This window comes from Streptomyces sp. NPDC015345 (assembly GCF_043078805.1).
Classification (GTDB): domain Bacteria; phylum Actinomycetota; class Actinomycetes; order Streptomycetales; family Streptomycetaceae; genus Streptomyces.
In genome coordinates, this window is the sequence record NZ_JBIBTX010000013.1 from 1 (window position 1) to 115,343 (window position 115,343).

71 protein-coding genes (1 of these 71 running past the window's edge) are annotated in these 115,343 nt (G+C 72.6%); 25 read left to right on the forward strand and 46 right to left on the reverse strand.

The window, feature by feature from the left end; genetic code table 11:
• The 4 genes from ACF062_RS36360 to ACF062_RS36375 all read right to left on the reverse strand — a co-directional run.
• Positions 1–776: CE1758 family FMN-dependent luciferase-like monooxygenase (locus ACF062_RS36360; RefSeq protein ID WP_392144087.1), on the reverse strand; the 776-nt coding region annotated here is incomplete at its 3' end.
• 211 nt (positions 777–987) lie between these two features.
• A complete protein-coding gene (locus ACF062_RS36365) occupies positions 988–1,710 on the reverse strand; it encodes an alpha/beta fold hydrolase (RefSeq protein ID WP_392144089.1) in 723 nt (240 codons plus the stop codon).
• 191 nt (positions 1,711–1,901) lie between these two features.
• Positions 1,902–2,801 (reverse strand): helix-turn-helix domain-containing protein, encoded by a 900-nt coding sequence (locus ACF062_RS36370; protein WP_392144091.1) that lies wholly within the window; start codon positions 2,799–2,801, stop codon positions 1,902–1,904.
• A gap of 188 nt (positions 2,802–2,989) precedes the next feature.
• Positions 2,990–4,234: a PucR family transcriptional regulator gene (locus tag ACF062_RS36375; protein ID WP_392144093.1), complete on the reverse strand. Its 1,245-nt coding sequence runs from the start codon at positions 4,232–4,234 to the stop codon at positions 2,990–2,992.
• 306 nt (positions 4,235–4,540) lie between these two features.
• On the opposite strand from ACF062_RS36375, the gene ACF062_RS36380 reads away from it, so the two are divergent.
• Complete coding sequence (locus ACF062_RS36380) at positions 4,541–4,963, forward strand: SsgA family sporulation/cell division regulator (protein ID WP_392144095.1); 423 nt, start codon at positions 4,541–4,543, stop codon at positions 4,961–4,963.
• A gap of 180 nt (positions 4,964–5,143) precedes the next feature.
• On the forward strand, positions 5,144–5,983 hold the full coding sequence (locus tag ACF062_RS36385; protein WP_392144097.1) for an alpha/beta fold hydrolase: 840 nt from the start codon (positions 5,144–5,146) through the stop codon (positions 5,981–5,983).
• Here the strand turns inward: ACF062_RS36385 and ACF062_RS36390 are convergent.
• On the reverse strand, positions 5,943–7,610 hold the full coding sequence (locus ACF062_RS36390; RefSeq protein ID WP_392144099.1) for an MFS transporter: 1,668 nt from the start codon (positions 7,608–7,610) through the stop codon (positions 5,943–5,945). The genes ACF062_RS36385 and ACF062_RS36390 overlap by 41 nt on opposite strands.
• A gap of 144 nt (positions 7,611–7,754) precedes the next feature.
• The gene (locus ACF062_RS36395) at positions 7,755–9,188 is read right to left on the reverse strand and encodes a dihydrolipoyl dehydrogenase family protein (protein ID WP_392144101.1); all 1,434 of its coding nucleotides are present in this window, start codon (positions 9,186–9,188) and stop codon (positions 7,755–7,757) included.
• Positions 9,189–9,352: 164 nt separating this feature from the next.
• Between ACF062_RS36395 and trxA the strand changes: the two genes are divergently transcribed.
• The gene (trxA, locus tag ACF062_RS36400) at positions 9,353–9,760 is read left to right on the forward strand and encodes a thioredoxin (RefSeq protein WP_392144103.1); all 408 of its coding nucleotides are present in this window, start codon (positions 9,353–9,355) and stop codon (positions 9,758–9,760) included.
• Between the two features lie 42 nt (positions 9,761–9,802).
• Here trxA and ACF062_RS36405 read toward each other — a convergent pair whose 3' ends face one another.
• Positions 9,803–10,837, reverse strand: coding sequence for a LacI family DNA-binding transcriptional regulator (locus ACF062_RS36405; RefSeq protein WP_392144105.1), 1,035 nt, complete (start codon positions 10,835–10,837; stop codon positions 9,803–9,805).
• A gap of 158 nt (positions 10,838–10,995) precedes the next feature.
• Here ACF062_RS36405 and ACF062_RS36410 point away from each other — a divergent pair, with 158 nt between their 5' ends.
• Together ACF062_RS36410 and ACF062_RS36415 are read left to right on the forward strand one after the other, a co-directional pair.
• Positions 10,996–12,432, forward strand: a complete 1,437-nt coding sequence (locus ACF062_RS36410; protein ID WP_392144106.1) for an amidase — start codon at positions 10,996–10,998, stop codon at positions 12,430–12,432.
• 452 nt (positions 12,433–12,884) lie between these two features.
• Entirely contained in the window at positions 12,885–13,739 is an 855-nt protein-coding gene (locus ACF062_RS36415) for a calcium-binding protein (protein ID WP_392144108.1), read from the forward strand.
• A gap of 121 nt (positions 13,740–13,860) precedes the next feature.
• Here the strand turns inward: ACF062_RS36415 and ACF062_RS36420 are convergent, their stop codons facing one another.
• Positions 13,861–14,943 carry a glycosyl hydrolase family 18 protein gene (locus ACF062_RS36420; protein WP_392144109.1) on the reverse strand — a complete coding sequence of 361 codons (1,083 nt, stop codon included), beginning with the start codon at positions 14,941–14,943 and terminating at the stop codon, positions 13,861–13,863.
• Positions 14,944–15,043: 100 nt separating this feature from the next.
• The gene (locus tag ACF062_RS36425; RefSeq protein WP_392144111.1) at positions 15,044–15,892 is read right to left on the reverse strand and encodes a TIGR02452 family protein; all 849 of its coding nucleotides are present in this window, start codon (positions 15,890–15,892) and stop codon (positions 15,044–15,046) included.
• Between the two features lie 159 nt (positions 15,893–16,051).
• On the opposite strand from ACF062_RS36425, the gene egtA reads away from it, so the two are divergent.
• Genes egtA through egtD form a run of 4 tightly spaced genes read left to right on the forward strand, consistent with a single transcriptional unit; the run spans position 16,052 to position 20,446 of the window.
• Entirely contained in the window at positions 16,052–17,392 is a 1,341-nt protein-coding gene (egtA, locus tag ACF062_RS36430) for an ergothioneine biosynthesis glutamate--cysteine ligase EgtA (protein ID WP_392144113.1), read from the forward strand.
• Complete coding sequence (gene egtB, locus ACF062_RS36435; RefSeq protein WP_392144115.1) at positions 17,389–18,732, forward strand: ergothioneine biosynthesis protein EgtB; 1,344 nt, start codon at positions 17,389–17,391, stop codon at positions 18,730–18,732. Before egtA ends, egtB begins: the two co-directional genes overlap by 4 nt.
• Positions 18,732–19,487, forward strand: a complete 756-nt coding sequence (egtC, locus tag ACF062_RS36440) for an ergothioneine biosynthesis protein EgtC (RefSeq protein ID WP_392144117.1) — start codon at positions 18,732–18,734, stop codon at positions 19,485–19,487. Before egtB ends, egtC begins: the two co-directional genes overlap by 1 nt.
• Entirely contained in the window at positions 19,484–20,446 is a 963-nt protein-coding gene (egtD, locus tag ACF062_RS36445) for an L-histidine N(alpha)-methyltransferase (RefSeq protein ID WP_359648878.1), read from the forward strand. The genes egtC and egtD overlap by 4 nt, the downstream gene beginning before the upstream one ends.
• Positions 20,447–20,506: 60 nt before the next feature.
• Here the strand turns inward: egtD and ACF062_RS36450 are convergent, their stop codons facing one another.
• On the reverse strand, positions 20,507–21,763 hold the full coding sequence (locus ACF062_RS36450; protein WP_392144310.1) for an extracellular solute-binding protein: 1,257 nt from the start codon (positions 21,761–21,763) through the stop codon (positions 20,507–20,509).
• Positions 21,764–22,002: 239 nt separating this feature from the next.
• Between ACF062_RS36450 and ACF062_RS36455 the strand changes: the two genes are divergently transcribed.
• Positions 22,003–22,227 carry a dodecin gene (locus ACF062_RS36455; RefSeq protein ID WP_392144119.1) on the forward strand — a complete coding sequence of 75 codons (225 nt, stop codon included), beginning with the start codon at positions 22,003–22,005 and terminating at the stop codon, positions 22,225–22,227.
• A gap of 89 nt (positions 22,228–22,316) precedes the next feature.
• On the opposite strand, the gene ACF062_RS36460 is transcribed toward ACF062_RS36455, so the two are convergent.
• Complete coding sequence (locus ACF062_RS36460; RefSeq protein ID WP_392144121.1) at positions 22,317–22,805, reverse strand: HAD family acid phosphatase; 489 nt, start codon at positions 22,803–22,805, stop codon at positions 22,317–22,319.
• Between the two features lie 78 nt (positions 22,806–22,883).
• On the opposite strand from ACF062_RS36460, the gene ACF062_RS36465 reads away from it, so the two are divergent.
• Positions 22,884–23,891: an LLM class flavin-dependent oxidoreductase gene (locus ACF062_RS36465; RefSeq protein WP_392144123.1), complete on the forward strand. Its 1,008-nt coding sequence runs from the start codon at positions 22,884–22,886 to the stop codon at positions 23,889–23,891.
• Positions 23,892–23,992: 101 nt separating this feature from the next.
• Here the strand turns inward: ACF062_RS36465 and ACF062_RS36470 are convergent, their stop codons facing one another.
• The 21 genes from ACF062_RS36470 to ACF062_RS36570 all read right to left on the reverse strand — a co-directional run bounded on the left by ACF062_RS36470 (position 23,993) and on the right by ACF062_RS36570 (position 85,634).
• Positions 23,993–25,243, reverse strand: coding sequence for an ABC transporter permease (locus ACF062_RS36470; protein ID WP_392144125.1), 1,251 nt, complete (start codon positions 25,241–25,243; stop codon positions 23,993–23,995).
• Positions 25,240–25,974 (reverse strand): ABC transporter ATP-binding protein, encoded by a 735-nt coding sequence (locus ACF062_RS36475; RefSeq protein ID WP_392144312.1) that lies wholly within the window; start codon positions 25,972–25,974, stop codon positions 25,240–25,242. Before ACF062_RS36475 ends, ACF062_RS36470 begins: the two co-directional genes overlap by 4 nt.
• 23 nt (positions 25,975–25,997) lie before the next feature.
• Complete coding sequence (locus tag ACF062_RS36480) at positions 25,998–27,392, reverse strand: peptidoglycan-binding protein (protein WP_392144127.1); 1,395 nt, start codon at positions 27,390–27,392, stop codon at positions 25,998–26,000.
• Complete coding sequence (locus ACF062_RS36485; RefSeq protein ID WP_392144129.1) at positions 27,389–28,012, reverse strand: hypothetical protein; 624 nt, start codon at positions 28,010–28,012, stop codon at positions 27,389–27,391. Before ACF062_RS36485 ends, ACF062_RS36480 begins: the two co-directional genes overlap by 4 nt.
• 148 nt (positions 28,013–28,160) lie before the next feature.
• Positions 28,161–28,373: a ferredoxin gene (locus ACF062_RS36490; RefSeq protein ID WP_392144131.1), complete on the reverse strand. Its 213-nt coding sequence runs from the start codon at positions 28,371–28,373 to the stop codon at positions 28,161–28,163.
• Positions 28,374–28,441: 68 nt separating this feature from the next.
• Complete coding sequence (locus ACF062_RS36495; protein WP_392144133.1) at positions 28,442–29,647, reverse strand: cytochrome P450; 1,206 nt, start codon at positions 29,645–29,647, stop codon at positions 28,442–28,444.
• 12 nt (positions 29,648–29,659) lie between these two features.
• Positions 29,660–30,772: a cytochrome P450 gene (locus ACF062_RS36500; protein ID WP_392144135.1), complete on the reverse strand. Its 1,113-nt coding sequence runs from the start codon at positions 30,770–30,772 to the stop codon at positions 29,660–29,662.
• Positions 30,773–30,815: 43 nt separating this feature from the next.
• Positions 30,816–32,021 (reverse strand): cytochrome P450, encoded by a 1,206-nt coding sequence (locus ACF062_RS36505; protein ID WP_392144137.1) that lies wholly within the window; start codon positions 32,019–32,021, stop codon positions 30,816–30,818.
• A 47-nt stretch (positions 32,022–32,068) separates the two neighbouring features.
• Complete coding sequence (locus ACF062_RS36510; RefSeq protein WP_392144139.1) at positions 32,069–43,294, reverse strand: amino acid adenylation domain-containing protein; 11,226 nt, start codon at positions 43,292–43,294, stop codon at positions 32,069–32,071.
• 52 nt (positions 43,295–43,346) lie between these two features.
• Positions 43,347–57,242 carry an amino acid adenylation domain-containing protein gene (locus ACF062_RS36515; protein WP_392144141.1) on the reverse strand — a complete coding sequence of 4,632 codons (13,896 nt, stop codon included), beginning with the start codon at positions 57,240–57,242 and terminating at the stop codon, positions 43,347–43,349.
• Positions 57,243–57,385: 143 nt separating this feature from the next.
• The gene (locus ACF062_RS36520; protein ID WP_392144143.1) at positions 57,386–62,125 is read right to left on the reverse strand and encodes an amino acid adenylation domain-containing protein; all 4,740 of its coding nucleotides are present in this window, start codon (positions 62,123–62,125) and stop codon (positions 57,386–57,388) included.
• Positions 62,122–73,371 (reverse strand): amino acid adenylation domain-containing protein, encoded by an 11,250-nt coding sequence (locus ACF062_RS36525; RefSeq protein ID WP_392144145.1) that lies wholly within the window; start codon positions 73,369–73,371, stop codon positions 62,122–62,124. Before ACF062_RS36525 ends, ACF062_RS36520 begins: the two co-directional genes overlap by 4 nt.
• A gap of 112 nt (positions 73,372–73,483) precedes the next feature.
• Positions 73,484–74,746, reverse strand: a complete 1,263-nt coding sequence (locus ACF062_RS36530) for an ATP-binding protein (protein ID WP_392144146.1) — start codon at positions 74,744–74,746, stop codon at positions 73,484–73,486.
• A gap of 198 nt (positions 74,747–74,944) precedes the next feature.
• Complete coding sequence (locus ACF062_RS36535; RefSeq protein ID WP_392144314.1) at positions 74,945–77,095, reverse strand: ABC transporter ATP-binding protein; 2,151 nt, start codon at positions 77,093–77,095, stop codon at positions 74,945–74,947.
• A gap of 47 nt (positions 77,096–77,142) precedes the next feature.
• Entirely contained in the window at positions 77,143–77,367 is a 225-nt protein-coding gene (locus tag ACF062_RS36540; protein ID WP_223778400.1) for an MbtH family protein, read from the reverse strand.
• Between the two features lie 97 nt (positions 77,368–77,464).
• Positions 77,465–78,265 carry an alpha/beta fold hydrolase gene (locus ACF062_RS36545; RefSeq protein ID WP_392144148.1) on the reverse strand — a complete coding sequence of 267 codons (801 nt, stop codon included), beginning with the start codon at positions 78,263–78,265 and terminating at the stop codon, positions 77,465–77,467.
• A gap of 12 nt (positions 78,266–78,277) precedes the next feature.
• The gene (dpgC, locus tag ACF062_RS36550) at positions 78,278–79,582 is read right to left on the reverse strand and encodes a (3,5-dihydroxyphenyl)acetyl-CoA 1,2-dioxygenase DpgC (RefSeq protein WP_392144150.1); all 1,305 of its coding nucleotides are present in this window, start codon (positions 79,580–79,582) and stop codon (positions 78,278–78,280) included.
• A 425-nt stretch (positions 79,583–80,007) separates the two neighbouring features.
• Positions 80,008–80,682 (reverse strand): enoyl-CoA-hydratase DpgB, encoded by a 675-nt coding sequence (gene dpgB / locus ACF062_RS36555; RefSeq protein ID WP_392144152.1) that lies wholly within the window; start codon positions 80,680–80,682, stop codon positions 80,008–80,010.
• A gap of 14 nt (positions 80,683–80,696) precedes the next feature.
• Positions 80,697–81,836, reverse strand: coding sequence for a 3,5-dihydroxyphenylacetyl-CoA synthase DpgA (gene dpgA / locus ACF062_RS36560; protein ID WP_392144154.1), 1,140 nt, complete (start codon positions 81,834–81,836; stop codon positions 80,697–80,699).
• A gap of 64 nt (positions 81,837–81,900) precedes the next feature.
• On the reverse strand, positions 81,901–84,330 hold the full coding sequence (locus ACF062_RS36565) for an aminotransferase class I/II-fold pyridoxal phosphate-dependent enzyme (protein ID WP_392144156.1): 2,430 nt from the start codon (positions 84,328–84,330) through the stop codon (positions 81,901–81,903).
• Between the two features lie 155 nt (positions 84,331–84,485).
• A complete protein-coding gene (locus ACF062_RS36570) occupies positions 84,486–85,634 on the reverse strand; it encodes a prephenate dehydrogenase (protein WP_392144158.1) in 1,149 nt (382 codons plus the stop codon).
• Positions 85,635–85,803: 169 nt separating this feature from the next.
• Between ACF062_RS36570 and hppD the strand changes: the two genes are divergently transcribed.
• Together hppD and ACF062_RS36580 are read left to right on the forward strand one after the other, a co-directional pair.
• Positions 85,804–86,907: a 4-hydroxyphenylpyruvate dioxygenase gene (gene hppD / locus ACF062_RS36575; RefSeq protein WP_392144159.1), complete on the forward strand. Its 1,104-nt coding sequence runs from the start codon at positions 85,804–85,806 to the stop codon at positions 86,905–86,907.
• A complete protein-coding gene (locus ACF062_RS36580) occupies positions 86,888–88,024 on the forward strand; it encodes an alpha-hydroxy acid oxidase (RefSeq protein ID WP_392144161.1) in 1,137 nt (378 codons plus the stop codon). Before hppD ends, ACF062_RS36580 begins: the two co-directional genes overlap by 20 nt.
• A gap of 27 nt (positions 88,025–88,051) precedes the next feature.
• On the opposite strand, the gene ACF062_RS36585 is transcribed toward ACF062_RS36580, so the two are convergent.
• Positions 88,052–88,501, reverse strand: a complete 450-nt coding sequence (locus tag ACF062_RS36585) for a cold-shock protein (RefSeq protein ID WP_392144163.1) — start codon at positions 88,499–88,501, stop codon at positions 88,052–88,054.
• Positions 88,502–88,657: 156 nt separating this feature from the next.
• On the opposite strand from ACF062_RS36585, the gene ACF062_RS36590 reads away from it, so the two are divergent.
• Positions 88,658–90,997: an ATP-binding cassette domain-containing protein gene (locus ACF062_RS36590; RefSeq protein WP_392144164.1), complete on the forward strand. Its 2,340-nt coding sequence runs from the start codon at positions 88,658–88,660 to the stop codon at positions 90,995–90,997.
• 77 nt (positions 90,998–91,074) lie between these two features.
• Here ACF062_RS36590 and ACF062_RS36595 read toward each other — a convergent pair whose 3' ends face one another.
• Genes ACF062_RS36595 through ACF062_RS36605 form a run of 3 tightly spaced genes read right to left on the reverse strand, consistent with a single transcriptional unit; the run spans position 91,075 to position 94,487 of the window.
• A complete protein-coding gene (locus ACF062_RS36595; protein WP_392144165.1) occupies positions 91,075–91,821 on the reverse strand; it encodes a succinate dehydrogenase/fumarate reductase iron-sulfur subunit in 747 nt (248 codons plus the stop codon).
• Positions 91,818–93,776 carry a fumarate reductase/succinate dehydrogenase flavoprotein subunit gene (locus ACF062_RS36600; protein WP_392144166.1) on the reverse strand — a complete coding sequence of 653 codons (1,959 nt, stop codon included), beginning with the start codon at positions 93,774–93,776 and terminating at the stop codon, positions 91,818–91,820. The genes ACF062_RS36595 and ACF062_RS36600 overlap by 4 nt, the downstream gene beginning before the upstream one ends.
• A gap of 3 nt (positions 93,777–93,779) precedes the next feature.
• Positions 93,780–94,487 (reverse strand): succinate dehydrogenase, encoded by a 708-nt coding sequence (locus ACF062_RS36605; protein ID WP_392144167.1) that lies wholly within the window; start codon positions 94,485–94,487, stop codon positions 93,780–93,782.
• A 95-nt stretch (positions 94,488–94,582) separates the two neighbouring features.
• On the opposite strand from ACF062_RS36605, the gene ACF062_RS36610 reads away from it, so the two are divergent.
• On the forward strand, positions 94,583–95,467 hold the full coding sequence (locus ACF062_RS36610) for a LysR family transcriptional regulator (protein WP_392144168.1): 885 nt from the start codon (positions 94,583–94,585) through the stop codon (positions 95,465–95,467).
• Positions 95,468–95,660: 193 nt separating this feature from the next.
• Here the strand turns inward: ACF062_RS36610 and ACF062_RS36615 are convergent, their stop codons facing one another.
• The 3 genes from ACF062_RS36615 to ACF062_RS36625 form a co-directional block, all read right to left on the reverse strand.
• The gene (locus tag ACF062_RS36615; protein ID WP_223778385.1) at positions 95,661–97,805 is read right to left on the reverse strand and encodes a bifunctional diguanylate cyclase/phosphodiesterase; all 2,145 of its coding nucleotides are present in this window, start codon (positions 97,803–97,805) and stop codon (positions 95,661–95,663) included.
• A complete protein-coding gene (locus ACF062_RS36620; RefSeq protein ID WP_392144169.1) occupies positions 97,802–98,614 on the reverse strand; it encodes an SAM-dependent methyltransferase in 813 nt (270 codons plus the stop codon). The genes ACF062_RS36615 and ACF062_RS36620 overlap by 4 nt, the downstream gene beginning before the upstream one ends.
• Positions 98,615–98,842: 228 nt before the next feature.
• Positions 98,843–99,853, reverse strand: coding sequence for an SCO0930 family lipoprotein (locus ACF062_RS36625; protein ID WP_392144170.1), 1,011 nt, complete (start codon positions 99,851–99,853; stop codon positions 98,843–98,845).
• A gap of 232 nt (positions 99,854–100,085) precedes the next feature.
• Here ACF062_RS36625 and ACF062_RS36630 point away from each other — a divergent pair, with 232 nt between their 5' ends.
• A complete protein-coding gene (locus ACF062_RS36630) occupies positions 100,086–100,697 on the forward strand; it encodes a hypothetical protein (RefSeq protein ID WP_392144171.1) in 612 nt (203 codons plus the stop codon).
• A 16-nt stretch (positions 100,698–100,713) separates the two neighbouring features.
• On the forward strand, positions 100,714–101,478 hold the full coding sequence (locus ACF062_RS36635; protein WP_223778381.1) for a DUF4239 domain-containing protein: 765 nt from the start codon (positions 100,714–100,716) through the stop codon (positions 101,476–101,478).
• 38 nt (positions 101,479–101,516) lie between these two features.
• On the opposite strand, the gene ACF062_RS36640 is transcribed toward ACF062_RS36635, so the two are convergent.
• On the reverse strand, positions 101,517–101,675 hold the full coding sequence (locus tag ACF062_RS36640; RefSeq protein WP_392144172.1) for a hypothetical protein: 159 nt from the start codon (positions 101,673–101,675) through the stop codon (positions 101,517–101,519).
• Between ACF062_RS36640 and ACF062_RS36645 the strand changes: the two genes are divergently transcribed.
• The 3 genes from ACF062_RS36645 to ACF062_RS36655 all read left to right on the forward strand — a co-directional run bounded on the left by ACF062_RS36645 (position 101,665) and on the right by ACF062_RS36655 (position 103,751).
• Positions 101,665–102,627 carry a LysR family transcriptional regulator gene (locus ACF062_RS36645; protein WP_392144173.1) on the forward strand — a complete coding sequence of 321 codons (963 nt, stop codon included), beginning with the start codon at positions 101,665–101,667 and terminating at the stop codon, positions 102,625–102,627. The two genes, ACF062_RS36640 and ACF062_RS36645, sit on opposite strands and share 11 nt — an antisense overlap.
• A 129-nt stretch (positions 102,628–102,756) precedes the next feature.
• The gene (locus tag ACF062_RS36650; protein WP_223778379.1) at positions 102,757–102,963 is read left to right on the forward strand and encodes a hypothetical protein; all 207 of its coding nucleotides are present in this window, start codon (positions 102,757–102,759) and stop codon (positions 102,961–102,963) included.
• Between the two features lie 212 nt (positions 102,964–103,175).
• Positions 103,176–103,751 carry a hypothetical protein gene (locus ACF062_RS36655; RefSeq protein WP_392144175.1) on the forward strand — a complete coding sequence of 192 codons (576 nt, stop codon included), beginning with the start codon at positions 103,176–103,178 and terminating at the stop codon, positions 103,749–103,751.
• A 96-nt stretch (positions 103,752–103,847) separates the two neighbouring features.
• On the opposite strand, the gene ACF062_RS36660 is transcribed toward ACF062_RS36655, so the two are convergent.
• On the reverse strand, positions 103,848–104,339 hold the full coding sequence (locus ACF062_RS36660) for a hypothetical protein (protein ID WP_392144177.1): 492 nt from the start codon (positions 104,337–104,339) through the stop codon (positions 103,848–103,850).
• A 349-nt stretch (positions 104,340–104,688) separates the two neighbouring features.
• Between ACF062_RS36660 and ACF062_RS36665 the strand changes: the two genes are divergently transcribed.
• Positions 104,689–105,369, forward strand: coding sequence for a class F sortase (locus ACF062_RS36665; RefSeq protein WP_392144179.1), 681 nt, complete (start codon positions 104,689–104,691; stop codon positions 105,367–105,369).
• 74 nt (positions 105,370–105,443) lie between these two features.
• On the opposite strand, the gene ACF062_RS36670 is transcribed toward ACF062_RS36665, so the two are convergent.
• Complete coding sequence (locus ACF062_RS36670) at positions 105,444–106,289, reverse strand: polysaccharide deacetylase family protein (protein WP_392144181.1); 846 nt, start codon at positions 106,287–106,289, stop codon at positions 105,444–105,446.
• 271 nt (positions 106,290–106,560) lie between these two features.
• On the opposite strand from ACF062_RS36670, the gene ACF062_RS36675 reads away from it, so the two are divergent.
• A complete protein-coding gene (locus ACF062_RS36675; RefSeq protein ID WP_392144183.1) occupies positions 106,561–107,022 on the forward strand; it encodes a universal stress protein in 462 nt (153 codons plus the stop codon).
• 119 nt (positions 107,023–107,141) lie between these two features.
• Positions 107,142–108,566 (forward strand): amino acid permease, encoded by a 1,425-nt coding sequence (locus tag ACF062_RS36680; protein WP_392144185.1) that lies wholly within the window; start codon positions 107,142–107,144, stop codon positions 108,564–108,566.
• Positions 108,567–108,572: 6 nt separating this feature from the next.
• On the opposite strand, the gene ACF062_RS36685 is transcribed toward ACF062_RS36680, so the two are convergent.
• Entirely contained in the window at positions 108,573–109,781 is a 1,209-nt protein-coding gene (locus ACF062_RS36685; RefSeq protein WP_392144187.1) for a CapA family protein, read from the reverse strand.
• 397 nt (positions 109,782–110,178) lie between these two features.
• Between ACF062_RS36685 and ACF062_RS36690 the strand changes: the two genes are divergently transcribed.
• Both ACF062_RS36690 and ACF062_RS36695 read left to right on the forward strand, forming a co-directional pair.
• Complete coding sequence (locus ACF062_RS36690) at positions 110,179–110,700, forward strand: hypothetical protein (RefSeq protein ID WP_392144188.1); 522 nt, start codon at positions 110,179–110,181, stop codon at positions 110,698–110,700.
• 74 nt (positions 110,701–110,774) lie between these two features.
• Positions 110,775–111,419: a zf-HC2 domain-containing protein gene (locus ACF062_RS36695; RefSeq protein WP_392144190.1), complete on the forward strand. Its 645-nt coding sequence runs from the start codon at positions 110,775–110,777 to the stop codon at positions 111,417–111,419.
• 23 nt (positions 111,420–111,442) lie between these two features.
• On the opposite strand, the gene ACF062_RS36700 is transcribed toward ACF062_RS36695, so the two are convergent.
• From ACF062_RS36700 to ACF062_RS36710, 3 genes are all read right to left on the reverse strand, one after another.
• The gene (locus tag ACF062_RS36700; protein ID WP_392144192.1) at positions 111,443–112,303 is read right to left on the reverse strand and encodes an Fpg/Nei family DNA glycosylase; all 861 of its coding nucleotides are present in this window, start codon (positions 112,301–112,303) and stop codon (positions 111,443–111,445) included.
• Between the two features lie 25 nt (positions 112,304–112,328).
• Complete coding sequence (locus tag ACF062_RS36705; protein WP_392144316.1) at positions 112,329–114,371, reverse strand: SpoIIE family protein phosphatase; 2,043 nt, start codon at positions 114,369–114,371, stop codon at positions 112,329–112,331.
• A gap of 270 nt (positions 114,372–114,641) precedes the next feature.
• A protein-coding gene (locus tag ACF062_RS36710; protein ID WP_392144194.1) for a ParB N-terminal domain-containing protein crosses the window boundary here: on the reverse strand, positions 114,642–115,343 show its 3' portion. Its footprint extends 282 nt past the window's final position; only the last 702 of its 984 coding nucleotides appear in the window; its start codon lies beyond the right edge, outside the window; its stop codon occupies positions 114,642–114,644.

The window sequence follows — 115,343 nt, forward strand, 5'->3', positions numbered from 1 at the left end:
TCCAGCGAAGGCCCGTGCCCGTACACCGGCGCGTTGTCGAAGTAGGGCCGGAACTCCCGCACCGCGTCCTGGGACTTCGCCCGCATGAACACCTGTCCGCCCAGCCCCACGACCGCCTGCTCCGCGGTGCCATGCCCGTAGTGCGCGTAACGCCGCCGGTAGAGCTCGACCATCTTCCGGGTGTGCTCCGCCGGCCAGAAGATGTTGTTGTGGAAGAACCCGTCACCGTAGTACGCCGCCTGCTCCGCGATCTCCGGAGAACGGATCGAGCCGTGCCACACGAACGGCGCCACCCCCTGCAGCGGACGCGGCGTGGCGGTGAAGGACTGCAACGGCGTACGGAACTTCCCCTTCCACGTCACCACGTCCTCATCCCACAGCCGCCGCAACAGCGCGTAGTTCTCCACCGCCAGATCGATGCCGTCCCGGATGTCCTTGCCGAACCAGGGATACACCGGCCCCGTATTGCCGCGCCCCAGCATCACGTCCACCCGGCCGTCCGCCAGATGCTGGAGCATCGCGAAGTCCTCCGCGATCTTGACCGGGTCATTGGTCGTGATCAGCGTCGTCGAGGTCGACAGCACCAGCCGCTCGGTACGGGCGGCGACATAACCGAGCATCGTGGTCGGCGACGACGGCACGAACGGCGGGTTGTGATGCTCACCCGTGGCGAACACATCCAGCCCCACCTCCTCCGCCTTCAACGCGATCGCCACCATCGCCTTGATCCGCTCGTACTCACTCGGCGCGCGCCCCGTCGTCGGATCGACCGTCACGTCACCGACACTGAAAACCCCGAACTGAACGGGTGTCGGGGCGTGTTGCGAGGCCCGGGCAAGTGCGGGGGCAGGGGCAGGGGTTGAATCTGTCACTTCGGTCTCCTCTGGCTCGGCGGCTCTGGGCACGCCGGGCGCCGTCACCGCGGTTGCGGCGACGGTCAGGGAATGGATGGATTGCCGAGGCGGCCCCGCCGGGGCCGCACGGGGTTCAGCTGGTCGCGCGGGCCGCGTCGAGGATCAGGTCCGCGACGGCCTTGGGCCGGGATACGAGGACGGCGTGGGAGGCGCCGTCGAGTTCGACGACGGTGGCTCCGGCACGTTCGGCGCCGAAGCGTTCGACGTCGGGGTTGATGACCCGGTCCGTACCGGCGACGAGGGCCCAGGACGGCTTCGTCCGCCAGGCGGCGGCCGTGGCGCGCTCCTCGAACGCGGCGGTGGCCAGCGGGCGTTGGGCGGCGGCGAGGACCTTGGTGACGGCTGCCGGGACGTCGGCGGCGAAGACCTCCGGGAACGCCTGCGGCTGGATGGTGACCTCGGTGGCGTCGGGCCGTGCGCCGCCCGCCGGATAGGTCGTCTCCTTCAGGTGGCCGACGAGCGGAGCGAGTGCGAAGCGGTCCCGCAATTCGCTCAGGCTCTCGCCCTCTTCGGGCACGAAGGCGGCGATGTAGACCAGCGCGACGACGTTTTCGGCGGTGCCGGCCACGGTGATGAGCGCACCGCCGTAGGAGTGGCCCACCAGGACGACGGGGCCCTCGATCTGTTCGGTCACCGAGGCGACGTACGCGGCGTCCGACGCCAGACCGCGCAGCGGGTTCGCGACCGCCAGGACCGGTATGCCGTCACGCTGGAGTTCGTCGATGACGCCCAGCCAGCCGGCCGCGTCGGCGAAGGCACCGTGCACGAGGACGACGGTGGGAGGGGAAGCGGGCATGTAGGGGGTCCTTCTCTTCACGCTGTGCCGGAGGCGGCGTGGAGGGTGGTCGGGGCGGCAAGGAAAGCAGCCGGTTCGGCGCCTCGCGCTCTTCACGTTAGGACGCCGCATCGGCCACGTGTGACTTCTGCGTGCACCGGAGGTGTCTTCACAGCGCACACACGCCGGCACACACGGGCGCACACTCGCCGCTAGCGGGAGGGTCGCTCGCCCAGCGTTTCGAAGCTGTGCCCGGTGCTGTGCCCGGTGCTGTGCTCGGTGCTGTGCTCGGTGCTGTGCTCGGTCGAGACCTGCCATTCCCGGGGAGAGACCCCGTAGGTCTGACGGAACAACCTGCTGAAATGGGACGCGTTCGCGAAGCCCCACCTGTGCGCCACCGCGGCCACGGTGCGCCGGCGGTTCGACAGGCGTCCGAGTTCCATGCGGCAGGAATCGAGCCTGCGCCGCCGGATCCACGTACTCACCGTCGTACCGTCGTTCTGGAACAGCTTGTGCAGATAGCGGACCGAAATATGGTGGGCGCGGGCGATCGATTCCGGCGACAGGTCGGGATTCATCAGATTCTCCTCGATGTGATCCCGGATGCGCGCCAGCATCTCACCGGCGCCGTCCGAGGACGCGGAGCGGTACGGATCGAGGAGTTCGGCGACGAGCAGCGCCACGAGGTCGACGGCGTTGAGGGAGAGCCGCCTGCCGCTCGGTGAACGGCGCAGACCGTCCTCGGCCGCCAGCGCGGTCAGGAACCTGGAGACCAGCGCGGCCACTCCGCTGTCCGCGCTCACCTCCGCGTCCGCCAGCCGGCGCACCTCCACCCCGGTGATCCCGAGATAGGAGCAGGAAATGCGGAAGAACGCGAACTCGTCGGCGCGCATGAGGTGTTCGGGGCGCAGGGCGTCGAGAAGAATCAGGTCCCCGGTCCCCGGACGCGCCCGGCCTTCCGTGGCGTGGAGGCCCAGGTAAAGATATTCGCCCTCTCCCTTTCGTGCCGTCCAGGGGAGCGTTCTGCAGTGTCCGGAATCAGCGCCTTCATGACGTTCGGCGGATTCCTGTTCTGTGTTTCTCGGCATGCGCGATATGACCGACCTGGTCACAGTGAGCTCCAGTCGTGCCGTGGTTCGTGTGGGTGTGAGAGGCCGCCCGTGCTGTTCACGGGTTCAGACAGACGGGTCAGGTACCGATGGAGCCGGTTCCATGGGCCGGCTCCTACCTGCCACATTCTGGTCGGGCGCTGCCCTTCCCCACCACCGCGCTCCGTAGTGATTGGCCGGGGAAAACTTCATCACTCTGTAGGAGCGGGGCTCCCCAGCAGGTCACGTACGCGCAGGCCGAGGTGGAGGACCAGCCGGTCCGCGCCGTGGTCCAGGTCGAGCCCGGTGATCTCCTGTATCTGCCGCAGCCGGTAGTACAGGGAGGTGCGGTGGATCTGCAGGGCCTCCGCTGTCCTCGGGATCGATCCGGCGTGCTCCAGGAAGCACCGGAGCGTCTCCTCCAGGCGCTGTCCGCCGGTCGCCCCCAGGAGGGTGCGCAGCGGCTTCGGCAGCAGGGACTCGTTCAGGGCGTGGTCCGGCAGTTGGAGGAGCACGGCGAACTCCCCGAGCTTCTCCCAGTCGCCGACGCGCTTGAGTTCGGGCATGCGGCGCGCCGCACGGGCGGCGACGAGCGCTTGGCCGTACGAGGTCCAGGCGTCGGCCAGACCGGCGCCGCGGCCGCCGATGCCCAGCACGGGGGCGGCCGAGGCGTCCAGGTAGGTGTCGAGGGCCTCGACGATCCGGGCGGACTGCGCGGTCAACTCGTCGCAGGCGGGCGCCTGTTCGCAGACCTGGAGCAGCACGGCGCGCTCGGGGGAGACCGACACGAGGCCATGTGCCGTACGTGTGCGGCGAAACCCTTCCAGGGCGCCGCGCAGGGCGACTTCGACCTGGCCGGGGGGTTCATGGGAGGGGGCGACCTGGACGACGGTGACCACGGCGTGCGGGGCGTCGGGGAGCAGGCCGCTGTCGAGGATCTGCTGCTGGGCGACGGCGCGGGCGGTGGGGCTCTCCCCGAGCACGCCCGACAGCAGTTCGCGCGCGCTGGACCCCTCGGCGTCGTCCTCGATCTGTTCCGCGTACATCTGGGCGGCGACGCTCGCGGACACCTGGTCGATGGCCTCGGTCTCCGACGGCGTCAGCGCCTTGTCGGGTGAGACCACCATGAGCAGGCCGAGGAGGTGGCCGCGTCTTCGCAGGGGCACGCAGTACCGCGTGAGCAGCCCCAGGTCCGCGTTGCCCTCGATGTAGCCCGGCTTGTGCCACTGGGCCACGCCCTGGTCCAGCACATACCGGATGATCTCCGCGTCCGCGCGTCCTTGGAGGAGGCTGCGGATGCGTACGGGATCCTCGTCCCCGAAGTGCCGACTGGAGCAGATGAACCTGACCAGGGGGTCGTCGATGACCACGGAACGTCGCAGTCGCGCCGCGAGGTCCTCCACCAGCTCCTGCAGTGCGTGACTGCCCACATGAGCTCGATACAGCCGTTCCGCCATGCCCACCCCTCTGTCGGCCTCCTTTCTACAAGGCGAGAAACTTGAAAACCAAATATTCGACAGTGAGAGGTATGACACGACGGGTCGTCCCCATCTGTCCGCTTCGGGTCGGCGGGGCCGCGAGGGGCGGATGTGACGCGCGCCTCGCGCCGCGGGGCGCCAGGACACCTGAGGAGGCGCCTGAAGGGTTCTCCCTCAGGCAACGCCCCGTGCATTTCCCGGCAAGAAAATTTCCGCCCCGACTTTAGGGTCGCGTACAGGAAATCCTTTCCGTGAAACGTAGTTGGAACATAGTTGGGGGACGAAATGACTCAGCCTCTCGCCTCGGTCACGCGCACGATGACCGTGCGCGTCAGCATCCCGGGTGAACTGCCCGCACCGCTTCCCGCGCAGCTGCACTACGAGGTGCACGACCCATACGCCGTGCGGCTCTCCCTCGGCGCGCCGATGGCGAGACCCGTCGACTGGGTCTTCGCCCGCGACCTGCTCGCCGCGGGAGTCCATCGCACGTCAGGGGTGGGTGACGTGCTGGTCATCCCGCTGCCTGGCACGCGGCCGCGGGTGCGCGTCGTCCTGAGGTCCGGCACGGGGACGGCCGTGGTCGCGCTGCCGATGGACGAGGTCGCGGACTTCCTGCGGCAGAGCTGCGCCCTGGTGCCCGCCGGGATGGAGGGACTGCACCTCGATCTCGACCATGCCGTCGCCGAGTTGACGGGCAGGAACGTCTGAGAGGCGCCCACAACCCGGTCGGAGCTGCCGTCGGGACTTTCCGCGGAGCGCACTGTGCACTCTGGGAACAGCACCGTGCGCTCCTTTCCCCGAAAACTTGCCGTACGCGATTACGGCTCTGTAGAAAGAGCCGGAAAGCGCCCGCATGAGGCGGGCGCGACAGGCAGGGGTGGGGTCGCCGTGGAAGAGCTGACGACGAACGACGGCACGCGGCTCGTGTACCGCGACAGCGGGGGCGACGGAGTGCCGCTGGTCATGCTCCACGGGTGGGGGCAGACGCAGGAGATGTTCCGCCACCAGGTGCGCGGCCTGTCCCCCGCCCGCCGGGTCATCACCCTGGACCTGCGCGGCCACGGACTCTCCGCCAAGCCGCGGCACGGCTACCGCATCGCCCGCCTGGCACGTGACGTCCGCGAACTCGTCGACCACTTGCGGCTGGAGTGTTTCGACGCCCTCGGCTGGTCGATGGGCGTGTCCGTGTGGTGGAGCTTCATGGACCAGTACGGCACGGGCCGGATCCGCCGGTTCGTCGCCGTGGACCAGCCGGCGGCGGTCGCGGCCGTGCCCTGGATGACGCCCGCCGAACAGCGGGAGGCCGGGGCCATCTTCGACGTGGCGGGCCTCCTCGAACTGGGCGGCGCGCTGGCGGGCCCGGACGGCGAGCGGGTGCTCCAGGAGTTCGTGCGCGGCATGTTCTCGGGCCCCACCGACCCCGAGATCCTCGCCTTCGTCGCCGGACAGGTCACGTCGACGCCGTCGTACGCGGGTGTCCCCCTGCTGTTCGACCACTGCGCGCAGGACTGGCGCGACATGCTGCCCCGGGTGGACGTGCCGACCCTGGTCATCGGGTGTGAGGGAAGCCATGTGAGCCCCGACTCCCAGCGTTTCGTCGCCCGGCGGATCCCGGACGCGTCGCTGCATGTCTTCCCGGCCGACGTGGCGTCCTCGCACTTCCCCTTCCTGGAAAACCCGCCCGCGTTCAACGCCGTGGTCGAGAAGTTCCTGGCGGAAGCGGTGTGACCCCCGGAACCACGGGCCCCGCGGTGGCGTCGAACGCGTGCGTCACCTCGGGTTCGGTGTACTCCACGAGGAGCCGCCGGGCCCGTTCCTCGTCACGGCGGTCGGCGGCCGTCAGCCGTCCGTGGTGCTGGGCCAGGTGCTCCGCCCAGGACGCCACCAGGTAGCTCTCGATGAACCGGTCGGGGTCCCCGCCGTCCTGGTAGAGCCCCCAGGAGAGGGCGCCCGTACGCCGCCGCGAACGGGCCACGCGCGCCATGCGGTCGGTGAAGGCCGCGCGGTTGCCGGGGGCGACGCGGTAGGTGACGGAGACGAGTACGGGGCCGTCGGCCGGCCCCGGCTCGAACAACAGGGGCGGCGCGGGCCAGTGGTCCGACGGACTCGGATCGAGGCCCTCCGTGTCGTACAGCGGCCTGCGGCGCAGACTCGCCGCACCGGCCAGCAGCAGTACGGCGCCCACCAGCAGCGCCCCGGTCAGGCCCAGCCACTCGGCCAGCAGACCCCACAGCGGTGCCGTCAGCGCCTGCCCGCCCTGGAAGACCACGAGGTACACGGCGAGGCCCCGGGCCCTGACCCAGCCGGGCAGCCGTGCCTGCATCGCCGCGTTGAGGGTGGACAGGACGGCGATCCAGGCCACGCCCGCGGGCAGCAGCGCGACCGCCGCGAGCCAGGGCGTACTCGCGGTGGCCAGGACCGCCAGGACGCCCGCGAAGACGACGCTTCCCGCGCCGAGCGTGCCGTTGACGCCGCACGTCCTGCGGAGGGCGGGCAGTGCGAAGGCGCCGCCGACCGCGCCGATCCCGACGACGCCGAGCAGCAGTCCGTACCCGCCGGAGCCGAGCCCGAGGGAGCGGCTCGCGACCAGCGGCAACAGCGACCACAGGGCCGCTCCGCCGGGTATGAACAGGGCGGTGCGCAGCAGGACGCGGCGGATCCCGGGCGCGTTCCAGACGTAACGGCGGGCGGCGTGCACCGCGGTCAGGAAGGTCTCGTGCCGGACGGCGGGCGTACCGGTCGTGTGCGCCGGCCGCTTCCACAGCAGCAGTACGGCGGCGATGCCGAGGTAGGACACGGCGTTGAAGGCGAAGACCCAGGCCGCGCCGGCCGCCGCGACCACCGCTCCGCCGACGGCCGGGCCGATCGCGCGCGCCAGGTTCATGTTCACCGCGCCCAGCGCCGCCGCCTGGCCCAGCAGGGGCCGTGCCACCAGGTCGGGCTGGATGGCCTGCCAGGCCGGGCCCATGAGCGCGGTGCCGCAGCCCAGCAGGAAGGTGAGGCCGAGCAGCGGCCAGGGGGTGAGCGCGCCGGTGAACGCCAGGATCGTCAGCGTGGTGGAGACGGCCAGCAGGGCGGCCTGCGCGCCGAGCAGCACCGAGCGCCGGTCGTACCGGTCGGCGAGTACGCCGGAGGGCAGGGCGAGCAGTACGACGGGAAGGCTGGAGGCGGTCTGCACGAGCGTGACCAGGGCTGCGTCGTGTCCGATCAGGAGCCACTGGGCCCCGACGGTCTGCATCCAGCTGCCGACGTTGGAGACGAGCTGCGCGATCCACAGGGCGCGGAAGACGCGGGCCGCGAGCGGCGCCCACGGGGAGTCCCTGTGGGCGCCTGCTGCGGGAGGGGCGGTACTCATGTGGGTGCCTGCCGAGGGGGAGGTGCGGGCGCCGAAGCGGCTGTCCCGCCGAGGCTAGAAGCGGCGGGAGGGCCGCACTCGTCCATCGGTGCACGGGGGCTTGCCCCAGAGTGAACGCCGGTGCGTCCGCGGTGCCGTCCGCCCTCAGCCGCGGTACGTCTCCAGGAGGCGCAGCCACACCTCGCTGATCGTCGGGTAGGCGGGGACCGCGTGCCAGAGGCGGTCCAGGGGGATCTCGCCCGCGACCGCCATGGTCGCCGAGTGGATGAGTTCGCCGACGCCGGGGCCGACGAAGGTGACGCCGAGGACGGTCTCGCGGTCCAGGTCGACGATCATGCGGGCCCTGCCGCGGTAGCCGTCGGCGTACAGCCCCGCGCCCGCGACGCCGGACATGTCGTAGTCGACGGCGCGGACCCGGTGCCCTGCGGCCTCCGCCTCCGCGAGGGTCAGGCCCGCCGAGGCCGCCTCGGGGTCGGTGAAGACGACCTGCGGGACGGCGGCGTGGTCGGCGGTGGCGGAGTGGGCGCCCCAGCGGTCGGTCTCCAGGAGGGGCACGCCCTGGGCGCGCGCGGCGATGGCGGCGCCCGCGATGCGGGCCTGGTACTTGCCCTGGTGGGTGAGGAGCGCGCGGTGGTTCGCGTCGCCCACCGCGTACAGCCAGTCGCTGCCGTCCACGCGCAGGCTCTCGTCGACCGGCAGCCACGAGCCGGGCTCCAGGCCGACCGTCTCCAGGCCGATGTCGTCGGTGCGGGGGGCGCGGCCCGTGGCGAAGAGGATCTCGTCGGCCCGGAGGGACGAGCCGTCGTCCAGGGTCGCCGTGACGGTGCCGTCCTCGCGCTTGACGGCGGTGACCGAGACGCCGAGCCGGACCTCGGCGCCCGCCTCGGTCAGGGCCTCCTGGACCAGCTCGCCGGCGAACGGCTCCATGCGGGGCAGCAGGCCGCCGCCCCGTACCAGCACCGTCACGTCGGAGCCGAGCGCCTGCCAGGCGGTGGCCATCTCCACGGCGACGACGCCGCCGCCGACGACCAGGAGGCGGCCCGGCACGTGGTCCGCGGCGGTCGCCTCGCGGCTGGTCCACGGCTTGACGTCGGCGATGCCCGGCAGGTCGGGCAGGGCGGCGCGGGTGCCGGTGCAGACGGCCACCGCGTGGCGGGCCTCGATCCGGTGCTCGGTGCCGTCCGTTCCGGTGACCGTGACCTTGCGGGGGCCCGTGAGGCGGCCGTGGCCGCGGTACAGGTCGACGCCGATGCCCTCCAGCCAGCCGACCTGGCCGTCGTCCTTCCAGTGCGAGGTGTAGTCGTCGCGGTGCGCGAGGACCGCGGCCGCTTCCAGCGGGCCCTGGACGGACTGGCGCAGCCCGGGGACGCGGCGGGCGTCCGCGCGGGCGATGACGGGACGGAGCAGCGCCTTGCTGGGCATGCACGCCCAATAGGAGCATTCGCCTCCGACGAGTTCGCTCTCCACGATCGCGGCGCTGAGCCCTGCCGCGCGGGCCCGGTCCGCCACGTTCTCTCCCACGGGACCGGCTCCGATGACTACTACGTCGTATGTCTTGGCATCCTTCATATCCGTCATGAGGACAGTCTGTCGGCAGGTGTGCGCCGGGGCCACATGGGTAAGCGCGCGGGACACGCCCGTGCACGCAGGGAACAGTCCCGTGCGCGTGACGGGCGGAATACGTACGTACCATCGGCCGTTGTCGACAGCGGCCATGCCCCACATCAGGAAGCAGGGACACCATGAGCAACGCGACACTGGAGCTCACCAAGGAGAACTTCGACCAGACGGTCACGGACAACGAGTTCGTTCTGATCGACTTCTGGGCTTCGTGGTGCGGTCCTTGCAAGCAGTTCGCCCCGGTCTACGAGAAGGCCGCCGAGGCCAACCCCGACCTGGTCTTCGCCAAGGTCGACACGGAGGCGCAGCCGGAGCTGGCCGCCGCCTTCAACATCCAGTCGATCCCGACGCTGATGATCGTCCGTGATCAGGTCGCGGTCTTCGCCCAGCCGGGCGCGCTGCCCGAGGCGGCGCTCACGGACGTCATCGGCCAGGCCAGGAACCTGGACATGGACGAGGTCCGCCGGCAGGTCGCCGAGGAGCAGGCCAAGCAGCAGGAGCAGGGCGAGGGCCCGGGTCAGGGACAGTAGGGAGGAAGGCGCCGGCCGGTCCTGCCCGACCGGCCGGGCCGGCTAGCTGGACTCGCGGTGCACGACGTCCGCCGCGAGCACGTCGTGCACCTCGGGTACGGCGCCCGGGTCGCGCACCACGCGGTCGACGAGTTCCGCGAGGCCGCGGCCCGAGGGCAGCTCGATGCGGACGGTGCTGAGCCGGGGCCTCAGCAGTCTGCCGAGCATCAGGTCGTCGGAGCCGATGACAGCCGCCTCCTCGGGGATGGCGATACCTTCGTCCTGGAGTGCCCGCATCACGAGCATCGCGTACTCGTCGTTGTACGCGAAGACGGCATCGAGGCCCAGGGAGCGCCAGCGGGCCGCGAGCGCGGCGGCGGACTCCTCCGTGTGGGCGAGGGGCAGTTCCGTGACCGATGCGCCGGTGATGTGCGCGGTCTCGACCGCCCGGTGCAGCCCTTCGACGCGGGGCCGCGAGAAGATCTCCAGGCCGGGCTCCGTGGGAACGATCGCGCCGATCCGGCGCCGCCCGCGAGCCAGCAGGTGCAGGGCCGCGGCCTCCCCCACCCGGCGTCCGTCCATGAGGAGCGCGTGCGCGCCCTCGACGCGCTGCGGTCCGAGGGTGAAGACGGCCTTGGCGCCGGACCGCTTCAGGACCGTCACGCCGCGCGGTCCGAGCGCGGAGGCGTCGGGCGCGAGGACGGCCACCGGGCGCAGCTCCGCCCAGGCGCGGGCGGCGTCCTCCCCCGTCATGCCAAGACTCGCGTACTGCACGACGGTGTAGTCGAGGCGGCTGAGCGCCCACTGGAGTTCGTTGAAGAACCTGCCGAAGAGCGGGCCCATCGGGATCTCCGAGGTGGGCATGAGGACCATGCGGCTGTGTCCGGCGCGCAGGCTGCGGGCGGCGGCGTGCGGCACGTATCCGAGTTCTCTGGCGGCGTCGTGGACGCGGCGGCGCGTGGGCTCGCTGATGCGTACGGCGCTGGCGTTGTTGAGGACGTAGCTGACGGTCGCGCGCGAGACTCCCGCCAGGCGTGCGACGTCGGCGCTCGTCGGCACGGAGCGCTGTGCGGGCTGCTGGTTCGGTATCTGCACCATGACATCGGCATCCTCGCAGACGGCGGCGGAACGGGCGCGGGCGGGCGGGTGCCCGGGTCCCGCGCGGAGGTCGGCGTGAAGTCCCTTGGCGGCGTTCCGTGTTGGGCCGCTCGCCGGTTACCGTGCGGTCACCCGTCGCCGACCGAAGGTGCCCCCACATGACTGCCGACCGTGACCGTGCCGATGGGCTGGTGCGCACCGCCCGCGCGCTGGCCGAGGGAGAGGTGTCCTCGCGTGCGCTGACCGAGCGGACGCTGGCCAGGATCGAGGCGGCGCAGCCCTCGCTGAACGCCTTCAGGCGGGTGCGGGCCGAGGCGGCGCTCGCGGAGGCGGACGCGGCCGACCGGGAGCTGGCGGCGGGCGGGCCGTTCGCGGACCGGCCGTTGCTCGGCGTGCCGCTCGCGGTCAAGGACGACATGGACGTGGCGGGCGAGCCGACCGCGTTCGGGTGCAGGGGCGACTTCCCGCCGAAGTCCAAGGACTGCGAGGCGGTGCGGCGACTGCGGGCGTCCGGTGCAGTGATCGTCGGCAAGACCAACACGTGTGAGCTGGGGCAGTGGCCCTTCACGGAGGGGCCCGGCTTTGGTGACACGCGCAATCCTTGGCACACCGGGCATACGCCGGGCGGTTCGTCGGGCGGCTCGGCGGCCGCGGTCGCCGCGGGCCTGGTCCCGGCCGCGCTCGGCTCGGACGGCGCGGGCTCGGTGCGCATACCGGCCGCCTGGACGCACCTGGTGGGCATCAAGCCGCAGCGCGGGCGGATATCGACGTGGCCGTGGCCGGAGGCGTTCCAGGGCATCACCGTCAACGGCCCGCTCGCCAGGACCGTCGCCGACGCCGCGCTGCTGCTGGACGCGGCCAGCGGCAACCACCCGGGCGATCCGCACCGGCCGGCCGCCGTGCGGGCCGCCGAGGCCGCGACGCGCGAGCCGGGGCGGCTGCGGATCGCGCTGTCCCTGCGCATGCCGTTCACGGCGACGCCCAAGCGCCTTGACCCGGCGGTGCGGCAGCGGGTCGTCGCGCTGGCCGACCGGCTCGCCGCGCTCGGGCACGACGTGGAGGAGGCGGATCCGGACTACGGGCAGATCGGCCTGGCGTTCGTGCCGCGCGCCACGGCGGGCATCGCCGAGTGGACGCGGCACGTCCCCGACGTCGCGCTCCTGGACCGGCGTACGCGTGAATCGGCCCGGCTTGGGCGGCTGTTGGGCGGCGCGCCGCTGCGGCTCGCGCGCCGCGCCGAGGCCGTGCTGCACCGTCGGGTGGGCGCGGTCTTCACGGCGTACGACGTGGTGATCACGCCGACCACCGCCGCTCCCCCGCCCGGGATCGGCACGCTTGCCGCCCTCAGCGGCTGGCGCACCGACCGGGCGATCATCGCCGCCTGCCCCTACGCGTGGCCGTGGAACGTCCTCGGCTGGCCGGGCGTCAACGTCCCCGCAGGGCATGTGGCGGGCGGTCTCCCGGTCGGCGCCCAGCTGCTGGGGCCCGAGGGCAGCGAGCCGCTGCTGGTGTCCCTGGCCGCGCAGTTGGAGGCGGACCAGCGGTGGTACGAGCGGTGGCCGGCGCCGGTCCCGGACGCGGCACCGGCGCCTTAGGGCCTGTCTGACAATTCCCGCCTGCCTCGCGACGCCATGCACGCACTCTCGCCGCACCGGGCGCAGAGCCAAGTACATCCAGTACGAGGCCCTACGCCCGGCACGCCGAGAGCACGCACCTGACGCCGCGAGGCCGCCCTCCGGGCGACGACGGGAACAGTCAGACAGGCCCTAGCAGCCGGGGCGCGCGAGCCTGCTCGGTCGGATCGCGTGGGCCGTCTCGGCGGGCCTGCGCGACGCACGCCGCACCACCACGTGACGCTGACGCTCCATCACCACCAGGCGGTCCACGCCCCGTCGCCACCAGCCGCACCGCCGTGCTGTCACGTATCGGTCACCACGCCGTCCGCCACTGTTCATGAACCGCCGGGCAACGCCGTTCTCGGGCCTCCTGTCTAACCGGGTGACCAGAAGCACCACCGCACACGCACACCCTGAAGGGTCACTTACGCATGCGCGTTCACCGGACCATCGCGGCCACCGCCACTCTCGCCCTCGCTCTCGGCACGGCCTGCTTAACGGCGTCGACCGTCCAGGCCGCCCCGTCCGCCGCCGAGGCCACGGCCTCCGTCGTCCTCGCGGACGGCGAGCTCTGGTACAAGGCGGCGCCGGGCCAGCAGAACCAGGTGACGGTCGACGAGAAGATCGATCACCGCGGCGAGCACGACTCCTACTACGTCCTCACCTTCCACGACCGGTACGACATCGCCATCTCCGCCGACGCGGCGGAGTGGGACGAGTGCGCGTACCCCGAGGAGGGCGACCACACCACCGTGCGGTGCGCGGTCAAGATCCCGGAGAACTCGGACGACTCCGACAGCTACGACATCGACCTCGGCGACCTGGACGACACCGCGACCCTCGCGCCGGACAGCCAGGCCTGGGCCGGGATCTACGGCGGCAGCGGCAACGACGTCATCAAGGCGTCGGAGTCCGCGCTCCTGCACGGCGGTGACGGCGACGACCGTCTCGACGGCGGCGGCGGACCGTTCGGCTTCGGCCCGTGGGGCGACGCAGGGAACGACACCCTGACCCGTTGCAGCCAGGACTGCTTCGGCGGCCCCGGCAACGACTCCCTGACCGGCACCGGCGAGGAGAACACCCTGCACGGCGAGGACGGCAGCGACGTCCTGTACGGCAGGGGTGGCGCCGACGTCCTCTACGGCGGCAAGGGCAACGACAAGCTGTACGGCGAGGCGGGCGACGACACGCTGTGGGGCAACAGCGGCGACGACGTCCTGTGGGGCGGCACGGGAACCGACAGGCTCTCCGGCGGTCCGGGCCGCAACGAACTCCACCAGGACTGAGCGGCCCCCCGAAACCGCACCGGGGAGCGGGCAGCTCCCCTGAACCGGGGCAGCGGCTACGCACGGACCACGGGCCACCCCTCGACCCGGGCCTCCGGGCTTGGGGTGGCCCGACGCGCCGTCAGGTCCCGGGCGTCGCCAGCGTGCGCCACAGCTCCGGGTCCTCGAAGCCGAGCGCCCACAGCACCGTCCTGTCCACGCCGTGCTTGCGCAGCACGGGCAGGTGCGCGGCGGTGCCGCGCGCGTCCTGGTACCAGACCTCGCGGGTCGTGCCGCCCTCCTTGTACGTGAAGTGGGGTGTACCGGAGGCGGGGTCGATGCGGTAAGGCGCGCCCACCTTGCGGCGCAGCGCTTCCGCGCTCCTGGACGTGACATGGCGGGCGCGGCCGGGCTTGCCGACGGCCCAGTCCCAGCCGTAGGCGGGCAGCCCCATCTCCAGTTTGGCGCGCGGCACTTCGGCGGTGGCGCGGGTCAGGATGTCGTCGTACCAGGCGGGGGTGGAGAGCGGGCCCGGCCGGCCCTCGGCCCAGTGCAGGTTGTAGGCCATGATGCGGAGCCGGTCGGCAGCGGCGCCGAGGCGCGTGTAGTCCCAGACGCGGCCGGTGCCCGCGGTCTTCGGGGAGACGGTGATGACGCACTCCTTGCGCAGGGCGCGCAGTGCGCGGCAGAGGTCGGTGACCATCGTGGCGTAGCCGTCACGGACCTTCTCGTAGTCGACGTCGCCGGTCGGCGCGATGGTCTCGTAGTCGAGGTCGAGGCCGTCGTAGTCACGGCCGTCCATGAGGGCGACCAGGTTCTTGACGTGGCCGGCGCGGCGGCCGGGGTCGGTCACCAGGGCGGCCAGGGCGCCGCGCGGCATCTTCTCCATGACGGTCGGCACGACCTTGATGCCCGCTCCGTGCAGCCCGTCGACGACGCGCTGCTCCTCGGCGCTGAAGTGTTTGCCGACGGATCCGTCCGCCTTCGCCTCGTACCAGAAGGGGCTGACGGTGTGCAGTTGGCCGGCGTGGCGCAGGGCGGTCTCGTACGCGTTGTCCTGGTCCCAGTACGGGAGCCAGGCGGAGGCGGTGCGGGAGGGCGGGGCGGCGGCGGGCGGCGGGGCCGGGTCGGAGGCGGCCGGGAGCGGGGCGAGCGCCGAGGCCGCGGCGGTGAGGGCGGCGAGAGCGGTCAGGGCACGGGTCCTGCGCGGGAGTCGAAGCACCATGGACCGAGCCTGCGGGCCGTGAGGGAAGCCCGCTCCGCGGATTGGGCCGGACAGGTTCCACGGTGACCCTTCCGTTCTACGGTCACCCTTCCGACCGCCTTCATCGATGATCGGCGAACGCCCGCTCGAACGCCCCGCGCGTCACCGCGCCCCTGGTGCGGTCGAGCACCCCGAACACGACGTGGTCGAACCGCCCGGCGAACCGGCCGCCTTCGCCGAGCAGCGTCCGGAAGGCGCCCGCGACGTGCGCGGGGTCGTTCATGAACACGCCGCAGCCCCACGCGCCGAGGACCAGGCGGCGGTGGCCGCACGCGAGCGCCGTCTCCAGGACGCGGGCGGCGCGCCCCGCCACGGCGTGCGGGATGTCGGCGGCGCGCTCGGGGGCGCTGCGGCGGATCACCCCGGTGTTCGGCGCCGCCGAGGTGAGGAAGCCGACGAGGTAGGGCGACTCCAGCAGCTGTCCGCGGTCGTCGCGGAAGACGGGAACCGAGGGCGAGTAGATCACGCGGTCGGTGTAGAAGGGGTCGCGGTGGGCCCGGTGGTGGTCGTAGAAGGCGCGCGCCTCCAGCAGGCAGGTGTGGAGCGCGGAGGCGCGGCAGAGCGCTTCCTCCTGTGCCTGCGCGCCGTTCAGATAGCCGCCGCCGGGGTTGCGCGCGGACGAGAAGTTGAGGACGGCGAGGGGTGAGCGGCCCGCCGTGGTCTCCGCGTCGGCGGTGAGTCTGCGCGCCGCTTCCAGGCTGCTCTCGCCGGTGACCTCGAAGACGGTCGGGACGGGCTCGCGCCGGGGCGTGCCCGCGTCCACCGGCTCCGGACCGAACATGCGGGTGCCTGCGCGGGCCGCCGCCACCCAGTCGCCGATGACCGCCTTCCGGCCGCCCGGCGTGGTGTACGCGCCCGCCGCGACGATCTGCTCCGTCTCCTGCGCCACCGCGCGCAGCCGGGCGCTCATGCCCGCTCCCCCGTGTCGTTCATGAACGCATGGTGAGCCGGGCATGTCGGTCGGCGCAACAGAGATTCCTGGTGCGGGAACGGCCGCAAGGGCACTCTTGTGCGATCGGCCTTGAGGGTTTTGGGTGTGACGAGCACCCCTGACTGGAAGGATCCCCGCATGTCTGAAGGAGACTGTACGAAGCACCGCCCCCCGCCGCGCACGGAGGCACCGGACCCGGTGACCGAGGCGGAAGTGGAGGCCCTGGTCCGCGGCATCTGCTTCAAGACGGGGCCACCTGGCACCATCGGCGTCGAACTGGAATGGCTCGTCCACGAACCCGGACTGGCCCATGTGCCCGTCCCCGCCGCCCGCCTCGAAGCGGCCTACGCCGCACTGCGGGCCCTGCCCCTGCGCGCGTCACTCACCGTCGAACCCGGCGGCCAGCTGGAGCTCAGCTCGCTGCCCGCCGCTTCCCTGACGGAGTGCGTCTCGGCCATGCGGGCCGATCTCGGCCTGGTTCGCGACGCGTTACGCTCCCACCGCCTCACCCTCAGCGGCATCGGCGCCGACCCGTGGCGGCCCCCGGCACGGATCCTGCGCGAGCCCCGCTACGACGCCCTGGAGTCCAGCCTCGACCGCGGCGGCCCCGCCGGGCGCCGCATGATGTGCTCGACGGCGTCCGTGCAGATCTGTCTGGACGCCGGGTACGAGGAGCCGGGCCCGCTCGGTTACGCGCGCCGCTGGCGCCTCGCGCATCTGCTCGGTCCCGTCCTGGTCGCCGCGTTCGCCAACTCGCCGCTCCAGGACGGCCGTGCCACCGGCTGGCGGTCCACCCGGCAGGCCGTGTGGGCGGGCATCGAACCCGGTAGATCCGGCGCCCCGCCGCTCGACGGGGAGCCGCGCGAGGCCTGGACACGGCACGCCCTCGACGCACCGGTCATGTGCGTCAAGGGAGCACCCGGCGACGGGCCTTGGCGTGTCCCGGAAGGGCTCACCTTCCGTGCCTGGACCCGCTCGGGCCTGCCGCGGCCGCCCACGCGTGACGACGTCGACTACCACCTGACCACGCTGTTCCCGCCGGTGCGCCCGCGCGGCCACCTGGAGCTGCGCATGGTGGACGCCCAGCCGGGCGACGACGGCTGGGTCGTACCGCTCGCCGTGACGAGCGCGCTGTTCGACGACCCGGAGGCCGCCGAGACCGCCTACCGCGCCGTCAAGCCGCTGGCCGAGCGCGACGGGCCGCCGGGCTCGCCCGCCGCGCCGCACAGCCCGCTGTGGCTGGACGCGGCGCGCCACGGCCTCGCCGACGCCGAGCTGCGCGAGGCCGCCGCCGTCTGCTTCGCCGCCGCCGCCGACGCGCTGCCCCGGATGGGCGCGGACGCCTCGACGCGGGACGCCGTCGCCACGTACGCCGACCGGTACGTCGCGCGGGGCCGCTGCCCCGCCGACGACCTGCTGGACGGTCTCGGCGACGCCCATCGACACCATGACGCCTCGGAGAAGGACACCCGACGATGAACGGCTCCACCACGGATGTGGCGGCCCTGCGCGAGCGCGCGCTCGCCGCGCTCCTGGCCGCCCGCGACCGCACCACCCTCCTCACCTCCTGTGTCGAGGACAGTGAACTGACCGCGCAACACTCGCCGTTGATGTCACCGCTGGTCTGGGACCTCGCACACATAGGCAACCAGGAGGAGCAGTGGCTGCTGCGCGCGGTCGCGGGCCGCGACGCCATGCGGCCCGAGATCGACTCGCTCTACGACGCCTTCGAGCACCCCCGCGCCGAGCGGCCGAGCCTGCCGCTGCTCGCGCCCGCCGAGGCCAGGGGGTACGCGGCCGAGGTGCGGGGCCGGGCGCTCGACGTACTGGAGAAGACGCCGCTGCACGGCACTCCGCTCACCGACGCGGGCTTCGCGTTCGGGATGATCGCGCAGCACGAGCAGCAGCACGACGAGACGATGCTCATCACGCACCAGCTGCGGTCGGGGCCCACCGCGCTCACCGCGCCGGACCCGGAGCCCGGTCCGCCCTTCACCGGCCCGGCCGAAGTCCTGGTCCCTGGCGGCCCGTTCACCATGGGCACCTCCACCGAGCCGTGGGCCCTGGACAACGAGCGCCCGGCGCACCGCCGTCTGGTCCCGCCGTTCTTCATCGACACCACACCTGTGACGAACGCCGCGTACCAGCGTTTCATCGACGACGGCGGCTATGAGGAGATCCGCTGGTGGTCTCCCGCGGGCTGGGCGATGGTCCGCCAGAACGGTCTGCGGGCACCGCTGTTCTGGCGCCGTGAGGGAGGGCAGTGGCTGCGGCGCCGCTTCGGGACGGTGGAGCCGGTGCCCGCCGACGAGCCGGTGCTGCACGTGAGCTGGTACGAGGCCGACGCGTACGCGCGCTGGGCGGGCCGGCGTCTGCCCAGCGAGGAGGAGTGGGAGAAGGCCGCCCGGCACGACCCGGTCACCGACCGCTCCCTGCGCTACCCGTGGGGCGACGCGGACCCCACCCCGGAACACGCGAACCTCGGACAGCGGCATCTGCGCCCCGCCCCGGCGGGCAGCTACCCGGCAGGCGAATCCCCGTACGGCATACGCCAATTGATCGGCGACGTATGGGAGTGGACGTCCAGCGACTTCCTGCCCTACCCGGGCTTCGCCGCCTTCCCCTACCGCGAGTACTCGGACGTGTTCTTCGGCGGCGACTACAAGGTGCTGCGCGGCGGGGCGTTCTCCGTGGACGCGGTGGCCTGCCGGGGCACGTTCCGCAACTGGGACCACCCTGTGCGGCGGCAGATCTTCGCCGGGTTCCGCACGGCGCGGGACGCGGCGCCGACCGAAGCCCCCGAACCCGAGGTGTCCTGATGTGCCGTCACATCGCCTTCCTCGGCCCGCCGGTGCCGCTGGGAAGCCTCCTCGTAGCGCCCGCGCACGGCCTGTACCGCCAGTCGTGGGCGCCCCGCCGACAGCGGTACGGCACGGTCAACGCCGATGGTTTCGGGGTGGGCTGGTACGCGGAAGGCGACCCGGCGCCCGCCCGCTACCGGCGCACCGGGCCGATCTGGGCCGACCAGTCCTTCGCCGACCTGGCCCGGGTGGTGCGCTCCGGAGCACTGCTCGCGGCGGTGCGCGACGCCACGCTGGCCGGCGCGGACGGCGAGGCCGCGGCCGCGCCCTTCGCCGCCGGGTCCTGGCTGTTCAGCCACAACGGCGCGGTGGCGGGCTGGCCCGGCTCGCTCGCCGCCCTGGCCGAGGGCCTGCCCTCCGCCGAGCTGCTGTCGTTGGAGGCGCGCTGCGACTCCGCGCTGGTGTGGGCGCTCGTCCTGCACCGGCTGCGGCGGGGCGACGAGGCCGGGCAGGCCCTGGCCGACACCGTCCTGGACGTCGCGGCAGTCGCCCCCGGATCGCGCCTCAATCTCCTGATGACCGACGGCGACACGATCACCGCGACCGCCTGGGGCGACACCCTCTGGTATCTCGCGGAGCCCGGCCGCCGCACCGTGGTCGCCTCCGAGCCCTACGACGACGACCCGCACTGGCGTGAGGTGCCCGACCGCACGCTGCTCGCCGCAAGCCGCACCGACGTACTGCTGACCCCGCTCAAGGAGCCACCCGCGTGAGCCCGTTCCTGCTGACCCGCACCCTGCCCGAGGACGCCACCGGAGCCGCGCTCCGGGCCGACGTCCTGCACGGCCTGACCCGCACCCCCAAGGCGCTGCCGCCCAAGTGGTTCTACGACGCGCGCGGCAGCGCCCTCTTCGAGGAGATCACCACCCTGCCCGAGTACTACCCGACCCGCGCGGAGCGGGAGATCCTGGTCGCCCGCGCCGCCGAGATCGCGGGGATCACGGGCGCACACACACTGATCGAGCTGGGTTCGGGTTCCTCGGAGAAGACCCGCCACCTGATCGACGCCATGGCGTCGCTGCACACGTATGTCCCCGTGGACGTCAGCGAGAGCGCGCTGACCGGCGCGGCGAACACACTGCTCGCGCACCGGCCCGGGCTCGACGTGCACGCCCTGATCGCCGACTTCACCCGGGGCCTCGCGCTGCCGGGCACACCGGGGCCGCGCCTGGTCGCGTTCCTCGGCGGCACACTCGGCAACCTCCTGCCCGCCGAGCGCGCGGCGTTCCTCTCGTCGGTGCGCGGGCTGCTCTCCCCCGGTGACGCGCTGCTTCTGGGCACGGACCTGGTGAAGGACGAGTCGGTGCTGGTGTCGGCGTACGACGACGCCACGGGGGTCACCGCCTCGTTCAACAAGAACGTCCTGTCGGTGATGAACCGCGAACTGGAGGCGGACTTCGACCCGGACACCTTCGACCACGTCGCCGTCTGGGACCGCGACCACGAGTGGATCGAGATGCGGTTGCGCTCCACGGCCGCGCAGACGGTGAAGATCCCCGCGCTCGGCCTGGCCGTCGACTTCGCGGCCGGCGAGGAGATGCGCACGGAGGTCTCGGCGAAGTTCAGGAAAGAGGGCGTGAAGGCTGAACTCGCGGCGCAGGGACTGGATCTGACGCACTGGTGGACGGATGAGCGCGGCCGCTTCGCGCTGTCGCTGAGCACGCCGGTGTAGGGGGCGGTCCGGTCCCCGGTGCCGTACGCGTGGCGCGTACGGCACCGGGGGACCCGCCCGTCACAGGCCGCCGAGGCGCAGTGCCTTGGTGATCTCGCGTGAGGCCTCGCGGGCGTGTGTCGCCGGGGCGCCGCCCGTCAGGACGGCGGTCATGTAGCCCTTGATGGGGTTGTCGGCCTCGACTGCCGCCCAGCGAGGGGAGTTGGGGGTCGCGCGGCCGTTCGCCGCGCCGACCGCCATCGCCGCGACGCCCGCCTCGCCCGCGACGGCGGGGGCCAGCTTCGCCTTGTTGGGCACGTAGTTCATGGTTCTGGCCAGGTCGGTCTGCCACTTCTTGCCCGCCAGCGCCGCGATCACCTCGACGGCGCCCGAGTGGTCGTCGCTGTGCTCGGGCACGACGAGGTCGGAGCCGCCGGTGAAGACCGCGCCGGGCTTGCCCGCCTTCTTGCCGGGGACCGGGAAGTAGCCGAGCTTGCCCTTCAGTTCGGGGTTCTTCTCCTCGATGGCCCGCGCCGCGCCGGGCACCGCGATGATCTGGGCGACGTCGCCGCCCGCGAACACCCCGGTCTGCGCCGGGTGTTCCTCGTCCGCGTCGCGCGGGCCCCGGCCGAGCGCCTGGAGGCGCTGGTAGAACGCCATGCCGCGCAGCGCCTCGGCCGTGTGCAGGCTGCCGCGCCAGTCGCCGGAGGACTCCTTGGTCTCCTTGGCGAGGTCGCCGCCCTCGTCCCAGATGAACCCGGCGAGGGTGTACCAGTCCTGGCCCGCGAGGTAGATGCCCTGGTTCCCGCCGGTGTTGAGCTTCTGCGTGTCCGCGATCCACTCCTCGCGGGTGCGCGGCGGCCGCGTGATGCCCGCCTTCGCGAAGAGGTCCTTGTTGTAGATGACGACGCGGTTGGCCGCGTACCAGGGGATGCCGTACTGGGCGCCGTTGTGGCGGCCGGGCTCCGCGAGGCCCGGCAGCCAGTCGTCCATGCCGAGGTCGCGCGCCGACTCCAGGGTGAGGTCGTACAGGCCGCCCTCGTCGACGTACTGGGCGACCTGGGTGTTGCCGACCTCGATGACGTCGGGCCCGTCGCCGTCCTCCTCCTTGAGCGCCTTCTTCACCTTGGCCCCGATGCCCGTCCACTCCTGGACACGGACGTCCAGGTCGATGTCCTCGTGCTCCTTCTCGAAGTCCTCGGTGAAGCGCTCGACGAACGCGGGGGACGCGCTGCCCCGCATCAGCCAGACGGTGACGGTTGTGCGCTCGTCCCCGCCGGGCAGCACACCGCACCCGGCGAGCAGGACGGCACAGGAGAGGGCGAGGGACAGGGGCATGGCGGCGCGGCGGTGCGGCTTCACGTGGGTCACTTTCTGCCTGCGGACAGGGGAAGGTCAGCCCGACGCGGGGGGTGAGCAGCTGGCTCGAACGGGTGTTGGCTGGATTTTGGTATGTACCAATCGCCCGGTCAAGGGGGTACGGGATCCCATACGCCGTCTCGCGCGTCCGCGCGGGCTGGTGCACGGTGGAGTGACGCACTTCGCGACGTCACACCACGGCCGGGAGGAACCCCCTCATGTCGGACCACACCTACCGCGTGACCGAGATCGTCGGCACCTCGCACGAGGGCGTCGACCAGGCGATCCGCAATGGCATCGCGCGGGCCTCGCAGACGCTGCGCTCGCTGGACTGGTTCGAGGTGACCCAGGTGCGGGGGCATATCGAGGACGGGCAGATCCAGCACTATCAGGTGGGGCTGAAGGTGGGGTTCCGGTTGGAGGACGGGGACGCCGGAGTGTAGGCGTCCTGCCGGCGGCGCGGGGCGCGGTTCCGCGCAGTTCCCCGCACCCCTCACAGCGGGGGGCGTCCCTTGGCTGCTCAGGTGGCTGCTCAGGTGCGGCCCTCTTTTTCCTGGGCCTCTTTCAGGGTCTCTGAGGTGTGGGCCCAGTCCGCGCGTACAACCGTGAACCCCGCACGTACCGCCTCGTCGCAGACCAGTTCGTCGTCGTCCACGAGCATGCGGACCTCCCGCTTGCGGGCCAGGTTCCGCAGGATCTCCAGCTTCGTGCGGCGCGCGGGCCGCCGGTCGTCGTTGCGGCGCATCCAGATGCGGCCGGTCGGCAGGCCCTGGCGCGTCAGCCACGCCTCGGTGTCCGCCCGGCAGCGCTCTGGGCGTCCCGTCAGGTAGACGACCTCGCAGTCCCGCGCGCTCCGCCGTGCCAGGTCGACGCCCTGCGCCAGCGGCGGGTCATGCGGCGCCGCGGCGAAGAAGGCATCCCAGTCGCGGGGCCGGCGCTCCAGGTACCGCTGCCGGTGCGCGGTGTCGGCGAGCGTGCCGTCGAGGTCGAACACGGCCAGAGGTCTGCTGTCGTCGGTCACGGCATCAGCGTAATAAGGACGACGGGAAACGACGGGAATCGACGGGAATCATGGCGGCTCCCAGGCGTTGAACCCTGCGTGAGCTCAGTGATCGCGGCAACCCGGTTCTCCGTCCTCGACCGCTCGCGCACCCGTGAGGGGCACGACGGTCCGGCAGCCCTGCGCGACACCGTGCGCCTGGCCCAAGAGGTGGAAGCCCTCGGCTACCACCGCTTCTGGGTCTCGGAGCATCACGGCGTGCCGGGCGTCGCGGGCTCGGCGCCCACGGTCCTCGCCTCGGCCGTCGCGGCGGCCACCCGCACCATCCGCGTCGGCACCGGCGGCGTGATGCTGCCGAACCACCAGTCGCTGGTGGTCGCCGAGCAGTTCGGGGTGCTGGAGTCGCTGTTCCCGGGGCGGATCGACATGGGGCTCGGCCGCTCCGTCGGGTTCACGGACGGGGTGCGCAAGGCGCTGGGGCGCGACAAGGACGACGCGCGGGACTTCGCCGCGCAGCTGACGGAGCTGCTCGGCTGGTTCCGCGGCACCTCGAAGACGGGCGTACGCGCGCGTCCCGCGGAGGGGCTCACCGTGCCGCCGTACGTCCTCGCGGTCGGCGAGGGCGCGACGATCGCGGCCCGGGCGGGGCTCCCGCTGGTCATCGGGGACATCAAGGGCCGCGAGAAGATGCTGCGCGGCATCGACACCTATCGGGACGCTTTCCGGCCCTCGCCCTGGCTGGCCGATCCGTACGTCATGATCGCGGGCACCGTCGCCGTCGCCGAGACGGAGGAGGAGGCCCACCGGCTGCTGGTACCGGAGGCCTGGTCGATGGCGTACTCGCGTACGCACGGCACGTTCCCGCCACTGCCGCCGGCCGAGCGCGTGGAGACGCTGACGATGACGGAGAAGGAACGAACCTTCTACGAGTCGGCGCTGAGCGGCCAGCTGCACGGCACCCAGGAGCAGGTCGCCGACGAGCTGGAGCGGGTGATCAAGGAGAGCGGCGCGCAGGAGGTGCTGGTGACGACCAGCACGTACGACCGCGAGGGCCTCCTGGACTCCTTCAGGCGCCTGGCCCGGCTCCGGGGACCCGCCCCGGGCTGAGGACCCGCCCGCGCCGCGGCCGGGACCGGCCCAGGGGGTGACGCGGACGGGTGCGGTACCCCCGTGGCACGGGGGATGGTCCCAGCGGGAGTACCGCGGTCTCAGGTGGTGGCCAGTGCTTCGGTCGGAGGCAACCGGGCCGCTCGTACGGCCGGGTAGAACCCGGCGAGGCCGCCGATGACGAGGGTTGCGCCCACCCCGCCCGCCATCGCCCAGAACGGGACGACGGACGGCCACCCCTGGTAGGAGGCGTAGCCGCCGGTGACCGCGATGCCGAGCAGCACACCGCCGAGGCCGCCGAGGGCGGAGAGCAGCAGGGCCTCGGCGAGGAACTGGGTGCGGATCTGCCCGCGGGTCGCGCCCTGGGAGCGGCGCAGGCCGATCTCGGAGCGGCGTTCGAGGACGGAGATGACCATCGTGTTGGCCACGCCGACACCGCCCACGAGCAGGGCCACCCCGCCGAGGCCGAGCAGCAGGCCGCTGAGGGCGTCGTCGGTGGCTTCCTTGGCGGCCAGCGCGTCGGAGGGCCGGGAGACGGTGGTCTCGGTGGGGGACTCCGGGTTGGCGGTGGCGCCGAGGACGCTCTGGACGTCGTCCACGGCCGGTTCCTCGGCACGGGTGTAGATGGTCGTGGGGTAGCCGTCGAAGCCGAGTTCCGCCTTGGCGGCGGACCAGCCGACCAGGACCGAGGAGTCCAGCGACGGCACGAGTTCGTTGGCGGCGAGGAGGCCGACGACGGTGTACCAGCGCCCGTCGAGCCACACCTTCACGTCCGGTCCCGCCTGGTGCACCCCGAGCTGTTCGGCGGCCTTGGGGCCGAGGACGGCCGCCGGGTAGCGGCTGTTGGCGGCGTTCAGCCAGCGGCCGTCGACGATCTCGGCGCCCACGGACTCCGGCAGGTCGGTCCGGGCGGCGGCGACGGTGAGGCCGCCGGTCTCCTGCTTGGGGGTGTGGTCGTTGCGGTAGACCTTCGCGCCGGTCCTGCCGATGGCGGAGACCGACTCCACGTTCTCCATGTTGCCGATCATCTCGACGGACTCGGCGGGCAGATGGGCCGCGTCGCCCGTGAAGGACTGGCCGGGCGTGACCGTCAGGAGGTTGGTGCCGAGCGCCTGGAGGCGGCGGTTCAGGTCCTCGGTGGACGAGGTGGAGATGCCGACCACACCGACCATGGCGGCGATGCCGATGGCGATGCCCAGCGCCGACAGGAAAACCCGCATGGGGCGCGAGCGCAGTCCGGAGCCGCCGACGCGCAGGACGTCGGCCGGGTTCATCCGGGCGGGCTTCGGCCGTCGCGGCGGCTCGGGGCTCGCGGCGCGCGTCGGCTCCCCGGTCGCGTTCGTCGTGCTCATCGCACGGCCTCCTCGGGCACGACGGCCCTTTCGGGCACGAGAGAGCGGGACGGGGCGGGGCCGCCGGAGTCGTGTTCGATACGGCCGTCCTTGACCCGCACCTCGCGGGGCAGCGTCGCGGCGATGTCCCGGTCGTGGGTGATGACGACCACCGTCGTACCGGCCTCGTGCAGCTCGTGCAGCAGTTCGATCACGACCGCGCCGGACCGCGAGTCCAGCGCCCCGGTGGGCTCGTCGGCGAGGAGCAGCGGCGGATCGCCCAGCACGGCCCTCGCGATGGCCACGCGCTGCTTCTCGCCGCCAGAGAGCTGGTGCGGCTGGTGGTGGAGGCGGTGGCCGAGGCCGACCCGGCGCAGCGCACGCTCGGCGAGGCGGCGCCGCTCGCCGCGCGGCCTGCCGCTGTAGAGCAGCCCGTCCGCGACGCTGTCCAGGGCGGGCACCCCGGCCGACAGGTGGAACTGCTGGAAGACGAAGCCGATGGTGCCGGCCCGCAGCGCGGACAGTTCGCGGTCGCTCAGGCCGGCGACGTCGTGCCCGTCGATGCGCACCATGCCGGCCGACGGGCGGTCCAGGGTGCCCATGATGTTGAGCATCGTGGACTTGCCCGACCCCGAGGGGCCGACGATGGCGAGGAGCTCACCGCGCCCGATGACCAGGTCGGCGTCGCGCAGGGCGGCGACGTCCCCGTACGTCTTGCACACCCCGGCCAGCTCGACCACGGGGCGGGCCAGGGGCGCCCGCGTGGGATACGAGGTCACTTGGGGACCCCCACGACGGTGCCTTCCTTGATGCCGGTGCCGGAGACCTCGACCCTGCCGTCGGCGAACATGCCGAGCTTGACCGGGCGGTACTCGGTGCTGTCGCCCGTGACGACCTCCAGGGCGTAGCCGCCGCCCTTCCGTGCGACGAGGGCGTTGACGGGCACCACGAGGACGTCCTTGCGGGTCTCGGCCTTCAGGGTGACCTCGACGGCCGCGGCCTGGTAGCGGCCGAGTCCCTTCTGGTCCTTCACCGTCAGCTCCACGGGAAGCGTGGGGTCTTCGTTGCCGCCCGATCCGCCGGACCCGGCATCCGACTCGCCGGTTCCGCTCGCGGAGTCGTCGCCCCGGGAGGTCGAGGGCGTGCCGATGTCCGTCACCTCGCCCTGGACCGTGTTGCCGTCCGGGAGCTCGACCGTGGCCTTGGTTCCGTTGTCGACCAGGTCCTCGAACTGCACGTCGAGATCGACGCCGACGATGCGCTCGGTGCCGGTCCAGGTCAGCAGGTTGCCGCTGAGCGCGACGCCGGGGGCGGCCTGTACGTCGGCCACGCGCCGGGCGCCGGAGGCCACCAGGGCGTCGCCGGGCTCGACCGTGCCGGTCTCCTCGCGGTTCAGGCCGTCCTGCCACTCCCTCACCGCCTCCGCCGTGGCGGAGTTGTAGGTGTCGTCGACGGTGAAGCCGGTGTGGCCGAGGGCGCGGAGGTTCTTCTCCAGCATCTCGACGTCGGCGCCTTCCGTACCCGGCCGCAAGGTGCGGTAGAGCGGGAAGGAGCCGTACAGGAGCGGGACCTCGCGCTGGTCGACGCGGTAGACGGTGTCGCCGCGCTTGACGACGTCGCCCTCCTCGGGGAGCCAGGTGACGATGCCGTTTCCTCCGCCACCGCCCGAGCCGCCGCCCTGTCCTGTGCTGCCGGTTCCGGTTCCGGTATCGGTATCGGCTGACGAGGCGGGGGCCCGCACGGTCTGCGCTTCGCCGTAGCCGAGGTTGCCGTCCACGGTCTCGGAGTCGACCAGTGTGGTCCGCTCCACCTCGGCCGTCGCGGGCGGCCCGGAGGGCGCCGAGCTCCGGGGGTCGTCGCCGTCGCCGCCGAGGGTCCCGGTGGCGGCGATGCCCGCCGCCGCGGCGACGGCTATCGCGACGACGACGATCAGCGAGGTGCGCAGCGGACGCCGCCTGCGGGTGCCGGCCGACGGCTCCACGTCCTTGGCCGGCGTCTCCTCGGCCGCGGTCCCGGGGAGGCTCCCGGCTCTGGTCCCGGGGAGGTTCCCGGCCGCCGTGTCGGGCGGCGCCTCGGCGGTCTTGGTGGAGACCCGGCCGGGGTCGCGGCGCTCCAGGGCCCCGGAGGGCTCGCTTCGCACGGCCGGCTCGCCGGTCTCGTCCGGGGTCACTGCCCACCCCCGGCGGGGCCGAACATGACGCCGCCACCCGGGTACTTGCTCTGGCAGGTCTGCATGGCCTCGTTGAACTTGGGATCCTGCGGGTCGACGCCCGCGCCGACGAGGTCGATGTTCATGCTCGAACCGTTGATCTCGGGGTCGGGGAACTTGGGTACGCCGTTCTCGCGCAGGCACTTCGCCCAGGCCGTGACCTTGGCCGAGTCGAGTGACTCGCCGCCACCGCCGCCACCGCCGCTTCCGCCGAGCCCCTGGGGCGCCTTGTCCTTGCAGGCCTCCTGCGCCTTCTTGAACGACGCGGAGTCCGGGTCGGCGCCGCCGCCGTCCGGGGTCAGCTTGACGCCGCCGCTGTCCTGCTGCGGGTCCGGGAAGTCGGGCACGCCGTTGCCGCGCATGCATTCCGAGTAGGCGAGGGCCCGGTCGAAGGCGCTCTTCGGTGACGGCTCCTTCTCCGACGAGGCGGCGGAGGAATCACCGGAGCAGCCCGTCAGGGCGGCGCCCGTGACGAGGGCGGAGAGGGCCAGGAGGGCGGGTGCGATGACTCGCCCGGGTGCGGTGACTCGCTTGGGTGCGACGCGTTCGTGCGCGGTCGCTCGCTTGTGGGTGAGGAACATGGTCCACACTTCTACGCGGCGGGCGGTCACACGGCGGGCACAAAGCAGGGCGTCCACACAGTGCGCGCATGACCAGCGACTTCGCGGCCGGGCATGCCGGACGGCCACGGGCCGCCGGGGGCCCGTGGCCGTACCTGTCCACCCGTCTCTACGCGTCCTGCACGTCCAGCGCGTGCAGGGTGATCGCGCCGGTCGGGCACCTCCCCGCGGCGCCGCGCACCGCCCGCTCCGCGTCGGCGGCGGGCAGCGGCACCTTGAGCAGCACCTTGCCGTCGTCCTCCGACTGGTCGAACACCTCGGGCAGGTGGCTCACGCACAGACTGGAACCGGCGCACCGGTCACGGTCCACCCGAATCTCCATCTCCCTCTCCTCTCCCTGTCCTCTCCCTCGCCCTCGCCCTCGCCTCCCGCTCGTACGACGCCGCCGCCTCACCAGGTCACCGGCAGCCGCTCGACTCCGTAGGCGGTCGACAGGACCCTGAACTCGATGTCCTCGGCCGGTATCGCGAGGCGCAGCCCGGGGAAGCGGCGCAGCAACTCCCGGTAGGCGATGCGCAGTTCCATGCGGGCGAGGGCGGCGCCCAGGCAGTGGTGGATGCCGTGGCCGAAGGCGACGTGGGGCACGGGCTCGCGAGTGACGTCGAGCCGGTCGGGTCCGTCGGTGAGCGCCGGGTCGCGGTTGGCCAGCGGGATCGAGCAGACGAGGGTGTCGCCCGCCCTGATCCGCTTGCCGCCGAGCGTCATGTCCTCCAGCGCGACGCGGGGGGTGGGGGCGTGCGGCACGGACAGATAGCGCAGCAGTTCCTCGATGCCCCGGTCGAGGGCCTCGGGGTCGTCGCGTACGAGGGCGAGTTGGCCCGGGTTCTCCAGGAGGGCCAGCACCCCGAGGCCCAGCATTCCGGAGATGTTGTCGAGGCCCGCGAGCATCAACAGAACGCAGATTCCGCGCAGTTCCTTGTCGGTGAACTCGTCGCCGTGGTCGCGCACGAGCATGCCGATGAAGCTCTCGTCGGGGTTCTTGCGCCGACGGGCCACCATGGCGGCGAGGTAGCGGGTGAACGCCGTGCCCGCGGCCGCCCGCTCCCCTCGCTCCTTGCCGGTCTCCAGGTGGGCGTGGCAGCGGCGCAGGAAGTCGTCGCGGTCGTCGCGCTCCACCCCGATCAGCTCGCACAGCACCGGGCCGGGGATGGCGGACGCGAACAGCTCGACGAGGTCGGCCGGTTGGCCGGCGCGTTCCACGGCGTCCAGCCGCTCGGCGACGATGGCCTCGATGCGGGGTTGGAGTCTGCGCATCCGCCGGAGCGTGAACTCGGGCGTGAGCTTCTTCCGCAGCCGGGTGTGCTCGGGCGGGTCGTAGTCCATGAGCAGCCCGATGCCGTCGTCGGGGCGCGGGGCGGCTCCGCCTCCCGCCGCCGGCCGGGCGCCGAAGCGGCTGGTGGAGAACCGTACCTGGTCGCCGAGGACTTGGCGCACCTCGTCGTAACCGGTGACCAGCCACAGGGGCCGGTCGCCGGTGCCGGGCGCCAGGCTGACCCTGGTGAGGGGGCCATCGTCCGCAAGCCGGCGCAGTTCGGCGGCCGGGTCGAAGCGGGTGCGGCGGGTGTGCAGGGGTACGGATGTCGGCTCGTGCGGCATGTCGCCCCTCCCCTACCAGGCCACCGGGAGCGTCTCCACGGACCGTGCGGTGAAGCGGAGTTCGTCGCGCGGCACCGCGAGCCGCACCTCGGGAAAACGGCGCAGCAGCCGTGAGATGGCGATACGCAGCTCCATGCGGGCCAGCGACGCGCCCATGCAGTAGTGGAGGCCGTGCCCGAAGGCCATGTGGTGGCTGTTGTCCCGGGTTATGTCGAGGGTGTCCTGCGGCTCTCCGGGCGGCCGTGTTCCGTTGGCCTCCAGCAGTGAACAGGCCACGAACTCACCGGACTTGATCACATGCTCCCCGATGGTCACGTCCTGGGTGGCGGTACGGGGTGAGGCGTGCGGGATGATCGTCACGCTGCGGATCACTTCCTCCACCGCGTGGTCGATCAGCTCGGGGCTTTCGATGAGCAGGGCCAGCTGGTCCCGGTTCTCCAGGAGCCCGACGAGGCCGAGGCCCAGGGTGCCGCCGGTGATCGGGATGAAGGAGGCCAGGAGCGTCGCGGCGGTGCCGGTGAGTTCGGCGTCCGTGAGGTCCTTCCCGTGGTCGCGGATCAACCGGCCGAGCAGGTCGTCGCCGGGCTTGCGGCGCTTGTGCCGCATGAGTTTGTCCAGGTAGGTGAGGTATGCGGTGCCCGCCATGTCCCGCTGCTCCCGGTCGGGGTTGTCCAGCCGGTTGGTGTCGAGGTGCCGGACCAGCTCCGCCTGGTCGTCGCGCGGGATGCCGAGCAGGGCGCAGCCGATCAGGCTGGTGGTCGGCCAGACGAAGTGCCCTATGAGGTCGACCGGTTGCCCGGCTCCTGCCATGGCGTCCAGGCGGTCCTTCACGACGCCCTCGACGAGGGGTTCGAGGGCACGGACCCGCCGGAGCGTGAACTCCCCGGTGAGCATCCTCCGCAGCCGGGTGTGCTCGGGCGGGTCGTACTGGAGGAGGTTGCCGGGCTGGATCAGCCGCCGGGACGCCTCGGGGGTCTGCGCGGGCGGCATGGTGCTGAACCTGTCGTCACTGAGGATCGCCCGCACCTCGTCGTAGCCGTTGGCGATCCAGGCGCGGTCCGAGGTCCCGGGCACGACGGTCCGGACGAGAGGCGTTTGGTCGGGGTCCTTCAACGGCTTGGGCATGGACGGTCTTCCTTTCCCGCACGGGTCCGGCAGGGCGTGGGGTTCACCAGACCACCGGCAGTACGTCGACTCCGTAATTGGGCGTCCAGGTCCGGTACCGGAGCTGCTCGGCCGGCACGGTGAGCCGCAGGCCGGGGAACCTGCGCAGCAGTGCCGGCAGCGCGATCCGCAGCTCCAGCCTGGACAGCGACGCGCCGAGGCAGTGGTGGATGCCGTGCCCGAAGGCCATGTGGCCGCTGCTGTCACGGGTGATGTCGAGGGTGTCGTGCGGCACGCCGGGGAGCTGGGCGCGGTTGACCGCGAGCAGGGAGCACATCACCACCTCGCCCGTCCTGATCACCTGATCACCCACACGTACGTCCTTGAGGGCGTAGCGGGGAATGGAGTTCGGGACGGACGAGACGTAGCGGAGCAGTTCCTCCACCGCCTGGTCGGTCAGCTCCGGCCGGTCCAGGAAGAGGGCGAGCTGGTCGGGGTACTGGAGCAGGGCGAGCGGGGCCAGGGCCAGCATGCCGCCGACGTTCTCGATGCTGGAGCCGAGGAGTGTCGCGGCGATGCCGGTCAGTTCCTCGTCGGTGATGTCCGTGCCGTGTTCGCGGATCAGCATGCCCAGCAGGTCGTCGCCGGCGTCGCGGCGCTTGTGCCGGACGAGCCTCCTGATGTACGTCACGAACGCGTTCCCCGCCGCCCGCATCCGCTCCCGCTCACGGGGATCGGTGCGGTGGTCGGTGGCGGCGGCCGAGGTGGAGACGAAGTGGCGTGCCAGGTCGGCCGCGTCGTCGCGGGGCACGCCGAGCAGGGCGCAGCCGACCAGGCCGGGGATGGGCAGGGCGAAGGTGGGCATGAGGTCGGCGGGCGGCCCGGCGAGTTCCAGCGCGTCCAGGCAGTCGTCCACGATCTCCGTCACGAAGGGTTCGAGGCGGCGGATGCGCCGGACGGTGAACTCGGGCACCAGCATCTTCCGCAGTCGGGTGTGCTCGGGCGGGTCGTACCGCAGGAGGTTGCCGATCTCGACGCGCCCCGCGGCACCGTGCATCTGCGTGGGCGGCGGAATCATGCTGAACCTGTGGTCGTCGCTGAGGATCGCCCGCACCTCGTCGAAGCCGGTGGCGAGCCAGTGCCAGCCCGCGAAGGCCCCCTGGGCGTCGACCCGGACGAGCGGTGTCCGCGCGCTGATGTCCGCAAGTTCGGGCATGGGTTCTATGCCGTTGCGGCGCGTGTGCGCGGCGGTTTTCAGTCGCTTCGACATTCAGGGGTCCCTTCGTCGTCCGTGTTCCGCGGCAGGGGATCGGGCGTTCACTTCTCTCCGGCGTCGTCGGCCGCCAGGAGTTTCGCCGCGAGGATGCTCCCGATGTCCGACGACGGCACGGGCTGGAGCATGGTGTAGTGGCTCGCGGCGATCTCGTGGGATTCGACGTCCCCCGCGACGAAGGGCTGCCAGCTCTCCCGCGCGGCCGACGCGGTCAGTTCCGCGGGCCGGTCCTCGGCCGCGACGAACAGCAGCAGGTCGCCGTGGAAGCGGCGTGGCGTGTGGTGCGGGGCGAGACGGCCGATGTTGTCGATCACGGCTTGCATGTTCGACCTGAGGCTGTCATCCATGCCCGTGCCGGCGTCCAGGCCCAGCGTCCGGCCGCGCTGCGTCCGTACGGATGCGGATTCCTCGTCCCGGCCGTCGGACCTGCGGCCGAGGTCGGCCCCACCGGATCCTTCGGGATAGCCGTCGAGCACCGCGAGCAGCCGTACCTCTTCGCCCTGCTCCTCGAAGCGGGTGGCGATGGCGTGGGCGATCAGTCCGCCGAAGGACCAGCCGAGGAGGTGGTACGGGCCGGTGGGCTGGACGGTCCTGATCTGCTCGGCGTAGTCGGCCGCCATCTCCTCCACGCTCCGCGGCATGGGCTCCTGTTCCGCGAGTCCGCGTGCCTGCACGCCGTGGACGGGCAGGTCCTGCGGCAGGTGCCGCAGGAGTGCCGCGTAGGCCCAGCTCAGTCCCGTGCCGGTGTGGAGGCAGAACAGCGGGGGCCGGGTACCCGTCGGACGCAGCGGCAGCAGGACTTCCAGGTCACCGTGGTCGGTGCCGGCACGGCGGGCCGCCCCGGCACCGACGTGCTTCCCGTCCGGGCGCCTGCCGCGCAGGGCGAGCAGGCCGCCGGACGTCCACTTCGCGCGTTCGCCGGTGCGGAACATCCGCTCGCCCGCGGTCCCGAAGGGGCAGGCGACGAACCGTTCACCGGTTGGGCCGGGCCCGCCGGCGTACCCACGCGCCAGTGCGGATCCCGCGACGTACAGGTCGCCGGTGCCGCCCGGCGGGACGGGGCGCAGGAAGTCGTCCAGGACGAAGGCCCGGGTGTTGGCGACCGGGCGTCCCGCGGGGGCCTGTGCGGGGAGGGGTTCGCCGGGCGCGGTCCTGTGGTCGAGCCACGCGCCCGCGGTCTCCGCCGTGCCGTGGACGGCGGCCAGTGCTGTCCGCGGGTGGCGGCCCAGCCAGTCCCGCGTGCCCTGCACGGCTGTCGCCCCGGTGTCGTCCATGACGGTGACGGCGGCGAGCGGCGGTTGCCCTGCCGCCGGTTCGGGGACCGTCGGCAGCAGCGCGCGGGTGGTGACGAGGTGCCGCGCGCCGTCCGGCCCTGCGGCCTGTGTCATGTCGTCGCCGGGCACCGCGAGTTGGACGCTGCCGCCCTCGCACAGGGCCGAGAGCAGCGGTGTCAGGTACGCGGAGACGGGGGCGCGTACGTCGAGGACGGTCGCCCCGCGCGGCGCCGGCGAGACGCGCGTCCGGTGCGCGACCTGGTCGCGCAGTGTCCGGTGCTCGACGACCGCGCCTGCGACGGAACCGTCGGCGCCGCCGGGTGCCGTGGTGCCGAGGACGAGCGCCGCCCGGCCGGGCAGCGGCAGCCGTCCGCCCGTTCGGCCGCCGGCGTTCGCGCCGCCCGCCGCGGCGGTCTGCGGCTCGTCGAGCATCACGATCGGTACGGTGATGCCGTCGGCCAGGAGCGTGGCCAAAGCCCTGTCGCAGACCATCGCCGCCGGGGTGGCCCGGCGCAGGCACGAGGCGATGTCCTCCATGAGCCGGTTCGGGTCGGCGAACAGGCAGGCGGCGCCGGACCGGAGCACGCCGAGCGCCGCGACGACGAGGTCGGCGGTGGCCGGCAGGGCCACGAGGACCACGTCCTCCGCTCCGGCCCCCCGCTCGGCCAGGCGGTCGGCGAGCCGCCGGGCGGCGGCGTCGAGCGCGCCGTGGGTGAGCGTGCCGTGCCGGTCCATGACGGCCACCGCGTCGGGGTGCCGCGCGGCCTGTTCGGCGAGGAGGTCGACGACGGTGCGGTCCGGCACCTCCGTCGCCGTGTCGTTCCAGGCCGCCACCACCTGGTGGCGCTCGGCGGGGTCGAGGAGGACGTCCACCTGGCTCAGGCGCAGCCCCGGTTCGGCCGCGACCTGTGCGAGGACGCGGACGAGCCGCCGCGCGAGCGCGGTGACGGTGGACCGGTCGAACAGCTCGGCCGCGTAGCGGATGGCGCCGTCGATACCGTTCGGGCGGCTCTCGACCCCGTACCGCTCGGTGAGGCCGATCGCCAGGTCGAGCTCGCTGACCGGTGTCCCCACGGGCAGGCGGGTGGTGCTCAGGCCCGGCAGCGCCGGCGACTCCCAGATCTCGGCGGCGTCGCCGTGGACTTCGAGCAGGACCTGGAACACGGGGTGCCGCGTCACGGGCGGCTGCGGTGACAGGACCTCCACCAGGCGTGCGAAGGGTACGTCGGTGTTCTGCACCGCTCTTTGGTACGTGTCCCGTGCCCGGCCGAGCAGTTCGCGGAACGTGGGGTTGCCGGAGGCGTCCGTCCGCAGGGCCATCGGGTCGGCGAAGGGGCCCACCAGGCCGTCCAGGTCCCCTTCCTCGTCGCGCAGCGGCAGCACCGTACCGAGGGTGATGTCGGGTCCCGCCCCGAGCCCCGTCAGGAGCAGGGTGAGCGCGGCCTGCAACGCCATGGAGACCGTCGCTCCCTCGCCCTCGGCGACCTCCTTCAGGCGGGCGTGCGTGTCGCCGTCGACGACGAGCGGCACCGACTCGGTTCGGTGGTCGGCGACAGTCGGCCGTGGCCTGTCGGCCGGCAGGTCCAGCTCCCCCACGCCCGCCAGTACCTTCTTCCAGTGCGCGAACTGCTCGCCGATCAGGCTGTCCGGATCCTGCTCGTCCCGGAGCATCTCGCGCTCCCACAGCGCGTAGTCGGCGAACTGGAGGGGCAGCGGGGCGCGTTCGGGGGCCCTGCCCTCACGGCGCGCTCCGTAGGCCGCCGCGAGGTCGCGGACCAGGACGGTCAGTGATCCGTCGTCCGTCGCGATGCGGTGCACCACCATCAGCAGGACGTGCGCGTGGTCGGGGAGCGCGAACAGGCGGCACGTCCACGGCGTCTCCCGGGTGAGGTCGAACTCGTACCCGGCGTGGTCGGCGAGGAGGCCGGGCAGCTCCTCCTCGGTCGCCGGTGTCACCGGCAGCGCGGGCCTGGCCGCGTCCGCGTCGGCGTCCAGGACACGCTGGTACAGCTCACCGCTCTCGGTGGGGGTGAAGGTCGTACGCAGCATGTCGTGCCGTGCGGCGACGTCGCCGAGGGCCGCCTCCAGTGCAGCGCGGTCCAGTGTGCCGCTGAGGCGCAGCGCGATCGGGGCCCGCCTGACCGGTGAGCCGGGGTGAGCCCGCTCGAGGCGCCAGGTGCGCGTCTGGCTCGCCGTGGCGGGGATCTCGTCGGGGTGGTCGACCGGCCGCAGCTCGGGGAGTTCCTTCGACGTCAGCAGCCTGGCGACACCGAGCGGGGTGGAGGTGGCGAAGAAGCGCCGCATGCTGAGCTCGATGCCGAACTCCTCGCGGATCCGCGCGGCGAGCCGCATCGCGAGGCCCGAGTCACCGCCCAGGTCGAAGAAGTTGTCGTCGACGCCCACCCGTTCGAGGTCGAGGATCTCGGCGAACAGCGCGCACAGCGTCGCCTGGGTCTCGTTCTCCGGTTCCCGTCCGGACACCCGGCCCGCGAAGTCCGGGACGGGCAGCGCCCTGCGGTTGACCTTGCCGTTGCGCGTCAGCGGCAGCTTCGCGAGGGCCACCACCGAGACCGGGACCATGTACGAGGGCAGCGCGCGGGCCAGGTGCTCGCGGATCGCCGCCACATCCGTGTCCTTGGCCTCAGTGGTGCCGGGGACGACGTACCCGACCAGGCGCCGGTCCCCGGGCCGGTCCTCACGGAGGACGACCACGGCCTGCCGTACCTCCGGGTGGGAGGCGAGCACGGCTTCGATCTCGCCCAGCTCCACGCGGAAGCCGCGGATCTTGACCTGTTCGTCCGCGCGCCCCACGAACAGCAGCTGTCCGTCGGCGGTCCAGCGGGCGAGGTCCCCGGTGCGGTACATCCGCCCGCCCGCGCCGAAGGGGCAGGCCACGAACCGCTCGGCGGTGAGGCCGGGGCTTCCGACGTAACCGCGCGCGACACCCGGCCCCGCGATGTACACCTCTCCGGTGACGCCCGGCGGCACGGGGTGGAGGAAGCCGTCCAGGACATACGTCTTGATGTTGCCGAGCGGCCGGCCGATCGGCGGTGGGCCGTCGCTCGGACCGATCTCCTCGGCCACGGGCCCGGCGGTGGCCATCACGGTGGCCTCGGTGGGGCCGTACGTGTTCCACACCCGCGCCTGCGGGGTCCAGCGGCTCGCCAGGTCGGCGGTCAGCAGCTCCGCGCCGAGGACCCAGTTGCCGACGCCCGTGACGGTGTCCGGGTCAAGCAGGGTCAGCAGTGACGGCACGACGCTCGCCGTGGTGACACCCGAGGCCCGCATCATCTCGGCCAGCGCCCCCGGCTCGTCCCGCTCCTGCCCGGAGGCGATGACCAGCGTGCCGCCGCCCGCGAGAGTGACCGCCACGTCGAGGACCGCCGCGTCGAAGCTGAACGACGCGAACTGGAGGACGGCCACGCCCTCGGCGACGCCAAGGGCCGGCCGCATCACCTCTGCCAGGTTCGCCACGCCGCCGTGTGCCACGGCCACGCCCTTGGGGCGGCCCGTCGATCCGGAGGTGTAGATGACATAGGCGAGTTGGTCCGGTGACAGGGCCGCGTCGGTCGGTTCGGCGGGCTCGGCGGGCTCGGTCTCTAGCACCCGCGCGGTCTCCACCTGGTCGAGCAGCACCGCCCGCGCCGCTCCCATCGACAGGCCGTCCAGGCAGTCACCGGAGCCCAGCACCACCTGCGCGCCGCTGTCCGCGATCAGATGGTCCAGCCGGTCCGCCGGGTACTCCGGGTCCAGCGGCACGAAAGCGCCGCCGGCCTTCCACACCGCCAGCTCGCCGACGATCATGTCGGTCCCGCGCGGCAGACACAGCCCCACCCGGGACTCACGGCCCACCCCGAGCCCGGCGAGATGGCGGGCCAGCCGGTTCGCCCGGCCCTCCAACTCCCCGTAGGTCAAGGCGTCCTGGCCGCACCGCACCGCCACCGCGTCCGGCGAACGCTCGGCCCGTGCGCGGAACAGCTCCGGTACCAGCGCGTCCGGGACCGCCACCTCCGTGGCGTTCCACCGCTCGGTCACCAGGGACCGCTCGGTCTCGTCCGACAGCTCGATCCGGCCCACGGTGAGTCCCGGGTCCGCCGCCATCTGCCGCAGGACCCGCACCAGGCGGTCGAGCAGGGCTTGGGCGGCCTGTTCCTCGAAGGCGTCCGACCGGTAGGTGAGCCGCATCCGCAGCCCGCCGAGGGGGTCCACAACGAGGCCCAGCGGGTAGTTGATCGACTCGCGCATCCCTGCCTCGGTGAAGGTCAAGCCGGCCGGCGCGGCTTCGCGGGGGCCCTCGCCGGGCCGTGTGGGCGCGTCCATTCCGGTGGGGAAGCTCTCGAACGCCATGAGGGCGTCGAAGGTCGCTCCCGGCCCCGCGACGCGCTGGATGTCCCCGAGGCTGACGTACTGATGGTCCATCAGGGCGGACTGCCTGGCCTGGAGGTCGGTGAGGACCTCGGCGACGGTCCGCGCCGGTTCGCAGCGCACCCGCACGGGGACGGTGTTGATGAACAGGCCCAGCATGTCCTGCATGCCCGGCAGTTCGGCGGGGCGGCCCGCGACGGACGCGCCGAACACCACGTCCTTGCGTCCCGCCAACTGGCCGACGACCAGCGCCCAGGCGGCCTGGAGCGCCGTGTTCAGTGTCACGCCGTGGGTGCGGGTCAGCTCGCCGAGTCCGGCCTCCAGCTCCTCGTCGGCGACGACGAAGACCTCGCCCGAGGTGCCGGACGCCTCGACGGTCGCGCCCGGGGTCACGGGCACCACCAGCGTCGGCTCCTCGGCTCCGGACAGCTCCGCCGCCCACGCTTCCTGTGCCGCCTCCTTGTCCTGGCGGCCGAGCCAGGCCAGGAACTCCGAGTAGGGCGTGACCGCGGGCAGGCCGTCGGCGGTGCCCCCGGCTTCGTAACAGGCCCACAGCTCGCGCCGCAGCACCGGCAACGACCAGCCGTCGAGCACGATGTGATGGAGCGTCACCATCATGCGGTACCGCTCGTGGCCCGTCTTGACGAGCAGCACCTTCAACAGCGGCGGCTTATCCAGGTCGAAGCCCTTGTCCCGTTCCTCGTTCCCGATGCGGTCCGACTCCTCCCGGGCCGCGTCCTCGTCGAGTTCCGACAGGTCTTCCTCGCGCCACGGCAGGACGGCCCGGTCCATGACGATCTGGACGGCCTGCCCGGACCCCGCCACCTGCCAAAAGCCCACGCGCAGGCTCGCGTGCCGGTCCAGGACCGACTGCCAGGACGCCCGGAGGACCCCGGTGTCCAGCGGCCCTTCGAGGCCGACGATCATCTGCTCCACGTACACGTCCGGGCCCTCGTCCGCGAACATCGAGTGGAAGAGCAGGCCTTCCTGGAGCGGCGAGAGCGGCCAGATGTCCGTGAGGCCCGGCGCCGCCTCCGCCAGCTTGTCGACCTGGGTCCCGGTGAGCGTGACCAGGGGGAAGTCGGAGGGCGTGTGGCCGCCGGCGGCGGGGTCGCCGGCGTGGGCGGCCAGACCGGTCAGCATGGCCGCCCAGTCCTCGACCAGCCCGCGCGCCGCCGGCTCGTCGAGGAGGTGTTCGGGCCAGGCGAGGCTCAGGGTGAGGCGTGGCCCCTCGGGCAGGTCGTGTACGACGCCGGCGAGCTCCAGAGGGTGGGCGACCGGCAGGTGTCCGTCCCCGGTGTCGTCCGCCGTCGCGTGGCTCTCGTCCGCCGGGGCGCCGGGGACGCGGCCGAGGTAGGTGAAGCCGATCCGGGCCTTGGGCAGGACGGCGAGTTCCCGCGCGGTCTCGTCGTTGAGGTGGCGCAGCAGGCCGTATCCGAGGCCGTCGCCGGGCGCCGCGCGCAGTTGTTCCTTGACCCGCTTCAGGGTGTCGCCCGCGGCGGGGCCGCCGGACAGGATCTCGTCGAGGTCGGCGGCGCCCGCGTCGAGCCGCACCGGCTGCGTGCCGGTGAACCAGCCGACCGTCCGCGACAGGTCCATGCCGTCGGTGAGCGCCACGCGGCCGTGGCCCTCCACGTCCACCAGGAAGCCGCCCGCCGGGTCCCGGCCGTCGCGCCATCGCGCGACCGCCGCGGCGAGTCCGGTCAGGAGTACGTCGTCGACGCCCGCGTGGTAGGCGGCGGGCAAGCCGGTCAGCAGAGCGGAGGTGGCCTCGGCCGGCACCGTCACCGACACCCGCCGCACCGTGGCCGCGACATCGCGTGCCGGGTCCGCGGGCACCGCCGTCAGCTGCGGGTCGGGGCCCTGGAGCAGCTCGGTCCAGCGCGGGAGTTCCGCGATGCGCTGCGCGCTGTGCGCCTGCTCGGCCAGTGCGCGCGCCCAGTGCCTGAACGACGTGGGTACGGGCTCCAGTTCGGGCTTGCGGCCGGCGGCGAGCGCCGCGCAGGCCTGCTCCACATCGGGCAGCAGGATCCGCCAGGACACGGCGTCCATCACGAGGTGGTCGACGACCAGCAGCAGCCGTCCGGGAGCGCCGGGGCCGCGGTCGAACCAGACCACCTGGAGCATGACGCCGGACCGGGGATCGAGCCGGGCCGCCGCCGCCCGGCTCTCCTCGGCGATCGTGCGCGCCAGGCCTTCGGCGTCCGTCGGGGCCGCGTCGACCCGGCGCACCCACGATCCGGCCGGTGCCGTGCCGGGTCCGGAGACGATGAGCCGCCGTTGTGGTTCCGTCGCCAGGCGTGCGCGCAGGATGTCGTGGTGGTCCACCACCGCGCGCACCGCGTCGGCCAGCGTCCCGGACCGCAGTCCGGCCGGGGCCTCGACGACGGCGGACTGCACGACCCGGCCCACGTGGTCGGCGCCGACGCGTTCGAGCAGCTCGTGCATGACCGGGGTCAGGGGCACCTCGCCGGTCCCGGGGTCGCCGTCGCCGGTGGCCACGCCGTCCGCCGGTACGGCCACCAGCGCCAGGGCGGCCGGGGTCCGGTGTTCGAACACCTGGCGGGCGGTGATCGCGAGGCCCGCGCGGCGGGCGCCGGAGACCAGCATCATCGACAGGATCGAGTCGCCGCCGAGGGCGAAGAACGAGTCGTCGGCGCCGACCCGTTCGACGCCGAGCGCCTCGGCGAACAGCCCGCACAGGACCGCTTCGACGGGTGTCCGCGGGTCCCGGCCGCCGTGCGCGGCTCGTTCGGGTGCGGGCAGGGCGGCCCGGTCGAGCTTGCCGTTCACGGTGAGCGGCAGCGCGTCGAGGACGACCACCGCTGAGGGGACCATGTACTCGGGGAGGCGGGTGCCCGCGTGGGCGCGCAGCCCTTCGGTGTCGACGGCGCGGCCTTGCGGGGCGTCCGCGCCGGGCACGACGTAGGCGACCAGGTGCTTGTCGCCGGGCCGGTCCTCGCGGGCGACGACCGCCACCTGGCCCACCGAGGCGTGCCGGGCGAGGACCGCCTCGACCTCGCCCGGCTCCACGCGGAATCCGCGCAGCTTGACCTGTTCGTCGGCCCGTCCGGCGAACGTCAGCTGTCCGTCGGCGGTCCATCGGGCGAGGTCGCCGGTGCGGTACATCCGCCCGCCCACGCCGAAGGGGCAGGCCACGAACCGCTCGGCCGTCAGCTCCGGCTGCCCGGTGTAGCCGCGCGCCACACCCGGCCCGGCGACGTACAGCTCGCCGGTCACCCCGGGCGGCACCGGCCGCAGGAAGCCGTCGAGTACGTACGTCCGCATGTTCCCCAGCGGGCGGCCGATCGGCGGCGGCTCGTCCCTCGCTCCGGTCTCCTCGGCCACCGGTCCGGCGGTGGCCATCACGGTGGCCTCGGTGGGGCCGTAGGTGTTCCACACCCGCGCCCGCGGGGTCCAGCGGCTCGCCAGGCCGGCGGTCAGCAGTTCGCCGCCGAGCACCCAGTTCCGTACGCCGGGCACGTCGTCCGGGTCCAGGACGCGCAGGACCGACGGCACGACGCTGGCCGCCTCGACGCCCGCCTCGCGGATCATCGCGGTGAGTGCGTCCGGCTCGGTGCGTTCCTCGGCCGACGCGATGGCCAGGGTGGCGCCGGCGGCCAGGGTGACCGCCACGTCGAGCACGGACCCGTCGAAGCCGAACGACGCGAACTGGAGCATGACCACGCCCGCGCCGAGGCCCAGGGCCGGGCGCATCGCCTCGGCCAGGTTCACCAGGCCGTGGTGGGCGAGGGCCACGCCCTTGGGGCGGCCGGTCGACCCGGAGGTGTAGATGACGTAGGCGAGCTGGCCGGGCAGGAGGGGCAGGGCCGGCGGCTCGGCGGGCTCCGCGGCGATCGTCCGTACGGTGTCCGCGTCGTCGAGGCGCACGACGTGTCCGGTCCCGGCAGGCGGCTCACCGACGCACAGCAGCACCCGGGCGCCGCTGTCGGCCACCATGAACGCGAGCCGGTCCGCCGGGTGTTCCGGGTCGAGCGGGACGAACGCGCCGCCCGCCTTCCACACCGCGAGCTGTGCCACGATCATGTCGGTCCCGCGCGGCAGGCACAGGGCGACCCGGTCCTCCCTGCCGACGCCCAGACCGCTCAGGTGCCGGGCGAGCCGGTTGGCCCGGCGTTCCAGTTCCGCGTACGACATCTCGTCCGCGCCGCACCGCACCGCCACGGCGTCCGGCGAGCGGGCCGTCCGCTCCTCGAACGCCTCCATGACGGAACCCGCAGCCACCGGCCGCTCCGTCGCGTTCCACCGCTCCACGACGGCCGAGCGCTCGGCCTGCTCCAGTACGTCGATGTCGCCGACGCGGGCGGAGGGGTCGGCCGCGATCCGTTCCAGGACGCGTACGAACCGCTGGACGATCGACTCGGCGGCGGCGCGGTCGAACAGGTCCGGGCGGTGGTCGAGCTTGAACCGCATCCGGTCGCCGCCGGGGACCGCGACGAGCGTGAGCGGATAGTGCGAGGCGTCGCGCGACGCGCCCGCCGGGCTGAGGGACACGGCGTCGGGGCCGGGGGCGGGGCCGGCGGGCGGCAGCGGGTAGTTCTCGTACAGCACGAGGGTGTCGAAGACGGCTGCGGCGCCCGCGAGCTTCTGGACCTCGGCCAGGCCGACGTGCTGATGGGGTATCAGCGCGGACTGGCGCTCCTGGAGCCGCGTCAGCATCTCCACGGCCGGCTGCGCGCCGTCGAGCGGTACGCGGACCGGCAGGGTGTTGATGAAGAGGCCGACCATGGACTCCACACCCGGCAGTTCCGCGGGACGCCCGGCGACCGTCGCACCGAACACGACGTCCGTACGGCCCGCGAGGCGCGCGAGGACCAGCGCCCACGCGCCCTGCACGACCGTGTTCAGCGTCAGGCCCTCGCCGCGCGCCAACTCGTCGAGTGATTCGGTCAGTTCAGGCGACAGGGAGGTGTGCACCTGCTCAGGCAGGCATGGGGCGCGGCCCGGGTCCGCCGGTGCCACGAGGGTCGGTCCGTCGGCCCCAGCCAGCTCCGCCCGCCACGCGGCCGATGCCGCCTCCTTGTCCTGGCGGCCCAGCCAGGCCACGTACTCGCCGTAGGGCGCCACCCGCTGGAGCGCGGAGGTGTCGCCCCTGGCCGCGTACGTCGCCGACAGCTCACCCAGCAGCACCGGCATCGACCAGCCGTCCAGCAGGATGTGATGGAGCGTCATGACGAGGCGGTGCCGGTTCTCGCCGAGCCTGATCAGCAGGAGTCGCAGCAGCGGCGGGACCGCGAGGTCGAAGCGCTCCGCCCGCTGCTGTGCCGCGAGCCGCTCGCTCTCCGCCAGGGCCTCGGCGTCGGTGAGCCCGGAGACGTCCGCCTCCCGCCAGGGCAGTGCGACCTCGCGCGGGATGACCTGCACCATGTGCGCGCCGGTGACCGGCCTGAAGCAGGCCCGCAGCGCGGCGTGCCGGGTCAGGAGGGCCTCCCACGACGCCCGCAGCAGATCCGTGTCCAGGGGGCCGTTGACGTCCACCGCCGACTGCACGGTGTAGACGTCCGGGCCCTGGCCGTCGTAGGAGGCGTGGAACAGCATCCCTTCCTGCAAGGGCGAGAGGGGCCACACGTCCTCGACGAGGGATCGCTTGCGGGGCTGGGGTCGGGTCATCGTGCTGTCTCCTCACAACGGCTGGTGCCTGACGGCGTCCGGTGCCCGGCGGCTATGGCTGGTCGACGGAGAATCCGGCTTCGAGTTCGTCGATCTGGTGTTGTGCGAGGTCGAGGAGGTGGAAGTCGGAGGGCGTGTGTCCGCCCGCCGTGGGGTCCTCGGTGTGACCGGCGAGGCCGGCCAGCATCTTCAGCCAGGTGTCGCCGAGCCGCCGCGCGTCGGCCTCCTCCAGCAGCCGGCCCGCCCAGCTCAGCGTGATCGTCAGCTCGGGTCCGCCGGCGGTGTCCCTCACCGCCGCCACCGCGTCCACCACGTGCGTGGCGGGCATGTCCGGGTCGACCGAACCGCCGATCGCGCTCTCACCGGCCAGTTGCCACGGCCCGACCCGGCCCGCGCCCGCACCGCCGCCCGCCGCGAACCGGCCCAGGTAGTTGAAGCCGATCTGCGCGGCCGGCGCGGCCCGCAGGATTGGGCCCGTCACGGGGTCGAGATGCCGCAGGAGCTGATGGCCGAGGCCGTCCCCGGGCACCGCCCGGGCCTGTTCCTTGACGGCCTTCACCAAGCTACCGGCAGCCTCGCCCCCCGCCATAGCGGCGTCCAAGTGCGCACCGCTCACGTCGAGGCGCACCGGACGCACGCTGGTGAACAGGCCCACCGTGCGCAGCAGGTCCACGCCCTCCAGGGGCTCGCGGCCGTGTCCCTCGACGTCGACGAGGAGCCCTTGGGCGGTGTCCGGCCGCCAGTGCCCCACCGCGCCGGCCAGGGTGGCGAGGAGGACGTCGTCGACGCCGCAGTGGAAGGCGGCGGGGGCCACACCCACCAGGGTGGCCGCCTGCTCGGGCGGCAGCGTCCACGTCCGGTGCCGCAGGGTGCGTACGGTGTCCCGCTCGGGGTCGAGTTCGCGGCTGCCGAGGGGGGGTTGTGGCGTGCCGAGCAGGGCCAGCCAGTCGTCGAGCTCGGCGGTCCGCCGCTCGTCGGCCGCCTGCGCCACCAGCAGCTCCGCCCAGCGCCGGAACGAGGTGCCCACCGGGTCGAGCACCGGTTCGCGCCCCGCGGCCACCGCCTCGCACGCGGCCCGCAGGTCCGGCACGAGCACCCGCCAGGACACCCCGTCCACCACCAGGTGGTGGACCACCAGGACGATCCGGCCCGTGCGTGCGGGGCCCGCGTCGACCCACACGGCCCGCGCGAGGATGCCGGAGGCCGGGTCCAGGCGCTCCACCGCCGCGCGCGCCGCCCGGCCCGCGATCTCGTCCAGGGCCGTGTCGGTGTCCGCGTCCGCCGCGGTCACGCGCGTGACCAGGCGTGCGGCGTCCACCGATCCCCGCTCGCCGACGATCAGCTTCGGCTCGCCGGGGACCGTGCGGGCCCGCAGCATGTCGTGCGCGTCGAGCAGGGCGCCCAGCCCCGCCGCCAGCGTCCTCGTGCCCAGCCCCGCCGGGGCGCCGAGGACGGTCCACTGGGCGAAGCCGGGGCGTGCGGCCCGCTCGCCCAGCGCCCGCATCACCGGCGTCCAGGGCACCTCGCCGACCCCGACGTCGTCGATGGCGGCCTCGGGCGTAACGGCCCCCGCGACCTCCGCGAGGCGCTCGGGGGTCCTCTCCTCGAAGACCTGGCGTGACGTCAGCAGCAGCTTCGCTCCGCGCGCGCGGGAGGCGAGCTGCATCGACATGATCGAGTCGCCGCCCAGCTCGAAGAAGCTGTCGCCGACCCCGACGCGCTCCAGACCGAGCACCTCGGCGAACAGGTCGCACAGGATCCGCTCGGTCTCGTTGCGCGGCGCCCCCGCCGTGACCCGCTCGGCGAAGTCCGGCGCGGGCAGCGCGGCCCGGTCCACCTTGCCGTTGGCGGTCATCGGCAGCCGGTCGAGCGGCACGAACGCCGTCGGCACCATGGGGTCGGGCAGCCGCTCCCGTACGTACGCGGTCAGTTCGGCGACCAGCGCCGTGGCTGGGCCGTCACCGGTGTGCCGCGCGGGGTCGGCGACGACGTACGCGACGAGGCGGTTGCCCTCCGTGTGATCCTGGCGGGCGACGACCACGGCCTGCACCACGTCGGGGTGAGCGGTCAGGACCGCTTCGATCTCGCCGGGCTCGATTCGGTGTCCGCGTACCTTGATCTGGTCGTCGGCGCGGCCGACGAAGAGCAGTTCGCCCTCGCGCGTCCACCGCGCCACGTCCCCGGTGCGGTACATCCGCGTCCCCGCCGCGAACGGGCAGGCGACGAACCGCTCCGCCGAGAGCCCCGCCCGTCCCAGATAGCCGCGCGCGAGCCCGGCACCGGCGACGTACAGCTCACCGGCGACGCCGGGCGGCGCGGGCAGCAGGAACTCGTCGAGGACGAACACCTCCGCGTTCGCCATCGGGCGCCCCACGGGCACCACGTCGCGGCCGGGCGGCAGCGGTTCGCTCATCGCCGCGCAGACGGTCGTCTCCGTGGGGCCGTACGCGTTCACCATGCGCCGCCCCCGCGCCCACCGGTCGACGAGCCCCGGCGGGCACGCCTCACCCGCCACGACCAGCGTCTCCAGGGCCCTGGGCAGCCCCTCCTCGGCCGCGAGGACGCTCGGCGGCACGGTGACGTGGCTCGCCCCGGTCCGGCGCACTGCCTCGTCCAGCGACACCCGCGGCGGCAGTCCGTCCGGCGCGGCGACCACCAGGGAGCCGCCCGACAGAAGTGCCATGCACAGTTCGGAGACCGCCGCGTCGAAGCTCGGCGACGCGAACTGAAGCACGCGTGAGTCCGCCCGTACCGCGAAGCGGTCGATCTGCGCCCGCGCGAGGTTGCCGAGGCCCGCGTGGGTGACGACGACGCCCTTGGGCCGCCCCGTCGACCCCGACGTGTAGATCACGTACGCGGCGTTGGCCGCCCCCAGCGGCGCCCCGCGCTCCTCGTCCCGTAGCGGGCCGCCCGCGCACCGCCGCACCTCGTCCGCCACCCGCGGATCGTCGGTCACCACGACCCGGCCGGTGAATCCGGCGGGCACCGCGGCGCGCGCCGCCTCGGTGCACACCACCGTCGAGGGGGCCGCGTCGGTCAGCAGGTACGCGATCCGCTCCGCCGGGTATCCCGCGTCCACCGGCACGAACGCGCCGCCGACCATCGACACCGCGAGGAGCGACTCCACCATCGCCGCCGACCGTTCCCCGACGACGGCCACCCGGCGCTCCGGGCCGACCCCGAGCCTCGTCAGGTGCCGCGCGAGACGTCCGGCCCGGTCCATCAACTCTTGGTAGGTGAGCGTCTGTTCGCCCGCCCTCAACGCCACCGCGTCCGGGGTCCGCTCCGCCTGTCGCGCGAGGAGTTCGGGCAGCGGCGCCGCGCCGGCCGCCGGTTCCCGCGTCCGGTTCCACTCGCGTACGACGAGGTCGCGCCCGGCGGCGGCCACGACGTCCAACCGGCCCACGGGCACCGACGGGTCCGCGACCAGCTGCTCCAGGATCCGCGTCAGCGACGCGACCATGTCCTCTGCGCGGGCGCGGTCGCACACGTCCGGCCGGAAGACGAAGTCGCCGTGCATGGGATCACCGGGCGAGACGACGAACGTCAGGGGGTAGTGGCCCATGTCCTGCGGGGTTCCGGCGGGGCGGATATGGAGGGGGGCGGGGGCGGATCCGTTTTCGGAGCCGGGTGCCGAGGCGTTCTCGGGCGGGTGCGGGTAGTTCTCGTAGACCACGAGCGTGTCGAAGACCGCGCCGGGGCCCGCGAGCCGATGGATCTCGGTGAGCCCGACGTGCTGATGGGCCATCAGCGCGACCTGGCGTTCCTGGAGTCCGGCGAGCATCTCGCACGCCGGCTGTCCGGGTGCCAGCGGCACGCGCACGGGCACGGTGTTGATGAACAGGCCGATCGCCGACTCCGCGCCGGGCAGGTCCGTGGGCCGGCCGGCCACGGTCGCGCCGAACACCACGTCCCGGCGCCCGGCGAGCCGCGCGAGCAGCAGCGCCCACGCGCCCTGCACCACCGTGTTCACCGTGAGGCCGCGGTCACGTGCCAGCTGGGCGACGCCCCGTGACACCTCCTCGGAGAACGCGAACCGGATGCGGTCCGGCACCACGGGCACCCGTACGGACTCCGCGGGCACGACCAGCGTCGGTTCGTCGAGGCCGGCCAGCTCCGCCCGCCAGGCGTCCCGCGCCACCTCCTTGTCCTGCCGGGCCAGCCACGCCAGGTAGTCGCGGTAGGACGTCACCGGCGGCAGGTCGCGTCCGTCGCCACCGGCGGCGTGCGCCTCGTACGCCGCCCGGAGGTCGGTGATCAGGACCGGCAGGGACCAGCCGTCCATCGTGATGTGGTGGCTCGTGATGACCAGCCGGTGCCGGTCCTCGCCGAAGCGGATCAGGAGGAGGCGCAGCAGCGGGGCCCGTGTCACGTCGATCCGTTCCGCCCGCTCGTCCTCGGCCAGGCGCTCCGCCTCGTGCCGCGCCTCTTGCAGTGCGAGTCCCCGCAAATCGACCTCGCGCCAAGGGAGTTCGGCGTCCCGCGCCACGACCTGCACGGCCTCGCCCGACGTGAGGCGATGGAAGCTCGCCCGCAGGATCGGATGCCTGCGCAGCACGGTCTCCCACGCGGCGCGCAGCCGGCCGGCGTCAAGCGGACCGTCCAGGGCCAGGGCCCGCTGCCCTTCGTAGACGTCCGGCTCGGCCTCGTCGAAGGTGGCGTGGAAGAGCATGCCTTCTTGCAGCGGTGACAGCGGCCATACGTCGGCCAGCCCCGGCACCGCCGCCTCCAGCTCCTCGACGCCGTCCTGGGTGAGGGTGCGCAGGAGCGGGAAGTCCGAGGGCGTGTGTCCGCCCGCGCCGCTCTCCTCGGTGTGCGCGGCCAGCCCGCCGAGCATCGCCACCCAGGCCCGGCCCAGCCGCTCGGCCTCCGCCTCCGTCACCAGCAGGCCGGGCCGGCTCAGGGTGAGCGTCAGCTCGGGCCCGTCCGGGGTGTCGCGGATCGCCGCACCCGCCTCCAGGACGTGGGTGGCGGGCGTTTCGGGGTCGATCGTGCCGCCGATCGCGGTCTCACCGGTCATCTGCCAGGGGTCGCCCGCCGGGCCCGCGCCCGTCCCGAACCGGCCGAGGTAGTTGAAGCCGATCTGCGGGACCGGAGCCGCCGCGAGGGCCGGCGCGGTCTCCGGGTTGAGGTGGCGCAGCAGCCCGTGGCCGAGCCCGTCGCCCGGCACCGCGCGCACCTGCTCCTTGACCGCCTTCAAGAGCCCGCCCGCGGCGGGACCACCGGCAAGGACCTGCGACAAGTCCACTCCCGCAGCCGTCAGCCGCACCGGACGGGCACTGGTGAACCAGCCGACCGTACGCGACAGATCCACACCCTCCAGCGACTCACGTCCATGCCCCTCGACATCGACCAGAAACCCTGCGGCGGCATCCGGCCGCCACCGCGCGACAGCCCCCGCCAAGGCCGCGAGCAGCACGTCATCAACACCGCAATGGAAAGCGGCCGTGGTCCGGCCCACCAGCGTGGCCGCCTGCTCCGGGGGCACCACCCACGACGTGCGGCGCAGGGTCCGCGCGGTGTCCGCGCCGGGGTCCAGTTCCCGCTCCCCGAGCGGCACGTGACTCTTCCCGAGCAGGGCCAGCCAGTCGTCGAGCTCGGCGGTCCGCCGCTCGCCGGTGGCCTCCGCGGCCAGCAGCTCCGCCCAGCGCCGGAACGAGGTGCCCACCGGCTCCAGCCGCGGCTCGTTCCCTGCCGCCGCCGCTTCACAGGCGGCCCGCAGGTCCGGCACGAGCACCCGCCAGGACACGCCGTCCACCACCAAGTGGTGTGCGACGAGGACCAGTTGGCCGTACCGGTCCGGTCCCGCGTCCACCCATACCGCGCGCACCATCACACCGGAGGCCGGGTCGAGGTGCTCCACGGCCTCGCGCGCCGCCCGCTCCGCGATGTCGCCGACGTCGTCGTGGGTCTTTGCCGGGACGCGGGACACCAGGGCGGACGCGTCCACCGCGCCGGGCTCACCGACGATCAGCTTCGGCTCGCCCGGCACCGTGCGGGCCCGCAGCATGTCGTGCGTGTCCAGGACCGCGCCCAGTCCGGTGGTCAGTACGTCGAGGCCCAGGCCGGCGGGAGCGCCGAGGACCACCCACTGCGCGAATCCGGCACGCGTGGCGCGGTCGCCGAACGCCCGCATCACGGGTGTCCAGGGCACCTCGCCCACGCCTGTGTCGTCCACCGCGACTTCCTGCCCGACCGCCGCCACGACCTGCGCGAGCCGTTCCGGTGTCTTCTCCTCGAAGACCTGCCGGGGTGTCACCACCAGGCCCGCCTGGCGTGCCCGCGAGGCGAGTTGCATGGAGCTGATCGAGTCGCCACCCAGCTCGAAGAAGCCGTCCTCGGCCCCGACCCGCTCCAGGCCCAGGACTTCGGCGAACAGCCCGCACAGGATGCGCTCCGGCTCCGTGCGCGGCTCGCGTCCGACCGCCCGTGCGGCGAAGTCCGGCGCGGGAAGCGCAACCCGGTCCACCTTCCCGTTCACCGTGAGCGGCAGCGCGTCCAGGACGACCACCGCCGCGGGGACCATGTACTCCGGCAACCGGTCCGCCACATATGCACGCAACTCCTGCGCGTCGATGTCTCGGCTGTGCGCTGTCACATATCCGATCAGCCGCTTGTCGCCGGGACCGGAACCGTCCTGCCGGGCCACCACCACGACCTGGGACACCGCAGGATGCCCGGCAAGGGCCGCCTCGACTTCCCCCAACTCCACCCGGAAACCCCGGACCTTCACCTGCTCATCCGCACGCCCCACGAACAGCAACTCACCCTCGGCCGACCACCGGGCCAGATCCCCCGTCCGGTACATCCGGCCCGTGTCGCCGGGCGCGTGGAAGGGGCGGGCCACGAACCGCTGTGCCGTCAGGCCCGGCCGGTCGAGGTAGCCGCGGGCCAGGCCCGGGCCCGCGACGTACAGTTCGCCGACGGTTCCAGGGGCGACCGGCCGCAAGAAGTCGTCCAGGACGTAGGCCCGGCTGTTGACCAGTGGCCGGCCGACCGGCACCGGGCCGTGGCCCACCGCGCGCAGCGGCTCGCTCATCGCGGCACAGACGGTCACCTCCGTCGGGCCGTACGCGTTGACGAGGCGCCGGTCCGACCAGCGCTCGGCCAGCCACGGCGGGCACTCCTCGCCCGCGACGACCAGGGTCGACACGGTGTCGGGCAGGGCGTCCACCGTCGCGAGGACCGACGGCGGCACCGTCATGTGCGTCACCGCGAACTCGGCGGCGACGTCCGCGAGCGTGCCGTGCGGCGGCAGGCGGTCCGCGCCGGCCACCACGAGCGCCGCCCCCGACAGGAGCGCCATGCACATCTCGGAGACGGCGGCATCGAAGCTCCACGAAGCCAGTTGCAGGACGCGCGAGTCGGGACGTACGGCGAACCGCTCGATCTGGCCGGCCGCCAGGTTGCCGATGCCGCCGTGGGTGACCACGACGCCCTTCGGTGTCCCGGTCGAGCCGGACGTGTAGATCACGTACGCCGGGTCCGTCGCGCCGCTCCTGCCGTCCTCGGCGAGGTGTGCGGGGCCGGTGTGCGGCGTGGGCGTGCCGGGGGTGCCGTGCACCCACCGGGGTACGTCCGCCGGAAGTGCCGGCTCGGTCGTGGCCGTGCAGACCACGAGCGCGGGGCCGGCGTCGGCCAGCACGTGCGCGATCCGCTCCGCGGGATACGCCGGGTCCACCGGCACGAAGGCCGCTCCGGCCCTGGACACGCCCAGCAGGACCGCGACCACGTCGGCCGAGCGTTCCATCACCACACCCACCAGGTCGCCTCGGCGCACGCCGTGCGCCCGCACCTGGTGCGCCACCCGGTCGGCGGCGCGGCCGAGCTGCGCGTACGTCCACTGCCGGTCCGCCGCGATCACGGCCGGCGCGTGGGGGGTGCGGCGTGCCTGCGCCTCGAACAGTTCCCCCAGGGTCGCGGTGGGCACGGGCCGGTCGGTGGCGTTCCACCGGTCGAGCACCGTGGTGCGCTCGGCCGTCTCCAGCAGGTCGACGTCACCGACCCTGAGCGCGGGATCGGCCGCGAGCCGGTCGAGGACGCGGGCCAGCTGCCTGCCCACGTGCAGGGCCCGCCGCCCGTCGAACACATCCGGCCGGTAGGTCAGGCGGACGCCGAGGCAGTCGTCCGGGACGACGCCTACGGCCAGCGGGTAGTGGGTGCCGAGGCGGCTGGCCGCCTGGGCGAGCGTGACTTCGCCGCCTTCTCGGCCGGGGCCGGGGCCCCCGACGCCAGAGCCGGGGCCGGCGCTGGGGCTGGGGCTGGGGCTGGGGCTGGAAAGCAGGGGTGCGCTGCGCGGATAGTTCTCGAACATCAGCATGGTGTCGAAGGTCGCGCCCGCCCCGGCGACCGCCTGGATCTCCGTCAGCCCCATGTGCTGATGCGCCATCAGCGCGGTCTGGCGCTCCTGGAGCCGGGCGAGCATCGCGAGCACCGGTTCCCGAGGGTCGAGTTGTACGCGCACCGGAAGCGTGTTGATGAACAGGCCCACCGTCGACTCGACGCCGGGGAGCTCCGGGGGCCGTCCCGCCACGGTGGTGCCGAACACCACGTCCGTGCGCCGGGCGAGGCGTGCGAGGACCATCGCCCACGCGCCCTGCACCACCGTGTTCACCGTCAGGCCCTGGGCGCGGGCCAGTTCGGTGACGGCGCGCGAGGTCTCTCCGGTAAGGCGCAGCGAGCGTTCCTCGGTCGGGACGGGCGCCCCGCCCAGGTCCGCGGGGGCGACGAGGGTCGGCTCGTCGGCCCCGGCCAGCTCGGCACGCCAGGCGGACCGCGCGGCCTCCTTGTCCTGCCGGGCCAGCCACGCCAGGTAGTCCCCGTACGACGCCGCCCGGTCGGGCGCGGGGGCGGCGCCGTCCGCCGCGTACGCCTCGGACACCTCGTTCAGCAGGAGCGGGGTCGACCAGCCGTCCGCCACGATGTGGTGGCTGGTGACGACCAGGCGGTGCCGGTCCTCACCAAGGCGGATCAGGAGCAGCCGCAGGAGGGGCGGCGCCGTCAGGTCGAGGCGCTCGGCCGCGTCGCGGGCGGCGAGCCGCTCCGCCTCGGCGAGAGCCTCGTCCTCCGTACGGCCGGACAAGTCGGTCTCGCGCCAGGGCAGTTCGACGTCCGACGCCACGACCTGCACGGCCTCACCGGACGGCAGGCGGTGGAAGCTCGCCCGCAGCGCGTCGTGCCGGGCCACCAGCCGCTGCCACGACGCGCGGAGCCGGTCCGTGTCCAGCGGTCCGTCCACGGCGAGCACACGCTGGCTCTGGTACGCGTCCGGGCCCTCGCCGTCGAAGGTGGCGTGGAAGAGCATGCCTTCTTGCAGCGGTGACAGCGGCCATACGTCGGCCAGCCCCGGCACCGCCGCCTCCAGCCGCTCGACGCCGTCCTGGGTGAGGCCGTCGAGGAGGGGAAAGTCCGAGGGCGTGTGTCCGCCCGCGCCGCTCTCCTCGGTGTGCGCGGCCAGCCCGCAGAGCATCGCCACCCAGGCCCGCCCCAGCCGCTCGGCCTCCGCCTCGTCCAGCAGGCCGCCGGGCCAGCTCAGCCTGATCGCCAACCGCGGACCGTCCGCGGTGTCCTGGACGGTGATGGTCGCTTCCAGGACGTGTGGCAGGGGTGTTTCGGGGTGGACGGAGCCGCCGATCGCGGTCTCACCGGTCATCCGCCAGGGGGCCGTCGTCGTGGCGGTGGCGGCGGCGAACCGGCCGAGGTAGTTGAAGCCGATCTGCGGGACCGGAGCCGCCGCGAGGGCCGGCGCGGTTTCCGGGTTGAGGTGGCGCAGCAGCGCGTGGCCGAGCCCGTCGCCCGGCACCGCGCGCACCTGCTCCTTGACCGCCTTCAAGAGCCTGCCCGCGGCGGGATTACCGGCAAGGACCTGCGACAAGTCCACTCCCGCAGCCGTCAGCCGCACCGGACGGGCACTGGTGAACCAGCCGACCGTACGCGACAGATCCACCCCCTCCAGCGACTCACGTCCGTGCCCCTCGACATCGACCAGAAACCCTGCGGCGGCATCCGGCCGCCACCGCGCGACAGCCCCCGCCAGAGTCGCGAGCAGCACGTCATCAACACCGCAATGGAAGGCGGCCGTGGTCCGGCCCACCAGCGTGGCCGCCTGCTCCGGGGGCACCACCCAGGTCCGCTGACGCAGGGTCCGGACAGTGTCGAGGGAGGCGCTCAACGGCCGTGTAGCCAGGGGCGCTTGACGGTCACCGAGGAGGGCGAGCCAGTCGTCCAGCTCAGCGGTCCGCCGCTCACCGGTCGCCTGCGCGGTCAGCAGCTCCGCCCAGCGCCGGAACGACGTACCCACCGGGTCCAGCTCCGGGGCGCGCCCGGCGGCCGCCGCCTCGCAAGCGGCCCGCAGGTCCGGCACCAGGGCGCGCCAGGAAACCCCGTCCACCACCAGGTGGTGGGCCACGAACACCAGTCGGCCGACCCGCCTCGGCCCTGCGTCCACCCACACCACCTGGGTCATCACTGCGGAGACCGGGTCGAGGCGGTCCACGGCGGCTTGTGCCGCCCGTCCGGCCATCCCGTCCAGGGCGTCGTCGGCCGCGTGCACCGCGTCCACGCGGGAGACCAGTCGCCCCGCGTCGACCGAACCGCGCGCACCGACGTTCAGCTTCGACTCACCGGGCAGCGTGCGGGCCCGCAGCATGTCGTGCGTGTCGAGTAGGGCGCTCAGCCCGGTGTCCAGGACGTCGAGGCCGAGCCCGGCCGGGGCTCCGACCACCACCCACTGCGCGAAGTGCGGCTGGGCGGCTCGCTCGCCGAGCGCCCGCATCACCGGCGTCCAGGGCACCTCACCGGCACCGGAGTCGTGCGCGGTGGCCGCCGTCACGGCGACCTCCGCCACCGTGGCGAGCCGTTCCGGTGTCTTCTCCTCGAAGACCTGCCGAGGTGTCACCACCAGGCCCGATCGGCGGGCGCGCGAGGCGAGTTGCATGGAGCTGATCGAGTCGCCACCCAGCTCGAAGAAGCCGTCCTCGGCCCCGACCCGCTCCAGACCGAGCACCTCGGCGAACACATCACAGAGGATGCGCTCTGTTTCGGTGCGCGGTTCGCGTCCGATCACCCGGGCGGCGAAGTCCGGCGCGGGAAGCGCCGCGCGGTCGACCTTCCCGTTGACGGTCAGGGGCAGCGCGTCCAGGACGACGACCGCCGCCGGGACCATGTACTCCGGCAACCGGTCCGCCACATACGTACGCAACTCCAGCGCGTCGATGTCTCGGCTGTCCACTGTCACGTACCCGATCAGCCGCTTGTCGCCGGCACCGGAACCGTCCTGCCGAGCCACCACCACGGCCTGGGACACCGCAGGATGCCCGGCAAGGACCGCCTCCACCTCCCCCAACTCCACCCGGAAACCACGGACCTTGACTTGTTCGTCGGCGCGCCCAACGAACAGCAACTCACCCTCGGACGACCACCGGGCCAGATCCCCCGTCCGGTACATCCGCCGCCCGCCCCCGCCGAACGGGCACGCCACGAACCGCTCCGCCGTCGGCCCCGGCCGGTGCAGGTACCCCTGCGCGAGTCCCGCACCCGCCGCGTACAGTTCCCCCACCACGCCGGGCGGGACCGGACGCAGGAAGGCGTCCAGGACATACACCTGCCGGTTTCCCAGCGGCCGCCCGATCGGCAGCACAGGCCCACCCCCGGCGCCCACCGGCAGCACATGCCACGTCGCACACAACGTGACCTCCGTCGGCCCATACAAATGCCGCACGACAACCTCAGGACACACCTCACGCACCCGCGCCACCGACCCCACCGGCACCACATCCCCGCCGGTCAACACCTCCCGCAACCCCACGAAACACTCCGGAGACTCCTCCGCCAGCACCCGGAAAAGACCAGCCGTGACATGCACCGCCGACACACCCCCGGCAACCGCCTCCCGCACCCCCCGCGCATCCACCACACCCGGACCGGCCACCACCACCCGACCCCCGGAAACCAACGGAACCCACACCTCGAACAACGACACATCGAAAGCGTGCGGCGCATGCATCAACACCGCATCACCACGACCCACCGACCAACCCGCGTCCCCGACCAGTGCAGCCACACTCCCATGCGGCACCGCCACACCCTTCGGCACACCCGTCGACCCCGACGTATACATCACATACGCCAAATCCTCCGCAGTCACGTGAGCAACCCTCTGTCCCGACCGGCACCGGGCGATCGCCGCCGCCACCTCGGCGTCGTCCACGACGACCACCGGCCCTGCCTCCGTGTCCTCGGGCAGCAGCCCGCGTGTGCCGTCGGTGCACACCACCGCCGCCGGGGCGGCGTCGGCCAGCACGTATGCGATACGGTCCGCCGGGTAGTCCGGGTCCACAGGAATGTAGGCGGCGCCCGCCTCCCACACCGCCAACAACGCCACCACCACATCAGCCGACCGCTCCATCACCACCGCGACACGATCACCCCGCCCCACACCCAACCCCACCAAATACGCCGCCAAACGACCCGCCCGCCCCGCCAACTCCCCATACGTCAGCCTGACTCCACCATCCACCACCGCCACCGCGCCCGGCTCACGCGCCACCTGCCCGGCGAACAACCCGGGCACCGACACACCCGACACCCGCCCCACCGTCGCGCTCCACGTGCCCACCACCAACCCACGCTCCACAGCATCCGTCACCTCCACCCGACCCACCGGCACCGACGGATCCACCACCATCTGTTCGAGCACCCGCACAAACCGCTCGACGACCGACTGCGCGGTGGCGTGGTCGAACAGGGCCGGGCGGTGGTCGAGTTTGACTGCCATCCGCTCGCCCTCGGGAGCCACGACCAGCGTGAGCGGGTAGTGGGCGGCCTCCCGCTCGCCGAGGGAACGCAGGGTGAACGCGTCCGGGGCGGGCTCCTCCCGAGGGGGGCGGGGGTAGTTCTCGTACACCACGATCGTGTCGAAGGCGGCGCCTGGGCCCGCCGACTTCAGGATCTCGGAGAGGCCGAGGTGCTGGTGTGCCATGAGCGCGGCCTGGCGGTTCTGAAGGGTGGCGAGCATGTCCGAGACGGGTTGCGCGCCGTCGAGCGGTACGCGGACCGGCAGGGTGTTGATGAAGAGACCGACCATGGACTCCACACCCGGCAGCTCTGCGGGACGCCCGGCGGCCGTCGCACCGAACACCACGTCCGTACGGCCCGCGAGACGCGCGAGGACCAGCGCCCACGCGCCCTGCACGACCGTGTTGACCGTCAGGCCATGGGAACGCGCCAACCTGCCCATCTCGCAGGTCAGTTGCTCGGAGAGCCGGATGATGATGCTTTCCGGCGCGACCGGTGTCCGCGCCGGGTCCGCCGCCGCGACGAGGGTCGGCTCGTCGAGGCCGGCCAGCTCCGCCCGCCAGGCGGCGCGCGCCGCCTCCTTGTCCTGTCGGCCCAGCCATGCGAGGTATTCGCGGTAGGACGTCGTCCTGGGGAGCGCGCGGGTGTCACCGCCCGCCGCGTACACGGCGGGCAGCTCGTTGAACAACACCGCCATGGACCAGCCGTCCATGACGACGTGGTGGCTGGTGAGGACCAGCCGGTGTCGTTCGTCGCCCATCCGGAGCAGCAGGAGCCGCAGCAGCGGCGCGACCGCCGGGTCGAACCGCTGCGAGCGCTCGCGCGCCGCCAGCCGGTCGGCCTCGGTGACGGCGTCGTCCTCCCCGAGCCCTGAGAGGTCCTCCGTGCGCCAGGGCAGCACGGCCTCGCGCGCGATGACCTGCACCGCCTCGCCCGACTTGCGGCCACGGAAGCTCGCCCGCAGCGCGCCGTGCCGGGCGAGCAGCGCCTGCCACGACCCGTGCAACCGGTCCATGTCGAGCGGCCCGACCAGCTCCAGCGTCCGCTGCCCCTGGTAGACGTCCGGACCCTGGGCGTCGAAGGAGGCGTGGAAGAGCAGCCCTGTCTGCAACGGCGACAGCGGCCAGACGTCCTCGACAGTGGATCGGGTCATCTTCTCTGTCTCCTCACAGCGGCGGCGTGCCGGGTCTGTCACGACAGTCGGGTCGGTTGGATCGGTTGGATCGGTTGGACCGGTTTGATCGGTTGGACCGAGCGGTCGGTGTGCGGTCGGTGTGGGCGGCTGACTCGGTCGGGTCAGTCAAGTCGGTCGAATTCGTCGACTTCGTCCTGCGCGAGGTCCAGGAGCGGGAAGTCGGAGGGCGTGTGCCCGCCCGAGGCGGGGGCCACGGTGTGGGCCGCGAGGCCGCCGAGCATGTCCGCCCAGGCCCGCCCGAGGCGTTCCGCGTCCGTGTCCTCCAGCAGTCGGCCGGGCCAGCTGACCGTGAGCGTCAACTCGGGCCCGTCCGGGGTGCCCCGGACCATCGCGCCGACGTCCAGCAGGTGCCGCAGGGGAGTTTCCGGGTCGACGGAGCCTCCGATGGCGTTTCCCGCGGCCATCCGCCAGGCTCCGCCAGTCCCGTCTTCCGCCGCTTCGGCGGCGAAGCGGCCCATGTAGGTGAAGCTGATCTGCGGGGCCGGGGCGGTCGCGAGGACCGGTCCGGTCTGGGGGTTGAGGTGACGCAGCAGTGCGTATCCGAGCCCGTCGCCCGGCACCGCGCGCACCTGTTCCTTGACGGCTTTCACCAGGGCGCCGGCGGCTGGGCCACCGGTCAGGACCTGGGCCGGATCGACCTCCGCCATGGCCAGCCTGACGGGGTGCGCGCTGGTGAACCAGCCGACCGTACGCGACAGATCCGTGCCGTCCAGCGGCTCGCGGCCGTGCTGTTCGACGTCGACCAGCATCCCGGAGGCGGCATCCGGCCGCCAGTACGCGACCGCGCCCATCAGCCCGGCCAGCAGCACATCGTCCACGCCGCAGTGGAACGCGGCCGGTGTGCGCGTCAGCAGCGTCTCGGCCTGTTCCGGAGGCACGGCCCACGTGTGACGGCGCACGGTGCGTACGGTGTCCGAGGCCGGGTCCAGAGCCGTGGGCACCAGGGCGGACGGGAGCTCGCCCAGCAGCTTCAGCCAGTCCCGCAACTCCGCGAGGCGCCGCCGGTCGCTCGCCTGCGCGGTCAGCAGCTCCGCCCAGCGCCGGAACGACGTACCCACCGGGTCCGGTTGTGGGGCGCGCCCGGCGGCCGCCGCCTCGCAAGCGGCCCGCAGGTCCGCCACGAGCACCCGCCAGGACACGCCGTCCACGACCAAGTGGTGGGCGACAAGGATCAGTTGACCGGCTCGGACGGGGCCGGAGTCCACCCACACCGCCTGGACCATCACTCCGGACGCCGGGTCCAGCCGCCGCGCCGCCGCGCGCGCCACCGCGTCCGCGCCCCCGGGCCCGGTTTCCGCCGCGTCCACCCGCAGGAGCAAGGCCCTGGGGTCCACCGAACCGGCCTCGCCGACGATGAGCTTCGGCTCGCCAGGCACCGTGCGGGCCCGCAGCATGTCGTGCGTGTCCAGGACCGCGCCCAGCCCGATGGTCAGTACGTCGAGGCCCAGGCCGGCCGGGGTCCCGACCACCACCCACTGCGCGAAGTGCGGATGGGCGGCCCGCTCGCCGAGCGCCCGCATCACCGGCGTCCAGGGCACCTCGCCCACACCCACGTCCACCGTCGCGGCCTCCTGCCCGACCGCCGCCATGACCTGCGCGAGCCGTTCCGGTGTCTTCTCCTCGAAGACCTGCCGAGGTGTCACCACCAGGCCCGATCGGCGGGCGCGTGAGGCGAGCTGCATGGAGCTGATCGAGTCGCCGCCCAGCTCGAAGAAGCCGTCCTCGGCCCCGACCCGCTCCAGACCGAGCACTTCGGCGAACAGCCCGCACAGGATGCGCTCCGGCTCCGTGCGCGGCTCGCGTCCGACCGCCCGTGCGGCGAAGTCCGGCGCGGGAAGCGCCGCGCGGTCTACCTTCCCGTTCACCGTGAGCGGCAGCGCGTCCAGGACGACCACCGCCGCCGGGACCATGTACTCCGGCAACCGGTCCGCCACATATGCACGCAACTCCTGCGCGTCGATGTCTCGGCTGTGCGCTGTCACATATCCGATCAGCCGCTTCTCGCCGAGACCCGGGCCGTCCTGCCGGGCCACCACCACCGCCTGACCGACCGCGTCATGCCCCGCAAGGGCCGCCTCGACTTCCCCCAACTCCACCCGGAAACCACGGACCTTCACCTGCTCATCCGCACGCCCCACGAACAGCAACTCACCCTCGGCCGACCACCGGGCCAGATCCCCCGTCCGGTACATCCGCCGCCCGCCCCCGCCGAACGGACACGCCACGAACCGCTCCGCCGTGGACACCGAGCGCCCCAGATAACCCCGCGCCAGACCCGCCCCCGCCACATACACCTCGCCCACCGCACCCGGTCCGACCGGACGCAGGAAGGCGTCCAGGACGTACACCTGCCGGTTTCCCAGCGGCCGCCCGATCGGCAGCACCGGCCCACCCCCGGCGCCCACCGGCAGCACATGCCACGTCGCGCACAACGTGACCTCCGTCGGCCCATACAAATGCCGCACGACAACCTCAGGACACACCTCACGCACCCGCGCCACCGACCCCACCGGCACCACATCCCCGCCGGTCAACACCTCCCGCAACCCCACGAAACACTCCGGAGACTCCTCCGCGAGCACCCGGAAAAGACCAGCCGTGACATGCACCGCCGTGACACCCCCGGCAACCGCCTCCCGCACCCCCCGCGCATCCACCGCACCCGGACCGGCCACCACCACCCGAGCCCCGGAAACCAACGGAACCCACACCTCGAACAACGACACATCGAAGGCATGCGGCGCATGCATCAACACCGCATCACCACGACCCACCGACCAACCCGCGTCCCCGGCCAGCGCAGCCACACTCCCATGCGGCACCGCCACACCCTTCGGCACACCCGTCGACCCCGACGTATACATCACGTACGCCAAATCCTCCGGCCCCACCACCACCCCGGCTCGCCGACCCGCCGGACACCGAGCGACCGCCGCCGCCACCTCGGGGTCATCCACGACCACCACCGGGCGCGCCGCCGACCTCTCCGGCAGCGCCCCTCGCGTCCGACCAGTGCAGACCACCGCCGCCGGGTCCGAATCCGCGAGCAGCAACGCCACGCGCTCCGCCGGGTACTCGGGGTCCACCGGAACGTAGGCGGCGCCCGCCTCCCACACCGCCAACAACGCCACCACCACATCAGCCGACCGCTCCATCACCACCGCGACACGATCACCCCGCCCCACACCCAACCCCACCAAATACGCCGCCAAACGACCCGCCCGCCCCGCCAACTCCCCATACGTCAGCCCGACTCCACCATCCACCACCGCCACCGCGCCCGGCTCACGCGCCACCTGCCCGGCGAACAACCCGGGCACCGACACACCCGACACCCGCCCCACCGTCGCGCTCCACGTGTCCACCACCAGCCCACGCTCCACGGCATCCGTCACCTCCACCCGACCCACCGGCACCGACGGATCCACCACCATCTGTTCGAGCACCCGCTCCAGGCGTCGCCCCAGCCCGGCGACCGTTCCCTGGTCGAACAGGTCGGGCCGGTACGTGAAGCGCACGTGGAGGCGGTCGGTCAGCAGTACGCCGAGGGTCAGCGGGTAGTTGGTCGCCTGCTCGCCCGGCGAGACGGTGAAGGTGGGGGCGCCGGGGGTGGTCGGCCCGGCGGGCGGCGCGGGGTAGTTCTCGTACACCACGAGTGTGTCGAAGACGGCTCCCTGACCTGCCAGCTTCTGGATCTGCGAGAGCCCGAGGTGCTGGTGGGCGATCAGGGCGGACTGGCGTTCCTGCAACCGCCTGAGCATGTCCGCCACCGGTTGCCCGCCGTCGAGACGTACCCGTACGGGCAACGTGTTGATGAGCAGCCCCACCATGGATTCCGCGCCCGGCAGTTCCGCGGGGCGCCCGGCGACGGTCGCGCCGAAGACCATGTCCGTGCGGCCCGTGAGGCGCGCGAGGACCAGCGCCCACGCGCCCTGCACGACCGTGTTCACCGTCAGGCCCTGCGCCCTGGCTGTCTCCGCGAGGGCCCGGGTGGTCGTCTCGGGGAGGCATATCAGGTGTTCGTCCGGCAGTACCGGCGTTCCGCCCGCTTCCGCGGGTGCCACGAGGGTCGGCTCGTCGAGGCCGGCCAGCTCCGCCCGCCAGGCGGCCCGCGCCGCCTCCTTGTCCTGTCGGCCCAGCCACACCAGGTAGTCGCCGTACGACGCGGCCCGTTCGAGTACGGAGGCGTCGCCGCCCGCGGTGTAGACCCGCGACAGCTCGTCCAGCAGGACCGGCATCGACCAGCCGTCCATCAGGAGGTGGTGCGAGGTCACGACGAGCCGGTGCCGGTGGTGGCCGAGCCGGATCAGGAGCAGCCTGAGCAGCGGGGGGACCGTGAGGTCCAGGCGCTCCGCCCGTTCCCGCGCGGCCAGTTCCTCGGCCAGGGCCGTGCGGTCGGGCTCCGCCGGCGCCGACAGGTCGGCCTCGTGCCAGGGCAGTGCCACGTTGCGGGCGATGAGCTGGACCGCCTCGCCCGACTTCCTGCGGTGGAAACTCGCCCGCAGCGCCGCGTGCCGGTCGAGGAGCGCCTCCCAGGACGCCCGTAACCGGTCGGCGTCCAGCGGGCCTTCGACAGCGAGCTGGAACTGCACGGCGTAGACGTCGGGGCCCCGGTCGTCGAAGTCGGCGTGGAACAGCAGCCCCTCCTGGAGCGGCGACAGCGGCCACACTCCCGCCAGGGCGGAGCCACGGCGGGGGCCCTGCTCCGATGCGTGGGCCGAAGCGCGGACCGCGCGGACCGACCCGTGCGCCGATCCGTGCGCCGGTGCGGAGACCGGTCCGTGGGCCGATGCGTCGGCCGATGCGTGGGCCGCTTCCTCGGCGGCGGTCCAAGACTTCACCGGGACAGGCCCTCCTCGAACTTGGCTGCTATCGCTTCGAACTGGTCGACCTCGTCCTGTTCGAGGTCGAGGAGATGGAAGTCGGAAGGTGTGTGGCCACCGGCGGCGGGTTCGTTCGTGTGGGCGGCGAGACCGCCCAGCATCCGCACCCAGGCGCGGCCCAGGCGCCGCACGTCGGGCTCTTCCAGGAGCTGTCCGGGCCAGCTCAGGGTGACGGTCAGTTCGGGTCCGTCCGGGGTGTCGTTGACCACCGCGAGCCCTTCCACCACATGCATCACCGGCAGCTCCGGTTCGGTGGAGCCGCCGACCGCCGCCGCCCCGGCCGGCTGCCAGTCGCCGACCTCGCCCGACGCCGTCGCGGCGGCGAACCTGCCGAGGTAGTTGAAGCCGATCTGCGCGGTCGGCGCGGCCCGCAGGACCGGGCGTGTCTCGGGGTTGAGGTACCGGAGGAGCGCGTGGCCGAGGCCGTCGCCGGGCACGGCCCGGACCTGTTCCTTCACGGCCTTCACCAACATACCCGCCGCCGGGCCGCCGGCCATGGCGTCGTCCAGGTCGGCGGCGGTCACCTCCAGGCGGACCGGGTGCACGCCGGTGAACCATCCGACGGTACGGGACAGGTCCGTACCCTCCAGCGGCTCACGGCCGTGTCCCTCGATGTCCACCAGGAGCCCGTCGGCGGTCTCCGGCCGCCAGTGCGCGACCGCGCCCGCCAAGGTCGCGAGGAGCACCTCGCGCACCGCGCAGTGGAAGGTTCCCGGGGTCCGGCCCACGAGGGTGGCCGACTGCTCCGGCGGCAGCGTCCACGAGCGCCGGCGGAGGGTCCGCGCGGTGTCCTTCGCCGGATCCAGGGCCCTCGTGCCCAGCGGCGGCCGGGCCGTGCCGAGCACCGAGATCCAGCCGTCCAGTTCGGCGACCCGCCTCTCGTCGTGTGCCTGCGCGGCGAGCAGGTGTGCCCAGCGCCGGAACGAGGTTCCCACCGGGTCCAGCCGAGGCGGGCGCCCGGCGGCCACCGCCTCGCACGCCGCCCGGAGGTCCGGGAGCAGGATGCGCCAGGACACGCCGTCGACCACCAGGTGGTGCAGTACGAGCACGACCCGCCCGGTGCGGCCGGGCCCCGCGTCGACCCAGACGGCCCGCACCAGGACACCGGCGGCCGGATCGAGACGCTCGGCCGCCGCCGACGCCGACCGTCCCGCGATGTCGTCCAGGGCAACGGCCGCCGCGGCCGCCGCGTCCACGCGCGCGACGAGGCTCCCGGCGTCCACCGACCCCCGCTCGCCGACGATCAGCTTCGGCTCGCCAGGGACGGTCCTCGCCCGCAGCATGTCGTGTGTGCCGAGCAGGGCGCCGAGCGCGGCGGCCAGCACGTCGAGGCCGAGCCCCGCCGGCGCGCCGACGGTCATCCACTGGGCGAACCGCGCGCCTGTGGCGTGCTCACCGAACGCCCGCATCACCGGCGTCCAGGGCAGCTCTCCCACGCCGACGTCGGCGACGGCGCGTTCCGACGTCCCCGCCGCCTCCAGCACGGCCGCGAGGCGCTCGGGCGTCTTCTCCTCGAACACATGCCGGGGCGTCATGACAAGCCCCGCCCTGCGGGCCCGCGATACCAGCTGCATGGAGCTGATGGAGTCGCCGCCCAGTTCGAAGAAGCCGTCGTCGGCGCCGACGCGTTCGAGGCGCAGCATCTCGGCGAACAGGTCGCACAGGATGCGCTCGGTCTCCGTGCGCGGCTCGCGGCCCGAGACGCGCTCGGCGAAGTCGGGCGCGGGGAGCGCGGCCCGGTCCAGTTTGCCGTTGGCGGTCAGCGGCAGCGCGGGCAGGACCAGGACCGCCGTCGGCACCATGTGCTCGGGGAGGACCCCGGCGGCGTACGCGCGTACCGTCCGCCCGTCCACCGCCTCCGGGTCGGCGGCCACATAGCCGATCAGGCGGTCCTCGCGCAGGGTCACCACGGCCTCGCGCACACCCGGGCAGCCCGCGAGAGCGGACTCGATCTCGCCGGGCTCGATCCGGTGCCCGCGTACCTTGATCTGGTCGTCGGCGCGGCCCGCGAAGAGCAGTTCGCCCTCGCCGGTCCACCGCACGACGTCCCCGGTGCGGTACATCCGCTCCCCCGCCCCGAACGGGCTCGCGACGAAGCGCTCCGCGCAGAGCGCCGCCCGCCCCGGATAGCCGCGGGCGAGCCCGGCACCGGCGACGTACAGCTCGCCGGGCACACCGACCGGCACCGGCCGCAGGGACGTGTCCAGCACGTACACACGTGTGTTGGCGATCGGGCCGCCGATCGGCGTCGCACCGTCGTGGTCGCGCCGGACCGCGCTCACCGTCGAGATGATCGTCGCCTCGGTGACGCCGTACTGGTTGTACATGGTGCGGCCCCGCTGCCAGCGGCGGCGGGCCTCGGGCGGCATGGGCTCGCCGCCGATGATCAGCAGCCGCAGCTCCGGGAGGTCCTCCGCGCGCATCTGCATGAGATACGTGGGGGTCGTCGCCAGGTGGGTGACGCGCCGGGCCCGTGCCAGGCGGGTCAGTTCGTCGCCGGAGGCGTCGAGCCTCGCCGGCGCCAGGACCAGGCGCGCGCCCGCGCAGAGCGTCGGCCAGATGTCGGCCATGGAGACGTCGAAGCTCGGCGAGACGAGTTGCAGGACGCGGCTGTCCTCGTCGAGTCCGTATCGCCGGAGGTTGTCCTCGACGACGTTGCGCAGGCCGTGGTGGGTGACCGCGACGCCTTTCGGGGTGCCGGTGGAGCCCGAGGTGTAGATGACGTACGCGGCGTTGCCCTCCGCCAGGGGCGCCAGGCGCTCCGCGGGTCGCAGCGGGCCGGCCGCGTACGACGCCACGTCGTGGGCGACCGCCGGGTCGTCGATGACCACGATCCGGCGCGCGGAGCCCGTGCGCTTCGTCGCGTTCGGGTGGCTCGGGCTCCCGGTGGCTTCCGTCGGTACCGCGCCCCGTGTCGCCGTCGTGCACAGGACCACCGACGGGTCGGAGTCGGCCAGCAGGTGTGCTACCCGGTTCGCCGGATACTCCGGGTCCACGGGGACGTACACCCCGCCGGCCATCGAGACCGCGAGGAGCGACACCACCAGCGCCGGCGATCTCTCCGCCACGACCGCCACCCGGCGTTCGGGGCCCACGCCCGCACACACCAGGTACCGCGCGAGACGTGCCGCTTCCGCCGCCAACTCGCCGTAGGTCAGGGCGTCTTCGCCGCGTTCTCCCGATTCGACGGCCACTGTGTGCGGCGAGCGGGCCGCACGCTCCTCGAAGAGGTCGACGACCGGCGAGGGCGGCACCGGCAGGGCGGAGTCGTTCCACCGCTCCACGACCCGCATACGCTCATCCGCCGTCAGGACGTCCACGTCGCTGAGCCGGATCTGCGGATTGGCGGCGATCTGCGCGAGGACGCGTGCCAGGCGCCCGGCCAGCGTGCGGGCCGTGTCCTCGTCGAACAGGTCGGTGGCGAAGAGGAGTTCGCCGTCCAGCCCGGCCGGGGCGCCGAGGACGTCGCGGCGTTCGACCATCGAGATCGCCAGGTCGAAGCGGGCCGCGAGCCGGGGTGGCAGCGGCGCGGGGCTCACCCGCACGCCGGGCAGATCCCATGTGGCTTCGGGCACGTTCTGAAGGGTCAGCATCACCTGGAACAGGGGGGTGCGGGCCAGGGACCTGGCCGGGTTGAGCTCCTCGACGAGGCGTTCGAAGGGCACGTCCTGGTGCGCGTACGCCGCCAGGTCCGTGGCCCGCACCCGCTCCAGCAGCTCGACGAAGGTCGGGTCGCCGCTGAGATCCGTCCGCAGGACCAGCGTGTTCACGAAGAACCCGGCAAGGTCCTCCAGGGCCTCGTCACCGCGACCGGCGACCGGTGTCCCCAGCGGGATGTCCTCCCCCGCACCCATTCGGGCAAGGAGCACACTCACCGCCGCGTGCACGACCATGAACATCGTCGCCCTGCCCCGACCGGCGATCTCGACCAGCCGCGCATGCGTCCCGGCGTCCGTCGCCACCGGCACCAGGCGCCCTTCGAAGCTGGGCACCGCGGGCCGGGCCCGGTCGGCGGGCAGGGCGATGTCCTGCGGCAGCTCCGCCAACGCGTCACGCCAGTAGGCGAGTTGGCCTCCGAGCGTGCTTTCCGGGTCGTCCAGATCGCCCAGGACTTCCCGCTGCCACAGCGTGTAATCCGCGTACTGCACCGGCAGCGGCGTCCAACTCGGCGCGCGGCCCTCGCTTCTGGCCGCGTAAGCCACCTCCAGGTCCCGCGCCAGCACCCCCATCGACCAGCCGTCGACCGCCACATGATGCGCCACCACCGACAGCACGAACTCCCCCGGACCCACCACCAACAACCGGACCCGCCACGGCACATCCACCCGCAGGTCGAAACCCTCCCCCAGCTGCTCGGCGAGCACCTCCGACACCAGCTCCTCGTCGGTCCGCACGACGGTCAGGGGCGGGCGGCCCGCGCTTTCGCACAGAACCCGCTGGTACGGGACACCGTCGCGGTCGGGGAAGACCGTACGGAGGCTCTCGTGCCGGTCGGCCACATCACCGAGCGCCGCCTCCAGCGCGACCACGTCCAACGCACCCGAAACACGCAGCACCAGCGGCAGGTTGTATGCGGCGGCCGCCCCGGGAACCGAGTCCTCCATCCGGTTCAGGAACCACATCCGCTGCTGCGCGAACGACAACGGCACCACATCCGGCCGCACCCGCGACCGCAGCACGACCCGCTCCCGGGACCGGTCCTCGCGCTCTTCGATCAGCCGCGCAAGACCCGCCACGGTCGGCGCGCCGAACAACTCGGCGATCCCGACCTCCGCCTCCAGCACCCCCCGCACCCGGGCGACCAGCCGCATCGCCAGCAGTGAATCACCGCCCAGTTCGAAGAACCCGTCGTCGGCCCCCACCCACTCGAGTCCGAGCACCTCCGCGAACAGCCCGCACACGATCTCCTCGGTCTGCGTGCGCGGCTCCCGGCCATGGACCCGTGTGGTGAGGTCCGGCGCGGGCAACGCCGCCCGGTCCACCTTGCCGTTCACCGTCAGCGGCAGCGCGTCGAGGACGAGCAGGGCCGACGGGACCATGAACTCCGGGAGGCGGAGCGCCACTTGGCGGCGGATCTCCCGGGCGTCCAGGTCGTGCCGTCCCTCCTCGGGTACAAGACAGGCGACCAGGCGCCGGTCGCCCGGCCGGTCCTCGCGCACGACCGCCACGGCCTGCCGGACCGCCGGGTGGGCGGTCAGCGCCGCCTCGACCTCACCCAGCTCCACCCGGAAGCCCCGGATCTTCACCTGGTCGTCCCCGCGCCCGGCGAAGAGCAACTGGCCGTCGGCCGTCCACCGGGCCAGGTCCCCGGTCCGGTACATCCGCCCGCCGACGGCGAAGGGGCAGGCCACGAACCGCTCCGCCGTCAGCCCCGCCCGTCCCACATAGCCGCGCGCCACACCGGGCCCCGCGACATACAGCTCACCGGCGACACCCGGGGCCACCGGCCGCAGGAAGCCGTCGAGCACGTAGGTCCGCATGGTGGCCAGCGGACGTCCGATCGGCGGGGGCTCGTCGCTCGCGCCGATCCCGGCGTCGACCGCTCCGAGCGTGGCCATCACCGTCGCCTCGGTGGGTCCGTACGTGTTCCAGACCCGCGCCCGCGGGGTCCAACGGCTCGCGAGGTCCGCGGTCAGCAGTTCCGCGCCGAGGACCCAGTTCCGGACGCCGGGCACGGCCGCCGGGTCCAGCACGCTCAACAGCGACGGCACCACGCTCGCCGTGCTCACCCCGGCCGCGTCGATCATCCGGGCCAGCGCCGCGGGTTCGGCCCGTTCCTGGGCGGAGGCGATGGCGAGCGTCCCTCCGGCGGCCAGTGTCACCGCCACGTCCAGCACCGCCGCGTCGAAGCTGAACGACGCGAATTGCAGCACGGCCACGCCCTCGGCCACCGCCATCGCCGGCCGCATGGCCTCGGCGAGGTTCGCCACGCCGCCGTGGGCGACGGCCACGCCCTTCGGACGCCCTGTCGACCCGGACGTGTAGATGACGTAGGCGAGTTGGTCGGGCAGGACGGTCGCGCCAAGGGGTTCGGCGGACGTCGCCGCGATCTCTCGCGCGGTACGCGTGTCGTCGAGACGCACGGTGGGTACGGCCGCGACCGGGGGCTCGCCGACGCCGAGCACCATCTGCGCGCCGCTGTCGGCCACCATGAACGCCAGCCGGTCCGCCGGATACTCCGGATCCAGCGGCACGAACGCCCCGCCCGCCTTCCACACCGCCAGCTCGCCGACGACCATGTCGACGCCACGCGGCAGACACAGCCCCACCCTGCCCTCGCGGCGGACACCAAGCCCGACCAGGTACCGGGCGAGACGATTCGCCCGCGTCTCCAGCTCCCCGTACGTCAGTACGTCGGTGCCGCACCGCACCGCCACCACGTGCGGCGAGCGGGCCGCACGCTCCTCGAAGAGGCCGACGACCGGCGAGGGCGGCACCGGCAGGGCGGAGTCGTTCCACCGCTCCACGACCCGCATGCGCTCGTCCGCCGTCAGGACGTCCACGTCACTGAGCCGGACCTGTGGATCGGCGGCGATCTGCTCAAGGACGCACGCCAGGCGGTTCGCCAGCTTCCGGGCCGTGTCCTCGTCGAACAGGTCGGCGGCAAGCAGGAGTTCACCGTCCACCCCGGCCGGAGCGCCTCGCTCGTCACGCCGTTCGGTGAGCGTCACCGCGACGTCGAACCGCGCGGCCGGCGCGACCATCGGCAGCGGACGCACCCGCGCGCCCCGCAGCCTCCACTCCGGTTCGGGGACGTTCAGCAGGGCCAGCATCACCTGGAACAGTGGGTTGCGGGCCAGGGAGCGGGAAGGGTTGAGCTCCTCGACGAGGCGTTCGAAGGGCACGTCCTGGTGCGCGTACGCCGCCAGGTCCGTGGCCCGCACCCGCTCCAGCAACTCGACGAAGGTCGGGTCGCCGCTGAGGTCCGTCCGCAGGACCAGCGTGTTCACGAAGAACCCGGCAAGGTCCTCCAAAGCCTCGTCACCGCGACCGGCGACCGGTGTCCCCAGCGGGATGTCCTCCCCCGCACCCATCCGGGCAAGGAGCACACTCACCGCCGCGTGCACGACCATGAACATCGTCGCCCTGCCCCGACCGGCGATCTCGACCAGCCGCGCATGCGTCTCCGCGCCCACCGCCATCGTCACCAGGCGCCCCTTGTACGACGGCACCGCGGGACGGCCATGGTCTGCGGGAAGCGTCAGTTCCCGCGGTGCTCCCGACAAGGTGTGGCGCCAGTAGTCCAGTTGGCCGCCGCGCACAGTGGCCGGGTCGTCCAGCTCGCCCAGGACTTCCCGCTGCCACAGCGTGTAATCCGCGTACTGCACCGGCAGCGGCGTCCAACTCGGCGCGCGGCCCTCTCTTCTGGCCGCGTAGGCCACCTCCAGGTCCCGCGCCAGCACCCCCATCGACCAGCCGTCGACCGCCACATGATGCGCCACCACCGACAGCACGAACTCCCCCGGACCCACCACCAGCAGCCGGACCCGCCACGGCACATCCACCCTCAGGTCGAAGCCCTCCCCCAGCTGCTCGGCGAGCACCTCCGACACCATTTCCTCGGCAATCGACGTCACGGCAAAGGGCGGACGGCCCTCCTCGCCGTCCAGCACTCGCTGATACGGAACACCGTCGCGGTCGGGCAGCACCGTACGGAGGCTCTCGTGCCGGTCGGCCACATCACCGAGCGCCGCCTCCAGCGCGACCACGTCCAGCGCACCCCAAACGCGCATGGCCAGCGGCAGGTTGTATGCGGCGGCCGCCCCGGGAACCGACTCCTCCATCCGGTTCAGGAACCACATCCGCTGCTGCGCGAACGACAACGGCACCACATCCGGCCGCACCCGCGACCGCAGCACGACCCGCTCCCGGGACCGGTCCTCGCGCTCGTCGATCAGCCGCGCAAGACCCGCCACGGTCGGCGCGCCGAACAACTCGGCGATCCCGACCTCCACCTCCAGCACCCCCCGCACCCAGGCGACCAGCCGCATCCCGAGCAGCGAATCACCGCCCAGTTCGAAGAACGACACATCGGCGCCGACCCGCCCGAGGCCGAGGATCTCGCCGAACAGCCCGCACAAGACCTCCTCCACGGGCGTGGCGGGGCCACGGCCGCCTCCCGTGCCCATGAAGTCCGGCGACGGCAGGGCGGCCCGGTCGAGCTTCCCGTTCACGGTGAGGGGCAGCGCGTCGAGGACGAGCACCGCCGCCGGGACCATGTACTCGGGCAGCCGATCCGCTGCGTACGCACGCAGCTCCTGCGCGTCGGCACCCGGTCCGTCCGCGGTCACGTATCCGATCAGCCGCTTGTCTCCCGGACCGTCCTGGCGGGCCACCACGACCGCCTGGCCCACCGACCCGTGCCCGGCGAGGACCGCCTCGATCTCGCCGGTCTCCACCCGGAACCCACGGATCTTCACCTGGTCGTCCGCACGCCCGACGAACAGCAACTCGCCCTCGCGGGTCCATCGCACCAGGTCCCCGGTCCGGTACATCCGCCCGCCGGCGGCGGCGAAGGGGCAGGCCACGAACCGCTCCGCCGTCAGCCCCGCCCGTCCCACATAGCCGCGCGCCAGGCCCGCTCCCGCCACGTACAGCTCACCCACCACACCCGCCGGGACCGGCTGGAGCGCCGCGTCCAGCACGTACACCCTGCGGTTGCCGAGCGGGCGGCCGATCGGCAGCTGCGGGCCGCCCGGCACACCCGCGGGGAGCACATGCCACGTCGCGCACAGCGTGATCTCCGTCGGGCCGTACAGATGCCGCACCGCCACCTCGGGGCACGTCTCCCGCACCCGCGCCACCGCGCCGGGCGGCACCACGTCACCACCCGTCAGCACCTCACGCAGCCCCGCGAAGCACTCCGGGGACTCCTCCGCGAGCACCCGGAACATCCCCGCCGTGACATGCAGCGCCGACACCCCGTCCACGACCGCCGCCCGGACCCGCCCCGCGTCCACCACGCGGGCCCCGGCGATCACCACCCGGCCCCCCGCGACCAACGGCACCCAGACCTCGAACAACGACACGTCAAAGGCGTGCGGCGCGTGCATCAGCACCGCGTCACCCGCGCCCACGGACCAACCCGCGCCGGTGTCCACCAGCGCGGCCACACCCCCGTGCGGCACCGCCACGCCCTTCGGCAACCCCGATGACCCCGACGTGTACATCACGTACGCGAGGTCCTGCCCGCCCACGGAGACCGCGGGGCCGTCGACCGGGCACGCGGCGACGGCGGCGCGTACCCGGGGGTCGTCCAGCACGATCGGCTCCGGCCCCGTGCCTGCCGGTATCGCGTCCCGGTGCGCCTTGGTGCACAGCACCGCCGCCGGATCCGAGTCGGCCAGCAGGAACGCCACCCGCTCCGCCGGATACGCCACATCGACCGGCACGAACGCGGCGCCGGCCCGCCACACCGCCAGCAGGGCGACGATCAGCTCGGCGGAGCGCTCCATCACCACCGCGACGCGGTCCCCGCGCCGCACTCCGGCGCCCGCCAGATGTGACGCGAGCCGGCCCGCCGCCGCGTCCAACTGGTCGTAGGTCAGGATCTGTTCGCCGTCGACGACGGCCACGGCGTCCATCGACCAGGCGAGCCGACGGGCGAGCAGAGCGGGCACGGATTCCGCGGCCGCCGGCCGCCCGGTGACGTCGCCCCCCTTCACCAGCGCGGCGCGCTCGGCCCCGTCCAGCGCCTCGACGCGGCCCACGGGCACCGACGGCTCCCGCACCGCCCGCTCCAGGAACGTCAGGAAGGACCGGTGCACCGCGCGGACCCAGACACGGTCGTACAGCGCGGGGTCGGCCTCGAAGGTGATCCGCATGCCCTCGCCCTCGGACCAGCCGCTCACCAGCACGCCGAAGTCCTCGACGCGCCTGCTCGACAGGTCGCGGACGATGCCCCGGTGCTCGCCGAACCACAGGCCCTCGCCGGCCGTCGGCATGACGTTGACGGCGGGCCCGAAGTGCCAGCGGTCGCCCGTCGGCCAGTTGAGTTCGCGGCGCAGCCGCTCTCCCCGGAAGCCCTGGTGAGCGAGGAGGCCGCTGATCTCGCGGCCCGCCTCCCTGGCCAGGTCGAGCAGGCTCATGCCGGCGGCCGCGGGCAGCCGCAGCGGGAGCATGTTCGCCATCGTGCAGGGGGTCCGTCGCGCCTGGTCGTTCACGCGGCCGGAGACGGGCAGGCTCAGGACGGCTTCGGCCGATCCCGTCAGCCTGCCGGTGAAGGCCGCGACCGCCGCGACGACGAGCCTGGGCCAGCCGACCCCGGCCCGGGCGGCCGCCGCGCACAGAGCCTCCACGGCGGACGGCGGCAGCTGCCCTGTCTCCCGCAGCACCTCGTGCGGGTTCTCGCCGACGCCCTCCCAGACACGCTCCCGCTCGCCCTCCCAGACACTCTCCCGCTCGCCTTGGCGTACGCTCTTGCGCTCGCCCTCGGGCCGTGCGGCCGGGCCGTGTCCAGGGATGCCGACCGGGTCGGGACGGTCGGCGAAGTGGTCGAGCCAGTACTGCCGGTCGAGCGCATGACGCTCCGAGACGCGGTACGCGGCCTCCCGCTCCAGCAGGTCGTCGAGCGAGGCGTGTCCGGCCGGTTCCGGTGTCCGGCCCCGCAGCATCGCCGTATAGACGTCCGCGACACGGCGGGCCACGAGGGAACAGCCGAAAACGTCCATCAACAGGTGGTCGTAGCGCTGGAACCACACGTATCGGTCAGGGGCCAGACGGAAAAGGGTGTAAGAGAAGAGGCGGCCGGAATGCGGGCCCGTCTCCTGACACAGTTCCGCCCGCATCCATTTCTCGGCGGCCGCCGTCGGATCGTCGTCGGTGCTGAGATCGACGCGGTGAAGGAGGCGGAGAGAAGAGGCGTGGAGATGCTCGGGAGCGACGACCTGCGTCGCCTTGTCGCCGTCCGCCACGAATCGCACGCGCAGTATTTCCGTTTCGGCGACGACGTGCCGTAACGCCTTCTCGAATACCCCCGGGTCGACCGGCCCTGCTATCGCGACGTACTGGCCGACCCCGTACATCCGGCGGGAGCCTTCCACGCGCTGCGCCAGCCAGATTCCTTCCTGGGAATCAAACAAGGGCAGAGTGCGACCAGCGGTGCCGTTCATCATTCCCCCTCGCCGCGCGATCCGCGTCGGCTGTTTCCCTCGCCGAGCCGTCCAACCGCGCACTTCGCGCACTTGGACACAGGGCAGGCACATGAACACGTGCGGTTGATTCGATGTTATGGCCGAGAGGGAATGGAGGCGACCGTCCACGGTGACCGCGGAAGGCGCTATCACGCGGTGGAGCCGGAATCATCCGGCAGAGGAATTACCGGGAGGTCGAGTCGCCCGCGGCCGTCACGGAGGCGGTGCGGGGCAGGCGGTGTCCGCCGTCGTGATGCCGGGCCGGCGGGCTCTCCGCCGTCCGCAACGGGAAGGCGACCTCGACGACGAGACCGCCCTCCGGCCTGGCGTGCGCGTTCAAGGTGGCGTCGTGCGAGGCGGCGATGGAACGCACGATCGACAGGCCGAGGCCGTGGTGCCCGTCGGCCGCGGTGCGGTCGAGCCGCTGGAACGGCTCGAACAAGCGGCCCACCCGCTCCGGTGGGATCCGCCTGCCCGAGTTGGTCACCCGTACGACGGCGTGCTCGCCCGCGACGACGCGCGTCACGACCTTCACCCACCCATCCGGCACGTTGTAACCGATGGCGTTGTCCAGGAGGTTGACCACCAGGCGTTCGACCAGCGCGCTGTCGCCGCAGGTGCCCGCGGGTTCGGTCACCGCCTCCACCCGCAGCCCGCGCCGCCGCGCCTGCTCGCGGCAGCCGAGCACCGCCTTGCCCGCAAGCTCGGCCAGCTCCAGCGGCTCGCGGCGGTCCAGGCCGCGTTCGCTGCTGGACAGGGTCAGCAGCGACTCCAGCAGCCGTGCCTGCTGCTCGCTCAGCGCCAGCAGCCGCTCGAAGTTGGACCGGAACGACTCGATGGTCGCGTCGCGGTCTATCAACGACTCCTCAAGGAGCGCGTGTTCGACGGTCAGCGGCGTACGCAGTTCGTGCGCGGCGTTGGCCACGAAACGTTTGTGGGAGTCCAACGCCCCCTCCAGGCGCCCGAGCAGCCCGTCGACCGTGTCCGCCAGGTCCTTCAGTTCGTCGGCCGGGCCCTCGGCGTCCAAGCGTTCGTGCACGTTGTGCGCGGAGATCCGCTGGATGGTGGAGGTCATGGTGCGCAGCGGCCGCAACACCCGGCCCGCGACGAACCAGCCGAGGCCGATCGCGATCACCGACATGATCGCCAGGGCGACGCCGGACTCGAACAGCAGGCGGTTCATCTCCAGTGTGTGCTGGCGCTGCGCCTGCTGTCGCTGCGCCTCGGCGAAGCGGTCCAGGATGGGCGACGCGCCGTCACCCGTGTATATGCGGGCGTTGGCGTCTCCGGAGGGGCCCGACCTGCCACGGCTGAAGACGAGCATGCCGTTCGAACGGTTCACCAGGACATAGGTGATGGTCAGCAGGACGGCGCCCGACACGACGAACAGCCCCCCGTACAGGAGGGTGAGCCGGACGCGGACCCGGCGGGGCGTCAGACGGGTCACGATCCGGCTCCAACGCCGGGGGGCCGCCCGGCGGGCGGCGTCCTCGGCCGTCGTGCCTTCCTTGCGCAGCACCCTCACCGCTCACCCCCACGGAGGCACCCGGACGTCTGTCAGGCTACTCCCGCGGCGCGGACCCCGGGCCGCTCCCGCGCAACCCGCCGCGAAGGGGCCGGCCCGGGTCCCGCCACGGGAGAGTGCTCACCCGTGGCCCGGGGGCACACCGCCGGGTCCTTGTCCGGGGCCGTGCGGTCCGGGGCCGGGGCCGCCGGGTGTGATGAAGACTCCGGGACCACCGGGCCCGCCAGGGCCGCCCGGACCTCCTGGGCCGCCTTGGAAGGAGCCGCCAGGACCGGCGGTGAACATGGTGCCGGGCGGGCCGCCCGGCGGGCCGCCGACCGGTTCGGGCACCGGCGCGGCGCCGTTCTCGGACTCGGCCCCGGCGGGCGCGGCGCCGTTCTGTGACGGCTGGCGGGAGAACTGGGTGCGGTACAACTCCGCGTAGAGCCCGTCCAGTTCCATGAGTTCCTCGTGGGTGCCGCGCTCCTGGATCCGGCCCTGGTCGACGACGAGGATCTGGTCGGCGTCGCGGATGGTGGACAGGCGGTGGGCGATCACCAGCGAGGTGCGCCCCTTCAGCGCGGTCTTCAGGGCCCGTTGCAGCGCCGCCTCGGACTCCGAGTCGAGGTGCGCGGTCGCCTCGTCGAGGACGACGATGGGCGGGGCCTTGAGCAGCAGCCGCGCCATGGCCACGCGCTGTTTCTCGCCGCCGGAGAACCGGTAGCCGCGGTCGCCCACGACGGTGTCGAAGCCGTCGGGCAGCGCCTCGATCAGCTGCCAGATCTGGGCCGCCTTGCACGCTTCGACCAGTTCCGGCTCGGTGGCGTCGGGGCGCGCGTAGGTGAGGTTGTCGCGGATGGTGGCGTGGAAGAGGTGCGCGTCCTGCGTGACCATGCCGACGGCGTCGTTCAGGGACCGCAGCGTCACGTCGCGGATGTCGTGGCCGCCGATCCTGATGGCGCCCTCCACCGGGTCGTACAGCCGCGGCACCAGGTGGGTGATCGTCGTCTTGCCCGCGCCGGACGGGCCGACCAGCGCGGTCAGCTTGCCCGCGGGCGCGGTGAAGCTGACGCCGCTCAAGGTCCAGGCGTTCTGCGCGCGTTCCTGCGTGGGCAGGGCGATGGACTCCAGGGAGGCGAGCGAGACGTCGGCGGCCCGCGGATAGCGGAAGGACACGCCGTCGAACTCGATGTCCGGCGCCGTCCCGCCGCCCTCGCTCGTGGCGGGCAGGGGCACGGCGTCCGGCTTCTCGGAGATCAACGGCTTGAGGTCGAGGATCTCGAAGAGCCGGTCGAAGCTGACGAAGGCGGTCAGTACGCTCGTCTGCGCGCCGGCGAGCTGGTTGATGGGGCCCATCAGCCGGGTGAGCAGGGTGGCCAGCGCCACCAGGGTGCCGATCTGGAAGGTGCCCTCGATGACGAGGCTGCCGCCGAGGCCGTAGACGAGCGCGGTGGCCAGCGAACCGACCAGCATCATCGTCAGGAAGAGCATCTTGCCGTAGACGGAGGTCAGGATGCCGAGGTCCCGGCCCTTGGCCGCCAGCCCGGAGAACATGCCGGTCTCGCCCGACGGACGGCCGTACAGCTTGGCCAGCAGGGCGCCGGTCACGTTGAACCGCTCGCTCATGAAGGAGCCGACCTCGGCGTTGACCTGCATGTGCTCCCGCATGATCCGCTGGAGCCGCCCGCCGACCAGCTTCCCGGGCAGGATGAACAGCGGGATGATCACCAGGGAGATCAGGGTGACCACCCAGGACAGATAGAACATCGTGATCAGTACGAGGATCAGCGTCAGGCCCGCGGACGCCACCGTGGACAGCAGTGTGGTGACCGCGTGCTGGGCGCCGACCACGTCGGTGTTGAGCCTGCTGACGAGCGACCCGGTCTGCGCGCGGGTGAAGAACGCCAGCGGTTGCCGCTGCACATGGTCGAAGATCTTGGTGCGGAGGTCGTAGATGAGCCCTTCGCTGATCCGGCCCGAGTACCAGGCCTCCGCGAACCCCAGCACGGTGCTCAGGAGCGCGATGCCGGCGACCGCCACGGAGATCCACACGACCACCGAGGTGTCGCCTTCGACGATGCCGTTGTCGATGAGGTACATGAAGAGAAGGGGCGTGGCCACCACGTTTCCCGCGTTGAGCGCGGTGATGACCAGGAAGAGAACGATGCTGAGCCGATACGGTTTCGTGTAGGGGATCACGCGTTTCGCCGTGCCGGGCTTGATCCGCTGTTTGGTCACCGGCTGGTCCGGTCCCATACCGCTCATCAGTACCGGCCCCGGGCCGCCGATCATGGCCACGAAAACCTCCCGTTTCCGTTGTCGTTTCGGTCCGGGCGCGCTCAGCCGGCGGCTTCGTACTTGTCCATCTCCTCGATGAGGCTCTTGGGCCGCATGTCGGTCCAGTTCTCCTCTATGTAATCGAGGCAGGCCTGGCGCGTGTCCTCGCCGAAGACGGTCTGCCAACCGGCCGGCACTTCGGCGAAGGAGGGCCAGAGCGAATGCTGGTTCTCGTCGTTGACGAGAACCAGGAAGGTGCCGTTTTCGTCGTCGAACGGGTTCGGCATGACCACTCCGATCAATTCAATTTCCGTCGGCAGGACGTGTTTTACGCTAGCCGGGCGCAATGAGGGCCTACAAGGCCGTCCAGGACGGCCGCCCGGTTCAGGTCGTGAAGAAGTCGATGATCGCGGAATTAACGGCGGCGGGCCTCTCCAGATATCCGTAGTGGCCGCAGCCGGGGATCTCTGCATAGACGCTGCCGGGAATGCTCCGCGCGACCTCCCGTGACAGGTGCGGGCGGACGACCAGGTCGTCCTGGAATCCGATGACCAGGCACGGGCGCCTGATGCGCCGGTACGCGTGGCGGCGGTCCGGGATCAGCTGGAGTCCGAGCAGGCCGCGGGCGGATGACGGGTCGGCGGCCGACAGCTCGAAGACGGCCAGCCAGTCCCGTAGCCGCTCCTCGTCGTTGAGGGTGTGCGGCGAGAGGTTCTGCAGGGCCTGCACGTACGCCGCGTAGCGGGGCGGGAGCGTGCCGCCGCTGTCGCCGAGGTCCCGGTCGGCGGCCGTCATGGCGGCGGTCAGGGTGTCCGAGCGCCCGCTGGTCGCCATCAGGACGGCCTGGCGTACGAGACCTGGGCGGGTCAGGAGCAGTTCCTGCACGGCGATGGCGCCCAGCGAGTAGCCCACGACCCGGCACGGTCCCGCGTCGAGGTACTCGATGAGACCCGCTATGTCCGCCGCCATGTCGTCGAGGGTGAACCCCTCCGGGCAGGGATCGCTCGGCGGGATCCCCCGGTTGTCGAGTGTGATGACCCGGTGGCCCGCCGCGGTGAGGGCGGGCACCTGGTGGGTGCGCCACATCCGGCCGGGCGCGCCGGTGCCGGTGACCATGACGATCGGCTCTCCGGTGCCGTACTCGTCGTAGCCGAGTCCGACCCCGTTGGCCCGGGCGATCGGCATCGTGCTCTCCCCTCATCCGCGGGCGGCCGCGGCGCCGTTCCCCGCCGCGTCCGGCCGGTCGGCGCCGAATCGGCCGACCTTGTCGATGACGTCCTTGCCGTAGATCCGCAGGGCCTGCTGGAGCGCGAACTCCGCCACGTACGCACGGAACGCGTCCGGTGGTTCCTCGGCGAGGTTCAGCATGCGGCGGTTGGCCAGGACCGCGGCGCCGTCGAGCCGGGCCAGGCTCCGTTCGACGGCGGCGTCCATCTCCTCGGGCTCGACCACCTCGTCGACGAGCAGCCGGGCGTCGGGCTCGGCGGCCCTGATCCTGCGACCGCCGAGGATGATCTGGCGGGAGACGCGGGGGCCCGCGTAGCGGCTGAGCCGGAAGTTCGCGACGCCGGGAACGATGCCTTCCTTGGCGGCGGGCAGACTGAGGTAGGCGTCGGACGCGGCGAGCACGTGGTCGCAGACGAGCAGGAGTTGGGCGCCGCCGCCGATGGCGAAGCCGTCCACGGCGGCGACCCACGGCTTCTCCAGGCGGGGCGAGTGCCACTGGCCGGGGTGGTCGGCGGGTACGCCGCGCACGATCTTGTGGAGATAGCCGAGTTCGCGGCGGAGCAGGAAGCCGACCAGCGGGATGTCGCCGGAGCTGAGGCTCTTGAGGTTGATGCCCGCGCTGAACACGCGCCGGCCGCGGTAGCGCGGGTGGCTCATCTCGCCGCCGCGCAGCAGCCCGACGCGTACGGCGGGGTCGAGCAGGGCGAGGTCGACGGCGGTCTCCATGTCGTCGACCTGGCGGGTGTCCTCGGCGTTCAGACGGTCGCCCCGGCACATGGTCAGCCGCGCCACGCCGTCGTCGGTCCGTTCGAGGCGTACGGACTCCATCTCCACGACGCCGGTGCGCGTGAACTCCGGGAGGAGCGCGAGGGCCCGGGGAGTCGGCCGAAGCATGGCGTCGAGCAGATGTGGGCCTGCGGCCGGTGAGCGGAGCACGGCCCGCAGGAAGACGCCCTGGTCGATCTCATGCCCCTCCTTGGCGGCCTGCGGCCTGCGCCGCTCCGCCGCGAGCCGGTCCTCGTCGGGCACCAGGCCGGGCAGTTCGGTGGCGGCGGCGTCGAGGAGTTCACCGATCCGCAGGGGCACGGTGCGGCCCGCGGTCAGCAGGTCGTACACGGCGTCGGCGTACGTGTCGAGGAAGGCGGCCCGCAGCGCGCGGGCCGCGTCCTTGGCGGCGTCCGTCTCGGCCCGTTGGCCGGACGTACGCTCGGGCGGCGCCGGCAGGCTCGCCATAAGCCTCTCGGCGTGGGCGACGACTCCAGAGGAGGCGGCCATGGCCGACCAGATGTCCCGGACGTCACGGTGAGCGGCGGGGTTCGGGGGCTCGGCTTCGGCGGAGCGTCCGGGCTGTTCGGGGTGGCTGGAGTGGCCGGGCTCTCTCGGGTGGCTGGAGTGGCCGGGCTGTCCGGGGTGGCCACCCTGTTCGGGCCGTCCACGCTGTTCGGGCCGTCCTGACTGCTCAGGCCGTTCGGACTGCCCAGGCCATCCAGACTGTCCGGACTGCTCAAGACGTCCAGGCTGTTCGGGCCGTCCAGGCTGTGCGAGCTGCCCATCCTGTTCGGGGTGACCGAGCTGTCCGGGCTGCTCAGGCCATCCAGACTGTCCAGGCTGTTCGGGCTGCTCAGGCCGTCCGAACTGCCCCGGCTGTCGAGGCCATCCAGGCCGTCCAGGCCCTTCAGAGGGCCCGGGCAAGATCGTCGTCACGAGGCCGCCGCCTCCTTCTCCGCGCCTTGGCGCAGGGCCCGGTCGCAGGCCGCGAGGTGGGCGCCGAGGGCGTCCTCGAAGCTGGTCGTCGCGGCGTCGAACAGCAGCTGGCGGCGGATCGCGAGCTCCTTGCCGGAGAGGCCGGCCGCCAGTTCGGCCGCGCCGCTCATCGCCGCTGCCGGGTCGTCGGTCAGTTCGTCGACGATGCCGAGCGCCAACGCCTCGGCGGCCTCGATGGCGCGGCCGAACAGGACGGCCTTGCGGACCCGCGCGGCTCCAGCGAGGTGCACGAGGCGGTAGGCCGCCATGCCGGGCCACGTGGCCGTGGCGTCGCGCGGCACGACCAGGCGCGTGTTCGGGGCCGCCACCCGCAGGTCGGCGGCGAGGAACGCGTCGAGCGCGGTGCCGCCGCAGTCGCCGCGCGCCACCGCCACGGTGACGGTGGGCAGCCGCTCCAGGCGGCGCAGCGCGCGCTCCCACTTGGTGACGAGCATGACGTCGAGGCCGCCGGTCCAATCACCGGCCGGCGCCCCGGTGACGCGGACGACCACGGTGCCGTGACCGGAGCCGCAGGTGTCCTCCGCGCGGTCGCAGAGGTCGGCGACGGCCTTGACGGCCCTGGCGGAGAGGGGCGTGGAACCGTCCAACTCCAGAGCGCGCGGCGACTTCATGGTCCCGTCCGTCCTCACCATCGGATCAGCGCCGTTTCTATCGTGGAGCCCGGCCCCATGGTCATGAGCACCCCGTACTCGCCGGGCCGGGCGACGCCCTCTTCGCGGAGACGTTCGTAGGAGAAGAGGAAGGAGCCGCTGGACACATTGCCGTGGTCGCGCAGCACACCGACGGTGTGACGTACGTCGTGGCGGGTCAGCCCGAGGTTGACGACGACGGCGTCGATGACCTTCTTGCCTCCGGAGTGCACGAGCCAGTGCCGGACGTCGCTCCTGCGCAGACCGGTGCCTTCCAGCAGCCGGTCGACGACGATCTCGGCGTGCGCGCCGACGACGTAGGGGATCCGGGGATCGAGGAAGAAGCTGAACCTGCCCTGATCGCGGTCCCAGTCGTAGCGCATCGCGTCGACGGCGTCCGGGATGATGCAGCTCGCGAACTTCAGCAGCACAGGCCCGCCTTGGGGCTCCGGTCCACGCGCCGGACTCTGCTCGGCACGGAGCGCGACGGCTGCCGCGCCGTCACCGAAGAGGCTGTTGACGACGGCCGTGCGCATCGTCGAGTCCATCGCGTACGCAGCCGAGCACGCCTCCACGCAGAGCACCACGGCCAGCTCACCGGGGTGTGCCGCCGCCCAGCCCGCCTCCACGCCCAGCGCGTTGATTCCCGCGTTGCACCCCATGCCCACGATGTCGGCCCGGCCGCAGTGCCGGTCGATGCCCAACTCCCTGATCAGCAGGGCGCTGAGGCCGGGCGTGAGGAAACCGGTGGACGTGACACAGCACAGGTGGCGCAGGTCGGCGAGTTCGGCCCCGGCGTCCTTCAGGCAGGCGCGCAGGGCCTCGCCGCCCATCCCCAGGGCCAACGCCTTGTGCTTGTCGAGCAGGTCGCCCTGGGACTCGGGGGCGCGGACGCCATGGGCGTCCTCGGCCGGCAGCGTGAGGTTGCGCCGCTCGATCGCGCTGTTGAGGAAGACGGACCGCACCTTGGGATCCGTGATCCCGAAGGCGTCGAGCACCTCGCGTTGGGAGTAGGAGGTGGCGCTCACGGCCGTGCCGACGCCCACCAGCCTCGGGGCCGCCAGGAATCCGCTCTCCCGGCGCCCCGGGGCCCGGGTCTCGTCCGGAACCCCGGGCAGTGCTGTGTCGACGGTCATCGGAAGGTCCACCCCCACATGCGTGGTTTGCTGCGAAGCGGTTCTCGCATGGCGCTGGTGCCGGTCATCGTGCCGCTCCTCCTGAGCTCGTGTGCGGTGCCGCGCTCTGCGCCTCGATGAAGCGCACGAGCCGCGCGGTGCCCTCCGCGATCTGGGCGGGCGTCAGATAGCTGGTGGAGAGGCGGATCCCGTGCAGGCCGCCTCCGCCGGGATGGAAGTACGTCATGGGCGTCCAGATGACGCCGAAGTCCTGCGCCGAGCGGATCAGCGCGGCGTTGTCGGCACGGAACGGCACGCGCAGGGTGAGGAAGAAACCGCCGGTGGGTTCGTTCCAGCGCACGCCGAGAGCCTCGCGCCGCTCCGGCGGCAGCCGGTGGTCCAGTTCCCGGAGTGTGGCCCGCATGGCGTCGCCGTAGTAGGCGGCGGCCGCGGTGTTCATCTCCGAGACCCGCCCCTCCGCCGCGAGCAGCGCGCCCGCCACGGCGGCCTGGCTGAGCGAGGAGGTGTTGACCGTGACCATGCTCTTGATCTTGGCGAGTTCGTCCGCGAGCAGCCCGACGCGGGCCGCGCCGTCCGCGCCGTCCGTGCGGTCCGTGTCGTCCGTGTCGTCCGTGTCGTCGACCACTGGCTGGTCGGCGATGACGAAGCCCACCCGGGCACCGGGGAACACCGTCTTGGAGAACGAGCCCAGGTGTACGACGGTGTGCGTGCGGTCCAGGGACTTCAGGGTCGGCAGCGGTCGGCCGGGGCTCACCAGACGGTAGGGGCTGTCCTCCAGGACGAGGATGCCGTGGCGGGCGGCGAGTTCGAGGAGTTCGGCGCGGGCCCGCGCGCCCATCGTGGTCCCGGACGGGTTGGAGTGGTCCGGTACGACGTAGAAGGCGCGGGGCCGCCGGCCGCGCGCCCGCTCGGTCCGGATGGCCGCTTCCAGATCGGCGCAGGAGACGCCGTCCTCGCGTTCCTCCACGGCGGTGACCGCGACGTCCAGGAGCCGGGCCGCGCCGGTGATCCCCACGTAGCAGGGGCTGGAGACGAGAAGGACGTCGTCGGGCCCGGTCATGAGGGCGCGCAGCACGAGGAGCATCGCCTCCTGCGCGCCGACGGTCACCACGATGGACTCGGCCGGTACGTCGATGTTCTCGTCGGCGCGCAGCGAGTCGGCGATGATCTCGCGGATCTGGCCGGCGGTGGGGCCGTACTGGTACATGGCCGTGCGCACCTGCTGCGGTGAACTTCCCTGTTCCTCCAGGTGGTTCAGGTACCGGCGCAGGTGGGTGAAGATCTGCTCGCTGTCGAAGAACCCGTCGTACGGCCGGCCCGGCGCGAAGGAGATCGCTTCCGGATAGCGGGTGGTGATCTCGTTGAGGAACGTCATCGTGTCCAGCACCGGGTCGGACACGGCGGCGTGCAGCTCGGTCTTGCGCAGCGGCCGCCCGGCCGCCCGGGTGGGCGGCGCGTCCGCCGGGTGAGGGCCGGTGCGGATCATGTCGGGGCCGAGGTCCGTGACCGTGGCGGCCCCGGTGAACGCCATCGCGTCGCCGAGCTCCCGGAGGAGGCCGTCCAGTGCTTCCGTCACGCCCGCGCGCCCGCCCGCCCGCAGGCCGTCGAGGACCGGGCGGCCCGCGAAGACGGCGTCGGCGCCCGAGGCGAGGGCGGCGACGATGTCGGCGCCGCGGCGGACGCCTCCGCTCAGCAGGACGGGGCAGCGGCCCGCGACGGACGCGGCGATCTCCGGGAGCGCGTCGAGGTCGGTGACCACGATGCCGTCGGCGCCGGTGTCGAGGGCGCGCCGCGCGTCGGCGGGGCCGCGTACGCCCGCGACCAGCAGCGGCAGGGCGGTGGCGGCGCGCAGCCATGCCACGTCGGACCACTCGGCGCGGGCCCTCAGCAGCGTACGCACGTCGTCGAAGGGGCCCCGGACGCCGAGGTCGGCGGGGGCGGCGACGCGCCGGGCACGGACGTCGTCGCGGTCCCCGAGCGTGAGGAGCAGCGCCCCGAACCCGGCGTCCTCGGCCCGCCCCGTGAGGTGCCGTGCCGTCTCCCGGTCCTGGAAGGCGTAGGTCCGCAGCCATGGCGGTGCGTCGGCGGCCGCGGAGGCGAGTTCGGCGAAGCTCCGCTCGGCGAAGGCGCTCACCACGGCGGGCAGCCCCGCCGCCGCGGCGGCCCGGACGACGGCGAGTTCGCCGCCGGGGCGCGCCGGGGCGTCCAGCGGGCCGACGACCAGCGGCGCCGGCCAGCTTCGGTCCAGGATCTTCACGGTGGTCTCGGGCGGCCCGGCGCTCGTCCGCCGCGCCTCTGCGCCCGTCCGCTCCCGTCGCCCTGAGCCCTGTCCGCCAAATCGCCCCTGCCGTAGGCCGATCCGGTCGAAGGCGTCGCGGTTCGCGGCACGGGCGCGCTCGTCGGGGGAATTGTGCGGGACGAAATCTGAGCCCAGGCTCGTTTGTCGCGCTTGGTGCGCGGAGCGCGCAGGATCATCGGCGATCTGTTCCGCCATGGATTTCCCCCAGGCGTCCGGCAGTAGTTATCAGTTATCGGTAATTCGGCGACCGGCGCTCAGAGTCACACAAATGGCGACGGTCCAACAACGCCGTCCAACCGCCCGGTTCGCGCACTTGGACATGTTGGGACGCAAGCGGACACGTCGTCACCTCACACGCCGGGAACGCCCGGCACCGCCTGCCCCTCCCCCATCTGCGGCAGCCTCTCGTCGTCTTCCCGTACGACGGTCCAGCCGCCGGCGTCGAGCGCGTCCGCGACCTTCTCCGCGGTCCGGGCGGGGAGGCCGAACCGCACGGTGAACCCGGCCCCCGCGGCGGCCGTCTCGACGGCGGCGTCCTCCGTTGCGACACCGAGGTCCGCGACGGCGGCGAGGAGCCGCGCCAGCTCTCCGGGGCGCTCCGCGACGGCGACCCGCACCCCTTGGCCGCCCTCCTGCGGGCCGGCCCCGGCGGCCGGGATCTCGGCGAGCCCCGAGATGCCCCGGTCGAGCAGGTCCACCAGGGTCCGCATGCCGAGGTCCCGGTCCGCGCCCCCCGCCCGGGTCAGCGCGTCCACCGCCGGTACGAGGCGGGACAGGTCGGCGTGCAGGTCCTTGAGGACGCCCGCGACGGCCGGGGCGTTGGCTTGCAGGATGTCGCCCCACAGCCGCGAGTCGCCGGCGGCGATCCGGGTGGCGTCACGCAGCCCCTGCCCCGCGACGCGGGCAAGGCCTGCGGGGCCCTCCGTCAGCCGGGCCGCCATCAGGCTGGCCATCAGATGCGGGACGTGGGAGGTGACGGCCACGGCCGCGTCGTGGTCCTGACTGCGCATCACGACGGGGACGGCGGCGCACAGGGCGACCAGTTCGAGGGCCCGCTCGAAGACTTCGTCCGAGGTCAGCCGGGACGGCGTGAGGACCCAGTTGCGGTCCCGGAAGAGCTCGGCCCTGGCGGCCAGCGGCCCCGACCGCTCGCGCCCCGCCAAGGGGTGGCCGCCGACGTAGCGGGCCGGATCCGGGGCGCGGCGCAGCGCGGCCTGTTCGGGCCCCGCCTTCACACTCGCCACATCGGTGTAGGCCCGGGCGAGACCGCGCTCCTGGGCTTCGGTGAGGACGGCGCCGACGTGGCTGGGCGGGACGGCGATCACGGCCAGGTCGACGGTTTCCCCGGGGTCCCTGGCGAGGCCGGCGCCGAGGGCGGCGGCCGTCCGCGCGGCGGCGGGGTCGCGGTCGGACAGGAACACCCTCACGCCGCGCCCGCTCACGGCGAGTGCGATCGAGGTGCCGATGAGACCGGTGCCGATGACGGTCATGGTGCGCATCACTGAACATCACCCGTTCGAAAGACCTTCGCCCATTAACCGAAAGGCCGCCCACTTTATTCTGGACGGTTCCGGACGGCAAAGTCGGCCGTCCATATCGTTCATAGCCAAAGGTGGGCCGGGATCGTAGAGTCCCAGAAACTGATTCTCTCCGGAACTGGAGACATTCATGAGCTCTTTAACGCCGGCGGGAAATCCGCTGAATGATCTGTCGATCGACTACGTCGAGATGTATGTGGCGGACCTGGCGGCGGCGACGTCGTCCTGGACCGACCGGTACGCCTTCACGGTGGTCGGCGCGAACACCTCCGCGGACCACCGAGGCGTCACCCTCCGCCAGGGGCGGATCACGCTCGTCCTCACACAGGCGACGTCGGAGGAGCACCCCGCGTCCGCGTACGTGCTGGCCCATGGGGACGGTGTCGCCGACATCGCGCTGCGCACCGCCGACCCGGAGGCCGCCTTCCACGTGGCGCTCGCGCGGGGCGCCACGGCGCACCGGCGTCCGCGGCGGCACGGCGACGGCGGGCCCACCGTCACGGCGGCGGTCCGAGGCTTCGGGGACCTGGTCCACACACTCGTCGGACGTGAGCCCGGCGAGGGCCCTGGGCTGCCAGTCGGTCACGTCCCCGTGCCGGCCCCGGACCACGATCCGGTCGCGGACGTCGGCCTCTTGGAGCTCGACCACATAGCCGTGTGCCTGAACGCGGGCGACCTCGCCCCGATGGTCGGCTACTACCGCGACGCCCTCGGCTTCCGCGAGATCTTCGAGGAGCGCATCGTCGTCGGCGCCCAGGCGATGGAGTCGACGGCCGTGCAGAGCCCGTCGGGCACGGTGACGCTGACGCTGATCGAGCCCGACACCTCCGCGGCGAGCGGCCAGATAGACGAGTTCCTCAAGAGCCATCAGGGCGCGGGCGTCCAGCACCTCGCGTTCTCCTCGGGTGACGCGGTGGCCTCCGTGCGTGCCCTGTCCGGACGGGGGGTCTCCTTCCTGCGCACCCCGTCGTCGTACTACGACCTGCTCGGCCGGCGGGTCGCCCTGAGCGCGGAGCGGCTCCAGGACCTGCGGGCGACGAACGTGCTGGCCGCCGAGGACCACGACGGGCAGCTCTTCCAGATCTTCACCGCCTCGGACCACCCCCGGGGCACGCTGTTCTTCGAGATCATCGAGCGGCAGGGCGCCGAGACCTTCGGCAGCGCGAACATCAAGGCGCTCTACGAGGCCGTGGAGATGGAGCGGACGAAGCAGCGTGGATTCCACCAGCGCTGAGGCGACGACGGCGCGGGCTGCGCACGCGGACCCGGCCCACGCCTTGTGCCTAGCCGATGTCGAGCGCGCCGCGGCCGCCGTCCTGCCCGCCGAGGTCCGCGACTTCATCTCCGGGGGCAGCGGCGCCGAGACGACGCTCGACGCCAACCGTGCCGCGCTGGACCGGGTCCGCCTCGTCCCGCGCGTCCTGCGGGACGTGTCGCGGTGCACGACGCGGACCACCCTCCTCGGGCATCCGGTCCGCCTGCCGTTGGCGATCGCGCCGGTCGCCTACCAGCGGCTCGTGCACCCCGAGGGCGAGCTGGCCGCCGCGCGGGCGGCGGGCGCGGCGGAGGTGCCGTTCATCGTGAGCACGCTCAGCAGTGTGCCGGTGGAGCGGCTCACGGCGACCGGCGCGGCGGTCTGGTTCCAGCTCTACTGGCTGCGCGAGCCCGGCCGCTCGCTCGACCTGGTCACCCGGGCCGAGGACGCGGGCGCGCAGGCCGTCGTGCTGACCGTCGACGTGCCGTGGATGGGGCGGCGGCTGCGGGACATGCACAACCGGTTCGCGCTGCCGGACCACGTGCGCGCCGCCCACCTCGCCATCGGGCCCACGCGGGCGCACCAGGCACCGGGCGACGCCGTCTCCGCGCTGGCAGCCCACACCGACGCGGCGTTCTCCCCGGCCCTGACGTGGTCGTCGGTGGCGGCGCTGCGCGAGCGGACGCGGCTGCCGCTGGTCCTCAAGGGCGTGCTGGCCGCCGAGGACGCGGTACGGGCCGCCGAGTGCGGGGTGGACGCCGTCGTGGTCTCCAACCACGGGGGGCGTCAGCTGGACGGCGCCGTCCCGAGCGCGGACGCGCTGCCGGAGGTCGTCTCGGCCCTGGCAGGACGCCGCTGCGAGGTCCTGCTGGACAGCGGTGTCCGCAGCGGCACGGACATCCTGAGAGCGCTGGCCCTCGGCGCGCGCGGCGTCCTGGTCGGGCGTCCGGCGCTCTGGGGGCTCGCGATGGGCGGGGAGGCGGGCGTCCGACGCGTCCTCGCCCTTCTCGCCGACGAGTTCGGGGACGCCCTGGGGCTCGCGGGCTGCGCGGACGTGTCCGCCGCGGGGGAACTGCGCACCGTACGGCACGGATGAGCCGACGCGGCCGCTCCCCGTCCGGCCTCAGAGATCGACCCAACCCCGCTTCTCGGCGAATTCCAGCATGCTCGCGCGCACCCGCACGATCTGGTCGCCGGTCATGTCCGGCGCCGCCGACAGCAGGACCTCGGTGACGTCATGGGTGAACTCGTCGCGCGACAGGACGTCGCACACTCCATCGTCGCCGGTGGCCCCCTGCGCCGCGCCCCGCCCCGACGGCGCGACGTGTCCGTTCACCGCGGGCGCGGGCGCCGCCGTGCCGTCGCCGTCGACGAGATGCGCCGCGAACGCCTTCCGCCCGCGGTCGTTCTCGATGATCTGGAATTCGACGCGCGCACCGGGTACGAGAGTCCCGGGATCGCCCGAGAAAACCGATGTATGGAGAAAGACGTCCTCGCCGCCGTCATCCGCCGCGATAAAACCAAAACCGCGCATCCCGTCGAACTTCAGAATCGTGCCCGTGCCCGATGCCATTTCCCCCACCACCCGACGCCCTTGACAAGAGACCACACCTTAACAAGGACGCATATCTCCAGGTACCCCCTGTGCCTCCGGACACCTGCCCGGCTCGCGCTCCGGCCCACGACCTAGAATCGTGGGGTTTGTCCCCGAGCCGCGTACGGAGCACCCATGCACAGCCCTCACGATCCGTTCGTACGCGTCCGGGGTGCCCGGGAGCACAACCTCCGGGGCGTCGACGTGGACATCCCGCGTGACGTGCTGGCGGTCTTCACCGGCGTCTCCGGCTCGGGGAAGTCCTCGCTCGCCTTCGGGACGATCTATGCCGAGGCGCAGCGGCGATACTTCGAGTCCGTCGCCCCGTACGCCCGGCGGCTCATCCACCAGGTGGGCGCCCCGAAGGTCGGTGAGATCACGGGCCTGCCGCCCGCCGTCTCGCTCCAGCAGCGCCGCTCGTCGCCGACCTCGCGCTCGTCCGTCGGCACGGTGACCACCCTGTCCAACTCCCTGCGGATGCTCTTCTCCCGCGCCGGCAGCTACCCAGAGGGTGCCGAGCGGCTCGACTCGGACGCCTTCTCGCCGAACACGGCGGCCGGCGCGTGCCCACAGTGCCATGGCCTCGGCCGTGTCCACCGGACCACCGAGGAGCTGCTGGTCCCCGACCCCTCGCTGTCCATCCGCGAGGGCGCGATCGCCGCCTGGCCGGGCGCCTGGCAGGGCAAGAACCTCCGGGACGTCCTGGACACCCTCGGCTACGACGTGGACCGGCCGTGGCGCGAGCTGGACGCCGCCGACCGCGAGTGGATCCTCTTCACGGACGAGCAGCCGGTGGTGACCGTGCACCCGGTGCGCGAGGCGGGCCGCATCCAACGCCCGTACCAAGGCACGTACATGAGCGCCCGGCGCTATGTCATGAAGACCTTCGCGGACTCCAAGAGCCAGACGCTGCGCGCCAAGGCGGAACGGTTCCTGGCGAGCGCGCCCTGCGCGGCGTGCGGCGGGAGCAGGCTGCGTCCCGAGGCGCTGGCGGTCACGTTCGCGGGCCGGACGATCGCCGAGCTGGCCGCGCTGCCCCTGGCCGAGCTGGCGGACGTCCTCGCGGGCGGCGTGGACACGTCCGAGACGGCGCGCGTGCTGACCGAGGACCTGCTGGCCCGCATCGCGACCGTCACCGAACTGGGCCTCGGCTATCTCAGTCCGGACCGTGTCACGCCCACCCTGTCGGCGGGAGAGCTCCAGCGCCTGCGGCTCGCGACGCAGCTCCGCTCGGGTCTGTTCGGGGTGGTGTACGTGCTGGACGAGCCGTCGGCGGGGCTTCATCCGGCGGACACGGAGGCCTTGTTGACGGTTCTGGACCGCCTCAAGGCCGCGGGCAACTCCGTCTTCGTCGTGGAGCACCATCTCGACGTCGTGCGCCACGCGGACTGGCTCGTCGACGTCGGCCCCCACGCGGGCGAGCACGGCGGCCGGGTGCTGCACAGCGGCCCGGTCGCCGCGCTCGAAGGCGTCGAGGAGTCCGCGACCGCCCGCTTCCTCTTCGACCGCGAGACCGCTCCGGTACGCGAAGTGCGCGCGCCCCGGGGCTGGTTGAAGGTCGGTCCGGTCACCCGGCACAACCTGCGCGGGGTGACGGCGGAGCTCCCGCTCGGCGCCTTCACGGCGATCACGGGCGTCTCCGGCTCGGGCAAGTCCACGCTCGTCGGCGAGATCACCGAGGATCTCCCGGGGGTCGGCCGGCTGGTCCGCGTCGACCAGAAGCCGATCGGCCGCACACCGCGCTCCAACCTCGCCACCTACACGGGCCTCTTCGACGTCGTGCGCAAGGTGTTCGCGGCCACGGAGGCGGCGAAGGAGCGGGGTCACGGCGTCGGCCGGTTCTCGTTCAACGTCGCGGGCGGGCGGTGCGAGACCTGCCAGGGCGAGGGCTTCGTCAGCGTCGAGCTGCTCTTCCTGCCGAGCACGTACGCGCCCTGCCCTGACTGTGCGGGCGCCCGCTACAACCCGGCGACCCTCGAGGTGAGGTACCACGGGAAGAACATCGCCCAGGTGCTCGACCTGACGGTGGAGGCGGCCGCGGAGTTCTTCGCGGACACGCCGTCCGTCGTCCGCACCCTGCGCACGCTCCTCGACGTCGGTCTCGGCTATCTGCGGCTCGGGCAGCCGGCCACGGAGCTGTCGGGCGGCGAGGCCCAACGGATCAAGCTGGCGAGCGAGTTGCAGCGGGTGAGGCGCGGTCACACGCTCTACCTCCTCGACGAGCCGACGGCGGGGCTGCACCCCGCCGACGTGGAGGTGCTCACGCACCGCCTGCACGAACTGGTCGACGCCGGGAACTCGGTGGTCGTCGTCGAGCACGACATGGCGGTGGTCGCGGGCGCCGACCGGGTGATCGACCTCGGGCCCGGCGGCGGCGACCAGGGCGGCCTGATCGTGGCGGCGGGCACCCCGGCGGAGGTGGCGCGGACCGAGGGCAGCCGCACCGCCCCGTACTTGGCCCGCGCGCTCGGCTAGACGCCCCGAAGGGGCGCGGGGAACGGCGCGGCCGGCCACATCGGACCCGCAGATCCCCACCGGCCCCTTCAGCGGAGCTACCGGCTGACCTTGCGGGTGGCCCGCAACCATTCCCTGTTCATCGCGGAGATGGACGGCAGCGGAATGCCCTTCGGGCAGGCGGTCGCGCACTCACCGGTCAGCGTGCAGCCGCCGAAGCCCTCCTCGTCCATCTGCGCCACCATGTCCAGGACGCGGGTCTCGCGCTCGGGCGAGCCCTGCGGCAGGACGTTCAGGTGGTTGACCTTGGCCGAGGTGAACAGCATGGCCGAGCCGTTGGGGCAGGCGGCCACGCAGGCCCCGCAGCCGATGCACTCGGCGTGCTCGAAGGCGAAGTCGGCGTCCGGCTTGGGCACGGGCGTGGCGTGGGCGTCGGGCGCGGAGCCGGTCGGGGCGCTGATGTAGCCGCCGGACTGGATGATCCGGTCGAACGCGGAGCGGTCCACGACGAGGTCCTTGACGACCGGGAAGGCGGCGGCGCGCCACGGCTCGATGTCGATCGTGTCGCCGTCCGCGAAGGACCGCATGTGGAGCTGGCAGGCGGTGGTGCGCTCGGGACCGTGCGCGTCGCCGTTGATGACGAGCGAGCAGGCGCCGCAGATGCCCTCCCGGCAGTCGTGGTCGAAGGCGACGGGGTCCTCGCCCTGGACGATGAGTTCTTCGTTGAGGGTGTCGAGCATCTCCAGGAAGGACATGTCGGACGAGATGCCGTCCACTTCGTACGTGGACATCGCGCCGTCGGCGTCGGCGTTCTTCTGGCGCCAGACGCGCAGGGTGAGCTTCATGCGTAGCTCCGCTGGGTGGGGTGGACGTACTCGAAGACGAGGTCTTCCTTGTGCAGGACGGGGGCTTCGCCGGTGGCGGTGAACTCCCAGGCGGCGGCATAGGAGAACTCCTCGTCGCGGCGGGCGGCCTCGCCGTCCGGGGTCTGGGACTCCTCGCGGAAGTGGCCGCCGCAGGACTCGGCGCGGTGCAGGGCGTCGAGACACATCAGCTCGGCGAGCTCCAGGTAGTCGACGATGCGGTTGGCCTTCTCCAGGGACTGGTTGAACTCCTCGCCGGTGCCGGGCACCTTGATGCGGCGCCAGAACTCCTCACGGATCTGCGGGATGCGCTCCAGGGCCTTGCGCAGGCCGCTCTCGGTGCGGGCCATGCCGCAGAACTCCCACATGACCTCCCCGAGTTCGCGGTGGAAGGAGTCGGGGGTGCGGTCGCCGTCGACGGACAGGAGGAGGTTCAGGCGGTCCTCGGTCTCGGCCAACGCCTCTTGTACGACGGGGTGTTCGGCGTCGACTTCGTCCTTGTGCGGGTTGCGTGCGAGGTAGTCGTTGATGGTGGACGGCAGGACGAAGTAGCCGTCGGCGAGGCCCTGCATGAGGGCGCTCGCGCCGAGCCGGTTCGCGCCGTGGTCGGAGAAGTTGGCCTCGCCGATCGCGAAGAGTCCGGGGACGGTGGTCTGGAGGTCGTAGTCGACCCAGAGGCCGCCCATCGTGTAGTGCACGGCGGGGTAGATCCGCATCGGCACCTCGTACGGGTTCTCGGCGGTGATCCGCTCGTACATGTCGAAGAGGTTGCCGTACTTCTCCTTGACCTTCTTCTTGCCCATGCGCCGGATGGCGTCGGCGAAGTCGAGGTAGACACCCTGCCCGCCGGGGCCCACTCCCCTGCCCTCGTCGCATACGTTCTTGGCGGCGCGGGAGGCGATGTCGCGGGGCACGAGGTTGCCGAAGGAGGGGTAGATCCGCTCCAGGTAGTAGTCGCGCTCGTCCTCGGGGATCTCGTTCGGCGGCCGCTGGTCGCCCTTCGCCTTCGGCACCCAGATCCGGCCGTCGTTGCGCAGCGACTCGCTCATCAGCGTGAGCTTGGACTGGTGGTCGCCGGTGCGCGGGATGCAGGTGGGGTGGATCTGCGTGAAGCAGGGGTTGGCGAAGTACGCGCCGCGCCGGTGGGCCCGCCAGACGGCGGTGGCGTTGGAGTTCATGGCGTTCGTCGACAGGTAGAAGACGTTGCCGTAGCCGCCGGAGGCGAGGACCACCGCGTCGGCGAAGTAGGTGTCGATCTTGCCGGTGATCAGGTCACGGGCGATGATGCCGCGGGCCCGTCCGTCGACGACGATGACGTCCAGCATCTCGGTGCGCGGGTGCATCTCCACGTTTCCGGCGGCGATCTGCCTGCTCAGCGCCTGATAGGCGCCCAGCAGCAGCTGCTGGCCCGTCTGGCCGCGCGCGTAGAAGGTGCGGGACACCTGGACGCCGCCGAAGGAGCGGGTGTCGAGCAGTCCGCCGTACTCGCGGGCGAACGGCACGCCCTGCGCGACGCACTGGTCGATGATCTCGACGGAGATCTGCGCGAGGCGGTGCACGTTGGACTCGCGGGCGCGGAAGTCGCCGCCCTTGACGGTGTCGTAGAAGAGGCGGTGCACCGAGTCGCCGTCGTTGCGGTAGTTCTTCGCGGCGTTGATGCCGCCCTGCGCGGCGATCGAGTGGGCGCGGCGCGGCGAGTCCTGATAGCAGAACTGCACGACGTGGTAGCCCTGTTCGGCGAGCGTGGCCCCGGCGGAGCCGCCGGCCAGGCCGGTGCCGACGACGATGACGGTGTGCTTGCGGCGGTTGGCGGGGTTGACCAGCTTCGCCTGGAAGCGACGGGTGTCCCACCGGTCGGCGATCGGGCCGCTCGGGGCCTTGGCGTCGACGAGCGGCTCGCCGGTCGCGTAGGCGGCGTACTCACTGGAGTAGTTCATGGTTCAGCTCACCAGTCCGGTCATGACGGCCACGGGTACGGAGACGAAGCCGACGGTCAGCACCAGCGCGAGTCCGCCCGCCAGCGGTTTCAGGACGCGGTCGCGGGTGGCGGTGCCGACGCCCAGGGTCTGCGCGGCGCTCCACAGGCCGTGCCGGACGTGGAAGCCGAGGGCGACGACGGCGACGATGTAGATGACGTTGCCGTACCAGGTGGAGAAGGTGTCGATGATGTTCTGGTACGGGTGCAGGTGTTCGTAGCCGCCCGGGTGCACGGTGCCGGTCGTCAGGTCGAGGATGTGCCAGACGATGAAGAGGCCGAGGATGACGCCGCCCCAGCGCATGGTGCGGGTCGCGAAGGTCGCCTGCGCCTTCTTGTGGACGTACTTGGTGGGGCGCGCCCTGATGTCCAGGCGGCTCAGCTGGTAGGCGGACGTGGCGTGCGCGACGACGGCGGCGACGAGGACCACGCGGACGAGCCACAGCGTCCACTCGTAGTGCATGAACGGCTCGCCGACCGTGCGCAGCCAGTGCGCGTAGTGGTTGATCTCCTCGGGGCCGAAGAAGATCTTCAGGTTTCCGACCATGTGCGCGACCAGGTAGAGCAGCATGATCAGACCGCTCACCGCCATCACGGTCTTCTTGCCGATGGTGGAGTCCCAGAGCGTGCGGGTCATGGACGGCCGTTTGTCCGTCCGCGTTGCCAGAGCCATGTCAGCGACGCTACGGCCGGAAGTCCCGATCGGTCCAAGAGATGGTTCGGCTCATCTCGATAGCCTTGGCCTATCGTGCGGCGTAGGGTGCCTGCATGCAGTTCCAGCAGCTCCTCTACTTCGTCGCGGTCGCCGAGACGCGGCACTTCACGCGGGCGGCGGAGGAGGTCCATGTCTCCCAGCCGTCCCTCTCCCAGCAGATCAGGGCCCTGGAGAAGGAGCTCGGCGCGGAGCTGTTCAGCCGGGCCCGCGGCAACATCACGCTGACCGACGCGGGCGAGGCGCTGCTGCCGCTGGCCCGCCGCATCCTCGCGGACGCGGACACCGCGCGGATCGAGGTGCAGGAGCTGGCGCAGCTGCGGCGTGGCCGGATCCGGCTCGGCGCGACCCCCAGCGTGTGCACGGGGCTGCTTCCGGAGGTCCTGCGCGCCTTCCACGACCGGCATCCGGGGATCCAGCTGCTCATCGAGGAGGGCGGCTCCCACGACCTCGTACGGGAGCTGGCGCGCGGGGCGCTGGATCTGGCGCTGGTGGTGCTGCCGCTGCCGAGTCCGTCACCGGCGCTGACCACGGTGGAGCTGCTGCGCGAGGACCTGGTGGTGGTGTCCTCCCCGCGGGCGCGGCGCCGCCTCGGCGAGTCCGTGCGGATCGCCGACCTCCAGGGTGAGCGCCTGGTGATGTTCCGGCACGGATACGACCTGCGGGAGCTCACCGTCGCCGCGTGTCGCGCCGCGGGGTTCGAGCCGGAGTTCGCGGTGGAGGGCGGTGAGATGGACGCGGTGCTGGGGTTCGTACGGGCCGGGCTCGGGGTGGCGGTCGTGCCGCGCATGGTGGCGGAGCGGTCGGGGTCGGATCTGCGGGTGACGCGGCTTTCGCAGCCGAGCCTGCATCGGACGATCGCGCTGGCGCACCGCAGTGATGTGGCGCCGCCGCGGGCTGCGCGGGAGCTTCAGCGGATGCTGTTGGCAGGGGGCGGGTAAGAGCTCGGGGGTGCGGGTCGCATGCCGGGTGCGGGTGTGTGGTGGCTGGTCGCGCAGTTCCCCGCGCCCCTTAAGGGGCGCCCATCGTGCCCCGTCAGGGGCGCGGGGAACTGCGCGCGCAACCACACGAGACCCGCGGACGGCGGATCAGGCGCACCCCCGAGCCCTGGTCCGCCTACGCTCCCCCCGGCGGTCAGCCGACCGCGTCCGCCAGTGCCAGTTCATGCAGGCGGTCCGGCGGACCGGGACGCGCGTAATACCAGCCCTGAGCCGTATCGCAGCCAAGCTCCCGCAACTGGTCCGCCTGGTGGCCCGTCTCGACGCCCTCGACCGTGACCGCGAGGTCCAGGCTGTGGGCGAGCGCGACGATCCCCTCGACGATCTTCAGGTCGACGGGGTCGGCCGGGAAGTGCTGCATGCCCTGGGTGAAGGAGCGGTCCAGCTTGAGCACGCTCACCGGCAGCCTGCGCAGATTGGCGAGGTTGGAGTAGCCCGTGCCGAAGTCGTCGAGCGCGATGTCGACGCCCATCTCCGCGAGCCTGCGCAACGGCTTGAGCAGATCGTCGTCCGCTCCTATCAACGCGGACTCGGTGACTTCCAGGCAGAGCGCGCCCGGCGCGAGGCCCTCGCGCTCCAGGATGTCGACCGTGTCGGAGACAAGACCCGGATGAGTGAGCTGCATGGGCGAGAGGTTGACGTTGACCCGCAGTGGCGCGGCGTCCGCCCCGCCCTGCGTACGCGACTCCCAGAGGCGGGCCTGCCGTACGGACTCCTCCAGGACCCAGCGGCCAAGGGGCACGATCAGGCCGGTGTGCTCGGCGAGCGGGATGAACCGGTCGGGGCCGATGATCCCGTGCTGCGGGTGCAGCCACCGCACCAGCGCCTCGGCGCCGCGCACGCTGCCGTCGCCGAGGTGCACCAGCGGCTGGTACTCGATGAAGAACTCGCCGCGCTCCAGGGCGGCGGGCAGCGCGGTGGTCAGGCCGTGCCGGGTGATGGCGCGGGCGTCGGCCTCCGGGTCGGCGACCTCGTAGCGGTTGCCGCCCGCGGACTTCGCGCGGTACATCGTGATGTCGGCGCTGCGCAGCACCTCCGCCGCGCCGCGCTCCCCCGCGGGACCCTCCACGATGCCGATGCTGCCGCGCACGGTCAGCTCGCGGCCGTCCACGCGGATCGGGGCGGAGAGGGCGTTCATGATGCGCCCGGCGAGCTCGTCGACCTCGGTCTCGGTGTCGGGGCCCGTGGTGAGCGCCACGAACTCGTCGCCGCCGAGCCGGGCCACCATCTCGCCGGGTGCGGTCGCGCAGGACTGGAGCCGGTCGGCGACCTCCACGAGCAGCCGGTCGCCGGCCGCGTGCCCGAGGCTGTCGTTGACGGTCTTGAAGCCGTCGAGATCGAGGTAGCAGAGGCCGAACCGGGCGTTCTCACCCGCCGAGAGGGCCTTCTCCAGACGCTCGAAGAACAGCGTGCGGTTGGGCAGACCGGTGAGCGCGTCGTGGGTGGCCTCGTAGCGCAGGCGGAGGTTGAGCAGCCGGCGCTCCGTGGTGTCCTCCATCAACGCCAGCTGGTACTGCGGCAGCCCGTCCGCGTCCCGCAGCAGCGAGACGGTCAGGTTCGTCCACAGGACCGTGCCGTCGGGGCGGTAGAAGGCCTTCTCCACGCGGTAGTGCTCGCGCTCGCCGCGCACCAGCTCCTCGTACAGCTTCCATACGTGGGGCGAGTCGTCGGGGTGTGTCCACTCGGCCGCGTTACGTCCGCGCAGGTTGCTCTCCAGGCCGCCGAACATGCGCACCAACGCGTCGTTGACCTCCAGGATCGTGCCGTCCAGGCCCGCGATGCCGATGCCGATCGCCGCCCCGTGGAAGACCGCCCTGAAGCGTGCCTCGCTCGCGTGCAGGGCTTCGGCGACGGCACTGCGCGCGCTGAGCGCGGCGCGGGAGATCGCCTCCTGCTCGGCGAGGGTGCGCTCGCGCAGCGCCTGGGCGAAACCGGCCGCCACCGCGTGCTGGATGCGTGAGCTGCGGGCCCGCAGCTCCTCCTGGGAGCCGTCGCCGCCGCAGTACAGGACCAGGTAGGCGTCGACACAGTCGAGGGTGCGGCTCAGCGCCTCGGGGTCGGTGCAGTGCGTGTCGATGAGGGCGGCACCGACCGCGTGGCCCTGCGTCGCGTCGAAGAACCGCTCCTGGAGCGCGTCGCGCAACCGCCGGGCGAGCGGCACCAGTTGCTCCTCGAACTCGGGACGGGTCAGCGAGGTCGCCGTCACCGGGAAGATGGCACGGCTCCAGATGGTGGCGAACCTGCGGAGTCTTCCCTCCGGCCCGTCCGGCTCGGCGCTCAACGCTTCTGTCCCACGCCCGCGAACCCCGAGAAGGAGTACGGGTCCTCCTCGTCGGGCGCCGTGTCGGGCCGCCAGTGCGGCATCGGCACCAGGCCGGGTTCCACCATGTCGTATCCCTCGAAGAACCGCGCGATCTCGTCGCGCGAGCGCATGATCAGTGGATTGCGGATGTCCTTGTATACACCGACCGTGCCGTCGGCCTGCTCGGGGGGAACCGGGATCCCTTCGTACGAGGCGTGGGTGACGACGATCAGACTGCCGGGCGCGAGGGCGTCCCGCAGTTCGGCGACCGCCGCGTACGGATCGTACGCGTCCTCGACGAAGTGCAGGACGGCGACGAGCAGCAGGGCTACCGGGCGGTCCAGGTCGAGGCGCGCGTCGACTTCCGAACTGCCCAGAATGTCCCGGGGCTTGCGCAGGTCCGCGGCGACGACCGCGGCCCGTTCGTCGCCGTCGAGGACCGCCTCGCTGTGCGCGACGGCGACCGGGTCGTGGTCGACATACACGACGCGCGCCTCGTCGCTGGCCTGCTGCGCCACCTCGTGGACGTTGCCGAAGGTCGGGATGCCGGAGCCGATGTCGAGGAACTGGGTGACCCCCTCGCCGACGGCGTACCGCACCGCTCGCCGCATGAAGGCGCGATTGGCCTGCATGATCTTCGGCAGGCCCGGCATGAACTCCATGGCCTTGCGGCCGGCCTCCCGGTCCACCTCGAAGTTGTGCGAACCGCCCAGGTAATAGTCGTAGATGCGGGAAACGCTGGGCATCGAGATGTCGATGCCGAGCGGGGCCCAGGCGGGACGCTCCATCAAGACTCCAAGGCATAGGGGGTGACGCGGGCGATCCGTTGTTCGAGGGTGAGGCTACTGATCGTCCGCCAAGGGAGCGAGTCAAAACGGAAATTGGCCGTCCGTTCTCGGTCACTGCCTTTGGCAAGTGCCGTACGCCACACCGAAGGCCGGTCCGTTCCCCTTCCCTTCTGTGGGGGAGGAGGGGGAACGGACCGGCCGGCCGTGCACCGTGGGGGGTCTGGGGGGTTATCGGGGGGCGCCCACCGCCTTGCCGTCAGGGCTCGCCGCGTACCAAGTGCCGCCCACACCCTGCCCGTTGGTGTCGCCGGGCTTCTTGTCGCCGGCGAAGGTGTACAGCGGCCAGCAGTCGATCGTCTGCTGCTTGCCGCCGTCCGGACGGTCGTAGGTCATGTAGCCCTTCTTGTCGATGCCCTTGGTGTCGGCCTTGTCGACGGGGGCGACGGCGGGCCACTTCTCGGCGCAGGCGCCCACGCAGTTGGACTTGATCGGCCAGGCGGAGTCCTTGGTGAAGCGGTAGACGGTCATGCCGTTCTTGTCGACGACGATCTCGCCGAGCTTCGGGTCCTTGCGGGTGGACAGGCCCGCGGGGTCGGCGGGGGCGGCCCCGTCCGGGGCGCTCTCGGTGGGGGCGGTTCCGGCCACCGCGGGCGCGGCCTTCTTGCCGTCGGGGGCCGCCGCGTGCCAGACGCCGCCGACGCCCTGGCCCTTGGCGTCGCCGGGCTTGGTGTCCTTCGCGTACCGGTACATCGGCCAGCCGTCGATGGTGAGCTGCTTGGTGCCGTCGACGCCGGTGACCTCGCCGAGCAGGGACCCGTCGACGCCCGGTGCGGCCTTCGCCCCCTCGGCGGGCGCGGCCGGCCAGAGCTTCAGACAGGCGGCGTCGCAGTTGGACTTGGGCGGCTGGGCGGTGTCCTTGTCGAAGCGGTACAGCGTGAAGCCCGCACTGTCGGTGACGACCTTTCCGAGCTTCTTGCTGTCCCATACGGCGAGCTGACCGGCCGGCTTCGCCTTGGCGCCCGCGCCGTCGTCCGCGGCGCCGGAGTCGGCTCCGTATCCGTCGCCCGCGCCGTATCCGTCACCCTTGGCGGGCGCTTCGTTGCCCACGTTCTGGCCGTTCGGGGACTGGTCGCCCTTCTCCTGGCCGCACGCCGTCGTCAGCGCCAGCAGGGCCGCAGCCGTCGCTACGAGCGAGGCGCTCCGCCTGGCCCGAGGGGCTCGCCCACTTGGATGCCGCATCTGTAACTCCCGCTGTCCGCTTGGGTGTTGTGGCGCCGTTTTGCGTCACACATGGCCCTAGGTACGGGCGGGGGCGGCCGTCGCGTTCAATCGGTCCGCAAACTTTTTTTGCGTGGTCCGGGCGTACAGGGCGGGCGTCCCCGGGCCGGGCGGCGTCAACCGGGGGGCGGTGGCGCCTCCTCCCTTCGGGGCATTCCGCCGCCTTGCGGCATGCATGAGGTGGACGGCGCCCATGATCTCCGTCGTGCATGGAACTTCGCGGGTCCTGTCGTCCGTCGCCACGCGTGTACTCACGCTCCTGGCACTGGCGTTGCTGATCGGCGCCTGCGTCACCACCGGCGCGGCCGTGGCCGCCGACTGCGCGTACGCGTCGATCGGCAAGGGCGGTTCGTCCTCGGGGGGCGGCGCGGTGGCCGTGGCGGGGGGAGGTGACTGCTCGGCGGGGCCGACGCACCGCCCGAAGCCCCCGCCGCCACCGCCACCTCCGCCTCCCCCGCCGCCACCTCCGCCTCCCTCACCACCCGCTCCTCCGCCGCCCGCCGAGCCGCCGCCTCCTCCGAAGGCCCAGGCACCGCCGCCCGCGCCGAAGCCTGCGCCCGAGCCCGCGCCGTCCCTCACCCCGCCCCCGCCACCACCCGCGCCGGAACCGAAGCCGACGGCGGAGCCGAAGCCGAAGCCTCCCGCGCGCACCAGAACGTCCAAGCCACCGCCGCCCGTGACCTATCCGGCGTACCACGCCCCGACCCGTAAGCAGCCGCGCCGCAGCGGCCCGTCCCTCGTCTCGCTCACCCTGCTCATCACGGCGCCCGCGGTGCTCGCCGTCGCCGCGCTCCGCCCGCGCTGACCCGCCGGAGGTTTCCTTGTCGGAATGGCTTGTTCTCACCCTCGCGATGGCGGCCGCTTGCGGTGTCGTGCTCGTCGTGACCCTGCTGCGGCACCGCAGGACCGGCGCGGACTACGACGCGTCGGAGACCCCGGACGTCATCGAGTACATGACCATGATGATCGGTGTCGTGTACGCCATTGTCCTCGGTCTGGCCATCGCGGGCGTCTGGGAGGCGCGCGGCGCCGCCCAGGAACACGTCCGCGTCGAGGCCCAGGCCCTGCACGAGGTCTCGGAGCGCGCCCGGGTGTATCCGGAGGACGTCAGGGACCGTATTCGCGCCGATGTCCACACATATGTCAGCCATGTCGTCACCAAGGAGTGGGACGCCATGAAGTCCAAGGGGGAACTCACCGATCGCGGTGCGGATCTCCTGGCCCGGATCCGCCATGATGTGACCGACTACGAACCGAAATCGGACTTCGAGGCCCAGGCGTACCAGCCGCTGGTCGACGAGGTGGCAGCCGCGGACGACGCGCGCAGCTCACGGGCGGACAGCGTGGGGGCGACCATGCCGGGCGTGGTGTGGTTCGGCCTGATCATCGGGGGTCTGGTCACGATCGGCATGATCTTCGCGCTACAGATCCGCCGTACGCCGCGCGAACTGCTCCTCGCCGGCCTCTTCTCCGCCCTGTTCGCCTTCCTGCTCTTCCTGATCTGGGACTTCGACGCCCCGTACAGCCGGGGCATCGCGGCGACGGCGGAACCGTTCAGGGCGCTCTTCCCACACCTCGGCGGCTGATGCCGCCGCTCATGCCGGGCCCGTCCACGGGCCTCGGCTCAGAACGTGCCCTTCACTTCGGACACGATGGAAACTCGATCAACCCTGCGTTGTTCAGCATCGTCCAATTGAGCGCCGAAAACCGTAATCAACACCTGCTCGGCTGGGCCGAAGGCAACTTTTGGTTGTCCGGCTAGGATGACCGCCGTGGATCTCATCGCCGTGCGCACCTTCGTCACCGCCGTGGACGCGGGGCAGTTCCAAGAAGCCGCCGTCAACTTGTCGATCACGCCGCAGGCCGTCTCCAAGCGCATCGCCGCGCTGGAGAAGGACCTCGGCGTGCGGCTGTTCAGCCGGACGGCCCGTGGAGCCCGGCTCACCATCGACGGGCAGGCGTTCCTGCCGTACGCCCGCGCTCTCCTCCAGGCCGAGGAACGGGCCGCCGCTTCCGTGCGGCCGGGGCGTCGGGCGCTGCGGGTGGACGTGATCGGCCGCCGGGTCTCGGTGGCGGGGCTGTTGCGCGACTTCCATCGCGCGTACCCCGAGACCGAGCTCGACGTCGTGACCCTGTTCGACTCCGCCACGGCCATCGCCGCCGTACGGTCCGGGACGATCGACGCGACCTTCCGCGCCGTGACCATGCCGGGGCGGCCGCTTCCCGACGGGGTGGCGGCCACCGCGGTCTTCGACGAGCCGCTGTACCTGTTCACCGGACCGGACCACGAGTTCGCCGCGGCCCCCTCGATCTCGCCCGCGCAGCTCGCCGGGCGCCGGATCTGGATGCCCGGCAACCTGCCCGGCACCGAGTGGGCCGCCTACTACGACGACCTCGCCGCCTCGTTCGGTCTCACCGTCGACGCGGTCGGCCCCGACTTCGGCATCGAAGCCCTCCTCGACACGATCGCGGCCTCCTCGACGCTGGCGACCTTCGTCAGCGAGCAGACTCCGCTGGTCTGGCCCGCCGGCCACGACCTGCGGCGGATCCCCCTGCGCGACCCGACCCCGGTCTACCCGCACTCGTTGATCTGGCGCACCGACAACCCCCACCCGGCGCTCATCGCGCTGCGTGACCACCTCACCGCCGCCTACCCCGGCCGCCCCGATGACGGCATCTGGACGCCGCAGTGGGCGGCCCAGCCGCCCGCCAAGCCCGCGCCAACTCGCCGTTGACCGGGCGGTGTTGAGGTGAGGCGTATCCGTGCCGCGGCAAGGCGGGGCGGGCGGAGCACAGGCCTGTACCGGCCTCCGATGGCCGTGAACCCTGCTGCGCCGCGCGTCGGTCCGGCGCATTCTGGTGCCATGGCCTGGCAGACACCGATCGTCGTCCATCCGCCCGCCGCCGACGGCGGGCGGCGGGTAACCGTGCGCGGACAGGACGTGGGCGTCGCGCACGGCGACCGCGACCTGGAGGAGTTCCTGCGGCGCGCGGGGCTCGGCGAGGCCGACCTCGCGCTCGACGACCCGTGCCTCGTCGAGTGGCGCGGCGAGCCCCACGTATGGCCCTGAACCCTGGGCTCTGCCCGTTCCCATGCGCGCCGGACCCGACCGGTGCGCCACGCCGGGCCGTTCGCCCGATAGGCGTACCAGGTTGCCCCGTTCGCACGACACCGATCGCGGCCGCGCGGGAGCATACCTAGCGTTTCCGGCATCGAGGTGCATTCCAGGCGTCAGCGGAAGAAGGTCCGCGGCCGCTCCTCGGAGACCCGGAGGATCCACCCATGCACGCGATACGCGTCGCTTCCGCCGCTCTGCTCACCGCCACCGTCCTGACCCTGACGATCCCACCCGCGTCGGCGGCCGTCACGGGCGACGAGAACAACAACATCACCTCGTTCGGCTTCCGCGTGACCCCCTCGACGATCGCCGCGGGCGGACAGGTCACCCTCAGCGTCGACGGCTGCGAGGGCGACACCAAGGTCACCTCCGGGATCTTCGACGACGCCCACATCCCCAAGGGCCAGACGTCCACCACGGCCCATGTGTTCTGGGACGCCAAGCCGGGGGCGATGTACGAGGTGACGTTCGACTGCAAGGGCGAGATCGGCAAGACGGACCTCACCATCGCCACCGGCCGTCCCGACAACAACGGCCACCAGAACCCGGACCAGCGGAACCCGGACCAGCGGAACCCGAACCAGCAGAACCCCGTCCACAAGGGCGTCAAGGCCGGTGTCGGCGGCAGCTTCGGCGGACTCGACCTGCACGAGATCGCCCTCGGCGGCGCCCTGATCCTGGGTGCCGTCGGCACCGCGTACTACAAGGCCCGCCGCCGCACCGGCGAGAGCAACTCCTGACCCGCTTCGCCCCTGGGACGTCCGAGTCCCGGGGGCGAAGCGGTGTCACGGGCGGGCCGCGGCGCGGAAGGGGGGCGCGCCGGGCCGCCCGCCGGCTCAGACCCGGTTCTCGGACCGGCGGCGCATCCAGAACACCCCGCCGCCGACGACGGCCGCGGCCACCAGCGCGCCACCGATCGCGATGTCGGTACCGCTCGCCCCCGACTGCGAGGTGCCGCCGAAGCCACCGCGCACACCTCCGTGGATGACGGTGAAAGCGGCCGGGCGCATGAGCGTCTTGCCGCCGCAGTGGGCCGTGATGTCGTACGCGCCCGGAGTGACGTGCTTGTGGATGACGGCGGTGGCGCTCGACGTGGTGCCGCCGTGGATGGCGTGCAGGTGCGCGTCCGAGAAGGCGGGCGAGGTGATCTTGCCGCCGTGCTGGCACGACGATCCGTCGACCGTGACGGTCAGGTGCCCGCCCCTCGGGATCACACTCGGCATCGCCACGATGTTGGTCGGGTCGGCCCACGCGGAAGCGGTCGGGGCGGCGAGCCCGACGACCGCGCCTGCCGCGGCGGCGACCGCGAGGGCACGAGTGGTACGCATACGAGAAGTACGCATGGCAATCCTCCGCGAAAGGCGCCCCGGGGGTACCGTCCCCGGTCGATCGGTGAGAGCGCCTCCCAGACAGACCCTCAGATGCGGCAGCCGGGCCCGCATTTCGGGAATCGGCCGTCCTGGTGAGACGACACGCCGGGACGTGTCCGCGTCGGCGGGCATCACCGCAGGTCACGGACCGTCAGAAATTTCCTGTCGGGGGCCGACCCGGATGGCGCACCCGACGGGGGCCGCCACCCGTTCGCTCCCGCCCTTTCGCACCCCGCTCGCCCCGCGCTTAGCGTTCTCGTACGCGCTACGGACGCGGCGCGCCCGCCGCGTTGAGAGGGGATAGAGAATGCCTTCGTCCCATCCGGCCGACGATTTCGACTTTCAGGATGCCCAGGAGGACGAAAAGCAGAAGAAGCGCGCCCCGTGGGGTGTGATGGCGCTTGTCCTGCTGACCGGCCTCGCGCTGATCCGCAACGGCTCGGGGGAATTCGACGTGGGCCCGCCGCAGCCCGCCTCCGCCGCGGCGGCCGATCACACGCCCGAGGCGGGCCCCGACGCCCCGGCACCGCTGATCTACTCGCCCGCCGAGCGCATCCGCATCAAGGGCATCCAGGTGGACGCCCCGGTCATCCCGGTGGGCCTGGACGCCGAGGGCTGGGTGGACGCGCCGCCGCCCGAGGACCCGAACCTGGCGGGCTGGTTCACGGGGGCCGTCTCGCCGGGTGAGAAGGGCACGGCGGTGGTCGTCGGCCATGTGGACAACCAGCAGGGCCCCGCCGTTTTCTACGGCCTCGGTTCCCTGAAGAAGGGAAACCACGTCGAGGTCAGGCGCAAGGACAAGAAGACCGCGATTTTCGAGATCTACGGCATCGAGGTGTTCGCGAAGGACGACTTCCCGGGAAAGCGCGTCTACGGGAACAGCGGAACTCCCGAATTGCGGGTCATCACCTGCGGCGGCGGTTTCTCCGAGCAGTCCGGATACGACGGGAACGTCGTGGTCTTCGCCCGCCTGACCGCGGTGCGCTGACACTGCCCTGACAGGGCGCCGGCACGCGGACCGGGCGGGCGGACGGATGGATGGACGGACGGGCGGACGCGGCGTCACATCGCGTAGCGGTTCGGCACCGTGAGGCGGTAGCCCGACGCGAGCAAGTCGGGGAGGTAGGTGCGCAGCGCGGCGACGGTGCCCGAGCGGTCGCCGCCCGCGTCGTGCGAGAGCACGACGACACCGGGAGCCGCGCCCGCGTGCACGCGGCGCACGATGGCCCTCGCGCCCGGCTCCGTCCAGTCGAGGGTGTCGACGGTCCAGGCGAGCGGTTCCATGCCGTACTCGGCGCCCAGCTGGAAGGCGTTGCGGTTCCACGCGCCGTAGGGGGCCCGGAACCACGCGGGGGCTTCGCCGGTCACGTGCTCGATGACGTCACAGGTGCTCTCCATCTGCCGGCGCATGGCGGCCCGGCTGAGCTTGGGCAGCAGCGGGTGGTTCCAGGTGTGATTGCCGATCACGTGCCCGTCGTCGGCCATCTCGCGGAGCAGGTCCTGGTTGTCGGCGGCCATCTCGCCGCACACGAAGAACATGGCGCGGACGCCGTACTGGCGCAGGATTCGCAGGATGGCCGGGGTGTAGCGGGGGTCGGGTCCGTCGTCGAAGGTCAGCACCATCGAGCGGTCGTGCCGGTCCAGGCGCAGGATCGGGGCCTTGCGGACGCGCGGAAGGGCGCGCGCGGCACGTGGGGGGCCGTGGCCGGCCATGGGCTGGAGGCGGTACGCGGACGGCTTGAGGGGGCGCGCGGCCGGTGGGCCCGCGGCGGCGGCGCCGCTGGGCGCGGTGGGGCCCGGGGCGGCCGTGGGGTCCGTGCCCGCGCAGCCGGCGGTCGCGGTGAGGCCGAGTGCCGCGGCGGCGCGGAGCACCATCCGGCGCCCTGGAGTCAGCTGATCGTCTTTCATGACTAATCCGTCGCACGGCCGAAGGCCCGTGCGGGACAACAACACCGGGGCGGCCCCCGAAAGCACCCGATCAGACGCGGCGGGCGAGAAGCGCCCCGAAGGGGCGCGGGGAACTGCGCGACCAGCCACACACGGCCCGTGGCGACCGACCGGAAGAACGCCGCAGCCGCGAGCGTCCCGAGCAGCTCCAGGGCAAGTGCGCGGAACGCCTGCCCACAAGCGGAGCGCGCCTGCCCACAAGCGGTCGGTGTGCCTCCGTTAACCTCTCGGCGTGAGCGAAGACCAGTCCCACCAATTCGAACGCGGCACCGACGGGCCCAAGGTGATCGTCGCCGGAGTCGACGGCTCCGATTCGTCGCTGCGGGCCGCGGCGTACGCCGCCGGCCTCGCCCGGCGTCAGCGGGCCCTGCTCGCCGTCGTCTACATCCAGCCGGTCCTTGCGGCGGGCGCCGCGCTCGGCGTGCCGGTGGCCGACACCACGGATGAGATCGCCGAGGGGCTCATCGCGGAGATCAGGGCCGCGGCCGAGCGGGTGAAGGACATATTCGACGTCAGATGGGAGTTCCACACCTTCCATGGCGACCCCTACAGCGGCCTCGTCACCGCCGCCGACGAGCTGAAGGCCGACGCCGTGGTCGTCGGCGCCTCCGAGCAAGCGGGCCACCGCATCGTCGGCTCGGTCGCCGTGCGTCTGGTGAAGGCGGGCCGCTGGCCGGTCACCGTGGTGCCCTGACGGCCCCGCTCCGGATGAACGCCTCGTGCACATAGGGGTGTGGCGTCTTCCGTCCCGTCGCCCGCTGGGCCATCATGATCCGCCATCAGCCGATCGGCTTCTGCGAAGAGGTGGAGCTCATGGCGGGACTCCGTATGGGGCAGGGCGTGCTGCGCCGCAAGCCCATCGAGCACATCGAGGAGACGGAGGCGGGCGGGGGCCTGTCGCGTTCCCTCGGTCTCTGGCAGCTCACCGCCATCGGCGTCGGCGGCATCATCGGCGCCGGCATCTTCAGCCTCGCGGGAGCCGTGGCGAACGGCACGGCGGGGCCCGCGGTGCTGATCTCCTTCCTGATCGCGGGGGTCGCGAGCGCGGCCGCCGCGTTCTCCTACGCCGAGTTCGCGGGCATGATCCCGAAGGCCGGTTCCGCGTACACGTACGGCTATGTGGTGCTCGGCGAGCTGACCGGCTGGTTCATCGGCTGGGACCTGCTCCTGGAGTACACGGCGATCGTCGCGGTCGTCGCGATCGGCATCTCGGGGTACTTCGGCTTCCTCGTCGAGGAGATGGGCGCGGAGCTGCCGGCGTGGATGATGGGGGCGCCCGGCACCGGCGACGGCCACAAGGTCGACCTCTTCGCCGCCGTGCTGTGCCTGTTCATCGCGTATCTGCTCACCCTCGGCATCAAGAACGCCGCGCGCTTCGAGATGGTCGTGGTCGTGCTGAAGGTGCTCGTGGTGCTGGTGGTGATCGCGGTCGGCTTCTTCCACATCGACACCGGCAACTACGACCCGTTCTTCCCCTACGGGGTCAGCGGCGCGTTCACGGGGGCCGCGACCGTGTTCTTCGCCGTCTTCGGATACGACGCCATGAGCACGGCCGCCGAGGAGTCCAAGGACGCGCAGCGGCACATGCCGAAGGCGATCCTCTACTCCCTCGCCATCTCGATGGTGCTGTACGTGCTCGCCTGCCTGGTCCTGACCGGCATGCAGAGCTACACGGAGGTCGATCCGGAGAGCGGGTTCTCCACGGCCTTCAAGTCGGTGGGGCTCGGCGGTCTCGCCGACATCATCGCGGTCGGCGCGATCATCGGCATCCTCACCGTGATGTTCACGTTCATGCTCGGCTGCACGCGCGTGTGGTTCTCGATGAGCCGGGACGGTCTCCTTCCCAAGTGGTTCGCGAAGACGCACGAGACCCGGCACGTGCCGACGCGCGTGACGTGGATCGTCGGCATCGCGTCGGCCGCCATCGCCGGGTTCCTGCCGATCGGCGAGGCCGCCGAACTCACCAACATCGGCATCCTGCTGGCGTTCGTCGTGGTGTGCGTCGCGGTGATCGTGTTGCGCTACAAGCGCCCCGATCTGCCGCGCACCTTCCGCTGCCCCGGCATGCCGTTCGTGCCCGCGATCGGCGTCGTCTTCTCGCTCTGGCTGATCACGTTCCTCCAGTGGCAGACCTGGGCGCGGTTCGCCGTGTGGTTCGGCCTGGGTCTCGTCGTGTACTTCGGCTACTCCTACCGAAAGTCGGAGCTGGCGAAGGCGGAGCGGGACGCCGTCGAGTAGTCCCCGCTACTCGCCCATCACCAGGCCGTCCTTGCCCGCTCCCCTGCTCAGCACCACGCGGCGGATCCGGTCGCGTACGCCGCGGACGTCCGCCCTGCGGCCGAGTGCGGCGTTGAGGTCGACGACGCGGCCCGCGGCCGGGTCGAACCACATCGGGATGAACTCGGCCTTGCGCACCTTCCACCGTCCGCCCGGCGCGGCCGGTCGCGCGAAGGTGAAGCGGCCGATGGAGTTCTGGTTGCCGCGCGGGTCACGGGCACCCTCGTAGTTGGTCATGCTGCCGGCGATCTGATCGCCCATGCCGTAGATGACCCAGGTGCCGTTCACCTTCTCGTACGCCTGGGGGACGTGCGCGTGCGTGCCGATGATGAGGTCGATGTCCGGGCGGCCGCCCGTGCGGGACTTCGTGAGCCGCTTGCCGAGGCTCAGCTGCTTCCGGTCGGGCGCGTCCTGCCACTCCGTGCCCCAGTGCAGGCTGACGACGACCACGTCCGCGCCCGCCTTCCGTGCCGCCCGGGCGTCCGTGACGATCTTGCCGCGGTCGATCAAGTCGACCGACCAGGGCTTGCCCTTCGGCATGGGGTAGCCGTTGGTGCCGTACGTGTACGCGAGCTGCGCGACCTTGGCGCCGCCGGCCCGCAGCCACGCCGGCTTCTTGTCCTCGGCGGCGGAGCGGGCCGTTCCGGCGTGCTTGACGCCCGCCTCGTCGAGCGCGTCCAGGGTGCGGCGCACGCCCGCCGCGCCGTCGTCCAGGGAGTGGTTGGAGGCGGTCGAGCACGAGTCGTACCCGGTGGCCTTGAGGGCGCGGGCGATCTGTGGCGGGGACTTGAAGTCGGGGTAGCCGCTGTAGTCGCCCTTCTCGCCGTACACCGTCTCCATGTGGCAGATCGCGAGGTCGGCCCGGGAGACGACCCGCTTGGCGCCCTTGAGCATCGGTACGAAGTCGTGGCCGTTGCCGGCCGCGTCGGCGGCGGCCTGGCGGATGACCGAGGAGTGCGGCAGGACGTCCCCGGAGGCGACGAGGGTGAAGCCGCGCCGCTCGACCGCGCTGCCGCTCGCCGGGGAGTGGGCCGGGCCGGGGTCCGAGGGGCCGGTGCGGTGTGAGTCGCCCCGGGGGGCGGCGGACTCGGCGGGCCGCCGTTCCGGCTGCGGCGCGCAGGACGAGGTGCCCGTGATGAGGAGAGCCGCGGCCGCGCCCGTCGCGGCAATGGCCACGGGCCGCCGCCCGGCCCGGGGCGCCGGCCTCGGCCTCGGACGAGGTGTGGCCCGTGGGGTGCCTGCGACCCCTGTGAGCTGTGCATTCCTTGCGTGCTGCGTCATCGATCAAGCTCCGCGAAAGGGTGGATGTCAGGTGATATGAATAGATGTACGGAGTTGGCGATGAAACAGGCAGCTATACCGCCGCAGTCCCCGAAAGGGAGTCAAACCATTAGGCCCTGTGACGCGAACAACACAAGGCTGCTCACCTGCGGGGAAACCGTCCGCCGGGTCAAGGCTCCGTAAAACGCCTTGCTCAGCACCCCCGTTGAGTAATCGGCTGTCCTCGTCCGTGTTCCGGAATTGGGGGGCCAGAGGCCGGTGACGCGCACGGACCGGAGGAAGGCGGAGCGGGATGCTGCACGAGAGCAGAGGCAACACCGAGGGCCCCCAGGGCGGCGGCGAACTGACGGTGCCCATGGCGTGGTTGTACGCCGAGTACATCGCCGACGAGCTGTTGCGCACGGGCGATCTGATGCCGCCCACATCGTTCGAGTACCGCGCGGGGCGTGACGCGCTCGCGCTGACGATCTTCCTGTCGGACAGCCGGGGTGAGCTCTCCGGGATCCGGGTGATCACCCAGCTGGAGACGTGGCTCTCCCTGACGGAGTACGACCAGGCCTGGCAGGACTGGGTGCGTGAGCGCATGGAACTGCTCCTGGAGGAGGCCGCGGGGCAGGCCGGGCCCGGCCCCGACGTGGAGCTGGCCGAGCTGGCCTGGCGGTGGCTGGAGGAGACCGAGCTGCTCGCGCCGGATCTGGACGCCGTGCCGGGCGGCGGGGCCCTGCCGGGCGGCGAGGAGGACGGGCCGAAGGTGTGGACGCCCGCCTGGCGGCTCGGGCTGCCGCTCGGACACCTCGCGATCCACCTGTTCTGAGGAGCGCCCCTTGAGTGATTCGGCGGCCCCTTGCGTACCGGAGGGCAAGCAGCACCTCTCACGTAAGGAACGCCATGAGGTCCCTGGAGCGGCACCGTGACGCCGGTGCCTACGCGCTCGGCGTGCTGGACGAGGCGGACGCGTTCCGGTTCGAGGACCACCTCGTGGGGTGTCCCGCGTGCGTCCTCGCGCTCGATGAACTTGACTTTCCCGCACGCCAGTTGGCGTGCTACGACCGGGCGACGCCCGCCGCGGTGGCGCCGTGCGCGGTACCCGGCGCGGCGCTCCTGGAGGGGGCCCTGCGCGAGGTCGGCCGGCGGCACGCGGTGCGGCGCGGGGCGTGGCGGTGCGCGCTCGTCCTCGCCGTCGTACTCGTCCTCGGCGCGCCCGCCGTGGCGCTGATGGCGGCCGCCGGTTCCGGTCCGGAACGGATCAGCGCGCGGGACGCCCGCAGCGGGGTCGCCGGCACGCTGACGGCTCGCGACCGCGCCTGGGGCACGGAGCTCGCACTCACGGTCAGGGTCCCGGCCCCCGAAGCGCGGGTCTGCGCATTGGTCGCCGTCGGCAGGGACGGCGCGGAGCACACCGCCGCGACCTGGCACACCCGCGCGGCGCGGACCGTGGAGGTGCCGGCCGCCGCGGCGCTGCGGCCGGAGCGGACGGACCGGTACGAGGTGCGGACGGCGGACGGGGAGCGGCTGCTGACGCTACGGCCATAGCGGCACAACGCCGCGGAGGGCGCTCACTTCAGCAGCCGCGAGAGCCTCCGGTCCGCCAGCGGTTTCCCGCCCGTCTGGCAGGTGGGGCAGTACTGGAGGGAGGAGTCGGCGAAGGACACCTCCCGGATCGTGTCGCCGCACACGGGACACGGCTCACCGGTGCGGCCGTGCACGCGCAGCCCGCTCTTCTTCTCCGCCTTGAGACGGCCCGCCGCCACACCGCGCGAGCGCTCCACCGCCTCCGTCAGCGTGGTCCGCAGCGCCTGGTGCAGCCCGCGCACCTCCTGTTCGGTGAGACGTGACGTCAGCTTGAACGGGGACATGCGGGCCGCGTGCAGGATCTCGTCGCTGTACGCGTTGCCGATGCCGGCGATCAGGCTCTGGTCTCGCAACGCTCCCTTGATCTGCCGCCGTTCGCCCGCCAGGAGCCGCGCGAACCGCTCCTCGTCGAAGTCGGGGGCGAGCGGGTCGGGCCCGAGGCGGGCGATGCCCGGGATCTCCTGCGGTGCCTCGGTCACGTACACCGCGAGGCGCTTTTGGGTGCCGGCCTCCGTGAGGTCGAAGCCCTCCCCGGTGTCCAGGGCGACGCGCAGCGCGAGCGGGCCCTTGCCGGGGCGTGGGGTGCCGTCGGGCAGCCGGTCCTTCCACTGGAGCCAGCCGGCGCGGGCGAGGTGCGTGACGAGGTGCAAGCCGTCGGCGTCGATGTCCAGGAACTTGCCGTGCCGTGCCACGGAGGTGACCGCGCGGCCTTCGAGGGCGGTGAGCGGCGGGTCGTACGTCTTGAGGACGCTGATCGCGACGGGCAGCACGCGTACGATCTCGCGGCCGACCAGCTGGTCCGTCAGAAAGGCTTTGAGCGCCTCTACTTCGGGCAGTTCCGGCATGGCTCTCCCTCACACCCGCTCTCCCTCACACCCGCTCGTTTCTCGCGGGCACGACGAACTCGCACCACACGCATTTGCCGCCGCCGCGCGCGTCGACGCCCCACACGTCCGCGAGCAGGTCCACCAGGAGCAGGCCGCGGCCGGAGACCCCTTCCTCGCCCGCCTCGCGGCGGCGTGGCAGGGCGCTGGAGGAGTCCTCCACGTCGACGCGCAGCCGCCGGTCCGCGCCGCTCAGGACGCGCAGGGTGACGACCGCGGCGCCGTCGGTGTGCATCAGCGCGTTGGTGATCAGCTCGTCGGCGACCAGCTCGATCTCGTCGGCCCGCTCGCCCGCGCCCCAGGCGCGCACCGCGGCCCTGATCATGTGCCGGGCCTCGGTGAGCGCCTCCGGGTCGCTCGGCGCCACGTGCTGCTGGAGGCGGCCCCCCGAGCGGGGCGCGTCGATCATGCGGCGGCGCAGCAGGAGCAGCGCGGCGTCGTCGTCCCCGCCCCTGCCGTCGACGATCCCGCAGAGCCGGTCGGCGAGCTTGGACAGGTCGCGGGGGCCGGTGGCGGCCAGCTCGGCGAGGGCCTGCATGCCGTCGTCCAGGTCGGCGCCCGGCACTTCGACGAGGCCGTCGGTGCAGAGCAACAGGGTCTGCCCCGGGTCGAGTTCGAGGGTGGTGACGGGGTAGTCGAGCCGTCCGAACTCGGCGGACAGGCCGAGCGGCAGGCCGCCGTCGACCGGGACCCGGCGGCAGGAGCCGTCGGCGAGCTGGAGGAGCGGGTCGAGGTGACCGGCCCGGACGAACTGCACCACGCCGGTCATCAGGTCGGCCTCCGCGTACAGGCAGGTCGCGAAGCGCTCGGTGTCCAGCTCGTGCAGGAAACCGGAGGCGCGGGCCATGACGACGGCGGGCATGTGCCCTTCGGCGGCGTAGGCGCGCAGCACGATGCGGAGCTGGCCCATGACGGCCGCCGCATGGGTGTCGTGGCCCTGGACGTCGCCGATGACGGCCCCGACCCGGCCGCCGGGCAGCGGGATCACGTCGTACCAGTCGCCGCCGATGTCCCGGCCGAGCGCCGCCGCGCGGTAGCGCACGGCGATCTCGGCGCCCGGCACCCCGGGAATGGTGCGCGGCAGCATCGCCTGCTGGAGGCCCTGGGCGAGGTCCTTCTCCTGTTCGTAGAACATGGCGCGCTGGAGGCTCTGCGCGATGCTGCTGCCGAGCGCGACCAGGACGTTGCGCTCCTCCACGGTGAAGCCGCTCTTGTGCTGGTAGAGCAGGCCGAGCGCCCCGATGGGCCGGGCCTGCGCGATCAGGGGCAGGTAGGCGGCCGAGGTGATGCCGAGACCGGCGATGTGCGGCCACAGCAGCGGATAGGACCGCGCGAATTCCTCGGCGCTCTCGATGTAGCGCGGCGCGAGGGTGCGCACGACCTCGCTCATGGGGTACGGCTCGTCGATGCGGGTCACCCGGGTGCCCGGTACGAAGCTGCCCGCGGGGCCCTCGGCGACCAGGCGGATCCGCCCGGCCTCGACCAGGCCCATGACGAGGTTCGACGCGCCGAGGTGCGCGAGGCCGTGGGTGTCCTTGAGTACGTCGATGACGTCGCGCACCGTACGGGCGTGGGCGAGCGCCGCCGTGGTGCCCTGGACGATGCTGGTCGTGCGGCGCCGCTCGGCGTCCTCGTCGTCCTCGTTGGCGGGTTTTCGCGCGGCGGGCGGGGTGTCGCCGAGCTCGCGGGTGGCGTCCCTGACGATGCCCACGATGCGGCGGGGGCGGCCGGTGGCGTCGCGCCGGATGCAGCCGTGGGTGTGGGTCCAGCGCAGCGGGCCGCCGCGGCAGCGCACCCGGAAGTAGGCGCCGTAGGTCTGGCTGCCGTCCTTCAGGGCGTGCGCGACGATCTGGTCCAGGCGGTGCGCCTCGACGGGCGGGACGCGTGCGGCGAGGGTCTCGGGCCGGCCGTCGTACTCCTCGGGACGTACGTCGAAGACCTCGTGCGCGGTGGCGTCCATGCACATGAGGCCTGTGTCGAGGTCCCAGTCGAAGCAGCCCATGCGCAGCGCGGCGCCGTACAGCTCCATGAAGCAGCCGGTCGGCTCCGCGGCCGGCTGTGCACAGCGGCAGTGCCCCGTCGGGTCGTGCCAACCGGTACCCGCGTCCATGGGGCCACGCTAGGCGGAGCCCCGGGTGCGCGCACGTGGGGGAAGCGGCGCGCGGGGCGCCGGGCGGGCCCGCGTGCCCGGCCGTCCAACCGGAGAGTGTGCCCGGTTGGACGGCCGGGGCGCGCTGTGCCGCCTCGGTGACCTCGGCTGCGGTCGGCTGACCGGTCGCCCACTGATCGGTCGGCGGGGTTACGCCGACTCGGCGACCTTGTCCTGCACGCGCACCGCCACCTCCGTCCACATCTCCGCGCTCTCGCCCGCCAGGTACGCGACGACGCCCCGGCAGTGCGGCGGCACCTTGTCGATGATCTGGTCCCACTCCTCCATGCTGATCGTGTGGATGTTGAGCAGCCGCAGCAGCGTGCGGCCGATCTCGCTGAAGCGCAGTGCCGGGTCCGCCTTGAGGCGCTTGACGGCCGCGGCCCGGTCCTGGGCCGCGTCCCGGGCGGGCACGGCCGAGGGGCGGCGGGCGACCCGCGGGGCGATGACGCGGTGCTCGCCTCCCGGCTGCCTGCCGCGCCGGGCCACCGGGTCCTCGCCCCGCATCATGCGGTTGCGCACGTCGCGGACCGTCTCCGGGGAGATGGACGCGACGCGGGCCACCTGGCGCAGGGACAGGCCCGGGTTCTGGGCGATCAGCTCACTGGCGAGCCTGCGCCCCTCGGCGCCGTTGATGGGCCGCACCCGCCCGTCGTGGCCGATCCTGCTGCCGTCGGCCGCGGCGCCGCCCGGCTCCCGCCTGCGGAGGTCCGCGACGGTGCCCGGGGCGATGCCGCTCACCGAGGCGATCATCCGGTCCGACCACTGCGGGTGCGAGGCGATGATGCGGGTGGCCGCGCGCTTGCGGTCAGCCGTGGACAGGGGCAGGCCGTGTGTGATGTTCGATTCGAC

Coding starts and splice junctions, on each gene's coding strand:
- ACF062_RS36595 (WP_392144165.1), bottom strand. CDS start 91,821: ATGAAGCTCACCCTGCGCGTCTGGCGCCAGAAGAACGCCGACGCCGAC.
- ACF062_RS36670 (WP_392144181.1), bottom strand. CDS start 106,289: ATGAAAGACGATCAGCTGACTCCAGGGCGCCGGATGGTGCTCCGCGCC.
- ACF062_RS36365 (WP_392144089.1), bottom strand. CDS start 1,710: ATGCCCGCTTCCCCTCCCACCGTCGTCCTCGTGCACGGTGCCTTCGCC.
- ACF062_RS36605 (WP_392144167.1), bottom strand. CDS start 94,487: ATGGCTCTGGCAACGCGGACGGACAAACGGCCGTCCATGACCCGCACG.
- ACF062_RS36410 (WP_392144106.1), top strand. CDS start 10,996: ATGACTGCCGACCGTGACCGTGCCGATGGGCTGGTGCGCACCGCCCGC.
- ACF062_RS36500 (WP_392144135.1), bottom strand. CDS start 30,772: ATGCCCAAGCCGTTGAAGGACCCCGACCAAACGCCTCTCGTCCGGACC.
- ACF062_RS36680 (WP_392144185.1), top strand. CDS start 107,142: ATGGCGGGACTCCGTATGGGGCAGGGCGTGCTGCGCCGCAAGCCCATC.
- ACF062_RS36470 (WP_392144125.1), bottom strand. CDS start 25,243: ATGAGCACGACGAACGCGACCGGGGAGCCGACGCGCGCCGCGAGCCCC.
- ACF062_RS36640 (WP_392144172.1), bottom strand. CDS start 101,675: ATGAGATCCACGGCGGTCATCCTAGCCGGACAACCAAAAGTTGCCTTC.
- ACF062_RS36545 (WP_392144148.1), bottom strand. CDS start 78,265: ATGCCGATCGCCCGGGCCAACGGGGTCGGACTCGGCTACGACGAGTAC.
- ACF062_RS36425 (WP_392144111.1), bottom strand. CDS start 15,892: ATGAGCGCCCGGCTGCGCGCGGTGGCGCAGGAGACGGAGCAGATCGTC.
- egtB (WP_392144115.1), top strand. CDS start 17,389: ATGAACGGCTCCACCACGGATGTGGCGGCCCTGCGCGAGCGCGCGCTC.
- ACF062_RS36620 (WP_392144169.1), bottom strand. CDS start 98,614: ATGGAGCGTCCCGCCTGGGCCCCGCTCGGCATCGACATCTCGATGCCC.
- ACF062_RS36600 (WP_392144166.1), bottom strand. CDS start 93,776: ATGAACTACTCCAGTGAGTACGCCGCCTACGCGACCGGCGAGCCGCTC.
- ACF062_RS36540 (WP_223778400.1), bottom strand. CDS start 77,367: ATGCCGAACCCGTTCGACGACGAAAACGGCACCTTCCTGGTTCTCGTC.
- ACF062_RS36610 (WP_392144168.1), top strand. CDS start 94,583: ATGCAGTTCCAGCAGCTCCTCTACTTCGTCGCGGTCGCCGAGACGCGG.
- ACF062_RS36625 (WP_392144170.1), bottom strand. CDS start 99,853: ATGCGGCATCCAAGTGGGCGAGCCCCTCGGGCCAGGCGGAGCGCCTCG.
- ACF062_RS36650 (WP_223778379.1), top strand. CDS start 102,757: ATGGCCTGGCAGACACCGATCGTCGTCCATCCGCCCGCCGCCGACGGC.
- dpgB (WP_392144152.1), bottom strand. CDS start 80,682: ATGAAGTCGCCGCGCGCTCTGGAGTTGGACGGTTCCACGCCCCTCTCC.
- ACF062_RS36535 (WP_392144314.1), bottom strand. CDS start 77,095: ATGATCGGCGGCCCGGGGCCGGTACTGATGAGCGGTATGGGACCGGAC.
- ACF062_RS36485 (WP_392144129.1), bottom strand. CDS start 28,012: ATGTTCCTCACCCACAAGCGAGCGACCGCGCACGAACGCGTCGCACCC.
- ACF062_RS36455 (WP_392144119.1), top strand. CDS start 22,003: ATGTCGGACCACACCTACCGCGTGACCGAGATCGTCGGCACCTCGCAC.
- ACF062_RS36700 (WP_392144192.1), bottom strand. CDS start 112,303: ATGCCGGAACTGCCCGAAGTAGAGGCGCTCAAAGCCTTTCTGACGGAC.
- ACF062_RS36380 (WP_392144095.1), top strand. CDS start 4,541: ATGACTCAGCCTCTCGCCTCGGTCACGCGCACGATGACCGTGCGCGTC.
- ACF062_RS36665 (WP_392144179.1), top strand. CDS start 104,689: ATGCCTTCGTCCCATCCGGCCGACGATTTCGACTTTCAGGATGCCCAG.
- ACF062_RS36375 (WP_392144093.1), bottom strand. CDS start 4,234: ATGGCGGAACGGCTGTATCGAGCTCATGTGGGCAGTCACGCACTGCAG.
- ACF062_RS36565 (WP_392144156.1), bottom strand. CDS start 84,330: ATGGCGGAACAGATCGCCGATGATCCTGCGCGCTCCGCGCACCAAGCG.
- ACF062_RS36395 (WP_392144101.1), bottom strand. CDS start 9,188: ATGACGGATATGAAGGATGCCAAGACATACGACGTAGTAGTCATCGGA.
- ACF062_RS36585 (WP_392144163.1), bottom strand. CDS start 88,501: ATGGCATCGGGCACGGGCACGATTCTGAAGTTCGACGGGATGCGCGGT.
- ACF062_RS36525 (WP_392144145.1), bottom strand. CDS start 73,371: ATGTGCCTGCCCTGTGTCCAAGTGCGCGAAGTGCGCGGTTGGACGGCT.
- dpgA (WP_392144154.1), bottom strand. CDS start 81,836: ATGACCGTCGACACAGCACTGCCCGGGGTTCCGGACGAGACCCGGGCC.
- ACF062_RS36695 (WP_392144190.1), top strand. CDS start 110,775: ATGAGGTCCCTGGAGCGGCACCGTGACGCCGGTGCCTACGCGCTCGGC.
- ACF062_RS36515 (WP_392144141.1), bottom strand. CDS start 57,242: ATGACCCGATCCACTGTCGAGGACGTCTGGCCGCTGTCGCCGTTGCAG.
- ACF062_RS36405 (WP_392144105.1), bottom strand. CDS start 10,837: ATGGTGCAGATACCGAACCAGCAGCCCGCACAGCGCTCCGTGCCGACG.
- dpgC (WP_392144150.1), bottom strand. CDS start 79,582: ATGGCCGCCTCCTCTGGAGTCGTCGCCCACGCCGAGAGGCTTATGGCG.
- ACF062_RS36390 (WP_392144099.1), bottom strand. CDS start 7,610: ATGAGTACCGCCCCTCCCGCAGCAGGCGCCCACAGGGACTCCCCGTGG.
- ACF062_RS36630 (WP_392144171.1), top strand. CDS start 100,086: ATGATCTCCGTCGTGCATGGAACTTCGCGGGTCCTGTCGTCCGTCGCC.
- trxA (WP_392144103.1), top strand. CDS start 9,353: ATGAGCAACGCGACACTGGAGCTCACCAAGGAGAACTTCGACCAGACG.
- egtC (WP_392144117.1), top strand. CDS start 18,732: ATGTGCCGTCACATCGCCTTCCTCGGCCCGCCGGTGCCGCTGGGAAGC.
- ACF062_RS36590 (WP_392144164.1), top strand. CDS start 88,658: ATGCACAGCCCTCACGATCCGTTCGTACGCGTCCGGGGTGCCCGGGAG.
- ACF062_RS36660 (WP_392144177.1), bottom strand. CDS start 104,339: ATGCGTACCACTCGTGCCCTCGCGGTCGCCGCCGCGGCAGGCGCGGTC.
- ACF062_RS36490 (WP_392144131.1), bottom strand. CDS start 28,373: ATGGAGATTCGGGTGGACCGTGACCGGTGCGCCGGTTCCAGTCTGTGC.
- ACF062_RS36420 (WP_392144109.1), bottom strand. CDS start 14,943: ATGGTGCTTCGACTCCCGCGCAGGACCCGTGCCCTGACCGCTCTCGCC.
- ACF062_RS36690 (WP_392144188.1), top strand. CDS start 110,179: ATGCTGCACGAGAGCAGAGGCAACACCGAGGGCCCCCAGGGCGGCGGC.
- ACF062_RS36495 (WP_392144133.1), bottom strand. CDS start 29,647: ATGCCGCACGAGCCGACATCCGTACCCCTGCACACCCGCCGCACCCGC.
- ACF062_RS36705 (WP_392144316.1), bottom strand. CDS start 114,371: ATGGAGCTGTACGGCGCCGCGCTGCGCATGGGCTGCTTCGACTGGGAC.
- egtA (WP_392144113.1), top strand. CDS start 16,052: ATGTCTGAAGGAGACTGTACGAAGCACCGCCCCCCGCCGCGCACGGAG.
- ACF062_RS36570 (WP_392144158.1), bottom strand. CDS start 85,634: ATGCGCACCATGACCGTCATCGGCACCGGTCTCATCGGCACCTCGATC.
- ACF062_RS36450 (WP_392144310.1), bottom strand. CDS start 21,763: ATGCCCCTGTCCCTCGCCCTCTCCTGTGCCGTCCTGCTCGCCGGGTGC.
- ACF062_RS36505 (WP_392144137.1), bottom strand. CDS start 32,021: ATGTCGAAGCGACTGAAAACCGCCGCGCACACGCGCCGCAACGGCATA.
- ACF062_RS36655 (WP_392144175.1), top strand. CDS start 103,176: ATGCACGCGATACGCGTCGCTTCCGCCGCTCTGCTCACCGCCACCGTC.
- ACF062_RS36415 (WP_392144108.1), top strand. CDS start 12,885: ATGCGCGTTCACCGGACCATCGCGGCCACCGCCACTCTCGCCCTCGCT.
- ACF062_RS36510 (WP_392144139.1), bottom strand. CDS start 43,294: ATGACCCGACCCCAGCCCCGCAAGCGATCCCTCGTCGAGGACGTGTGG.
- hppD (WP_392144159.1), top strand. CDS start 85,804: ATGAGCTCTTTAACGCCGGCGGGAAATCCGCTGAATGATCTGTCGATC.